The sequence below is a fragment of the Thalassolituus pacificus genome (assembly GCF_025318105.1).
GTDB lineage: Bacteria > Pseudomonadota > Gammaproteobacteria > Pseudomonadales > Oceanobacteraceae > Venatoribacter > Venatoribacter pacificus.
In genome coordinates, this window is the sequence record NZ_JAOANI010000019.1 from 200,648 (window position 1) to 314,524 (window position 113,877).

107 protein-coding genes, 5 tRNA genes and 2 pseudogenes (2 of these 114 only partly in view) are annotated in these 113,877 nt (G+C 53.4%); 67 read left to right on the forward strand and 47 right to left on the reverse strand.

The annotated features are described in order from the left end of the window. The 3 genes from NYR02_RS11495 to NYR02_RS11505 all read left to right on the forward strand — a co-directional run. Positions 1-67: the 3' end of an HU family DNA-binding protein gene (locus NYR02_RS11495; protein WP_260976502.1), read on the forward strand. 206 nt of this gene lie to the left of the window's left edge; the window shows 67 of its 273 coding nt (coding positions 207-273); its start codon lies off the left edge, out of view; its stop codon occupies positions 65-67. Positions 68-81: 14 nt separating this feature from the next. Continuing rightward, a tRNA-Asp gene (locus NYR02_RS11500) sits at positions 82-158 on the forward strand. Between the two features lie 66 nt (positions 159-224). Continuing rightward, positions 225-2,060, forward strand: coding sequence for a SurA N-terminal domain-containing protein (locus tag NYR02_RS11505; RefSeq protein WP_260976503.1), 1,836 nt, complete (start codon positions 225-227; stop codon positions 2,058-2,060). 112 nt (positions 2,061-2,172) lie between these two features. Here the strand turns inward: NYR02_RS11505 and NYR02_RS11510 are convergent, their stop codons facing one another. The 3 genes from NYR02_RS11510 to NYR02_RS11520 all read right to left on the reverse strand — a co-directional run bounded on the left by NYR02_RS11510 (position 2,173) and on the right by NYR02_RS11520 (position 6,394). Beyond that, positions 2,173-2,967 carry an enoyl-ACP reductase FabI gene (locus NYR02_RS11510; RefSeq protein WP_260976504.1) on the reverse strand — a complete coding sequence of 265 codons (795 nt, stop codon included), beginning with the start codon at positions 2,965-2,967 and terminating at the stop codon, positions 2,173-2,175. A 45-nt stretch (positions 2,968-3,012) separates the two neighbouring features. Further along, entirely contained in the window at positions 3,013-4,758 is a 1,746-nt protein-coding gene (locus NYR02_RS11515; protein ID WP_260976505.1) for an ABC transporter substrate-binding protein, read from the reverse strand. Positions 4,759-4,846: 88 nt separating this feature from the next. After that, positions 4,847-6,394, reverse strand: a complete 1,548-nt coding sequence (locus NYR02_RS11520) for a lytic transglycosylase (RefSeq protein WP_260976506.1) — start codon at positions 6,392-6,394, stop codon at positions 4,847-4,849. A 72-nt stretch (positions 6,395-6,466) separates the two neighbouring features. Between NYR02_RS11520 and NYR02_RS11525 the strand changes: the two genes are divergently transcribed. The 3 genes from NYR02_RS11525 to dnaQ are packed head-to-tail and all read left to right on the forward strand — an operon-like array spanning position 6,467 to position 8,374. Continuing rightward, positions 6,467-7,237, forward strand: a complete 771-nt coding sequence (locus NYR02_RS11525; RefSeq protein ID WP_260976507.1) for a class I SAM-dependent methyltransferase — start codon at positions 6,467-6,469, stop codon at positions 7,235-7,237. A 1-nt stretch (position 7,238) separates the two neighbouring features. Then, positions 7,239-7,679 carry a ribonuclease HI gene (gene rnhA / locus NYR02_RS11530; protein ID WP_260976508.1) on the forward strand — a complete coding sequence of 147 codons (441 nt, stop codon included), beginning with the start codon at positions 7,239-7,241 and terminating at the stop codon, positions 7,677-7,679. Further along, positions 7,676-8,374, forward strand: a complete 699-nt coding sequence (gene dnaQ, locus NYR02_RS11535) for a DNA polymerase III subunit epsilon (RefSeq protein ID WP_260976509.1) — start codon at positions 7,676-7,678, stop codon at positions 8,372-8,374. The genes rnhA and dnaQ overlap by 4 nt, the downstream gene beginning before the upstream one ends. Positions 8,375-8,400: 26 nt before the next feature. On the opposite strand, the gene nhaB is transcribed toward dnaQ, so the two are convergent. Then, positions 8,401-9,912 (reverse strand): sodium/proton antiporter NhaB, encoded by a 1,512-nt coding sequence (nhaB, locus tag NYR02_RS11540; protein ID WP_260976510.1) that lies wholly within the window; start codon positions 9,910-9,912, stop codon positions 8,401-8,403. Between the two features lie 258 nt (positions 9,913-10,170). On the opposite strand from nhaB, the gene NYR02_RS11545 reads away from it, so the two are divergent. After that, positions 10,171-11,814 (forward strand): FimL-related protein, encoded by a 1,644-nt coding sequence (locus NYR02_RS11545; RefSeq protein ID WP_260976511.1) that lies wholly within the window; start codon positions 10,171-10,173, stop codon positions 11,812-11,814. A 1-nt stretch (position 11,815) separates the two neighbouring features. Next, entirely contained in the window at positions 11,816-12,457 is a 642-nt protein-coding gene (locus NYR02_RS11550) for a hypothetical protein (RefSeq protein ID WP_260976512.1), read from the forward strand. A gap of 85 nt (positions 12,458-12,542) precedes the next feature. Here NYR02_RS11550 and NYR02_RS11555 read toward each other — a convergent pair whose 3' ends face one another. Continuing rightward, positions 12,543-12,857, reverse strand: coding sequence for an SCP2 sterol-binding domain-containing protein (locus NYR02_RS11555; RefSeq protein ID WP_145468542.1), 315 nt, complete (start codon positions 12,855-12,857; stop codon positions 12,543-12,545). A gap of 234 nt (positions 12,858-13,091) precedes the next feature. Between NYR02_RS11555 and sohB the strand changes: the two genes are divergently transcribed. The 4 genes from sohB to NYR02_RS11575 all read left to right on the forward strand — a co-directional run bounded on the left by sohB (position 13,092) and on the right by NYR02_RS11575 (position 16,471). Next, positions 13,092-14,153 (forward strand): protease SohB, encoded by a 1,062-nt coding sequence (gene sohB, locus NYR02_RS11560; protein WP_260976513.1) that lies wholly within the window; start codon positions 13,092-13,094, stop codon positions 14,151-14,153. A 23-nt stretch (positions 14,154-14,176) separates the two neighbouring features. After that, positions 14,177-15,169: a YhdH/YhfP family quinone oxidoreductase gene (locus NYR02_RS11565; protein WP_260976514.1), complete on the forward strand. Its 993-nt coding sequence runs from the start codon at positions 14,177-14,179 to the stop codon at positions 15,167-15,169. A gap of 131 nt (positions 15,170-15,300) precedes the next feature. Further along, the gene (locus tag NYR02_RS11570) at positions 15,301-16,014 is read left to right on the forward strand and encodes a helix-turn-helix transcriptional regulator (RefSeq protein ID WP_260976515.1); all 714 of its coding nucleotides are present in this window, start codon (positions 15,301-15,303) and stop codon (positions 16,012-16,014) included. A gap of 76 nt (positions 16,015-16,090) precedes the next feature. After that, positions 16,091-16,471: a VOC family protein gene (locus tag NYR02_RS11575; RefSeq protein ID WP_260976516.1), complete on the forward strand. Its 381-nt coding sequence runs from the start codon at positions 16,091-16,093 to the stop codon at positions 16,469-16,471. A gap of 29 nt (positions 16,472-16,500) precedes the next feature. Here NYR02_RS11575 and NYR02_RS11580 read toward each other — a convergent pair whose 3' ends face one another. The 6 genes from NYR02_RS11580 to metH form a co-directional block, all read right to left on the reverse strand. Beyond that, positions 16,501-17,661, reverse strand: coding sequence for a cation:proton antiporter domain-containing protein (locus tag NYR02_RS11580; protein WP_260976517.1), 1,161 nt, complete (start codon positions 17,659-17,661; stop codon positions 16,501-16,503). Between the two features lie 148 nt (positions 17,662-17,809). Then, positions 17,810-18,298: a DUF934 domain-containing protein gene (locus NYR02_RS11585; RefSeq protein WP_260976518.1), complete on the reverse strand. Its 489-nt coding sequence runs from the start codon at positions 18,296-18,298 to the stop codon at positions 17,810-17,812. Continuing rightward, the gene (locus NYR02_RS11590) at positions 18,282-19,943 is read right to left on the reverse strand and encodes a nitrite/sulfite reductase (protein ID WP_260976519.1); all 1,662 of its coding nucleotides are present in this window, start codon (positions 19,941-19,943) and stop codon (positions 18,282-18,284) included. Before NYR02_RS11590 ends, NYR02_RS11585 begins: the two co-directional genes overlap by 17 nt. Positions 19,944-20,109: 166 nt before the next feature. Next, the gene (locus tag NYR02_RS11595) at positions 20,110-20,901 is read right to left on the reverse strand and encodes a glycerophosphoryl diester phosphodiesterase (RefSeq protein ID WP_260976520.1); all 792 of its coding nucleotides are present in this window, start codon (positions 20,899-20,901) and stop codon (positions 20,110-20,112) included. A gap of 33 nt (positions 20,902-20,934) precedes the next feature. Beyond that, positions 20,935-22,293 (reverse strand): MATE family efflux transporter, encoded by a 1,359-nt coding sequence (locus NYR02_RS11600; RefSeq protein ID WP_260976521.1) that lies wholly within the window; start codon positions 22,291-22,293, stop codon positions 20,935-20,937. Between the two features lie 3 nt (positions 22,294-22,296). After that, entirely contained in the window at positions 22,297-26,007 is a 3,711-nt protein-coding gene (metH, locus tag NYR02_RS11605) for a methionine synthase (RefSeq protein WP_260976522.1), read from the reverse strand. A gap of 143 nt (positions 26,008-26,150) precedes the next feature. On the opposite strand from metH, the gene nfuA reads away from it, so the two are divergent. Next, positions 26,151-26,741: a Fe-S biogenesis protein NfuA gene (gene nfuA / locus NYR02_RS11610; RefSeq protein ID WP_260976523.1), complete on the forward strand. Its 591-nt coding sequence runs from the start codon at positions 26,151-26,153 to the stop codon at positions 26,739-26,741. 60 nt (positions 26,742-26,801) lie between these two features. On the opposite strand, the gene NYR02_RS11615 is transcribed toward nfuA, so the two are convergent. Next, the gene (locus NYR02_RS11615) at positions 26,802-27,104 is read right to left on the reverse strand and encodes a PilZ domain-containing protein (RefSeq protein WP_260976524.1); all 303 of its coding nucleotides are present in this window, start codon (positions 27,102-27,104) and stop codon (positions 26,802-26,804) included. A gap of 280 nt (positions 27,105-27,384) precedes the next feature. Here NYR02_RS11615 and NYR02_RS11620 point away from each other — a divergent pair, with 280 nt between their 5' ends. The 8 genes from NYR02_RS11620 to NYR02_RS11655 all read left to right on the forward strand — a co-directional run bounded on the left by NYR02_RS11620 (position 27,385) and on the right by NYR02_RS11655 (position 33,344). Continuing rightward, on the forward strand, positions 27,385-28,557 hold the full coding sequence (locus NYR02_RS11620) for a PP2C family protein-serine/threonine phosphatase (RefSeq protein ID WP_260976525.1): 1,173 nt from the start codon (positions 27,385-27,387) through the stop codon (positions 28,555-28,557). Next, positions 28,554-29,048, forward strand: coding sequence for an STAS domain-containing protein (locus NYR02_RS11625; protein ID WP_260976526.1), 495 nt, complete (start codon positions 28,554-28,556; stop codon positions 29,046-29,048). The genes NYR02_RS11620 and NYR02_RS11625 overlap by 4 nt, the downstream gene beginning before the upstream one ends. 37 nt (positions 29,049-29,085) lie before the next feature. Next, a complete protein-coding gene (locus NYR02_RS11630; RefSeq protein WP_260976527.1) occupies positions 29,086-30,111 on the forward strand; it encodes an NAD(P)H-dependent glycerol-3-phosphate dehydrogenase in 1,026 nt (341 codons plus the stop codon). Between the two features lie 45 nt (positions 30,112-30,156). After that, complete coding sequence (locus NYR02_RS11635) at positions 30,157-30,435, forward strand: DUF4389 domain-containing protein (protein ID WP_260976528.1); 279 nt, start codon at positions 30,157-30,159, stop codon at positions 30,433-30,435. Between the two features lie 17 nt (positions 30,436-30,452). Then, positions 30,453-30,917 carry a phosphohistidine phosphatase SixA gene (gene sixA / locus NYR02_RS11640; protein WP_260976529.1) on the forward strand — a complete coding sequence of 155 codons (465 nt, stop codon included), beginning with the start codon at positions 30,453-30,455 and terminating at the stop codon, positions 30,915-30,917. A 98-nt stretch (positions 30,918-31,015) separates the two neighbouring features. Further along, positions 31,016-31,801 (forward strand): alpha/beta fold hydrolase, encoded by a 786-nt coding sequence (locus tag NYR02_RS11645; protein ID WP_260976530.1) that lies wholly within the window; start codon positions 31,016-31,018, stop codon positions 31,799-31,801. Continuing rightward, positions 31,798-32,640 carry an alpha/beta fold hydrolase gene (locus NYR02_RS11650; RefSeq protein WP_260976531.1) on the forward strand — a complete coding sequence of 281 codons (843 nt, stop codon included), beginning with the start codon at positions 31,798-31,800 and terminating at the stop codon, positions 32,638-32,640. Before NYR02_RS11645 ends, NYR02_RS11650 begins: the two co-directional genes overlap by 4 nt. Next, a complete protein-coding gene (locus NYR02_RS11655) occupies positions 32,637-33,344 on the forward strand; it encodes a lipoprotein intramolecular transacylase Lit (protein WP_260976532.1) in 708 nt (235 codons plus the stop codon). The genes NYR02_RS11650 and NYR02_RS11655 overlap by 4 nt, the downstream gene beginning before the upstream one ends. 90 nt (positions 33,345-33,434) lie before the next feature. On the opposite strand, the gene NYR02_RS11660 is transcribed toward NYR02_RS11655, so the two are convergent. The 6 genes from NYR02_RS11660 to NYR02_RS11685 form a co-directional block, all read right to left on the reverse strand. Beyond that, positions 33,435-34,052 (reverse strand): RluA family pseudouridine synthase, encoded by a 618-nt coding sequence (locus NYR02_RS11660; RefSeq protein WP_260976533.1) that lies wholly within the window; start codon positions 34,050-34,052, stop codon positions 33,435-33,437. After that, positions 34,049-35,350, reverse strand: coding sequence for an ABC transporter substrate-binding protein (locus tag NYR02_RS11665; protein ID WP_260976534.1), 1,302 nt, complete (start codon positions 35,348-35,350; stop codon positions 34,049-34,051). The genes NYR02_RS11660 and NYR02_RS11665 overlap by 4 nt, the downstream gene beginning before the upstream one ends. A 140-nt stretch (positions 35,351-35,490) precedes the next feature. Next, a complete protein-coding gene (trhP, locus tag NYR02_RS11670; protein WP_260976535.1) occupies positions 35,491-36,825 on the reverse strand; it encodes a prephenate-dependent tRNA uridine(34) hydroxylase TrhP in 1,335 nt (444 codons plus the stop codon). Positions 36,826-36,925: 100 nt separating this feature from the next. After that, positions 36,926-37,483 carry a hypothetical protein gene (locus tag NYR02_RS11675; protein ID WP_260976536.1) on the reverse strand — a complete coding sequence of 186 codons (558 nt, stop codon included), beginning with the start codon at positions 37,481-37,483 and terminating at the stop codon, positions 36,926-36,928. Positions 37,484-37,587: 104 nt separating this feature from the next. After that, on the reverse strand, positions 37,588-38,106 hold the full coding sequence (locus NYR02_RS11680; RefSeq protein WP_260976537.1) for a late promoter transcription accessory protein: 519 nt from the start codon (positions 38,104-38,106) through the stop codon (positions 37,588-37,590). After that, positions 38,103-39,140, reverse strand: a complete 1,038-nt coding sequence (locus tag NYR02_RS11685; protein WP_260976538.1) for an MBL fold metallo-hydrolase — start codon at positions 39,138-39,140, stop codon at positions 38,103-38,105. Before NYR02_RS11685 ends, NYR02_RS11680 begins: the two co-directional genes overlap by 4 nt. 461 nt (positions 39,141-39,601) lie before the next feature. Between NYR02_RS11685 and NYR02_RS11690 the strand changes: the two genes are divergently transcribed. Further along, entirely contained in the window at positions 39,602-39,967 is a 366-nt protein-coding gene (locus NYR02_RS11690; RefSeq protein ID WP_260976539.1) for a hypothetical protein, read from the forward strand. Between the two features lies 1 nt (position 39,968). Here the strand turns inward: NYR02_RS11690 and NYR02_RS11695 are convergent, their stop codons facing one another. From NYR02_RS11695 to NYR02_RS11705, 3 genes are read right to left on the reverse strand one after another with little or no spacing between them, the layout of a single operon-like run. Continuing rightward, a complete protein-coding gene (locus NYR02_RS11695; protein WP_260976540.1) occupies positions 39,969-40,595 on the reverse strand; it encodes an IMPACT family protein in 627 nt (208 codons plus the stop codon). 20 nt (positions 40,596-40,615) lie between these two features. Further along, entirely contained in the window at positions 40,616-41,704 is a 1,089-nt protein-coding gene (locus NYR02_RS11700) for a class I SAM-dependent methyltransferase (RefSeq protein ID WP_260976541.1), read from the reverse strand. Further along, positions 41,704-42,219: a hypothetical protein gene (locus NYR02_RS11705; RefSeq protein WP_260976542.1), complete on the reverse strand. Its 516-nt coding sequence runs from the start codon at positions 42,217-42,219 to the stop codon at positions 41,704-41,706. The genes NYR02_RS11700 and NYR02_RS11705 overlap by 1 nt, the downstream gene beginning before the upstream one ends. Before the next feature lie 50 nt (positions 42,220-42,269). Between NYR02_RS11705 and NYR02_RS11710 the strand changes: the two genes are divergently transcribed. Next, entirely contained in the window at positions 42,270-43,208 is a 939-nt protein-coding gene (locus tag NYR02_RS11710) for an AEC family transporter (RefSeq protein ID WP_260976543.1), read from the forward strand. 63 nt (positions 43,209-43,271) lie between these two features. Beyond that, positions 43,272-44,201 carry a DUF4062 domain-containing protein gene (locus NYR02_RS11715; RefSeq protein ID WP_260976544.1) on the forward strand — a complete coding sequence of 310 codons (930 nt, stop codon included), beginning with the start codon at positions 43,272-43,274 and terminating at the stop codon, positions 44,199-44,201. Between the two features lie 16 nt (positions 44,202-44,217). On the opposite strand, the gene NYR02_RS11720 is transcribed toward NYR02_RS11715, so the two are convergent. Further along, the gene (locus NYR02_RS11720; RefSeq protein ID WP_260976545.1) at positions 44,218-44,559 is read right to left on the reverse strand and encodes an ArsR/SmtB family transcription factor; all 342 of its coding nucleotides are present in this window, start codon (positions 44,557-44,559) and stop codon (positions 44,218-44,220) included. Positions 44,560-44,777: 218 nt separating this feature from the next. On the opposite strand from NYR02_RS11720, the gene NYR02_RS11725 reads away from it, so the two are divergent. The 3 genes from NYR02_RS11725 (at position 44,778) to sthA (ending at position 47,595) form a co-directional block, all read left to right on the forward strand. After that, the gene (locus NYR02_RS11725) at positions 44,778-45,815 is read left to right on the forward strand and encodes an FAD:protein FMN transferase (protein WP_260976546.1); all 1,038 of its coding nucleotides are present in this window, start codon (positions 44,778-44,780) and stop codon (positions 45,813-45,815) included. 18 nt (positions 45,816-45,833) lie between these two features. Further along, positions 45,834-46,067 (forward strand): (Na+)-NQR maturation NqrM, encoded by a 234-nt coding sequence (nqrM, locus tag NYR02_RS11730; RefSeq protein ID WP_260976547.1) that lies wholly within the window; start codon positions 45,834-45,836, stop codon positions 46,065-46,067. A gap of 136 nt (positions 46,068-46,203) precedes the next feature. Further along, a complete protein-coding gene (sthA, locus tag NYR02_RS11735; RefSeq protein ID WP_260976548.1) occupies positions 46,204-47,595 on the forward strand; it encodes a Si-specific NAD(P)(+) transhydrogenase in 1,392 nt (463 codons plus the stop codon). 64 nt (positions 47,596-47,659) lie between these two features. Here the strand turns inward: sthA and NYR02_RS11740 are convergent, their stop codons facing one another. From NYR02_RS11740 to tal, 3 genes are read right to left on the reverse strand one after another with little or no spacing between them, the layout of a single operon-like run. Beyond that, on the reverse strand, positions 47,660-48,517 hold the full coding sequence (locus NYR02_RS11740; RefSeq protein ID WP_260976549.1) for a DNA replication terminus site-binding protein: 858 nt from the start codon (positions 48,515-48,517) through the stop codon (positions 47,660-47,662). After that, positions 48,514-48,951 (reverse strand): tellurite resistance TerB family protein, encoded by a 438-nt coding sequence (locus tag NYR02_RS11745; protein ID WP_260976550.1) that lies wholly within the window; start codon positions 48,949-48,951, stop codon positions 48,514-48,516. Before NYR02_RS11745 ends, NYR02_RS11740 begins: the two co-directional genes overlap by 4 nt. Beyond that, positions 48,948-49,898: a transaldolase gene (gene tal / locus NYR02_RS11750; protein WP_260976551.1), complete on the reverse strand. Its 951-nt coding sequence runs from the start codon at positions 49,896-49,898 to the stop codon at positions 48,948-48,950. The genes NYR02_RS11745 and tal overlap by 4 nt, the downstream gene beginning before the upstream one ends. Before the next feature lie 172 nt (positions 49,899-50,070). Between tal and NYR02_RS11755 the strand changes: the two genes are divergently transcribed. Next, positions 50,071-50,409 (forward strand): rhodanese-like domain-containing protein, encoded by a 339-nt coding sequence (locus NYR02_RS11755; RefSeq protein ID WP_260976552.1) that lies wholly within the window; start codon positions 50,071-50,073, stop codon positions 50,407-50,409. An 85-nt stretch (positions 50,410-50,494) separates the two neighbouring features. On the opposite strand, the gene dusA is transcribed toward NYR02_RS11755, so the two are convergent. The 5 genes from dusA to NYR02_RS11780 are packed head-to-tail and all read right to left on the reverse strand — an operon-like array spanning position 50,495 to position 54,375. Continuing rightward, complete coding sequence (gene dusA / locus NYR02_RS11760) at positions 50,495-51,490, reverse strand: tRNA dihydrouridine(20/20a) synthase DusA (RefSeq protein ID WP_260976553.1); 996 nt, start codon at positions 51,488-51,490, stop codon at positions 50,495-50,497. Further along, entirely contained in the window at positions 51,487-52,137 is a 651-nt protein-coding gene (gene hflD, locus NYR02_RS11765; protein WP_260976554.1) for a high frequency lysogenization protein HflD, read from the reverse strand. The genes dusA and hflD overlap by 4 nt, the downstream gene beginning before the upstream one ends. Beyond that, on the reverse strand, positions 52,134-53,231 hold the full coding sequence (gene mnmA, locus NYR02_RS11770) for a tRNA 2-thiouridine(34) synthase MnmA (RefSeq protein WP_260976555.1): 1,098 nt from the start codon (positions 53,229-53,231) through the stop codon (positions 52,134-52,136). The genes hflD and mnmA overlap by 4 nt, the downstream gene beginning before the upstream one ends. A 2-nt stretch (positions 53,232-53,233) precedes the next feature. Then, entirely contained in the window at positions 53,234-53,683 is a 450-nt protein-coding gene (locus NYR02_RS11775) for an NUDIX hydrolase (RefSeq protein WP_260976556.1), read from the reverse strand. Positions 53,684-53,742: 59 nt separating this feature from the next. Then, entirely contained in the window at positions 53,743-54,375 is a 633-nt protein-coding gene (locus tag NYR02_RS11780) for a pseudouridine synthase (protein WP_260976557.1), read from the reverse strand. A 264-nt stretch (positions 54,376-54,639) separates the two neighbouring features. Here NYR02_RS11780 and NYR02_RS11785 point away from each other — a divergent pair, with 264 nt between their 5' ends. Continuing rightward, a complete protein-coding gene (locus NYR02_RS11785; protein ID WP_260976558.1) occupies positions 54,640-56,874 on the forward strand; it encodes an NADP-dependent isocitrate dehydrogenase in 2,235 nt (744 codons plus the stop codon). A 75-nt stretch (positions 56,875-56,949) separates the two neighbouring features. Here NYR02_RS11785 and cspD read toward each other — a convergent pair whose 3' ends face one another. Continuing rightward, a complete protein-coding gene (cspD, locus tag NYR02_RS11790) occupies positions 56,950-57,222 on the reverse strand; it encodes a cold shock domain-containing protein CspD (protein WP_270049605.1) in 273 nt (90 codons plus the stop codon). 246 nt (positions 57,223-57,468) lie between these two features. On the opposite strand from cspD, the gene clpS reads away from it, so the two are divergent. Together clpS and clpA are read left to right on the forward strand one after the other, a co-directional pair. Further along, the gene (gene clpS, locus NYR02_RS11795) at positions 57,469-57,828 is read left to right on the forward strand and encodes an ATP-dependent Clp protease adapter ClpS (protein ID WP_260976778.1); all 360 of its coding nucleotides are present in this window, start codon (positions 57,469-57,471) and stop codon (positions 57,826-57,828) included. Positions 57,829-57,843: 15 nt separating this feature from the next. Continuing rightward, a complete protein-coding gene (clpA, locus tag NYR02_RS11800; protein ID WP_260976559.1) occupies positions 57,844-60,102 on the forward strand; it encodes an ATP-dependent Clp protease ATP-binding subunit ClpA in 2,259 nt (752 codons plus the stop codon). A gap of 28 nt (positions 60,103-60,130) precedes the next feature. Here clpA and infA read toward each other — a convergent pair whose 3' ends face one another. The 3 genes from infA to aat all read right to left on the reverse strand — a co-directional run bounded on the left by infA (position 60,131) and on the right by aat (position 61,846). Continuing rightward, positions 60,131-60,349, reverse strand: coding sequence for a translation initiation factor IF-1 (gene infA, locus NYR02_RS11805; RefSeq protein WP_028292799.1), 219 nt, complete (start codon positions 60,347-60,349; stop codon positions 60,131-60,133). Between the two features lie 100 nt (positions 60,350-60,449). After that, the gene (locus tag NYR02_RS11810) at positions 60,450-61,154 is read right to left on the reverse strand and encodes an arginyltransferase (protein WP_260976560.1); all 705 of its coding nucleotides are present in this window, start codon (positions 61,152-61,154) and stop codon (positions 60,450-60,452) included. Then, complete coding sequence (aat, locus tag NYR02_RS11815; protein WP_260976561.1) at positions 61,151-61,846, reverse strand: leucyl/phenylalanyl-tRNA--protein transferase; 696 nt, start codon at positions 61,844-61,846, stop codon at positions 61,151-61,153. The genes NYR02_RS11810 and aat overlap by 4 nt, the downstream gene beginning before the upstream one ends. Positions 61,847-62,018: 172 nt before the next feature. On the opposite strand from aat, the pseudogene NYR02_RS19610 reads away from it, so the two are divergent. The 8 genes and pseudogenes from NYR02_RS19610 to NYR02_RS11855 all read left to right on the forward strand — a co-directional run. After that, positions 62,019-62,420, forward strand: a pseudogene (locus NYR02_RS19610) (DNA translocase FtsK 4TM domain-containing protein); the annotation flags it as partial. A gap of 594 nt (positions 62,421-63,014) precedes the next feature. Beyond that, positions 63,015-64,574: pseudogene (locus tag NYR02_RS19615) on the forward strand (DNA translocase FtsK); the annotation flags it as partial. Between the two features lie 42 nt (positions 64,575-64,616). Next, entirely contained in the window at positions 64,617-65,273 is a 657-nt protein-coding gene (gene lolA / locus NYR02_RS11830) for an outer membrane lipoprotein periplasmic chaperone LolA (protein ID WP_260976562.1), read from the forward strand. Beyond that, a complete protein-coding gene (locus tag NYR02_RS11835; RefSeq protein WP_260976563.1) occupies positions 65,263-66,597 on the forward strand; it encodes a replication-associated recombination protein A in 1,335 nt (444 codons plus the stop codon). Before lolA ends, NYR02_RS11835 begins: the two co-directional genes overlap by 11 nt. Beyond that, the gene (gene crcB, locus NYR02_RS11840; RefSeq protein ID WP_260976564.1) at positions 66,594-66,968 is read left to right on the forward strand and encodes a fluoride efflux transporter CrcB; all 375 of its coding nucleotides are present in this window, start codon (positions 66,594-66,596) and stop codon (positions 66,966-66,968) included. Before NYR02_RS11835 ends, crcB begins: the two co-directional genes overlap by 4 nt. A 6-nt stretch (positions 66,969-66,974) precedes the next feature. Next, complete coding sequence (serS, locus tag NYR02_RS11845) at positions 66,975-68,249, forward strand: serine--tRNA ligase (protein WP_260976565.1); 1,275 nt, start codon at positions 66,975-66,977, stop codon at positions 68,247-68,249. Further along, positions 68,246-69,616, forward strand: coding sequence for a siroheme synthase CysG (cysG, locus tag NYR02_RS11850; protein WP_260976566.1), 1,371 nt, complete (start codon positions 68,246-68,248; stop codon positions 69,614-69,616). The genes serS and cysG overlap by 4 nt, the downstream gene beginning before the upstream one ends. Positions 69,617-69,737: 121 nt before the next feature. After that, positions 69,738-71,357, forward strand: coding sequence for a methyl-accepting chemotaxis protein (locus NYR02_RS11855; RefSeq protein WP_260976567.1), 1,620 nt, complete (start codon positions 69,738-69,740; stop codon positions 71,355-71,357). 85 nt (positions 71,358-71,442) lie between these two features. Here the strand turns inward: NYR02_RS11855 and NYR02_RS11860 are convergent, their stop codons facing one another. From NYR02_RS11860 to tusD, 5 genes are read right to left on the reverse strand one after another with little or no spacing between them, the layout of a single operon-like run. Beyond that, positions 71,443-72,426 (reverse strand): glycosyl transferase family protein, encoded by a 984-nt coding sequence (locus tag NYR02_RS11860; RefSeq protein ID WP_260976568.1) that lies wholly within the window; start codon positions 72,424-72,426, stop codon positions 71,443-71,445. Further along, positions 72,423-72,737 (reverse strand): TusE/DsrC/DsvC family sulfur relay protein, encoded by a 315-nt coding sequence (locus NYR02_RS11865; RefSeq protein ID WP_260976569.1) that lies wholly within the window; start codon positions 72,735-72,737, stop codon positions 72,423-72,425. The genes NYR02_RS11860 and NYR02_RS11865 overlap by 4 nt, the downstream gene beginning before the upstream one ends. Before the next feature lie 3 nt (positions 72,738-72,740). Beyond that, positions 72,741-73,031 (reverse strand): DsrH/TusB family sulfur metabolism protein, encoded by a 291-nt coding sequence (locus tag NYR02_RS11870; protein WP_260976570.1) that lies wholly within the window; start codon positions 73,029-73,031, stop codon positions 72,741-72,743. 1 nt (position 73,032) lies between these two features. Then, positions 73,033-73,380: a DsrE family protein gene (locus tag NYR02_RS11875; RefSeq protein WP_260976571.1), complete on the reverse strand. Its 348-nt coding sequence runs from the start codon at positions 73,378-73,380 to the stop codon at positions 73,033-73,035. Positions 73,381-73,386: 6 nt separating this feature from the next. Continuing rightward, positions 73,387-73,776, reverse strand: coding sequence for a sulfurtransferase complex subunit TusD (gene tusD / locus NYR02_RS11880; protein ID WP_260976572.1), 390 nt, complete (start codon positions 73,774-73,776; stop codon positions 73,387-73,389). A 143-nt stretch (positions 73,777-73,919) separates the two neighbouring features. Here tusD and NYR02_RS11885 point away from each other — a divergent pair. Then, a tRNA-Ser gene (locus NYR02_RS11885) sits at positions 73,920-74,009 on the forward strand. Positions 74,010-74,060: 51 nt separating this feature from the next. On the opposite strand, the gene NYR02_RS11890 is transcribed toward NYR02_RS11885, so the two are convergent. Both NYR02_RS11890 and NYR02_RS11895 read right to left on the reverse strand, forming a co-directional pair. Beyond that, positions 74,061-74,207 (reverse strand): hypothetical protein, encoded by a 147-nt coding sequence (locus tag NYR02_RS11890; protein WP_260976573.1) that lies wholly within the window; start codon positions 74,205-74,207, stop codon positions 74,061-74,063. Between the two features lie 112 nt (positions 74,208-74,319). Further along, on the reverse strand, positions 74,320-75,246 hold the full coding sequence (locus tag NYR02_RS11895; protein ID WP_260976574.1) for a histone deacetylase family protein: 927 nt from the start codon (positions 75,244-75,246) through the stop codon (positions 74,320-74,322). 81 nt (positions 75,247-75,327) lie between these two features. Between NYR02_RS11895 and NYR02_RS11900 the strand changes: the two genes are divergently transcribed. The 10 genes from NYR02_RS11900 (at position 75,328) to NYR02_RS11945 (ending at position 84,044) form a co-directional block, all read left to right on the forward strand. Next, positions 75,328-78,042, forward strand: coding sequence for a bifunctional acetate--CoA ligase family protein/GNAT family N-acetyltransferase (locus NYR02_RS11900; RefSeq protein WP_260976575.1), 2,715 nt, complete (start codon positions 75,328-75,330; stop codon positions 78,040-78,042). Between the two features lie 86 nt (positions 78,043-78,128). Then, complete coding sequence (gene uvrY / locus NYR02_RS11905; protein WP_260976576.1) at positions 78,129-78,776, forward strand: UvrY/SirA/GacA family response regulator transcription factor; 648 nt, start codon at positions 78,129-78,131, stop codon at positions 78,774-78,776. Then, a complete protein-coding gene (uvrC, locus tag NYR02_RS11910; protein ID WP_260976577.1) occupies positions 78,776-80,596 on the forward strand; it encodes an excinuclease ABC subunit UvrC in 1,821 nt (606 codons plus the stop codon). Before uvrY ends, uvrC begins: the two co-directional genes overlap by 1 nt. Before the next feature lie 16 nt (positions 80,597-80,612). Continuing rightward, a complete protein-coding gene (gene pgsA, locus NYR02_RS11915) occupies positions 80,613-81,161 on the forward strand; it encodes a CDP-diacylglycerol--glycerol-3-phosphate 3-phosphatidyltransferase (RefSeq protein ID WP_260976578.1) in 549 nt (182 codons plus the stop codon). A gap of 77 nt (positions 81,162-81,238) precedes the next feature. Continuing rightward, positions 81,239-81,314, forward strand: a tRNA-Gly gene (locus NYR02_RS11920). A gap of 24 nt (positions 81,315-81,338) precedes the next feature. After that, a tRNA-Cys gene (locus NYR02_RS11925) sits at positions 81,339-81,412 on the forward strand. Positions 81,413-81,453: 41 nt separating this feature from the next. Continuing rightward, positions 81,454-81,539: transfer RNA gene (locus NYR02_RS11930), tRNA-Leu, on the forward strand. A gap of 113 nt (positions 81,540-81,652) precedes the next feature. Next, on the forward strand, positions 81,653-82,537 hold the full coding sequence (locus NYR02_RS11935; protein ID WP_260976579.1) for a radical SAM protein: 885 nt from the start codon (positions 81,653-81,655) through the stop codon (positions 82,535-82,537). After that, the gene (locus tag NYR02_RS11940; RefSeq protein WP_260976580.1) at positions 82,534-83,055 is read left to right on the forward strand and encodes a DUF1285 domain-containing protein; all 522 of its coding nucleotides are present in this window, start codon (positions 82,534-82,536) and stop codon (positions 83,053-83,055) included. The genes NYR02_RS11935 and NYR02_RS11940 overlap by 4 nt, the downstream gene beginning before the upstream one ends. 173 nt (positions 83,056-83,228) lie before the next feature. After that, complete coding sequence (locus tag NYR02_RS11945; protein ID WP_260976581.1) at positions 83,229-84,044, forward strand: DUF6160 family protein; 816 nt, start codon at positions 83,229-83,231, stop codon at positions 84,042-84,044. 75 nt (positions 84,045-84,119) lie between these two features. On the opposite strand, the gene NYR02_RS11950 is transcribed toward NYR02_RS11945, so the two are convergent. The 3 genes from NYR02_RS11950 to NYR02_RS11960 all read right to left on the reverse strand — a co-directional run bounded on the left by NYR02_RS11950 (position 84,120) and on the right by NYR02_RS11960 (position 89,085). Further along, entirely contained in the window at positions 84,120-85,760 is a 1,641-nt protein-coding gene (locus NYR02_RS11950; protein WP_260976582.1) for an electron transfer flavoprotein-ubiquinone oxidoreductase, read from the reverse strand. A 108-nt stretch (positions 85,761-85,868) separates the two neighbouring features. Further along, on the reverse strand, positions 85,869-87,386 hold the full coding sequence (locus tag NYR02_RS11955) for a helix-turn-helix transcriptional regulator (RefSeq protein ID WP_260976583.1): 1,518 nt from the start codon (positions 87,384-87,386) through the stop codon (positions 85,869-85,871). Between the two features lie 58 nt (positions 87,387-87,444). Next, the gene (locus tag NYR02_RS11960) at positions 87,445-89,085 is read right to left on the reverse strand and encodes an electron transfer flavoprotein-ubiquinone oxidoreductase (RefSeq protein ID WP_260976584.1); all 1,641 of its coding nucleotides are present in this window, start codon (positions 89,083-89,085) and stop codon (positions 87,445-87,447) included. Between the two features lie 355 nt (positions 89,086-89,440). On the opposite strand from NYR02_RS11960, the gene NYR02_RS11965 reads away from it, so the two are divergent. From NYR02_RS11965 to gorA, 13 genes are all read left to right on the forward strand, one after another. After that, on the forward strand, positions 89,441-90,190 hold the full coding sequence (locus tag NYR02_RS11965) for an electron transfer flavoprotein subunit beta/FixA family protein (RefSeq protein ID WP_260976585.1): 750 nt from the start codon (positions 89,441-89,443) through the stop codon (positions 90,188-90,190). 14 nt (positions 90,191-90,204) lie between these two features. Continuing rightward, positions 90,205-91,134 carry an electron transfer flavoprotein subunit alpha/FixB family protein gene (locus NYR02_RS11970; protein WP_260976586.1) on the forward strand — a complete coding sequence of 310 codons (930 nt, stop codon included), beginning with the start codon at positions 90,205-90,207 and terminating at the stop codon, positions 91,132-91,134. Positions 91,135-91,251: 117 nt separating this feature from the next. After that, positions 91,252-92,592, forward strand: a complete 1,341-nt coding sequence (locus NYR02_RS11975) for a UDP-glucose dehydrogenase family protein (protein ID WP_260976587.1) — start codon at positions 91,252-91,254, stop codon at positions 92,590-92,592. A 2-nt stretch (positions 92,593-92,594) separates the two neighbouring features. Continuing rightward, the gene (gene gspE / locus NYR02_RS11980) at positions 92,595-94,133 is read left to right on the forward strand and encodes a type II secretion system ATPase GspE (protein WP_260976588.1); all 1,539 of its coding nucleotides are present in this window, start codon (positions 92,595-92,597) and stop codon (positions 94,131-94,133) included. Between the two features lie 2 nt (positions 94,134-94,135). Continuing rightward, on the forward strand, positions 94,136-95,347 hold the full coding sequence (gspF, locus tag NYR02_RS11985; protein WP_260976589.1) for a type II secretion system inner membrane protein GspF: 1,212 nt from the start codon (positions 94,136-94,138) through the stop codon (positions 95,345-95,347). Between the two features lie 9 nt (positions 95,348-95,356). Then, complete coding sequence (gene gspG, locus NYR02_RS11990) at positions 95,357-95,797, forward strand: type II secretion system major pseudopilin GspG (RefSeq protein WP_270049607.1); 441 nt, start codon at positions 95,357-95,359, stop codon at positions 95,795-95,797. Then, the gene (gspH, locus tag NYR02_RS11995; protein WP_260976590.1) at positions 95,797-96,378 is read left to right on the forward strand and encodes a type II secretion system minor pseudopilin GspH; all 582 of its coding nucleotides are present in this window, start codon (positions 95,797-95,799) and stop codon (positions 96,376-96,378) included. Before gspG ends, gspH begins: the two co-directional genes overlap by 1 nt. Next, a complete protein-coding gene (gene gspI / locus NYR02_RS12000) occupies positions 96,368-96,739 on the forward strand; it encodes a type II secretion system minor pseudopilin GspI (protein WP_260976591.1) in 372 nt (123 codons plus the stop codon). Before gspH ends, gspI begins: the two co-directional genes overlap by 11 nt. Next, entirely contained in the window at positions 96,739-97,473 is a 735-nt protein-coding gene (gene gspJ / locus NYR02_RS12005) for a type II secretion system minor pseudopilin GspJ (protein ID WP_260976592.1), read from the forward strand. Before gspI ends, gspJ begins: the two co-directional genes overlap by 1 nt. Further along, positions 97,470-98,498 (forward strand): type II secretion system minor pseudopilin GspK, encoded by a 1,029-nt coding sequence (gspK, locus tag NYR02_RS12010; RefSeq protein WP_260976593.1) that lies wholly within the window; start codon positions 97,470-97,472, stop codon positions 98,496-98,498. The genes gspJ and gspK overlap by 4 nt, the downstream gene beginning before the upstream one ends. Positions 98,499-98,508: 10 nt before the next feature. Beyond that, positions 98,509-99,765 (forward strand): type II secretion system protein GspL, encoded by a 1,257-nt coding sequence (gene gspL / locus NYR02_RS12015; protein ID WP_260976594.1) that lies wholly within the window; start codon positions 98,509-98,511, stop codon positions 99,763-99,765. After that, on the forward strand, positions 99,762-100,289 hold the full coding sequence (gspM, locus tag NYR02_RS12020; protein ID WP_260976595.1) for a type II secretion system protein M: 528 nt from the start codon (positions 99,762-99,764) through the stop codon (positions 100,287-100,289). Before gspL ends, gspM begins: the two co-directional genes overlap by 4 nt. Before the next feature lie 36 nt (positions 100,290-100,325). Next, positions 100,326-101,684, forward strand: a complete 1,359-nt coding sequence (gene gorA / locus NYR02_RS12025; protein WP_260976596.1) for a glutathione-disulfide reductase — start codon at positions 100,326-100,328, stop codon at positions 101,682-101,684. Positions 101,685-101,767: 83 nt separating this feature from the next. Here gorA and rapA read toward each other — a convergent pair whose 3' ends face one another. Further along, positions 101,768-104,527 (reverse strand): RNA polymerase-associated protein RapA, encoded by a 2,760-nt coding sequence (gene rapA / locus NYR02_RS12030; RefSeq protein ID WP_260976597.1) that lies wholly within the window; start codon positions 104,525-104,527, stop codon positions 101,768-101,770. 348 nt (positions 104,528-104,875) lie between these two features. Between rapA and NYR02_RS12035 the strand changes: the two genes are divergently transcribed. Further along, entirely contained in the window at positions 104,876-106,168 is a 1,293-nt protein-coding gene (locus tag NYR02_RS12035; RefSeq protein ID WP_260976598.1) for a YdgA family protein, read from the forward strand. Between the two features lie 1,196 nt (positions 106,169-107,364). Continuing rightward, positions 107,365-108,624, forward strand: a complete 1,260-nt coding sequence (locus NYR02_RS12040; protein WP_260976599.1) for a tyrosine-type recombinase/integrase — start codon at positions 107,365-107,367, stop codon at positions 108,622-108,624. A gap of 86 nt (positions 108,625-108,710) precedes the next feature. Here the strand turns inward: NYR02_RS12040 and phbB are convergent, their stop codons facing one another. After that, positions 108,711-109,457, reverse strand: coding sequence for an acetoacetyl-CoA reductase (phbB, locus tag NYR02_RS12045; protein WP_260976600.1), 747 nt, complete (start codon positions 109,455-109,457; stop codon positions 108,711-108,713). Between the two features lie 265 nt (positions 109,458-109,722). Between phbB and thiI the strand changes: the two genes are divergently transcribed. Further along, positions 109,723-111,240 (forward strand): tRNA uracil 4-sulfurtransferase ThiI, encoded by a 1,518-nt coding sequence (thiI, locus tag NYR02_RS12050; RefSeq protein ID WP_260976601.1) that lies wholly within the window; start codon positions 109,723-109,725, stop codon positions 111,238-111,240. A gap of 101 nt (positions 111,241-111,341) precedes the next feature. Here the strand turns inward: thiI and NYR02_RS12055 are convergent, their stop codons facing one another. After that, a complete protein-coding gene (locus NYR02_RS12055) occupies positions 111,342-113,201 on the reverse strand; it encodes a TonB-dependent receptor plug domain-containing protein (RefSeq protein WP_260976602.1) in 1,860 nt (619 codons plus the stop codon). A 251-nt stretch (positions 113,202-113,452) separates the two neighbouring features. Between NYR02_RS12055 and xthA the strand changes: the two genes are divergently transcribed. Continuing rightward, positions 113,453-113,877: the 5' portion of an exodeoxyribonuclease III gene (gene xthA / locus NYR02_RS12060; protein WP_260976603.1), read on the forward strand. Its footprint extends 388 nt past the window's final position; the window shows 425 of its 813 coding nt (coding positions 1-425); it begins with the start codon at positions 113,453-113,455; its stop codon lies off the right edge, out of view.

The following is a 113,877-nucleotide window of genomic DNA, read 5'->3' on the forward strand; positions in this document are numbered from 1 at the left end:
CGAGATCAAGGCAGCTAAAGTGCCAGGCTTCAAGCCAGGCAAAGCACTGAAAGACGCTGTCAACTAAGTTAGTTGGATTAAGGACCGGTAGTTCAGTCGGTTAGAATACCGGCCTGTCACGCCGGGGGTCGCGGGTTCGAGTCCCGTCCGGTCCGCCAAAATTAAAAGCGCATCCCTGATGCGCTTTTTTTGTATTGGTGGCTCGAATAATCATTGGAGGAAGCATGCTACAGACAATGCGCGATAATGCTCAGGGTATGATCGCTAAAGTAATTGTATTTTTTATTATCTTTGTCTTTGCGCTGTGGGGCGTTGAAAGCATTGTCAGTCTGGGCGGTGGTACACCGGCTACAGCGACAGTAGGCGATCAGGAAATCACGGAAGCAGATATCGTACGGACCGTTGAACAACAGAAAGCGAATCTGCGCCGCCAGTTTGGTGAGCAGTATGATGAGAATCTGTTCAATGAAAAGTTTCTGCGTCAGTCGGCGCTTGAACAGCTGATTGAGCAAAAAGTTGCCTTGGTTCAGGCGGATAAACTGGGACTGCGTGCAGCTTCCAGCGCCATTGATGAAACCATCGTAACGATTCCTGCATTCCAGCAGGATGGCCGTTTTGATAAAGAACAGTTCCAGAACGTGCTGCGCATGAATGGCTTGTCGCCACTCACGTTCCGCGCCAGTCTGGCAGACGATATCAAAACCAACCAGGCGCGTGCGGCGTTCGTATTAAGCAGCGTAGAAACCCCATTTGCGGTGCAGATCAGCGAAGCGCTGAACAACGAGCTGCGCACTTTCAGCTTCTACGAAGTGAATGCTAAAGATCTGGAAGCCAGCATTGAATTATCCGATGACGATATTCAATTGGCGTATGAAGCGAACAAAGATCGCTACAAAACAGAAGAGCAGGTTCGTATTCAGTACGTGCAGCTGAAGCGTGCTGACATTGCCGCTAAGCAGGATGTCTCTGAAGAAGAATTGCAGGCTGCTTATCTCGATTACCAGTCACGTGAACTGGCTAAAGAACAGCGCAGTTCAAGCCATATTCTGATCGAAGCGAATGACGATCGTAATGATGCAGACGCGCTGGCGCTGGCCCAAGAGATTAAATCACGACTGGATAAGGGCGAAGATTTTGCGGCTCTGGCCAAAGAATACTCTGATGATATTGGTACTAAAAATGCCGGTGGTAATCTGGGCCTGAACACCAAAGGAAGCTTTGTTCCGGAATTCGAAGACGTACTCTATGCGCTGCAGCCGCAGCAAATTTCTTCACCGGTTAAAAGCGAATTTGGTTATCACATTATCCGTCTCGACAGCATCGTCACTCCGGCGGTTAAAACGCTGGCTGAAATGAAAACTGAGTTGAGCCGTGAAGTGCGCGAAGGCAAAGCCGAAGCCATGTACGCCGAGCAAATGCAGGAATTATCGAATATATCTTTCTCTGCTGAGTCCATTGCTGATGTTGCCAGTGCCCTTAATCTGGAATTGCAGAGCACGGATTTTTTCAGTCGCCAGAATGGAAACGGTATTGCATTGAACGAAGGTGTTCGTCAGGTCGCTTTCCAGGAGAATGTAATGCTGGACAAGCAAATCAGCGAAGTTGTTGAGTTGCAGGATGGCGCTGTTGTTCTGGCGGTCAGCGAACATAACGATGCCTCGGTTAAACCACTGTCTGACGTTAAGGCTCAGGTTGTGGCGAATCTGAAGCGCGAACGAGCGTTGGCGCAGGCGCGTGTGCTTGCCGATGCTATTGTCAGCGGTGAAGAGCAGGCCAAAGCCTGGAAGAAAGTCTCTGCGACCTTCCAGCAGTCCAGTGAAGCCCCTCGTCTGGCACAGCAGAAAGCCTTTGCGCTCACTGTTGGCCAGTCGGATGTTGTAAAAACTCCGGGCGGTTTTACCGTGGTAACGCTGGATGCTGTTGATGCTAAAAACTGGCAGGATATGGCGTTGAGTGATGAAGCCAAGGAATCGGGTCGTGCGCAAAACAGCCGTGCAGACATGCTGAGCTATCAGGCATGGGCTAAGTCTGCTACCAAGATCGAACGTTCTGGTTCGTAATATCTGATGCCGGTTTAAACTCCGGCATTCAGACAATAAAAAAGGGGCTCAGGCCCCTTTTTTATTGTCTCTAATTTATCGTCTTTTATTCAGTATTTGTTACGCCAATTCATTACTCTTCCATTTCATCCACGCTCATAGCGCAGCTGTTGAAACCACCATCGACGTAAATGTTCTGCGCGGCAATCCCTGACGCCATGTCAGAGCACAGGAAGGCGGCGGTATTGCCTACTTCATTAATGGTGATATTGCGTCCGAGTGGCGCGCGATCGGCATTCTTTTTCAGCATGCGGCGGAAGCTCTTAATACCGGCGGCAGCGAGCGTTTTAATCGGACCAGCCGAGATGGAATTAACGCGAATGCCTTCTTTTCCGAGAGAGCCTGCCAGATAGCGTACAGAGGCTTCCAGGGAGGCTTTTGCCAGTCCCATGACGTTGTAGTTCGGCAGCGTCTGTTGCGAGCCATGATAGGTCAGGGTGAGCATGGCGCCGTTACGTCCCTGCATCAGCGGGCGGGCGCCTTTGGCAAGTGCAACAAAACTGTATGAGCTAATGTCGTGTGCCATACGGAAACCTTCGCGGGTGGTCACGCTCAGATAGTCACCGTCCAGCTCGTGTGCCGGTGCAAAGCCCACTGAGTGAATCAGAATGTCCAGATGACCCCATTTCTTTTCCAGCTCGGTGAATACCGCCGCAATTTCTTCATCAGAGGCCACATCACACGGCAGGCAGATATCTGAATCCCAGCCTGCGGCCATTTTTTCTACGCGTTCTTTTAATTTTTCACCCTGATAGGTAAAGGCGAGCTCTGCACCTTCACGGTGGAAAGCATCGGCAATGCCATAAGCAATCGAGTGTTTGCTGGCAACACCAACAATCAAAGCTTTTTTACCGGTTAACATACCCATGTTGAGATCCTTTTTATTCCGGACTGAAACAGTCGGTTGTGATTATCACGGCTGAATAGGGTTCAGCCTGTATTGAATATTAATGTTGGGTTGGCTGTCGCTGTTTTTAGCACGTTCAGGTTGCGCCAATATGTCAGCGCGTTGCTTGCGGTCGATCCAGAAAAGTCCTCCGGTGACGGGATCAAACGGATCAAATAAATCGCTGCTGATGCGCGTTCCCGGCAACTCTGGCAGTTTGACCCATTGCCAGTTGGCCGAACGGCTGTAAGGAAAACCATAGCCATAACTGAAGATGGCTTCATCTAATAGAATCTGCTCCGTCTGCGCGGCTTGCTGGTCCGGATTTTTATCTGTCTTCGCTAAAAGCTGGCCGATTTTTTTACCGGCTATCAATATCTGGCCTTTATCAGGCTGGAATAACGATAGAAATCCATCGCTATTTAACGGCGCGGTAAAGCTGAGCCAGACAAGGTCATAGTCTGCGGAGGCAAGGGCACTGCGTAATACTTCCGGCGATACATTTTCCAGATGTAAATTCAGCCCGGCAGACACCGCCTGTTGTTGCAGAAAATTCAGAAAACTCAGATCCTGATTATTGCTGTAAAGCAGAGTCAGTGCCGCCGGTAAGGAAGAGGCGGCGGAATCTGTTTCTGCCGATTTTTTCCCGCCCACAGGATTAAAATAAGGCTGAAGTTTTACGGCGCCGTTAAGGCTGGTGACGGCGCGCTCCAGATCAACAGCGTTTAATACGGCCCTGCGCTGAGCGCTTTTTTTCAATAATGGATTGTCGGCGTTCAGCAGCAGCCCATTCATAGGGAGCGGAGCCTGGTGATAATACTGAATCCGGTCGATGCGTTTATTTTGGCTCAGCTGTGTCATTCTGGCCGATTGCCAATTTTCCGGGTTGTTAAGGGTCATCGTATCCAATTCGCCACGTTCCAGCAGGTCTATTGCCGGATGGTTATTATCTGGCATGCGCAGGTTGATGCGGCGAACATTAAAACGATGTTTGAAATAGGTTTTATTCAGTCCCCACCAGTCGCTGGTTTTACGCAGAACAATGTGTGCGTTGTGACTGATTTGCGCCAGATAATAAGGCCCGGTAGTTGGTTCGGGATACCAGTTGAAACTCTTGGGCCAGCCGTTGGCGTTGCGATAAATATGCGCTGCAAATGGCCGCAGCGAAGCAAGCTCATTAATCGTCGCGGCGCTTGCGGGTTGGTGCAGAACAAAAGCAAAACGTTGCTGATCAAATATCTCCAGTTGTTTAACCAGGCGCTGCAGTTGTTCTGCCTGCCAGTTGGCAGCAGTGGCAGGATTGCCTAAAAACTGCATTGTGAAACGGATGTCGTCGGTGGTAACGGCAACGCCATCGGACCATCGGGCGTCAGCGTCCAGCTCAAAGTACAGGCGATCAGCTTTTTCATTTAAGCGCCAGCGACTGGCAAGCATGGGAATCCACTGCGAGTCCTGAGGGTGACGGGCAACCAGGGGCAGCTGGAGCTTTTCCAGTATCGCGCTGAAATTATGCGGTGTTTGCGGACCTGCGCGGCGCAGGTTTGGTGGAAATTGCAGCAGCACCTGACGCAAGATGCCGGCTGATTTTGCGCGGCTGTCACTCCAGCTGGCGCTGCTGTTATTGCTTTGCCAGGCGACTTCGGCGAGTTCGCTGCTGGGTTTGTCTGCAACCGCGACCGGGAAGCTGGCGCGGGAGCTGCTGCAGAACAATAAAAGGCTGATCAGGGTACTTAGCAGCAGGGCTGATCTGTTGGGGCACGGTGTTAACGTCATGTTGCCCATCCTATGGGCAGTGCCTGTACTTTGGCAATCCGTTGTTATTCCACATATTGTGTCCATTGCGTTAATAATGGCATGTCGCTTAACGCATAACATCCACATAGAGCGTTAACGTCTGGCCCGGTTGCAGGTACTTTTCTTTCACCTGCGATGAGTTCCAGCGTTTTACATCGGAAATCCGGACATTGAACTTCTGCGAAATACGCGCCAGCGAATCCCCCGAGCGGACACGGTAGTTCACCTTGCGGATCACCTCGCGCTTACCCGGCATATTCTTTTTGCTCCAGATAACCAGCGATTGTCCTGCACGCAGTGGATCACCGGGCGCCATGCCATTCCAGCGCGCCAGATCACTGACTTTAACGTCGTGTGAGCGGGCAATTTCCCAGAAGCTGTCACCAGAGCGCACACGGTATTCCACGCGCTCACTGTTGCCCGGACGGCGCAGTGTCTTCAGGCGATCAAGGCGCTGTGACACGCTGTGCGAATAGCTGTCCTGGCTTTTGAAGGCTCCCGGAATTAACAGTTGTTCGCCGGCGCGGATAATATTGCCGCGGATGCCATTGGCCTGTTTCAGTGCGTCCGGGGTGGTATGGAATTGCTTGGCAATGGTAATCAGGCTGTCGCCATTGCGGACAGCGTAGCGTTGCCATTTAAGACGAGCGCTGGCTGGCAGGCTCGCCAGTTGCTCGGTAAACACATCGTACTGAGCGACCGGAATAAGCACTTCGTGCGGACCGCTGGGGCGGGTTGCCCAACGATTAAAACCCGGATTGAGTTTATAGATTTCATCCAGTGGTGTCTGGGACAGCTCTGCCACCTGAGACAGATCAATCTGACCACCGGTTTCGGCCACGGCGAAGTAAGGCTCGTCAGGCACTGGCAGCAGCGTTATCTGATACTCTTCGGCCGATTTGACCAGCTTGGCCAGGGCAATTAGCTTGGGTACATAGTCGCGGGTTTCTTTCGGCAGATCCAGTGACCAGAAATCGGTGGCAAGGCCACGGGCGCGGTTTTTACGCATGGCTTTGCGTACGGTACCGGCACCGGAGTTATAGGCCGCCAGCGCCAGCAGCCAGTCGCCGTTAAACTCGCGCTGCAGAGCATCCAGGTACATCAGGGCGGCTTCGGTTGCCGCGCGGATGTCGCGGCGACCGTCGTGCCACCAATCCTGCTGCAGACCGAAATCACGCCCGGTTGACGGAATAAACTGCCAAACACCCGAGGCGCGACCATGGGAATAGGCAAACGGATCAAAAGCGCTTTCGACAATCGGCAGCAGCGCCAGCTCGCCGGGAACATTGCGCGCTTCAATCTGCTCCGCAATAAAGTGCAGATAACGCACGCCCCGTTCGGCCACCCGGTCCATGTAGGACTGATGAGACTTAAACCAGTTAAGCTGGGCTGCGATTCTTGGATTATCGATGTTGGTATCCAGCTGGTAAGACGCAATGATGCGTTGCCAGATATCTTCATAGGTCGTATGGGAAACATCCTGCGGCTGCCAGTCTTCAATAACCGTCAGGACCATGTCGGAACGCTTCTGTTCCGGCTCGCTGTCTGCTTTGGTTGCCAGTTGGCTACAACCCGCCATAAAAAGGGCAGACAGTAATAGAGTGAATTGCTGCATGTGATTACAATGTCGCTACGTGGCCGGCCAGTCTAGTTTCCAGGGCGGCGTGTAGCAAGCGAACGAGGTTATATGAATACCGTCGGCAGCCGGATTAAACCGGAAATATATCAACGCTGGTTGCAACGCCCGGCAACACAACGCCTGCTGGCGCTGGAAGCCGGCTGGCTGCGCGATTGGGTCAGCCAGTTACACGGCGGCCATCTGCTGTACACCGGCATTGATTCTGATCCCCGGTTTCTGCAGCGCAGCCGCTTACAGCACAGTTTTCGTATGGGCTTGCCATGGCAGCGTGGTGTGGTCGCCGCTCAGGGTGAAATGCGCGATGGTGCCTGGCCTTTTGCCGATGAAAGTCTTGATGTGGTGGTATTGCAGCATTCGCTCGATATGAGCCACCGTCCACATCAGATGATTCGCGAAGCGGCCCGTACGGTTATGCCGAACGGTTATCTGATCGTCGTTGGCTTTAATCCTTACAGTTGGTGGGGCGGAATACGCTGGCTCAGAACCTTTTCAACGGAATTGCCGTGGCTGACGAATCCGGTTAGTGAGTCGCGTCTGCGTGACTGGCTGTTGTTGCTGGACTTCCGGGTCGAGCAGGTATCACCGGTTGCCCATACCTGGCCACTGAGTATCGTTTCTGAATCGGTCAGCCGCCGTATCGACCGTGTGCTGGCCGGAACGCATTGGCTGCCCGCCAATGCCTATGTTCTGGTGGCCCGCAAAACGGTAGCCGGTCTGACTCCGATCCGGCCGCGGCGCTGGCAACTGCCTGAAGCCAGTTTCGGCATGGCATCACCGGTAGCGTCCAGCGTGGCCGGAACTCAACATTGTGGAAAATAACATGACTGCGAAAGTCCATCTTTTTACCGATGGCGCCTGTAAAGGTAATCCTGGCCCCGGCGGTTGGGGAGCATTGCTGCGTTACGGCGATGTGGAAAAAGAACTCTTCGGTGGCGAAGCCAATACCACCAATAACCGCATGGAACTGATGGCAGCGATCGAAGGGCTTAAAGCTCTTAAACGCCCGTGCAGCGTGGTGCTGACCACGGATTCTCAGTATGTGATGAAGGGCATTAACGAATGGCTGGCCGGCTGGAAGAAAAAGGGCTGGCGTAATGCCGCAAAACAGCCGATTAAAAATCAGGACTTGTGGCAGCAGCTGGATGCTGAATGTCAGCGTCATCAGGTTGAATGGCGCTGGGTAAGGGGCCATACCGGTCACGCGGAAAACGAGCGCGCTGACCAGTTGGCCAATAAAGGGGTAGCCGGAGTGAAAGCATGAGACAGGTTGTACTGGATACTGAAACGACCGGTATTGGCGAAGGGCACCGTATTGTTGAAATTGGCTGTGTTGAAATCTTTGAACGCAAGCTGACCGGGCGGCATTACCATGTGTATGTTCATCCGCAGCGTGATATCGATCCGGAAGCCGCCGCCGTTCACGGCATTACCAACGAATGGTTGGTCGAACAGGGCGCGCCGGTGTTTGCGCAGGTGGCTGATGAATTCCGCGAGTTCATCGCCGGGTCGCAACTGGTGATCCATAACGCAGCGTTCGACGTGGGGATGATGGATGCGGAATTCCGGCGTCTGAATCTGTCGCTGACACGGGATTTCTGTGGCGTTCTCGATACCCTGAAAATGGCTCGTGATCTGCACCCCGGAGCGCGTAACAGCCTCGATGCGTTGTGTAAGCGTTACGGTATCGACAACAGTCATCGTGATCTGCACGGCGCCTTACTGGATGCCGAGATTCTGGCCGATGTGTACCTGACCATGACCGGCGGCCAGACGGCTCTGGCCCTGGCGGTCGAAGAAGATAAAAAAGAAGAAGAGGTGGTGATTGATATCGGTGACATCGATCTGGATGCCGTCAATCAACGCATCATCCGCGCCAGTGCGGAAGAAACCGCCGCGCATGAGAAAATGCTCGATCTGATTGATAAAAAAAGCGACGGCGCCATCTGGCGCCGTTGAGAGTATAACCGTTCGGCTCTGAATTCTCAGAGCCAGTGCGTTACCGCAAAATAGCCAACGCCGGTCATCACAATGGTGTATGGCAGAGCCATCACCACCATACGGCCATAAGACAGACGAATCAGCGGGGCTAATGCTGATGTCAGCAAGAACAGGAACGCTGCCTGGCCATTTGGCGTGGCGACGCTTGGCAGATTGGTGCCGGTATTAATGGCCGTCGCCAGTAAGTCAAACTGTTCGCGGGTGATATCGCCCGCCGTCAGAGCGGCTTTCACTTCTGAGATATAAACCGTCGCAACAAATACGTTATCGCTGATCATCGACAGAACACCGTTGGCGAGGAAGAACACGCCAGGCTGGGCCGCCGTCGACACATTATCGGTGTTCAGAATCCAGGTGATGATTGGGGTAAACAGGTGTTGGGCGTGGATAACACCAACAATAGAGAAAAACACCACCAGCAGGGCGGTGAATGGCAGCGCTTCTTCAAAGGCTTTGCCCAGCTGATGCTCTTCAATAATGCCATTGAAAGCGGTCAGCAATACGATCACCAGTAAACCGATCAGGCCGACTTCTGCCAGATGCATGGCCAGGCCAACGACCAGAAATAGCGCAACCAAACCCTGAACCCAAAGCTGTGCGATCCGTTTTTGAGTCATGTGCTGCTTTTGTTCTTCGTTGAAATTTTCCAGAATGCTGCGCACATCGTCCGGCAGTTTTGCGCCATAACCGAACCAGCTCATCTTTTCCAGCAACAGACAGGTCAGCAGGCCTGCGGCCAATACCGGCATCGTAACCGGTGCCATCATGGTGAAGAATTCTGCAAACTCCCAGCCGGCAACCTTCGCAATCAACAGGTTTTGTGGCTCGCCGACCAGCGTGCAAACGCCACCCAGTGCAGTACCAACCGCACCGTGCATCATCAGGCTGCGCAGGAATGCGCGGAAACTTTCGAGATCAAGGCGGTGCTGCTCTTTTAAGTCATCATCATTGCCATGATCGTGGTCGTTGTTGAAGTTCTTACCGCTCGCCACTTTGTGATAAACGCTGTAAAAACCCACCGATACGCTGATCAGCACTGCGGTCACGGTCAGTGCATCAAGGAAGGCTGACAGGATGGCGGCGACCACACAAAACAGAAACGACAGAACCATTTTGGAGCGCACACCGAGCAGAATCTTGGTGAATACGAACAGCAACAGATCCTTCATAAAGTAAATGCCCGCCACCATAAACATCAGCAGCAGGATCACCGGAAAATTCGCCAGAGTTTCTTCGTAAACGATTTCCGGACTGGCCATGCCGAGCAGGATCGATTCAATGGCCAGCAGGCCACCCGGCTGAAGCGGGTAACATTTCAGCGCCATTGCCAGGGTGAAAATGAATTCAAGAATCAGAATCCAGCCGGTTATGTAAGAACCAAGGGTATAAAGAAAGACAACGTTCAGGGCCAGAAAGGCCAGAATCGTTTTTTTGTACCAGAGCGGAGCGTTGCCAAGAAAATTACTGACAAAAGCAGCGGGCAGGGAGGACTGCATGGTGGAATTCCTTTTGATCAGGCCGAAGGGCTAAGCGCGTGCGCAATTTAATGGGTTTTCAATTATTTGCAACTCATCCTTAAGGTGAGTCGTACATATTGAGCCGTTGAAACCAAAGCTGACCCCGTTTGTCTGAATTGCCAAGTGGGTTTTTGTGACCCCAGTATAGTTGAAGGGCAAGCCTTTGCTGAAAACGCTTCGCGCTTTGCTCTTATAGTCGTTAGAATCACATGATCATAACAATGAATGACGCTAGTAATGGCTGATATATCGACAGGAAGTGAAATCACACAATTTGCTGCCTCACTGAATCTGGTGAAGGCTGAAATTGCCAATGCACTGGATCAGGCTGCCGCGCAGCTTGATGTGTACTCAGAACATGGAAACGCCGATAACCTGCGTGCCTTCCTTGAGGAAGTGCAGCAGGTACGGGGTACTTTCAAAATGCTGGATTTCCGGGCAGGCGAGCGTCTGTGCGAGGAGCTGGCAGAAACCGGACGGGTCGTGCGTAACCAGAGTGTGTCTGAATCCACTCTGTCGGCGTTTACCCAGGCCATCGTTTTTCTTAAGCGCTACGTGGATTTTGTTGTCAGTGGTGACCCGGTTGCGCCGAGTCTGTTACTGCCGACCATTAATCTGGTGCGTAAAGAGCGTCAGGAAAAACCGTTGCCGGAAGCCTACTTCTTTCTGGTTAACCTGCGTCCCAAACTGACAATCCCACCGGCTGAAGCCGGTGCTGCAAGTTTCCCTTATCGTCGTGCCCGCCAGCTTTATCAGCTTGGTTTGATTGGCCTGATGCGTGGCAACGGTCGCCGTGGGCCTCTGCAGGTAATGTTGCGTGCTGTTCGCCGCTTTGAGCGCGCCAGTCGTGGCGGCGCTGCCTGGTTGTTCTGGTCCGTGGTCAGCGGTGCACTGGAATCGCTTTCCCAGGATGCGTTCGAAATGACACCGCAGCGCTTGTCACTGCTCGGTACGCTGGACCGTCAGGTGCGTAAAATCCAGGATACCGAAGGCAAGGCCTTTAATGAAAAGCTGCCGGACTGGTTACTGAAAGAGTTTTTATACATCGTTGCCTTAGCAGAGCCGGACACGGAACTGCTGTATCAGCTGCAACAGGATTTCCACATCGATCGCAGCATTAAAGAGTCACAACTGGCCGTATCACGGGCCAAATTGTCCGGCCCGGATCAATCGGCGCTGGAATCGCTGTCCGATGCATTGCAGGAAGAGTTGCAGTCGGTTAAAGATCTGGTGGATCTGTTTGAACGTACCGACGTCAGCGAAGCCAACTACGAAGAGCTGATTTCATCACTGTCCCGCATTGGCGATACGCTGCAGATTACCAATCTGGGTGAAGCCGCAGAGCGCACCAGTCGCTTGTGTCAGCGCTTGCGCGACGTAGGCGCCAAAGGTGTCGTGGGGGATATGGCCTTTATCGCCGATGAAATCATTCACATAGAACAGGCGATGCGCGCACTGACGCACAAGGGTCTGGAGAAAGATTCACTGGTTGATCCGGTCAGTCTCAGCGAGGCAAAAATTGCCGTACTGTCCGAATCAATGACCGCATTAACGATGATCAAACGTGCCATTGGCGCTTATCTGGATTCCAGTGGCGATAAATTGCACGTGCGTAACGTCGGTAAGAGCCTGATCGATGTGGCCGGTGCCATGATGTTTCTGGAGAAAGAATCGGTATACAACATGCTGATTGATCTCGATACCTTCGTCACCAAACAGGTTCTGGAAGAAGATCTGCCGCCGTCAGAAGCCAAAATGGAAGCTTTTGCTGATGCGATCACCGCCATTGAATACTTCCTTGACTCCCTCAATGGGCAGTCCGCAGGAGCAGAAGAAGCCCTGCAGTTGGCCAGGGAAAGTATTTCGCATCTGAGGAATTAACATGCTGCAAGGAAGCCTGACGGGTTTTACGCTCGTCTTTCTGCTGGTCGCATTGGCCGTTATCGTTGTGCTCTGGTGGGGACGCGACTGGTTTATCCAATGGCTGAAAGGTACCGCCGGACTGATTCTGCTTATCAGTAGTGTCATTGCAGTGTTTATGCTGGTTGATGTCTGGAGCTATAAGCAGCTGCTTAAAGAAGAGCCTTTGGTCAGTGTCAGCGTGTATCAGCTGGATGATCAGGTATTTGATCTGACCCTGGTGGATAACGATAACCAGGAGCGTCGCTTTAAGATTCTGGGAGATCAGTGGCAGCTGGATGTACGTTTACTGGTCTGGAAAGGACCGTTTGCCGCACTTGGTGCCAGCCCGTTATACCGTCTTGACCGCCTTTCTGGCCGCTATCTCTCACTGGAGCAGGAACGCACGGCAGAACGCACCGTTTACAGCCTGGCGGAGTCACGCTGGTTCGATCTGTGGGACTCGTTGCGTCATCATAAACTTTGGCTGGATGCTCAGTTTGGCAGTGCTGTGTATATGCCATTGGTTAATGGTGCTGTGTATTCCGTGCAGTTAACACCGAAAGGACTCATTGCCCGGCCATTGAACGATGTGGCGGAGCAGGCGCTTCAGGGGGAGTGGTAATCAGCAATGCCTGTTCAGGTGGCGGGCATAAACAGCAGGCATAAAAAAAGCGACCGGAAGGTCGCTTTTTTTATGCATTCAGCAATTAAGCAGGGAAGAATTCGCCCAGCTTGGTTGCCAGCATCATGTCGCCTTCAACACGCAGTTGACCAGACATGAAAGCTTGCATGCCGTCAGTCTCACCAGAAGCGATACCAGCGAAGGTCTCGGTGTTCATGATCAGAGTAACGTTAGCGTCGTCGTTAGCACCTTCAGCAACAGCACAAGTGCCGTCTTTAACGATCAGGTGGTAAGTTTCGCCGTCTTCAATGTTGAATTGGAAGATCAGATCAACGCCAGCAGCAGCAGCGGCGTTGAACTTGCTGTTCATGGTTTCGATGATTTCTGCAACAGATGCCATAACGGTTTCCTTATTATTGCTACAAAAGACAGGAGATCTGCTGATGGGTGAGGCGCATATCAGCATCCTGTCAGGACTTTGTCTTACGTCAGACCGCACAACTCTATGGGCTGGCAAGGTGGGTGTCAACGAAAAATCATACGATTGTTTGAAACGCAGAAAGTGCGCTGACTTGTACGCGTCTGCCATTCAGTTATGCTTGCGGACTATTTTAAATTCATTAAGGAACAAAGCGTGGAATTCCTGGCAGAGTACGGAGCTTTTCTGTTGAAGGCTGTCACCATTGTGGTGGCCATTCTGGTTGTTATCGGGGGCGTGGTTTCCATCAGCATGCGTAACCGTCGTTCAGACGATGGTGAACTGGTTGTAAAAAAGCTCAATGATGAGCTGGATAATCATAAAGAAGATCTTGAGTACGCGCTGTATTCAAAAGAAGAGCTGAAAGCGCTGGAAAAAGATAAGAAGAAAGAAGACAAAGCGAAAGAAAAAGCTGAGAAAAAACGTCTCAAAGACGGGCTGGAAGCCACCGACAAGCGTAAGCGCGTCTATGTTCTCGATTTTGATGGTGATATTCAGGCCAGTCAGGTTGAGCTGATGCGCCAGGAAATCACCGCGGTACTGACCATGGCAACCGCCGAAGACGAAGTGGTTGTCCGTCTGGAAAGTGGTGGCGGTATGGTGCATTCCTACGGACTGGGGGCCTCTCAGCTCAAGCGTATCCGTGATCACGGTATCCCGCTGACCGTATGTGTCGACAAAGTGGCCGCCAGTGGTGGTTATATGATGGCGTGTCTGGCCAATCGTATTGTTGCCGCACCGTTCGCCATTATCGGTTCTATTGGTGTGGTCGCTCAGCTGCCTAACTTTAATCGCTTGCTGAAAAAGCACGACGTTGATTATGAGCTGTTCACCGCCGGTGAATACAAGCGCACCGTCACCATGTTTGGCCATAACTCAGAGAAGGCTAAAGACAAGTTCCAGTCGGATCTGGAAGATACCCATGAACTGTTTAAAGACCATGTTAAACAAAGCCGTCCCGGTGTTGATATCGAAGCGGTTGCCACCGGCGATATCTGGTACGGACAGCAGGCATTGGATCATAGTCTGATTGATGAAGTTGGCACCAGCGACGATTATCTGGTCACCGCCTGTGCCAGCAGTGATGTGTACAGCGTGCGCTATGAGCACAAAAAATCCTTGCAGGAAAAACTGGGCCTGGCGGTGCAGAAAGGGGCTGAAGGCGCATTTACCCGCCTGCTGACCCTGCTCAATAAGCAACAGCAAACCAAAGGCTGAAGCCCCAAAAATAAGGAGTAACTATGACTTTTCTCGCATACCGGGTAGAAGAAACTGAACAAGGCATCCAGGCCGCATGGCAGACGCTGAATGACGATGATTTACCCGCCGGTGATGTGCTGATTGATGTGGCTTACTCCTCGGTCAATTATAAAGATGCGCTGTCCGCCAGTGGCAATAAAGGCGTTACCCGCGCCTATCCGCATACACCGGGGATTGATGTGGCCGGTACCGTATTAGCCAGCAATGATCCGCAGTTCAAAACCGGTGACGAAGTCGTCGTGTTCGGCTACGACCTGGGCATGAACACGGCCGGTGGTTTTGGCCAGCATGTGCGTGTGCCGGCCGGCTGGGTGCTACACAAGCCGCAAACGCTGAGCATGGCGCAGGCCATGGCCTGGGGTACCGCAGGTTTTACCGCAGCTCTGAGCCTGCAAAAACTGGAGCGTGCCGGTATCCGCCCTGATGCGGGACCTGTGGTTGTTACCGGTGCAACCGGAGGCGTGGGTTCGGTAGCGGTCGCGTTGCTGGCGAAGCAGGGCTACGAGGTCGTGGCGCTGTCCGGCAAGCCTGAGCAGGAAAATTTTCTGAAAGGTCTGGGAGCAAGCCGGGTGATCGGTCGTGATGAGGTCCTGGCATTGAAGGGTAAAGCGATGGCCAAGCCGTTATATCAGGCCGCTATCGACACCGTTGGCGGTGATCTGGTATCCGCCTTGATTCCGCAGATTCAACCGGAAGGCGCGGTAACCACCTGCGGCATGATTGCTGGCGTCAAGATCGAAGCCAGTGTCTTCCCGTTTATTCTGCGCGGCGTGAGCCTGCTGGGTGTGGATTCGGTCGAGATACCTCTGGCTGATAAGCAGGCGGTACTGAACAAAGTAGCCGATGCCTGGCAGCTGCCACAATTAGAGGGTATGACTACTGAAATTGGTCGCAGCGAGCTTCCTGCCGTGCTGGCGGCAATTCTGGCCGGTCAGGGGGTTGGCCGTTACCGGGTGAATTTACAGCGCGACTGATGCGTTTCAGTGTTGCTTGTTATTTGTACTATGTTGGTTAAGAAGCCCCGCAGCGCGGGGCTTTTTTATGTTCAGTGCTTTATATGCTGTCATTTTCTGGCAGTATGGCGCTTTTCTCTGTCGGAGCTGTAATGAGCCGTTCTCAACGCCTGTTGGATCTTATCCAGCTGCTGCGCAGCTATCGTTTTCCTGTGTCCGGCGCCGAGCTGGCGGAGCGGCTGGGAATATCGTTACGTACCCTTTACCGCGATATTGCCACGCTGCAGCAGCAGGGAGCGAACATTGAAGGCGAGGCCGGTGTTGGTTATATGCTCAAGCCCGGTTTTATGCTGCCGCCGCTGATGTTCAGTGAGGAGGAGCTGGAAGCGCTGGTACTGGGTATGCGTTGGGTGGCCGGGCGTACCGATACGCAGATGGCGGTGGCAGCGAGCAGTGCGCTGAGCCGGATTGCAGCCGTATTGCCGCAGGATCTGCGCGATTCACTGGATGCTAATGCACTGTTGGTCGGGCCTGCTACCCAACGTATGGAAGACCGTGTGGATGTTGCGACGCTGCGCCGGGCCATCCGCAGCGGACATAAGGTTAATATCGATTACTGCGATCAGAATGGTCAGGGCTCGCAACGGCTGATCTGGCCTTTTGCGCTGGGATATTTTGACCGCGTGCGGGTGTTGGTTGCCTGGTGTGAAATGCGCCAGGATTTCCGTCACTTTCGCACGGACCGGATTCTGGCACTGACACCGCTTGAAAAGCGCTACCCGCGCCGGCGTCAGCTGTTATTGGCGGAATGGCGTAAGGTGGTCGGTGTAAAAGCGCAAACCATTCACACTGCTGACAAAAACTGACAGCAAGCGACGATATTCTGTGCGGACTGGAGCCAGGCTCCGGATTATCGATAACACTCCGTACAGGAATATCCCGATGTTAAATCCCAATCTTGTTGTTTTTTATGTGAACGATGCCCGCCGCAGTGCGGAGTTTTATGCCGGTCTGCTCGACTGGGTAGCACTTGAGTCAACAGACTCTTTTGCTTTGTTTGCCCCGACTCCGGCCTTTCGGCTGGGTGTCTGGTCGCGCTATGACGTGCAGCCGAACGTCAGCGGCACACAACTTTCGGGTTGTGGTGAAGTCGCGATTCCGGTGGCCGATGCCGCTCAGGTAGATGCACTGTATGCCGATTGGTCTGCACGGCAGGTAGCCGTTGCTCAGGCTCCGGTTATGATGGACTTTGGTTATACCTTTACCGTACTGGACCCGGACGGCCATCGTTTACGTGTCTATGCGCCTGCCATGCGCAACTGAACCGAGATGCGGCGGCCATCGGGCGGGGCTTAATCCCGCCGCAGTTTATCGCTGACGGCAATGGGGTTTGGCAGGCTGAACACCACGATGTAGCTTGAAATGACAAAGGTCAGAATGGCCGTCGCCTGAATCAGCAATGAGCCCTGTTCGCTGAGCAGGGCGCTTTGCACGGCGACAAAGCCGATCAATAATGAAAACTCACTGATCTGACCGAGGCGCAGACCGACATCCCAGGCCAGTTCGCGCCGTTCGCTGAAGCGTCCCAGCAACAGACGGAAGCTGACCGGCTTAAGCACCAGAACCAGCAGCGCCAGCAGCATGGCGGGCAGGGCGACATCGGCCAGCAGTTGCAGATTGAAGCGCGCGCCCAGGGCAAAGAAAAACATTACCAGAAAGAAATCCCGCAACGGCTTCAGGCTGATAGCAATAAACTGCGCTATCGGACTGGTCGCAAGGGTAACGCCAGCGATAAAGGCCCCGATTTCGTGGGTTAAACCAACCAGTTTGGCACCTTCCGCCACGGCCAGGCACCAGCCGATGGCCAGAATAAACAGGTACTCGTGATAGCGGTCAAAACGCACAATCAGCGGCAGTAACACGCCTTTGACCAACAGGTAGCAAGCCACTGCCAGTAAGGGGAGCGCAATAAAGGGTTGCCATACCGGCATGCTGCTACCGCCTTCGAGCACGCCAAGCAGAATCAACACCAGAATGGCCAGCATGTCCTGAATCAGCAGCAGGCCGATCATCAGCTCACCAATATGTTTGTGATGCAGTACGGTGGTGGGCAGCAGCTTCAGACCAATGATGGTGCTGGAAAACATCATTGCCAGGCCAATGATAACGCTGTCCATGGTGCTGAAACCAAAAGCCTGTGTCAGAGCGAAACCTGCGGCAAAAAACACCAGCGAGCTGGCCAGTGCCACCAGCATGGCTTTACGCAACACGGCAAACAGCGCCGAGGGCTGCATATCGAGTCCGAGCAGAAACAACAGAAAAATAATGCCGATATCGGCCATGTCGGCCAGCTCATCCGGGTGTTCAATCCAGCCCATGCCAAACGGCCCGACAATGGCGCCAAGGGCGATATAAGCAATCAACAGCGGTTGGCGGGTGAACAGAGCAAAAGTCGCCAGCACCATGGCACCAGCAAAGACGAGGAAAAAGGAAAAGACGATATCTTGCGGCATAACAATCCCCGGAGGCCAGCTGGAGTGATTTGATTGGCCTGCTGAGAGCCTGCTTAGTCAAAACCTAAGAGTACGGCACGGTCGGGGGATGTGCCATGCCCCCGGCGCAGAATCTGACATTGTCAGCACTGCGTGGGGGCAGAAAGGACTAGCGGCGGCGGAACAGTGGACGCGGATCGTTCACGTCGTTCTGATAGCTCACCGTAAAGGTCGCAAAAGCGGCCAGCGCATCGTTCAGATCCTGATCGTCGCGCAGGGCAAAGCTGTTAAAGCCGCAGCGGTTCATAAAAAACAGCTGATCAATCAGAACATCACCGACAGAACGTAATTCGCCTTTAAAGCCATGACGCTCACGCAGCAGGCGGGCGGTGCTGTAACCCCGGCCATCACTGAATTTCGGAAAATTCACGGCAATCAGCACAAACTGACGGCAATCATCGCCGATCTGGTCGGCGGTTTCATCGCTGTTCAGCAGCAGGCCGATTTTACCGGCCTGTGCCAGCGGCAGCAGAGCGGCCGCGTTTTCCTGCCAGCGCTTGAGGCTGATGATGCCGTAATCCGCGATGATGGCGTCGTCTTCAATCAGGTGCCACTCGTCGTTGCTGACGAGCTGGCCTTGTTTAATGAGCTGGGCCATAGATCGCCTCCTTGAATGGGTCGTGACCGAGACGACGGTAGGTCTCGAGGAAGGTTTCACCTTCGTTGCGTTTGGCAACGTAGAAGTCGAGGATCTTGGCGATGATGTCAGGCATCTGATCGCGGGCGAAGGATGGCCCCAGGATTTTGCCCAGCGAGGTATTGTCGCCAGCGTTACCGCCGAGGGAGATCTGATAGAACTCTTCACCTTTCTTGTCGACACCCAGTACGCCGATATTGCCGACGTGGTGGTGACCACAGGCGTTCATGCAACCGGAAATGTTCAGATCGATTTCGCCCAGATCGTGCAGGTAGTCGAGATCGTCAAAGCGTGCCTGAATCGCTTCGGCCACCGGAATGGATTTGGCGTTGGCCAGGGCGCAGAAGTCGCCACCCGGGCAGCAGATCATATCGGTCAGCAGACCCAGTGTCGGTGTTGCCAGGCCCAGAGCCTTGGCTTCCTGCCACAGAGCAAACAACTGGCGCTGTTCAACATCAGCCAGTACCAGATTTTGCTGGTGAGTCGAACGGATTTCACCAAAGCTGTATTGGTCCGCCAGGGCGGCAATCTGATCCATCTGCTCTGCGGTCACATCACCCGGTGGTGTGCCTTTCTGTTTCAGTGTCAGGGCCACCACGGCATAGCCGGCTTGCTTGTGCGCCCGGACGTTGCGCTGCAACCAACGGGCAAAGGCGGCGTTTTCGGCGCGGGCTGAGGTCAGCTCGGCAGGTTCATCGCTCAGCGGCAAATAAGACGGATCAGTAAAGTGTTTCTTAACTCGATCCAGTTCAGCGCTGGTCAGCTTGCTGTCACCGCTCTTAATGCGTTGCCATTCGGCCTCGACCAGCTCTCGCATACGCTCAACACCCAGCGCTTTTACCAGAATCTTGATACGCGCTTTGTACTTGTTGTCACGACGACCGAACTGGTTGTACACGCGGATGATGGCATCGAGGTAGGTCAGCAGATCTTCTTCCGCCAGGAAACTGCAGATTTCTTCACCGATAATCGGCGTACGGCCGAGGCCGCCACCGACCAGAATACGGTAGCCAATCTGGCCTTCAGCATTGCGGATGATGTTCACGCCAATGTCGTGTACCTGAATCGCGGCACGGTCGGCACCGGGAACCGCATTCACAGCAATTTTGAACTTACGTGGCAGGAAGGCGAATTCCGGGTGGAAGGTAGACCACTGACGGATGATTTCGCAGTACGGGCGCGGATCAACGGTTTCTTCTGCAATCACCCCGGCGTATTCGTCGGTGGTGGTGTTGCGGATACAGTTACCGCTGGTCTGCACGGCGTGCATCTGCACTTCGGCCAGATCGGCCAGAATCTGCGGGCACTGCTCCAGTTTTGGCCAGTTAAACTGAACGTTCTGGCGTGTGGAGAAGTGGGCATAGCCTTTGTCGTATTCGCGTGCAACACGAGCCAGCGCGCGCATTTGAGCAGAATTCATCTGACCATAAGGCACGGCAACCCGCAGCATGGGTGCATAACGCTGCACGTAAATGCCGTTTTGCAGGCGCAGTGGCAGGAACTCGTCTTCGGCGATTTTGCCGGCGAGGTAGCGCTGCATTTGCCCCTGAAACTGGACAACGCGCTCATTCAGCAGTTGCTGATCGTACTCATCGTATACGTACATAAAAAACCGGTTGCTAACCTGTGGTTATTAGAGAAATCGTTATGGCGGCGAACGATAGCAGAGCTTGTATATTCTTAAAATTAATATTTATCTATATACAAATAACCGTTTGATCTAGATACGGCGGGGCACGGACTTCACTGTGCCGCCGCTTTCCGCTGCCTGATCAGTGGTTAAAACTGCCCGCGCGGGCTCCCTTCAGTGTTTGCTGCAATTGCTGAGGCATATCGGTAAATACGCCGTCTACGCCCGCCTGCAGCAGCCGTTGCGCCGTGTCGGCATCGTTTACGGTAAACACCAGCATATGGTAGCCAGCATCACGGATGGCACTTACCTGTGCGGCATCGAAAAACTCCTTGGCGAAATGCAGTCCGGCGCAATCGGCTTCTTCCAGCCGGTGTTGCCAGTCGGCCGGAATCGCTTCGACATTTAGCGCGCGGGTAATGTGCGGCATATGCCGGCGCGCAGACTGCAGTGCGTGGATGCTGAAGCTGCTGAGCAACAGTGGCTGCTCAAAGTGAACCTGCTGTAAGGCTTTATGAATGGCCCACACGGTTTCCGGCTCACGCCCGATGGTCGGTTTGATTTCCAGGTTCAGCCCAAGCTCCAGATGACTGGCCAGTGCCAGTAGCTCCGACAGGGTCAGAATCTGTTCGCCACGGAACTGATCACTGAACCAGCGGCCGACATCGAGCTGCTTCAGTTCCGCCAGGCGCTTCTGGATCACCAGCCCGTCGCCATCGGAGCAGCGCTTGAGATCGGCATCGTGGTGAATGACGGCAATGCCATCGGCCGAAATGGTGACATCAACCTCCACCCACTGTGCTCCCTGACGGGCCGCCAGTTCAATGGCTGCACGGGTATTTTCCGGCGCATGAGCGCTGGCGCCGCGGTGGGCAATCACCGGACTCATGTCTTCGTAAGCATCCGGGCTCGAAAAAGGAATCGTGGTTGGCATGGCAGGACTCAGTGTGATTGATCTGAAACGGGTTTAAATAGAAATATGAGCCCAGCGGCGTGAGCGCCAGATGAGGCCATAAATCAGCGACAACGTAATACGTTGTCCGCCCTGAAGCAACCAGATTCCCAGCAGACCAAAACCGGCGACCGGACCGATCAGAAACGCCAGTGGCAGCAGGATGCCCCATTGCATTAACAGGTTGATGTGCATCACCTGACGGCTGGCACCGGCCCCCAGCAAGGCTTGCGTCAGCACCATGGCCGTTACTTCAAACGCAATGTTGATGCCGGTAATGCGCAGTGGCCAGCGCCCCAGTTCGATCAGGTGCTGTTCCGGGGTAAATAAGCGCAGAACCAGATCGGGAAGCAGCCATAACGGCAGACCGAGCAGGGCCATCATCAGCATGGCGACCCGCACGACCTCCCAGCCCCAGCGGTAGGCGTCAGCGCGATCACCACGACCAAGGGCGTGACCGACCAGGCTGGTCGAGGCAATGCCGAGGCCAACGGCCGGCAGAATCAGCAACAGGCCAAGACTGATCAGAATATGACCAATGGCCTGCTCCTGAGTACCGACCTGGCCAATAATCCAGAACAGCACGCTCACCCCCAGGGCAAATAACGTTTGCTGGGCCGAGTTGGGCAGAGCCAGGCGCATCACGCTCAGTAACGTACTGCGCTGGGTGCGGTTGTGGCCATGGAAGCGCTGGCGATGGCGGGTAAAGGTTTGCCAGAAATACAGCGCGCTGCCAAAGAACAGGGCGATGGTGGTGCCAATGCCGGAGCCTACCGCGCCCAATCCTTGCCAGCTGCCGACACCAAAGATCAGCAGGTAACTGACGCCGACATTCACCAGGTGCATGATCAGCAGAGTCTGCAGATACGTCTTACCTTCGCCAATGCCATTCCAGAAGCCGCGAAACACGAAGTTCATACCGACCGCGACCGTCGCCAGAGTGCGCCATTCAAAATACGGTACGGCAATCTCCAGAACGTGCGGATCCGCGCTGAACAGCGGAATAACGTAAGGTGCGGCCAGAATAAACAGCAGGGTAAGCGGCAGGCTGATGGCGAGCGCCAGAAGCAGACCGGCAATTAATGGCTCAAACAAACGCTGATGTTCACCGGCACCAAAGCGCCTTGCCACCAATGCCTGCACACCGGCTGACAGTCCCATGACCATCGACACGGTAATAAAGGTGGCGTAGCCGCCGACGCCAACACCGGCCAGTGCGGCATCACCCAGGCGACCGACCATGGCGGCATCGACCAGATTGATCAGGCTCTGCGACAGCATACCGCCGATAATCGGTACGCCGATGGTGAGAATGCGCAGCAGCCGCTGCGGTTCAATCCGCAGCAGCCGACTGAACGGCAGCAGCCAGCTCACAACTCAGCGGTCGTAGCTGAGGTTGGGGGCCAGCCAGCGCTCCATCTGCTCCAGGTCCATCCCTTTACGGGCGGCAATATCAGTCACCTGATCTTTGTCGATTTTGCCCAAACCAAAGTATTTGGCATCCGGATGCGAGAAGTACCAGCCACTGACGGAGGCGGCCGGCGTCATGGCAAAGTTTTCGGTCAGGCTGACACCAGTGGCTGCCTCTGCATTGAGCAGGCGGAACAGGGTGGCTTTTTCGGTGTGGTCCGGGCAAGCCGGATAGCCCGGTGCCGGACGGGTGCCTTTGTAGCTTTCTTTAATCAGTTCGGCATTGCTCAGCTGCTCATCGCTGGCGTAGCCCCACAGATCCTTACGCACAATTTCATGCAGGCGCTCGGCAAAGGCTTCGGCCAGGCGGTCGGCCAGTGCTTTGATCAGGATGCTGTTGTAGTCGTCGTGGCTGGCTTCGTAATCGTTGGCCAGTTTTTCGGCTTCGATACCGGCAGTGACCACAAAAGCGCCCATGTAGTCATCGACAGTACCTTCCGGCGCGACAAAGTCAGCCAGCGAGTAGTTTGGCTGATCGTTTGGCTTATCCGTTTGCTGACGCAACTGATGCAGGACTGCCAGCTCCGCGCTGCGGTCTTCGTTGAACACGGCAATATCGTCAGCACCACGGCGCTGGGCTGGCCACAGGCCTACCACGCCACGGGCGTTAAAGAGTTTTTCATCGATGATGCGGGTCAGCATCGCCTGGGCATCTTTGAACAGAGCGGTGGCGGCTTCGCCAACCACTTCGTCTTCGAGGATGCGCGGGTACTTGCCGGCCAGTTCCCAGGACATAAAGAACGGTGTCCAGTCGATGTATTGGGCCAGATCGGCCAGATCAAAGTCTTCGTAAACGGTGATACCCAGCTTATTTGGCTTGGGTGGCTGGTAATTGTCCCAGTCACCCTGATAAGCATTGGCACAGGCTTTTTCGTAAGGCAGCAGTGCTTTGGCTTTACGGTTGGCATTGCGGATACGCACGGCTTCGTATTCATCGCGGCGCTCAGCAATGAATTCAGCCTTGGCGGCCGGGGTGACCAGTTTCTGCGCCACACCGACGGCACGCGAAGCATCGGCAACATAAACGGCGATGTCGTTTTTGTACTGCGGCTCAATTTTTACCGCGGTGTGCGCTTTTGAAGTGGTGGCACCACCGATCATTAATGGCAGTTGGAAGTCGAGACGCTGCATCTCGCGCGCCACGTGCACCATTTCATCCAATGATGGGGTGATCAGGCCGGACAGGCCGATGATGTCGACGTTCTCTTCCTTGGCAATCTTGAGGATTTTCTCCGCCGGTACCATTACGCCAAGGTCGATCACCTCGAAGTTATTACACTGCAGAACGACGCCGACGATGTTTTTGCCGATGTCGTGCACGTCGCCTTTAACGGTGGCCATCAGGATCTTGCCCTGGGTTTCTGATTTACCGTTTTTCTCCGCTTCGATGTACGGCAGCAGATAGGCGACCGCCTGTTTCATCACGCGCGCGCTTTTCACTACCTGCGGCAGGAACATTTTGCCCGAGCCGAACAGGTCGCCGACGACGTTCATGCCGTCCATTAAAGGGCCTTCGATCACTTCAATCGGGCGCGCGAAGCCTTTGCGGGCTTCTTCGGTGTCTTCTTCAACGTAAGCGTTGATGCCTTTGACCAGTGCGTGGGTCAGACGCTCACGTACCGGCAGGGTACGCCATTCTTCCGTTTCTTTTTCCTGCACGCTTCCGTCGCCGCGGTATTTTTCGGCGATTTCCAGCATGCGGTCGGTGCCATCGGCACGACGGTTAAGGACAACATCTTCAACGCGCTCTTTCAGTTCCGCCGGCAGGTCGTCGTATACCGCCAGCTGACCGGCGTTAACAATGCCCATGCTCATGCCATTCTGGATGGCGTGATAAAGGAATACCGAGTGGATTGCTTCACGTACCGGTTCGTTACCACGGAAAGAGAACGATACGTTGGAGACGCCGCCGGAGATCTTGGCGTGGGGCAGGTTGTTGGTGATGTACTTACAGCTGTTAATGAAGTCAACGGCGTAGTTGTTGTGTTCTTCGATACCGGTGGCGACGGCGAAGATGTTCGGGTCAAAGATGATGTCTTCTGGCGGGAAGCCGACTTTATCGACCAGTACGCGGTATGAGCGCTCACAGATTTCGTTTTTGCGCTGCTCGGTGTCGGCCTGGCCGTCTTCGTCAAAGGCCATGACCACTACGGCGGCACCATAACGCAGGCAGCGTTTGGCTTTGGCGATAAATTCTTCTTCGCCTTCTTTCAGACTGATGGAGTTGACCACGGCCTTGCCCTGAATGCATTTCAGACCGGCTTCGATAATTTCCCACTTGGAGGAGTCGACCATGATCGGCACCCGGGCAATGTCAGGCTCGGAGGCGATCAGATTGAGGTAGCGCACCATGGCTGCCTGGGAATCGAGCATCCCTTCGTCCATGTTGATGTCGATGATCTGCGCACCGTTTTCCACCTGCTGACGGGCAATTTCCAGCGCTTCGTCGTAATTTTCTTCAATAATCAGGCGCTTGAATTTGGCCGAGCCGGTGACGTTGGCGCGTTCGCCGACGTTTACAAACAGGCTGGTTTCATCAAAATTAAACGGCTCCAGCCCGGCCAGGCGACAGGCCGGCTTGATGGTCGGCAGGGCGCGTGGCGCGTGTTTGGCCACCGCTTTGGCGACCGCCTTAATGTGTGCAGGCGTGGTGCCACAGCAGCCGCCGACAATGTTCAGGAAGCCAGATGCGGCAAACTCTTCGACGATAACCGCCATTTCTGCCGCCGACTGATCGTATTCACCGAACTCGTTTGGCAGGCCAGCGTTCGGGTGAGCGGAGATAAAGGTGCTCACCTTTTTCGATAATTCTTCGACATGTGGGCGCAGTTCTTCGGCACCCAATGCACAGTTCAGACCGACCGACAGCGGGCGGGCGTGTGCAACGGAGTTCCAGAACGCTTCAGCAGTCTGGCCAGACAAAGTACGGCCGGAGGCGTCGGTGATGGTGCCGGAGATCATGATCGGCAGTTCTTCGCCACGTTGCTCAAACACTTCCTGCGCGGCAAAAATAGCGGCCTTGGCGTTCAGAGTGTCGAAGATGGTTTCAATCAGGATGAGATCGGCACCGCCGTCCATCAGGCCGTGGGTTGCCTCAACGTATTCTTCAACCAGTTTGTCAAAGCTGATGGCACGGTAGCCGGGGTCGTTAACGTCCGGTGAAATCGATGCTGTTTTGCTGGTCGGTCCCAGCACCCCGGCGACATAGCGTGGGATGCCGGTTTCGCGCTCGACCTCATCGGCCACGCGCCGGGCGAGGGCAGCCGCTTCACGGTTCAGCTCAGGCACCAGATCTTCCATCTGGTAGTCGGCCTGGGATACGCGGGTGGAGTTGAAAGTGTTGGTTTCAACAATGTCCGCACCGGCGAGATAATACTGCTTATGAATAGCAGCGATGATGTCGGGTTGAGTCAGTACCAGAAGATCGTTGTTGCCTTTAACATCTTGTGTGATGTCGGCAAAGCGGCTGCCACGGTAGTCTTTTTCTTCCAGCATGTGCGACTGAATCAGCGTGCCCATGCCGCCATCCAGAATATGGATGCGTTGCTTCAGGTTGTCTTTCAAGCTGGCGATGCGCTGCTGGCGGATAGCCGTAAGGGAAGAGGTAGTCTGACTCATAAATCTCTGATTTCTTAAACCGGAAAAATGGCGCGGGATTGTACCAGAGGTGGAAACGCTTGTCTTACCCAACCATTTTACTAGGGTATTTCGTCTGGCGGCCCAATTCGCTACAATGGCGGCACTTGATAGAGGTAGAGACTATGACAACCTACGTAACCATCACCCCGGATGCTGAAGATTATCTGGCTCAGTTGCTGGAAAAGCAAAACGTTGAGGGGATGGCTGTTCGTGTTTTTATTACCCAGCCCGGCACGAAATACGCTGAGACCTGTCTGGCGTACTGTCGTCCGGATGAAGTTCATGCCAGCGATGTGTTGCAGGGAATGGATAAGCTGCGCGTCTTTGTTGAGGCGATGAGCATCCCGTATCTGGAAGAATCTGTTATTGATTTCGCCAAAGACCGCATGGGGGGGCAGCTGACCATTAAAGCGCCGAATGCGAAAATGCCTAAGGTCACCTCTGACAGTCCGGTGGATGAGCGCATCAATTATCTGCTGTACACCGAAATCAATCCCGGCCTGGCGGCGCATGGCGGTGACGTCAGTTTGGTTGAACTGACCGATGATGGCGTGGCTGTACTGAAGTTTGGCGGTGGCTGCCAGGGTTGCAGCGCAGTCGATATGACACTGAAAGATGGCGTTGAAGCATCGTTAATTGCCAAAATTCCGGAAGTGAAAGCGGTGCGGGATGTAACCGACCACACCAAAGCTGACAATGCTTACTTCAAGTAAACGCTGAAGAACAGACACAAAAAAGCCAGCAGTTGCTGGCTTTTTTGTGTCTGCTAAGGCTCAGAGAAAAGAGTCGATGGTGGCTCCGATGCGGTAACTTTCATTGCCATTTTCTTCGACCCGGCAAATCGTTACCTGAGCTTCCAGTGGTGTGGTGTAGCCGCCGCCGCTGGATACCGTCAGGCGTCCGCTCAAGCCCATGGGGATGACTTCGCAGTGTTGCAATTGCACGCCGCTGCTGCTGAGGTCCAGACAGGTCAGGTCGTAGCTGCTGCCATCGCTGAGCGTCAGGGTGGCCGGAGCCGAGACCTGCATGCGGATGAAATTCCGTTTTTCTTGGTAGTTTCTCGCCAGACTGGACATGGTTTTTCTCCTTATTAGAGTCCTCCCGATGCTAGCGTGGTGACTAATTTTTGTACATTGAGAAAAATTCAGCATGCTCTGTGCCATAAGTGTCTTCCGCTAATAGTTTCACCCCCTTAAGCCCTGCCAAATCAAGGGTTTGTCTGCAATATATTTTGCGTCATTACAAAACCTGACTATCCGGAAGGGTTTTTGCCCGTTAGCGGAGATTTTAGGGATTGCAAGGGGGTGCAGATGACGTTAGTGTTCGCCCCAATTGAGCGTATGCTGGGAGTTACTGATGGCCGCGAGAGTGCTGGTCATTGACGATGATTCGACCGTCCGCGATAGCATGGTTGCCTTTTTAGATGACTATGATTATCAGGTGCTGTCGGCCGCCTGTGGCCGTGATGCTTTGCAGTTGTTGGCTGAGCACAGCGTCGACGCCGTTGTCTGTGACCTCAAAATGCCGGGTTTGAATGGCATTGAGTTGCTTGAACGACTGAAGCTTGAACAGCCATTGCTGCCGGTTATTGTCGTCTCTGGCGCCGGGGTTATGGACGATGTGGTGAAAGCATTGCGCCTCGGGGCTGACGATTATCTGGTTAAGCCCATCCTTGATATGGAAGTTCTGCACCATTCGCTGAGAAAATCGCTGCAGCGCGCCGAGCTTGAAGCTGACAATAACGCCTATCGCGAACATCTGGAAAAAACCAACACTGAGTTGAAACGCGGCCTTGATGAGCTGCGCAATGACCAGCAAGCCGGACGTCAGGCACAGCTGCGCATGCTGCCCGAACCGGTGCAGCTGGACGGGATTCAGTGTGATCACAAAATTATTCCCTCATTGATGCTCAGTGGCGATTTCCTCGATTATTTTGAGCTGGATGACAAACAGTTGGTGTTTTACATTGCCGACGTTTCCGGTCATGGCGCGTCATCGGCGTTTGTTACAGTACTGTTGAAAAATCTTACGTACCGTCTGCGCCGCAATCTGCAGCGTGGCTCAAGTGATGATCTGCTGCATCCATCTCAGGTGCTGGACCGCATTAATTCAGAGCTTTTGGCGTCGGAGCTGGAAAAACACCTGACGATGTTTTATGGCGTGATTGATACGGAAACCCTGATGCTGAAATACAGTGTGGGAGGGCATTTCCCGATGCCGGTATTGCTGCAGAATGGCTCGGCAGAGTATCTGACCGGCCGTGGCATGCCCGTCGGTATGTTCCGCGAAGCGGAATATCAGAACTATGAGCTGCAACTGCCAGAGCCGTTCAGTTTGTTGTTGTTTTCGGACGGAATACTGGAAATCATGGCGGAACCGACCTTGAATGATAAAGAAGCCTTGTTATTGAAGGTGGCGGCAAACAGTCGCGGTGATCTTCAGCAAATATGCGCAGAGCTGGGTATCGATGATTTACCCGAAGTTCCGGATGATATTGCTATGGTTGCCATTGGCCGGGGTGTGTTATGACATCAGGTAAAGTTCAGGTGGCCTTCTGTAAAGGCATTCATGTGATCCGTCTGATCGGCGATGTGCGTCTTAATCTGTGCTCGGCACTGGAGCATTATCTGGACGGCATACTGAACAACCCGGACTTCGATAATGTCTTGGTTGATTTGTCACTGGCGGAAGGGGTCGACAGTACGACGCTGGGTCAGATTGCTAAAATATCCATTATTTGCCGCGAACGTTTTGGCATCACCCCCACCATCTCCAGTCCCAATCCGGGCATCACCCGAATTCTGCTCAGCATGGGCTTTGATCAGGTCTTTCATATCATTAATGAACCCTTCTCCGATGAAGCGGATTTTCGTGAGTGGGCGGCGGATGCCGTGGATGAGGATAAAGCACGCGAGCAGGTTATTTCCGCTCATCGTGTGCTGATGAGCCTGAACGATAAAAATAAAGATGCATTCCGGGAGTTGGTTGATTCTCTTGAGTCAGACCGATTCCATTCTTAACAGCTGAAATTCATTCTGCGAAACCCAAGGGGGCTAAGTGGTCATCCAAAAGGCGGCCGTAATCGGCGGTGGCAGCTTTGGCACAGTAGTAGCCAATATTCTTGCCGACAATCACATTCATACCGTGCAGTGGATGCGCAACGATGACGTTGCACGCAGCATTAATGAACAACACTCCAATCCACAGTATTTACCCGATGTCAGCCTGAATCCGGCGCTGACCGCGACCACCGACTTGCTTGACGCTATTCGTGGGGCTGAGGTGATCTTTGTTTCGGTGCCCAGTAAGTCGGTGCGTGAAGTTGTATCGTCTTTTTCGGCCGAACTGACGCCGGAGCAAGCGCTGGTCAGCACCACCAAAGGCATCGAGCCGGATGGTTTTCTGCTGATGAGTCAGGTACTGGCGGAAATTTGTCCGGATAACCCGGTGGGGGTTCTCAGCGGACCGAATCTTGCAAAAGAAATTGCTAAGCGTGAACTGGCGGCAACCGTTATAGCCAGTGAAAACAGTGACTTACGACGTAATATTCAGGAAGCACTGAGCTGTCCGTATTTCCGCGTGTACGCCTCCAATGACCTCTATGGGGTTGAGCTGAGCGGTGCTCTGAAAAATATCTACGCCATCGTATCCGGTTTTGTTGCCGCGCTGGGGATGGGCGAAAATACCCGCAGTATGATTATTACCCGCTCACTGGCCGAGATGAGCCGTTTTGCCGTGGCGCTGGGTGCGAATCCGCTCACCTTTCTGGGCCTGGCCGGGGTGGGCGATCTGGTGGTTACCTGTACGTCGCCATTGAGCCGCAATTACCGGGTTGGTTACGCCATCGGTCAGGGCAAAAGTCTGGCAGAGGCTGTGGACGAACTGGGCGAAGTGGCAGAAGGTGTGAATACCTTGCGTTATGTCAGGGCAAAAGCGCAGGAATTAAGTATTTATATGCCCTTGGTGATGGGTGCCTATGAGGTGTTGTTCAATGGTGCCAATCCCAGGGTGGTTGCGCAGGGTCTGATGACCGGGGAACACGCCTCCGATGTGGAGTTTGCTTTACCCCGCTGTGACATATAAACGCGGCATGATGGTCGTTGCGCAATTTTATTCATGAGGTCAGAAATGAAAGATTTTAAAGAAAATGTCACATCCGACGCATTTTGGTTGAAAACGCTCTACATCGTCGGATTTTTCATCGTTTATCGGGTGCTGGATGTGCTGTTGCTGCTGATTACGCTGGTGCAGTGGGTATTCCGTTTGGTATCTGGCGAGCCTAATGCGTCATTGACCGAATTTGGCCAGGCGCTTGGCGAGTATGTGAAGCAAATTATTCACTACCTGTCTGGTGCCAGCGATGAAAAGCCTTTTCCGTTTCAGGACTGGCCGGACAGTAAAAACTGAAATAAGGCTTTTGCCGAGTGAAAATCTGTATTGTTCGTCATGGCTCTGCGGTCAGCGGAGCCGTTCAGGATCAGAATCGTGGTTTGACTGAGCGCGGAGAAGCTCAGGCGGTTGGGGCTGGCCACTGGCTGGCCCAGCAAGCGTTTAATAACCCCCGTATTCTGGCCAGCCCTTTTCTGCGTGCGCGGCAAACGGCGCAAGCGATCGCCGACAGCCTGACATTGCCGGTTGAAACCATGCCTCATCTGGTGCCGGACGGTGATGTTCAGCAATTGCTGAACGATCTGACTGCTCAGGAGCAGGATCTGATTCTGGTGTCGCACTTACCACTGGTCGGCCACCTGGCCGCCATGCTGGTTGATGGTCAGCTCTATGACCAGCCCTGGTCGCCAGCCGAGTGCTGGATTCTGCAGGGTGATCTGGCTGCTGCAGGCTGTATGAGTGTTGATGCCGTCTGGTATCCGGTGCTCGACGGCCTCTGATCAGCACCCCCGGCGGTTATATTGCGATAACGGCCGGATTCCCCCTTGTGTTGTTGCGGTCATCGCTTTAGCGTTGCGTTTTTTTATTGCGTCCGCTTATGAAAGACATTCTCCATTTTTCCCACGCTAATGGTTTTCCGGCCGGTACTTACCGGGTGTTATTTGAATCACTGTCTGCCCATTACGATGTACGCAGCATTGACCGTATTGGTCACAATCCGGACTATCCGGTCACCGATAACTGGCGTCATCTGGAATCAGAACTGATCCATTATTTTGAGCGACATTACAAGCAGCCCGTGATCGCTGTCGGTCATTCGCTGGGCGGTTTGCTCAGCCTGATGGTGGCGGTGAAACGTCCCGATCTGATTAAAGCCCTGATCATGCTCGATTCTCCGGCGCTGTCCCCTCTGGAGGCAAACGGTCTGCGACTGGTTAAGCGCTTGGGCATGGTCGACAAAGTCACCCCGGCAGGGCGGACGGAAGGACGGCGCAGCGAGTGGCCATCGACGGCGGAGGCCATGGATTATTTTCGCGGTAAATCGTTGCTGCGTTACTTCGACGAGCGTTGCCTTAAAGATTATGTGCAAAGCGGAACAGCGCCGACAGAAAACGGCGTGGCACTGCGCTTTGATCCGGAGATCGAAATGAAAATCTACCGCACCGTGCCGCATAATCTGCGTGTACGCTCTGGCCTCAGGGTTCCCGGTGCTGCGGTCGGTGGTGAGCATAGTAAAGTATTTCGCCGTCTGAATGGCGCTTATATGCAAAGCCGCCTGGGCATGAAAGTACGCTGGTTGCCGGGCAGTCATATGTTTCCGCTGGAACGTCCGGAACAGACAGCTGCGGTGATTCATCAGTTATTAGGAGAGCTATTGGCATGAAGTCCGTTGAGTGGCATTGCCGTTTCGGCACCCTGCAGGGATTGCAGTGGGGAGATGAGCGCTTGCCTAAAGTACTGGCCCTGCACGGCTGGCTTGATAATTCGGCGACGTTTTCCCGTCTGGCACCGCGGTTGCAGAATGTGTGTGTGATTGCGCCGGACTTACCGGGGCACGGCCATTCCGATTGGTTAGGCGAGGGCGGCGACTATGCCATCTGGTCGTCTATTGAACCGTTATACGACTTACTGGCGGTTGTCGATGCGCCTGTGCATGTACTGGGACACTCCATGGGCTCAGCGGTTGGTATGCTGCTGGCTGGCGCCTTTCCGGACAAAATTGCGTCCTATGTTGCACTGGATGCGCTGGGGCCGATGTCGACCCCAGCACCACAGGCACCGGAGCAGTTGGCCAAATCCGTGATCGCGCCGGCCAAAAACACGAACCCGCGTACCTATGACACACCAGAAGATGCTCTGACTGCCCGCGTTCGGCAAAACCCGGAGCTTAGTGCTGAATGTATCTGGCCGGTGGTCGAGCGCAATCTGCAGGCGCGGGAAGAAGGGGTTGGCTGGCGCACAGATTCACGCTTGCGCGCCACGTCGCGGGTTCGGCTGACTGAGCCGCAGATTGAAGCCTTTATGGCACGCATGACCATGCCGGCACTGGTGCTGTGTGCACAGCAAGGGCTGATTCCACGGAGCATGTTTGATATGCGGATGCCGCATCTGCCGCAAGGCGTGTTGGAAACGCTGCCCGGACATCACCATTTTCACCTGGAAGAAACGACGGTGTCTGCACTGGCCGAGCGTATTAACCGTTTCTGGAAGGATCTGATATGAAGAAAATCCAGGGGTTATGGTTCCTGACGTTGCTGGGTGGTTTTATCACCTGTCTGGCGCTGAGCTGGCTGCTGCAGGCCAAGCAGGATTACAGTTACGGATTCTGGTACGACTGGTATGACATTGGTGCTCATATTGAGCGCTTCGGGCCGCAAAACCGTTACATTGCGGGTCTGGAGTCGCTGGATAAAGCAGGGCATGTGCAGTTGTTTGATGCCATCAGTGTGGCGGTGCATCAACATGGACAAGGCCTGGCGGACATCCGTTTTGATCGGGCCGAGCAGTCGGTGGCGTTATTGCGTCAGGCGGAAATAACCCACTTGCAGGACGTGGCCAATCTGATTGATGTGCTTTACCGCACCTCGCTGGTGATTGCCTTAGCCACACTGTTACTGCTGGCGGGTTTGTTATGGCAGCGTACGGCACCACGCTGGAAACAGCAGTTATTCTGGTTGCTGGGTGTGCTTGCCGTAACGGCTGCCGGGGTGCTGGTCATTGGCCCGAAAGCGGTGTTTTACCAACTGCATGTGTGGATTTTCCCCGATAACCATCAGTGGTTTTTTTATTATCAGGAGTCGCTGATGAGTACGCTGATGAAAGCACCGGTGCTGTTTGGCGGCATTGCGTTGGCGATTATTGCTGGCGGGATGCTGTTTTTTACGCTGTTTGTACTGTTACTGCAGCGCATGATCCGGGCCCGATAGTGTGTTGGGCCTGAGGGGCGGTTTAATATTTCTGATATTAAACCGCCGGGCCTAAAGCCGAGCGGGTGCTAAATCAAAAAAAGCCTGAAGTCAGAAGGGAGTAGGACAGACAATCTGTAACGCTTCGCCTGTGCCCGGGTGGGTAAAATCCAGTTCACGCGCATGCAGCATCATGCGCGGCTGTTCTTTTGCGCTGTCGCCGGCATAAAACACATCACCAACAATCGGGTGGCCCAGATTCAGCATATGCAGACGCAGCTGATGAGAGCGTCCGGTTTTGGGGTACATTTCAACGCGGGTGGTTTCCGCATCCTGCGCCAGGCGCTTCCAGCGCGTCAGTGCATAGCGGCCGTTAACGTGGCTGATTTTCTGCAGTGGACGATTGGGCCAGTCGACACAAATGGGCAGATTTACACAGCCCCAGTTGCCTTTAAGTTGGCCAATCACCAGACTTTCATACACTTTACGGGTTTTCTGTTTTTCGAATTGCTGCTGCACATGGGTCAGTGCTGCTTTGTGGCGAGCGAAGACAATGATTCCGGAGGTGTCACGATCAAGGCGGTGAATGACATGCAGCTCGCCGAATTGTTCGGCCAGCAGTGAAAAAGCGGACTCCGGAATATAGCGACCGGGAACGCTCAGCAGGCCGGCGGGTTTGTTCAGAATGATGATGTCGTCATCGGCCAGAATGATATCAAGAGGGGTCATTGTGGGTAGTTGTGTTTTTTCAGCAAAGATTGGTAGGTACCGTCGGCTTTAATACGCTCAAGCCCGGTATTGAATGCCTGAATCAGGGTTTTGGCCCCGTCTGCAGAGCGCGCGATACTAACACGCAGGCCAAGGCTCGCCAAAGGCGTGGGGACGATTTGCAGGTGGTTGGCAATATGTTCCTTGCTGCTCAGCTCAATATCGGCCATCCAGGAGTCCACCAGTGCCAGGTCGAGTGATTTACCGGCCACTTCGCGGAACAGTTGTGAGCAGTAATCCAGCGTCTGCAACTGAAACAACGGCGCAATGCGGCTGAATTCGCGGCCATAATCGACGCCCTCGAAGATGCCCAGGCGATAGGCTTTATCGGTCAGCTGCTGTTGCAATTGTGCGGGGCTGTCGTAATCAAACGGGTCGTTTTCACGTTTGATAAATACGAGCGTATTTTCGAGGTAAGGGGCAGAGTAAATCTGTGTGGCGGATGGTTGTTCAGGCTGCCATGCGGCAATCTCGCCCTGCAGCTGGCCGGCACTGGTGTCTTCTTCAATCCGCAGGGCCGGAGCAAACACCAGTTCGACCTGATAACCGGCACGCGCGAAGGCCGTCGTAACGATGTCGGCGGCAAGGCCCGAACCCGGCAGGTTACTGCCCAGATACGGTCCCCATGCGCGTGCCCCCAGCTTTACTGTGGGTGCGGCGCTCTTGTATTCGTCTGCCAGTTTGGAGATGGCCTGCGCCAGCCCGTCCTGCTCAATGCTTAGGGAGACCTGATCGCGGAAGCTTTTGGTCAGACTGACGCCTTCAATAATAACGTCATAGACCTGCCAGCGGTTTTTACTCAGGTAGAGTTTGTAATCCACCCGGATTGGTGTGGCACCTACGCGCTGAATCTCACTTTTAACAATGGCCTGATTGCCTTCTTTGTTGAGGCGCGAATCTTCAAACAGAATATTTTGTCCATCAAAGGCGCGGAAGGCTCCGGCGTAGGTACGGATCACCTTTTCTTTAAAAGCGCTGGTAAACGTCTTCTGCTGTTCCATCGATGCCCGCTTCCAGTACTTGCCCAGTACCCGTTTGGCCATATAGACGTGGTCAACCACCGGCAGTAATAACTCATCTACCAGCTGTTCAACGTAGTTTTCCTGGGTTTGCACCAGCTCCCGATCACTCAACAGACGGTCGGTCATGGCTTTGGCTGTGGTTTCTACGGTGGTGCGCGGTGCATCGTCTGCGGCCTGAACGGTAAAACCGAACAGCATGCAAGCGATGAACAGCACAGGTTGCAGTGCGAATTTCATAGCATCCCCAAGTGTTGTTATTTATTGGTGAGTTTAGCGGTTGAGCCCGGTTAACGATAGATAAGGCTTCCCTTACAGAGAAACCTTGTCCCTTGTATCTGCACACAGTTCGTCCGCTTGGCTGCTCGTTTGACCCGGCCTCAGGCGCTTAATTCCGGCAGGTTGCGAATCAGCAGCGCTTTGCTCAGATCTTCTCCGCGGGTGCCCTGTGGGCGGGGGATTTTGACGACAAAGCCTGAACCTGGTGCGTCGTCGCGGGGCTTGTCGTTGTGGTCGGTAAGGTGACTGAGAGTGAAGTTGATGTTACCCGCCGGGGTCATCAGTTCCAGTGCGTCGCCGGTTTCGAAGCGGTTTTTAACATCAAGGGTCAGCTCTTTATCGTCGCTGGCAATTACCTCGGCAACAAATTGCTGGCGGGTGCTGAGTGAGCTGCCACGCTCATAATTCTGATACTCATCGTGTACATGGCGGCGGAAGAAACCTTCGGTGTAACCACGGTTGGACATGTTTTCCAGCGTGTCCATCAGGTTTTTATCGAAATGACGACCGGCTACGGCGTCGTCAATGGCTTTGCGGTAGGCCTGAGCGGTGCGGGCAACGTAGTAGTGTGATTTGGTGCGGCCTTCGATTTTCAGTGAGTGTACGCCCAGCTCCACCAGCTTTTCGATATGCTGGATGGCGCGCAGATCCTTTGAATTCATGATGTAAGTGCCATGCTCATCTTCGAAGGCCGGCATGTATTCGTTATCGCGGTTGCCTTCCTGCAGCAGGAAAATCTTATCAGATGGCTGACCAATCCCCAGCGTAGGGTCAAATTCGTTTACACCGGCCGGGATTACGTCACCGGACAGGGTTTCCTGCGCTTCGTGGGCGTCGTATTTCCAGCGACAGGCATTGGTGCAGGTGCCCTGATTCGGATCGCGGTGGTTCATATAGCCAGACAGCAGGCAGCGTCCGGAATAGGCAATACACAGTGCGCCGTGAACGAAGACTTCGATTTCCATTTCCGGGCAGCGGCGGCGGATCTCGGCAATTTCATCCAGCGACAGTTCGCGTGACAGGATGATGCGGCTCACGCCCTGGCGGCGCCAGAATTCAACCGAGGCATAGTTCACCACGTTGGCCTGTACCGACAGGTGAATCACCTGATCCGGCCAGCGATCTTTGACCATCATAATCAGGCCCGGATCGGACATGATCAGCGCATCGGGCTGCATGCCAATCACCGGTTCAATGTCACGCATATAGGTGTCGATTTTACTGTTGTGCGGCGCGATATTGCTGGCGACGTAAAACTGTTTGCCCAGTTCGTGGGCGCGACCAATGCCATAGGCGAGATTGTCGAGGGTGAAATCGTTGTTGCGTACGCGCAGGCTGTAACGTGGCTGGCCGGCGTAAACGGCATCGGCACCATAGGCAAAGGCGTATTCCATGTTGCGTACGGTGCCTGCGGGAGAGAGTAATTCTGGTGTCATAAAAGCAAATGCCCGGATAAAAAACCCGGGCATTATATCAGGCTGCAGAAAGCGGTCGCAGCCCGGGGAGGGGCAAAGGTGCCGTAAACTTGCGCTGTGTCTATTCGCTGGCCGGTGTTTCGCTGGTGTTAGCGCTTGGCTCAGTTGCCGTGTCGGTCTGTACTGCTTCCCCAGCCGCATCGGCGCTGCTGTTAATGGCGGCGGCGAGTGCTTCCGGGGTGTCGATAAATTCGTAACCAGTCACGGCAAATTCCTGCAGGCGGAACAGGGTGACGGCTGAATCCTCGCGTTCCCAGTCACTGGTGCGGCTGCCGACTTCATCGATCAGGATCTGATAAGGTGCTTTGCGCATCGCCGGGAAAGCAAACATGCGCGCGATAATACGCGGCATACCGCTGACATCGGCGACAAACAGGGCGTGATGTTCCGTCAGGTAGTTTTCATCCGCTTTTTTCAGCATGTCTTTCACCAGATCTTTGCCTGGCATGTCATGAGCAAAAATCACGAAACGGACATTCGATGATATTTTGATGGGCGTATCGTGCTGGTCGCGCAACCGCAGAGTTTCCATCGATGCCGGAGAGGCGCTGCTCAGTGCGCTGGCTGCCAGTGTTAATGTCAGCGTGAGCGTTTTAAATGCAACGGAAATCTTTCTCATAACAGTTCCTTGGTCCATGGTATGCGGTGGCACGGCCACCCTGTGTTGCTGTTTGGCCGGGACACAGCTGAATATTTCAGAGGTGCCCTGACTGACATCCTGCCTCAGTCTGCCAGCCCGAACAAGCTGACGTCGGCTTCTTTCAGCCACAGAAAAAAGGCTTTGGGCAGCGGGATGCGGCTACTGTCCGTCACCAGTCCCTGCCATTCGGATTGCAGGCTGCGCCAGTACTCGCGCAGGTCTGCGGTTTCGGCGCCTAATTCGTCCATTTCGTCGTAGATGCTGTTGAGGCTTTGGCGCAGCAGGTCGAGGTCATCGCATTCGGCATCAAACAGGGTTTCTGTGGCGCTGTACAGGGCTGCACAGCTGGCTTCCAGAATACGGTAAGACAGTGAGTCTTCTTCGTTCTGGGCCAGTCGCCATTCTGAAAATGCTTCGTGGAAACGCAGCAGGTTGGCCTCCGATTTCAGCTCGCCGCGCAAATAAGACAGCACTTTGCTCAGCAGCTTGCGGTAGGGCTCCGGGTCGCAGTCCTGCTGTTCACACCAGAAACTGATGTGCGGCAAGTTGATACTGGCAATGGCTGCGCACAGGCTGGCGCGCTGAATCGGAGTGGTTGTCACTGTGGTAATGCTCCTTCGGGACCGAAGTATTGGATGCTGAATAAAGCCGGCAGGGTCCAGTCGCTGCCGGCCGGCAGAACGGCATTTAAGCGTTCGATAAAGTCGTCCTGGTTGGTGTTGCGCACGAAACGTTGTTCGCCGCTGAGGTCGTTGGCAAAGAAGTCTTCCCAGTGGCCCAGAATAAAATGTTTGGCCCGGGTGTTTTTAACAATGGATTCAGGATAGTTATCGACCTGCGAGAAGGACGCCGGGCAGAGAACGGCAATGTCGATGTCTTTCTGATCATCCAGTGTGGGTACCAGGCCTAATGGTTCCTGGCTGGCCGAGTCCTGGTAAAAAATACGGTAAGCGGGCTGCTTGTTCTGGTCGAGAAAATCAATCAGGAACGCCAGTGTCTGGCCTTCTTTCCAGCCAAAGGCGTGCCACGGCAATGATTCCTGTGGCTCTTCATACGTGCCTTGCATGAATTTCATGCCCATAAAATGCGGCGCATGAAAGGACTCCAGCGCCATGATGCGAATGCGGCCGCTGTGGCTGTAAACCCATTCACCGGGTTTGCTGACGTTGCCCATCAAATCGTTCATCACATGAATCCGTTCTTTGGCAACGGCAGGCATCAGTGTATTGGCCATGGTGCGGGAGCCGTAGACGTCTGCTTTGGTCGCGTATTGATTCATGATGTAGGGCACGTCCATCAGATGGTCGTAATGAGCGTGGCCAACCAAAATCATTTCAGCGTCGGATACATCCGGCAGGTATTGATCGACCCGTTCTTTGTCTGTGCTGATGGGCATAAAAGGCCCGACCCGCATAAAGTGAGGATTGGTAAAGGACGGGGCGGTCAGCAGGGTGACACCATCATATTTGATCAGATGGCCGCCAACCCCCAGATACTGAATACTGAGAGGGTGTTGCATCCTGGCCGGTGCTGTTGCCGGGGCATCGTCATAGGTTGGGATATGCAGCTTCGTGGAGCAGCCGGAGATCAGGGCCAGAAGTACTGTCAGCAGCAGGTGAGGTCGTAGTCTGTTCATTATTGTTATATCAGGTCAGAGAATGTAAGGGCGCGATTGTAGCCTTGACGGCCGCAGGAGGTAAGGGGGAATTGAACTTCGTGTGCATCAGGGGATCGGATAGCCGCCGGACAGCGTGGAAGTTGGACTGCTGATGGCTTTCGGGTGGACTTGGCTAGTCGGATCACGCCATTGTTCTTGATCTGGCTTTTTGGGGCTTTTAAATGGCGATATCCCTAAATAAGGCCGCTTACGGAATAAATGAGCACTGGGTCACGTTATCGGTCGGATATTGATGGATATTGTATAAATCGAGGTTATCAGCAGATAAATACCGCTATATATTTGGCGCTAAGACATCAATATGAGCCGCGTAGGCGCAATTCATTACATGCTATTACGCAGTGGCATTTTTGTGGGCTTGGCATAAAAATCGATATGGGCTATTGTCTGTTTTGTGTACAGCTGGCAGGTGTATTGGCATGGCAAACGTATTATTGAAAGAAAAAGACGAAATATTAGTACGCGGTAATATTATTGAAATTACCCCGCTGGGTTTTCAGTGTGAATTGCAATTATCCGAAATGGACCGCTTACGTGATGACGCCGGTCGTTATAAAGATCTGGAGCTTGAACTGAGTGTCCGCAGTCATTCCGGTGATTGCACCATCAGTGGTCATGGCAGTGTGTATTCATTTCATCGTGCTTCGCAAAGCGTGTGCGTGGTAACGGTGCGTTTTGGTGAGTTGGAGCAAAATGCATATCGCCTGATATCGGAGCATTTATCACCGAATCCGGTATTTGATCTTGATCAGGCACGTTCGGCCCGTAAAAGTCGCATGGCCTGAGTTATTCGTCGAAATACACGCCTGCCCGGACAAGGATGTCCTGCTTTAAACGATTATCCCCCTCTGCAATATCCACCACGATGTTTACCCCTCGCTGATCATATTGACTGCTGATTAATACGCACCCGTAACGATCGATCAGATAACGGATATGAGCTTCTTCTGAAAAATCACAGAATATGGTTATACGCTCACGCCGGATAAGGTGTTCGCACTGATCATCGCTTAGCTGTGTTAATACTTCCTGAGCACTGCGGCTGTAAGCGCGCTGTAAGCCGCCAGTGCCAAGTTTGGTACCGCCGTAATAGCGGATAACCAGTAGGACGCAATTAACCAGGTCGTCGTGGCGCAGCTGCTTGAGAATGGGCATTCCTGCCGTACCGGACGGTTCGCCATCGTCAGAGTAGCCCTCTTGCAGCTGGCTGTTGCGTTCATCGTCAGTGTTGTCTGTGGTGTGCGCCTGTAAGCGGAAGGCCCAGCAGATATGGCTGGCTTTAGGATGTTGCAGCCACGCCAGGGCCAGCAGGTCACGGACTGATTGTTCGCAATCCACTGGAGCAATCCGGCTGATAAAGCGGCTGCGCTTTTCTTCGGTTTCAGTCTGCAGGCTGATTAACGGTTGCCGCATAGCGTCAGAGGTGACCTGGATTAACGCTTTTGGCAAAGGTACAGCGAGAAGCGGCTATCGGCCGACAGTACCTCAACGGTTTGGAACAATCGCCGTAACTTACCGGCATAAGGAAGATGGCGGTTGGCAATAACCAGCAAGTGTCCGCCACTGACGAGTGCTTTGGCACTTTGTTCAAACATCCGCTCGGCAATGTTAGTCAGCTGTTTGTGGCCATCATGAAAGGGCGGGTTGCAGACAATCCAGTCCTGCGTTTCATGGACGGCTGTCAGTATGTCGCCGTGGCGAACACTGACATCCAGCTGATTCTGCCGGGCATTATGTTGGGCGGAACGGACGGCGAGCCAGGAATCATCGGTCAGAGTAACATCCAGCTGCGGATGTGCCTGCTTCAGTGTCAGGCCGAGTAATCCATTGCCACAACCCAGATCGCACACCTTGCCACAGAAAGGCAGGTCGGTGTGTTCGAGTAACACACGACTGCCAATATCATGCTGCTGGCGGGAAAAAACACCGGGCAGGCCGGACAGGGTAAGGCCGCTGTCGGTTTGATAGCCGTTCCAGTGATCTTCGCTTACCGGCTTCGGCGTGAACGTCAGCTCCAGTAAGCGTGCCTTGCGCACCACCTGCTCCTGTCGATAGGTGGCGGCCTCCTTTTCCAGCCAGTTAAGCCAGCTGACCGGTATATGTTTGACCATGCCAGCCAGGAGGTAGCGCGTATCGGCCGGCAGGCGTTCGCGGCAACATTGCAGCCAGAATTTAAGCTGTTCCAGATTTTTCGGCAGCTTGATCAGAACCTGTCGGGTTGACGCCGGAATCTGTTCTTCGCTGAGAATGAGCTGACCGGCATCGAGTGCGAGCTGGTTACTCTGGTGGTTGCGGCGGGTCGCTTCGCAGGCGCAAGCGCTGTCGTGCCAGTTAATGACTGTAGTAGCCCGATTACTCAGGGCGCAGCTCAGTGCGCCGTGGCGGTCATTAATGGTCAGCGTATTTTGTGTGCTTGCGTGGCTGAGCAGATAATCATCGGCGGCATCCCAGGGCAGGGCGACATGCTCAGGGACGACAGGATGACAGGACAGAGTCAGCCCGGTTTTTTCCCAGACTGGCATCAGTAGAAGTTATCGAAATCTTTGCTGTCGAGCTGCTCAAGCAGGGTTTTGCTGCGTTCGGTCCGCTCTTCAGGTTGTTCCGTTGCCGTGTCACCTTTGGCTTTAACACGGGTGTCTTGCTTCTTGCCGTCTTGCTTTTGGGCGACTTCTTTCTTCTCGGCGTCTTTTTTTACCGCGCTGGCCGCCGGTTTGTCTGAGCTGACAGCAGGCTGGACAAGTGCTTGTTTGGCTTCAGGGTTTTCGAGCAGAAATTTTTCAAACACTGACAGCGTTTTGCGGCCTTTCAGTCGTTTGGTGTTTTGGCGGTCGCCACCGGCTTCGCGCTTCAGTTTGGAAATGCTGCCGGTTTTTACTTTGTGAATACGCTTAAGAGAGCGGTTTTTCTTGATGCGGGTCATCGGAATCATACTGCGAGGTGCATAGCCGGTCATTTTAGCGCAGGTGCTGTGGGCTTGTAATGCGGATTTACTTTTTTTGTGCAAGGCGTAAGGTGGCGCTCCGTTTGCCGCTGGCACTGTTTGTCCTGCGCTGGCCGGTCACTGGCTCAATTTCAACAGGATCGCTTATGTATTGGCCGTCGCTGCTGTTTACCCTGGAAACAACCCTCCCCATTTTTATTCTGGTACTGCTGGGTCTGGTGTTACGCCGACGGCGTATGATAGACGAGGCGTTTATCGCCACTTCATCCAGGCTGGTGTTCAATATCGCGCTGCCGGTACTGATGTTTATGGCGATAGCGCGTTCGCAACTGGATATTGCGCGTTACTCACCCCTGATTATTTTTGTGCTGCTGGCCGCTGTTCTGGCGGCGGGTTTGTCTGCCTTTTGGGCGCGCAGACTGGCGCTTTCTTCTGCACAGCGCGGTGCGTTTGTGCAGGCTTCCTTTCGCAGTAATCTGGGTATTATTGGCCTGGCGTTATGTCTGAATGCCTACGGGCGCGAGGGCGGTGTATTGGGGGCTCTGCTGCTGGCTGTTATTACGCCGCTTTATAATCTGATGGCGGTCTTTTTTCTGGCGCAACATCAACAGGTGCAATGGCTGGCTCAACTGCGCCTGGTTTTGTCGAACCCGTTAATTATTGCCATTGCCCTGGCCGTACCATTCAGTCTGTTTCACTGGGCACTGCCGGAAGTGGCGCTGCGGGTGGGGAATTCTCTGGCAGCGATGACCTTACCTTTGGCATTAATCGGTGTGGGTGGCTCTCTCAGCTTCAGCACTATGCGCCAGGGAAATGCAGCAGTGTTGCATATCGTTACACTAAAGTTACTGGTATTGCCTGTTATGATTGCTGTTGCGGCCTGGTGGTGCGGATTTCGCTCGGTCGAGCTGGGGGTTATCTGTCTGATGTTTGCCAGTCCAACGGCAGCGGCGGCTTTTGTTATGGCCAAGAGTATGGGGGCTGATGCGGAGTTAACGGCTAATGCCATTGCATTGACAACAATAGGCTCTGTGCTGACGGTCAGTGGATTTGTCTATGTCCTCAGTCTTTTGCCGCTGGTATAGTTGACGTTCAAGAACAATTCAAATTGCTTTGCCAAATAAAGGGAATCGCTGTCGGTGAGCTCAATGCCTGTAGATAAACGCTATCTGGTCTATCTGGCCTCAAATTCTCTGGGTCTGGATCTGGAACGTTATGAAGTACAAAGGCAGCTTGCCCGTCATGGTATGGTCAACGTCGGTTTTGCCTGCCGCGAAGATGCCGGCCCTTATGACTGGAATCTGGTTCGCGCGCAAATAGAAAGCGCTGACCTTTTTATTCTGTTGCTGGGCGATGATTATGGCCCTATGGCGCCGACGGGCATCAGTTATCTGCATCGTGAATTTGTACACGCCAAATCGTTAAATAAGCCGACGTTGGCGTTTATTAAAAATACCCTGCCAGAAAAAAACCTGACAGAAGATCAGCGTCGTCTTGCGGGCTTTCATCGGATTGTTGCACAGCAATCTGCTTATAAGCTTTGGCATCTGCGGGAAGAGCTTATGTCCCATGTGCGGGCCTCTTTATCCAGCTCGATGCTGACTCTGGGGCCAGGCTGGGTGCCTGCGGGTGTCAGCAAAACACCGGCCATGCCGATGGCGGCGGAAGCCAACAAAGAAACGGCAGAGCCTTTATCGGCACGCCAACGTCTTAATCTCAGCCGTCAGGTGGTGAATCTGCAGATTGCGGCCAAGGTTTATCAGGGTGGCAATCTTTCTCAGGAAGAAGTGCTTTTGCCAGTGCGTCTTGATCAGTTGTTGCAAGGGGCTATGCCATTGCTCAAAGCGGGGGCCAGTGAAGACCGCTTGCGCGCGCAGCTGGAAAGTGTGGTGGCGGGAACGGTGAAGTCGCAACTGCTGAAGCGCAATGCCCAGGCGCATGCGGTGGACGATATCCGCATCAGTCGTGGTCAGTTTCAGCAGGTATTAAAACAGTGGCAGGGCCTGGGTTTTGTTGCGGCCAGCGGGGAAGGTGTGCGCGCAGTGTGGAAGGCTCTGGCGGATGTGTCCAAAGCCTGACCGGCACGCAGTGATTTTATGGCTGACTGTTGAACTGGCCGAGTAACGAGTTACGCTGCTCCCATTCGCTTTTCATGCTGTCGCAAACGGTATTGCAGACATCAAAAATAAAGGGTGCGCCGATACTGAAATAGGCCATGTTGCCTTCCTGACGCCGGCGAACGAGTCCGTGTGTGCGCAGTGTCGACAGGTGCTTTGATACGTTGGGCTGTGATGCGCTGGTTGCTTCAACCAGTTCGCTCACGGATTTCTCCCCCCCCTGCAGCTGATGCAGAATTTTCAGGCGCATTGGGTCCGACAGAAGTCGGAAGCGCTGGGCTATCAGCTCCAGCATTTCATCTGACATTACTTCTTGCATATCGCTCTCTCCGGGGTTCGGAAGGATTTTAAATCAATTACGATACTGAAAATATAACTATGTAGTCATTCTGTGTAATGATTATTTCTATGGTTATTCTGTTTTGTTATTAGTTCTGCGCTCAGGGGCAGCAGGCAAAGAAATGTATTTTCCACGGTGCGATCATGCAAGCGGGTGCGACAATCGGTATACTGCGGCCAGTATTTATGGGGGCTTCTATGCGTAATCTTGTTGTTTTGCTGCTGGTATTACTGGCGGGTTGTTCGCAGCCAACGGACGAAATCATCCGTATCAGTGGTCCGACGATGGGCACTTCTTATCACATTCTTTGGGTTGGGCAGGACCCGGGCGTTGCTTCAGATGTACAGGCTCAGGTGGATCAGCGACTGGTCGAAATCAACCGCAGTATGTCGACGTATGACCCGGATTCTGAGTTATCGAAGTTAAATCAGGGTCGCTTGCCAGTGGCGGAAGACGGCTGGATTGCGGTGTCACAGGATCTCTTTGATGTGATCAATGATGCGACCGGTATTCATCGCAAGAGTCGTGGCCTGTTTGATGTTACGGTCGGCCCTTTGGTTAATCTCTGGGGTTTTGGGCCGACCCCAGCGGTTGACGAAGCACCCAGCGCGGAAGCCATTGCCCAAGCCCTTACTGAAATCGGTGCCGAAGCGATAGAGTTAAACCCCTCAATCTCTTCTGTACGATTGCAAAAGCCGTTGTACATTGATTTATCGGCCATTGCCAAAGGCTGGGCGGTGGATGAACTGGCCGATCTTCTGCGCCAGCGAGGGATTACCCACTTTATGATTGAAGTGGGTGGAGAGGTACGGACATCCGGTCAGAAGCCGGATGGAAAACTCTGGCGCATCGCTATTGAACGCCCTGGTGCGATACCGGGTGAACGGGGAGTCGAGCTGGTGATTGAGCCTGGCGAGTCGGCGGTGGCTACATCAGGTGATTACCGCAATTATTTCGAAGAAAATGGCGTGCGCTATTCTCATACCATTAATCCATTTACCGGGCGGCCGATTGTGCATCGTCTGGCATCGGTGACGGTCGTGAACGACTCTTCCGGCCTGGCGGATGGTTGGGCTACGGCCTTAAATGTGGCCGGTCCGGAAGTCGGTATGCAACTGGCTGAACAGGAAAACCTGGCTGTCTTTATGATTGTGCGTGACGATCAGGGGTTTCACGAATTGGCGTCCAGTCGCTTTCGCCAGCAATTTCCACATTACCAATCGGCCGAACACTGATTTTTCGAGGAACTGACTATGTTAACAATAATGATTGCATTCGCCGTGATGCTGATGATCGTGGCCGCTATGGCTGTTGGTGTGCTGCTGGGACGTAAGCCCATCAGTGGTTCCTGTGGCGGCATGAGCGCTATTGGTATGGATGGCGCGTGCGATGTTTGTGGTGGCGATAAAAATAAATGTGAAAAAGAAAGCAAGCAGGCGGCTGAGCAGTCATCTCAGGCTGACTTCTACGATGCGACTAAGCGCTAATCATGCGGAATAAGTATTTTAACCTACAATAACAGCTGTCTATGATGGCGGCTGCAGGCTGTTGAATACAGCTCTGCACACACTTTAACCGGTAGCGTAATACCGGAAATCCGACGGAATGATGGAGTAAACAGGCATGGCAGATTATCACTACGACGTCGTTGTTATTGGCGCAGGTCCCGCTGGGGAAGGTGCCGCAATGAACGCCGCCAAAAAAGGCAAGAAGGTGGCGGTCGTCGAGGATAAAAACATGGTCGGTGGGAATTGTACTCACTGGGGCACCATTCCTTCCAAAGCCTTGCGTCATGCGGTAAAGCAAATCATTCAGTTCAATACCAATCCAATGTTTCGTGAAATTGGTGAGCCGCGCTGGTTTTCATTTCCGCGCGTCCTGAAAAGTGCTGAACGGGTTATTGCTAAGCAGGTTAAGCTGCGTACCGAGTTTTATGGTCGCAACCGGATTACGGTTTACACCGGTATGGCGCAATTTGCTGATGCTAATACCATTGATGTTTATCATGGCAGTATGAGCAATACCCGCCTGCATGCAAAGGAAGTGGTGATCGCTACAGGATCGAGCCCATGGCGTCCGGATAATATTGATTTTACCCACCCGCGCATTTATGACTCGGACACCATTCTGCAACTCGAACACACTCCGCAAACCATTATTATTTATGGTGCCGGAGTTATTGGTTGTGAGTATGCATCTATTTTTTCCGGCCTGGGTGTCAAGGTTGATTTAATACACCCGGGTGACCGCCTGCTGAATTTCCTGGATGACGAAATTTCCGACGCGCTCAGTTATCACCTGCGCGATAAAGGCGCATTAATTCGTCATAACGAACAGTTTGATTCGGTTGAGGGGAATGATCGCTACGTTACGATGGTTATGGCCTCCGGCAAAAAAGTGAAAGCCGATGCATTCCTCTGGGCCGCCGGGCGCAGTGGTAATACCAAAGGTTTGGGGCTGGAAAATGTTGGCCTTAAGCCCAACAGTCGTGGCCAGATTGACGTTGATCGTGAGTACCGTACGGCCGTTGATAATATTTATGCCGTTGGCGATGTGATCGGCTGGCCGTCACTGGCATCTGCCGCTTACGATCAGGGGCGGGCAGCGGCGGCGATTATTGCCTCTCCGCAGGACTTCCGCTTTGTTGATTCAGTGCCGACCGGTATTTACACCATTCCGGAGATCAGCTCCGTTGGTAAAACCGAGCGTCAGCTAACGGAAGAAAAAATTCCTTATGAAGTTGGCCAGGCATTCTTTAAAAACCTGGCGCGGGCACAGATTACTGCGGAAGGTGTCGGCATGCTGAAGATCCTGTTTCATCGCCAGACACTGGAAATTCTGGGTATTCATTGCTTTGGTGATCAGGCAGCCGAAATTGTACACATTGGTCAGGCCATTATGAGCCAGAAAGGCGAAGGGAATTCACTGAAGTATTTTGTCAATACCACCTTTAACTATCCGACCATGGCGGAAGCTTATCGGGTGGCTGCGCTGAATGGCTTGAACCGCCTGTAAGCGCCAGGATGCATTGTCAGAGCAATAAAAAAGCCGCTTCAGCGGCTTTTTTATTGGCTTGCATTTATGCACGGTAGGTATGAATGCGCAGGCTGGGTAAAAATGGTTCGGCACTGATTTTTTGGTCGCCACGTTGTTGGCGCGTACGTCCAACCGGCGGCTCGGATGATATTTCATTAAATACCGGCAGCTGTGCGCTTTCACCCGGAATAAATAATGGCAGGGCAAGATTCATGGCTTTGCGTTTTATGGCCGATGCCGGATCAAAAACTAAATTGGCGCGGACAACCGGTGCCAGTGTCTGGATTTGTGCCAGTTGCAGGTGTTCTGATAAATGCGCCAGTTTTTTTAATTGCACCTGGATATGAGATTTTTCTTCACCCAGTTCCAGTAACATTTCCTGCGCTTGCGCAACGCTGATTTTTTTAATACTGCGTCCATTAACGTACCAGCTGAAACCAACCTTTTTCGGACAGAGTTCCAGCAACGGAATATGCCGGAAGCATTGTTTCAAATGCACGCGCTTAAGGCCGGCAAAGGTCAGTGATTCACGGAGTGAAGCATGGCGCTGCCCGAGCTGGGTGTAGTGCTGTTGCCAATCGTCAGTGATCAGCTCAGCGCGAGCTTGCTGTACCGCCTGGCGGAAGCGATCTTTTTGCTGATTAATGTCTTTAATGTGCTCGCATAAGTCAGCATTGGCCATGACCAGTCCATGACGGCTGCGGGTTTCCCGGCCGTCCTGGCCATCACGGTACCAGAGATCGCAAATAAGATCAGCCAGGAACTGGCGCTGAGTGGTGGCTTGCTGCTCAATCGTATTCAGCGGTATCCACAGCGCCGGTTGCTCTTGCAGCAACACTGTGCGCAGTTTTTCCAGCCGCTTGACCAGCTGATCAAACTCGGTTGTTAAGTCACTGATCACTGTGCGTTCCGGGCTTCCAGCTTGGCGCGGATAAATTCGCTGTGGGGAATGTAAAGCAGTTCGGCAATACGACGGATGATATGTTCTTCATATTTATCAAGGCCGTTGCTGCTGTATGCCACTTGCCACAATCCACGCATTAAACGGAATTTACCGGCTGCATCCAGTTGCTGATTAATTACCGCGGTAAATTGAAAAAGATCACTGGCTTTTTCAACGCGTTGCAGAGCATCGCGAAGCAGATCCGCAGACTCGGCGACGCTGAGTCCAAATAAATTTTGCAGAACCTGCGCCAACGCTTGTTCCTCTTGCGCATCGACCTCATGGTCGGCGCGCATCACTTCGGCCAGTAATGCCGCACAGGCAAGGTTGATGTGGTGAGGTTCAGGACGCTTAGTCTCGTCACGGAACAGGCTCAGCAGACGTTCTATCACAGCATTTGGCTCAGTCGTTGTTCGAGTAATTGTTGGTCGGCGGCAAAGCGGCGAATGCCATCGGCTAACTTTTCGGTAGCCATCGCATCTTCATTCATTGCCCAGCGGAATTGAGCTTCATTAACGCTGTGTTTGGCAATGTCAGATTGAGCCTTGCGGTCATCCAGCTGTTGCGGCAGTTCGTCTTGCGCGGCACTGAGTTCACTCAGCAGGTCAGGGCTGATGGTCAGCTTATCGCAACCGGCGAGTGCTTCTACTTCACCGATGTTGCGGAAGCTTGCACCCATAACGACGGTCTTGTAACCGTGTACTTTGTAGTGGTTGTAAATCTGGCTGACTGACATAACGCCGGGGTCTGCTTTGCCGCGGTAATCGCCGTCAGGCTTATTGGCTTTATGCCAATCGAGAATGCGGCCAACAAAAGGCGAGATGAGAGTGGCACCGGCTTCGGCGCAGGCCACGGCCTGGCTGAAGTTAAACAGCAGGGTCAGATTGCAGTGAATGCCTTCCTGCTCCAATGTGCGGGCCGCCTGAATGCCTTCCCAGGTGGAGGCAATTTTAATCAGAATGCGGTCACGGCCGATGCCGGCGTCGGCATACATCTGAATCAGCTTACGCGCTTTGGCGACAGTGGCGGCGCTGTCGAACGACAAGCGCGCATCCACTTCGGTTGAGACCAGACCCGGAATAATACTGAGAATTTCGCAGCCAATCGCCACCGCCAGCTTGTCGCAGGCATTAACGATCAGGCTGTCGCTGTTGTTAACCGTTTTGGCCCATTCCAGCGATTGCCGGATCAGTGCCTGATACGCTGGCAGCTCAGCGGCTTTGAGAATCAGTGACGGATTGGTGGTGGCATCCTGCGGTTTGTGCTGACGGATGGCATCAATATCACCGGTGTCGGCAACGACAACGGTCATGGCTCTCAGTGCGTCCAATTTGCTCATGGGGATAATCCAAAGTCTTTATTTAGCGGTAGCAGAGCCATTGTTGGGGCAGGCTTTGCTGAAGTTTGTACGAAGACTTAGTAGAGTGTCGCAATGGCAGGGGAAGGTCAATGCAGGCCGGCGCTTTCTCTGTTAAAAAATCATTTCAATACAAACACTTGGGGAATGCTTTATGAAAATTTTCTACACCGCAGCATTGTGGTTGTTAAGCATGGTTGCACTGGCGGGTGAGTCGGTCTGGATTGATGTGCGTACCGCAGATGAATTTAACGCGGGCCATGTGGGGGTTGCGCATCATATTCCCCATCAGCAAATTGCCGGAAATATTGGCAAGCTGAAGCTGGATAAAGAGGCTGATATCTATGTGTACTGTAAGTCTGGTCGTCGTGCCGGCATTGCCCGCGATGCGCTGCTGGAGCTTGGCTACACCCGTGTTACCAATGTTGGTGGTTTAGGCGATGCGTTACGCCTGAAAGCGGAGATGGACAAAAAAGTGAAGGCTGCAGACTAAGTACTAAGCCTCCGGCCACGGTAGTCTGCTTACTGAGGTCTGCTGGTTGTGGTTCCTTGTTGCGGTTCCTTATCGGCGCTGAGGATTAATAACCCATCAGCGCCAGTGCCTGCTCAAGCACTTCAACGCCGGAAGTACGCTTCGGTGCCTGCTCACTCAGGTGGCGACGGTACAGACGCGCGCCAGGCTGACCATTAAACAGACCAAGGGTATGGCGGCTGATATGGTGCAGTGTTGCGCCTTTGCTCAGTTGCTCTTCGATATAAGGGTAGAGGCTGCGCACGATGGCGGCTTTATCAATGACCGCTGGGCTTTCGCTGTGTTCTGACGCTGCGGCGTAATAGCGCTGATCCACTTCGGCCAGAACCGACGGGTTGTGGTAAGCCTCGCGCCCGAGCATCACACCATCAACATGGGGCATCAGTTCTGCAATTTGCTCGTGGGTGGTGATGCCGCCGTTGATCAGAATCTCCAGCTGCGGAAATTCCTGTTTTAAACGAAAGACGGTGTCGTATTTCAGCGGCGGTATCTCGCGGTTTTCCTTCGGTGACAGGCCCTGCAGAATGGCTTTACGCGCGTGCACAATAAAGGTCTCACAGCCGGCATCGGCGACGGTGCCGACGAAATCGCGCAGCTGCTCGTAGCTGTCCTGATCATCGATACCAATGCGGTGTTTGACCGTGACATCAATGCTGGTTGCATCTTTCATGGCCTTAACGCAGTCAGCCACCAGCTGCGGATGGGCCATCAGGCAGGCGCCAATCATATTGTTCTGCACCCGGTCGCTGGGACAGCCCACATTCAGGTTAACTTCGTCATAGCCCCATTCTTCGGCAAAGCGCGCGCACTGGCCAAGCGCTTCCGGATTGCTGCCGCCCAATTGCAGGGCAATGGGGTGTTCGCTGTCGTTATATTCCAGAAAACGCTCGCGGTTACCATGAATCAGCGCGCCAGTGGTGACCATTTCAGTGTACAGCACGGCGTGGCGTGTCAGTTGACGCCAGAAGTGACGGCAATGGCGATCGGACCATTCCATCATCGGGGCGGTGGTAAAGGTTCGGTCAATGTGTTTTCTGGTCATGGCTGGTGATCGTTGTCCGCAGGGTTTTGCAGCAGGGTGGTGCAGGCTTTCAGATAGCGGCTGCGGTTTATCAGCAGGTGCCAGCGTTTGCCGCCAACCTGACGCCACAGAATGGCTCCGCGGATACCGGCCAGCAGCAGGGCGCGTACGCGGTTTGCGGTGTGTGCATTCTGCAGATGGGTTGGATTGCCGGTCACATGAATGCGGAAGCTGAGATTACTCAGCGTTTGCTTGTACAGTCCGGCCAGCGCCGCCACGGTATTTTCGTGGCCGACGGAAAAATGATCTGCCTGACGTGATGCGCTTTGAATGCCATCCCCCAGTGCCGCCATCATGCCAGGCTTCTGGCGCAGCTTGCGTTCAAGGTGCAGCAGGCTCAGAGCATAACGGGTGACGTCGGGGTTAACCCCTTGCATGGATCGGTTCAGCATGGTGCCAAGATGATTCAGACCCACATTCAGATGGGTGTTTGGGTTGCCATAAACGTCGCTGAAGTTTTGCGGCGACTGAATAAACAAGGCGCGCAGTAACGGTTCTGATGAATCGTTGGCAATGTCACCGGTACGGGCCAGTTGTTCAACCAGTGCAGCGGCCTGAACTACGGCGGCGAGAGCGATGGTTTGTTCTTCGTTGCGGGAAAGCATCATTCATTGTCACCGGTCTGTTCAATAACACCGCCACCAAGGCAGGCCTCACCGAGATAAAACACCACGGACTGGCCCGGCGTAATAGCGCGCTGTGGGGTGTCAAACGTGATGCGGTATTGCTTGCCGTCACGCTCAATCAGGCAGGGCTGGTCTTCCTGGCGGTAGCGCACTTTGGCCGTGCAACGCAGGGGCAGTTCTGGTTCGTTATTGACCCAGAATACCTGCTCAGTGGTCAGCCAATCCTTAAACAGCAGAGGGTGGTTTTTACCCTGCACGGCAATCAGGACGTTCCGTTCGAGGTCTTTACCGGCAACAAACCAGGGTTCGTCCGGATAACCGGCCAGGCCGCCAATGCCTAAGCCCTGACGCTGCCCCAGAGTGTGATACATCAACCCCTGATGCTCGCCAATGTCTTCGCCTTTGTCGGTTTCGATGCGACCGGGTTGTGCCGGTAGATACTGCTTAAGGAAATCACTGAATCGGCGCTCGCCGATAAAGCAGATGCCGGTGGAGTCTTTCTTGCTGGCGGTGACCAGCCCTTGCTCTTCAGCAATGCAGCGGACTTCCGGCTTCTCCAGCTCACCCACCGGAAACAGGGTCTGACGGATTTCTGCGTCACCAACCGCATGCAGGAAGTAGCTCTGATCTTTATTGCCATCCAAACCTTTGAGCAGATAGGTCTGGCCATCCTTATCGAGACGGCGCACATAATGGCCGGTGGCGATCAGATCGGCTCCCAGCACTTTGGCGTAATCAAGAAAGGCTTTGAACTTGATTTCACGGTTACAAAGAATATCCGGATTAGGGGTGCGTCCGGCTTTGTATTCGTTGAGGAAGTATTCGAACACATTGTCCCAGTATTCTGCTGCAAAATTCGCCTGATGCAGCTTGATACCCAGGGTGTCACACACCTGTTGGGCGTCGGCCAGATCATCTTTGGCGGTGCAGTATTCTGTGCCGTCGTCTTCGTCCCAGTTCTTCATGAACAGACCTTCCACCTGATAGCCCTGTTCAAGCAGCAGATACGCGGATACAGAGGAGTCGACGCCACCGGACATGCCGACAATGACTTTGGTTTCAGAAGGCGTTTTCATGGTTAAGGGTGCTCTACAATAACGTCCAGAGGGTAACGCTTCCCGGCGAGATAATCCTCAATACAGGTCAGTACCATCGGGCTGCGAAGCTGAGTGCTTACGCGCAGCTCATCAATGGTCAGCCAGCGAGGGCCAATAATACCGTCATCCAGCACGGCACCGTCTACTGCATTCAAGGCTTTGGCAAACAGGCAATAACGGTGGTAAGTCACCTGGTTGGCCGGAGCCGTGTAAGTATACAGACCAACCAACCCTTCAGGCTCGACCAGCCAGCCGGTTTCTTCCAGCGTTTCACGACGGGCCGCGGCGACAATGGTTTCACCTTCTTCTATATGTCCGGCGGGTTGATTAATCACCTGCAGCCCAAGACTGATTTCCTCAACCATAAGGAAGCGGCCTTCGTGTTCGACGATGGTGGCGACAGTGGCATGTGGGGTCCAGCGCTCAGACATGAGACATCCTGACGAAAAAGGGGCGGCGAGTTTACCTGAAAGCGGGGGCTTTTCTCAAATTAACGCGGGCGACGTTTTTGTTTTAAACGGCGATCACCCGATGGGCGCGATTTGGCTGATGGGCTCTTCCTTTCTGTCGCCGCTGTCGGCATATGAAGGGTTTCACTTCGGTATTCACCCGGTTGCAGTCCATCTAACGACCAGGTGCCTATACGGACGCGTACCAGTCGCAGGGTTGGATGGCCGATATGGGCGGTCATTCTTCTTACCTGGCGGTTACGTCCTTCGCGGATACGGATCTCAAGCCAGCAGGTTTCATCGTTTACCCGATAACGGATCGGCGGATTGCGCGGCCACAATGCCGGCTCATCAATAATACAGACGATTGCCGGTCGGGTTGGGCCATCTTTAAGTGTTACGCCTTTGCGTAAAGTCTCCAGTGCAGATTCGTCCGGCGTCCCTTCGACCTGAACCCAGTAGGTTTTTTCCATTTTATGTTGTGGATCGGCAATACGGGCTTGAAGTTGACCATTATCGGTCAGCAGCAACAGGCCTTCGGAGTCGTAATCCAGGCGGCCGGCGGGGTAAACGCCGGGTAGGTCAATATGCGCCTTAAGCGTGCAGCGGCCTTCAGAGTCACTAAACTGAGAAAGGACGTTAAAAGGCTTGTTAAGAAGTATCAGGGTGGCCATGGCTTTGTCTGGTTGGTTCTGTAAGAAAACTACTTATTCTTTCGTCTAGCTTGCATTTTTTGTAGAAAAACTACAAATTACCGCCCCGGACTCTATGAGTCGCCGGAACTAATCCCCGGCACCGATGCGGTTGACTGTCCCAGCATAAGCAGGACAGATCCCGAACCGGAGGCTTTATTGTACAGGAAATGTGGTGGCCAAAAGCTACCTGCCTGTTAAGCCTCATGCGAAACAGCAATCAGCTACCATGCGATAGGAGTAATAATGTCCACCGATACCCCAAAGATCATTTATACAGAGACCGATGAAGCCCCGGCACTGGCGACGTACTCTCTGCTTCCGATCGTTAAGGCATTTACTCAGTCTGCTGGTATTGCTGTAGAAACCCGCGATATTTCACTGGCTGGCCGTATTCTTGCGGCATTTCCGGAATACCTGAGTGAAGATCAGCGTCAGTCTGATGATTTGGCCGAGCTGGGTGCGCTGGCGAATCGTCCTGAAGCGAACATCATCAAGCTGCCGAATATCAGTGCGTCTGTACCGCAGCTGATCGATGCGATCAAAGAACTGAAAGCCAAAGGCTTTAAGGTTCCACGTTACCTGGAAGAGCCTGAAACCGACGAAGAGAAAGAAGCCAAGCGTCGTTATGACAAAATTAAGGGCAGTGCCGTTAACCCGGTACTGCGCGAAGGTAACTCAGACCGTCGTGCACCTGCATCTGTTAAACAGTATGCGCGTAACAATCCACACAGCATGGGCGAATGGTCTGCGGATTCTAAAACCCATGTTGCTCACATGGATCATGGTGATTTTTACGGCAGTGAAAAATCGATCACGATGCCATCTGCAACCGATGCCCGTATTGAATTTACCGCCAGTAATGGTGAGAAAACGATTCTGAAAGCCAAGCTGCCATTGCTGGCAGATGAAGTGATTGACGCGTCCGTCATGAGCCGTAAAGCACTGCGTGAGTTTTTCGCCCGTGAATTTGAAGACGCGCGCCAGCAGGGGGTATTGCTGTCGGTGCATCTGAAAGCAACCATGATGAAAGTATCGGACCCGATCATTTTTGGGCATGCGGTATCGGTATTTTTCTCTGATGTGTTTGAAAAGTATGCCACCGTGTTCGATGAATTGGGCATTAATCCAAACAATGGTATGGCCGATCTGCTGTGGAAGTTGCGTCGCCTGCCGGATGATCAGCGTGCTGCTATTGAGGCCGATATTCAGGCCTGTTACAGCAAGCGTCCGCAGTTAGGCATGGTGAACTCAGATAAAGGCATTACCAACTTACACGTGCCAAATGACGTGATTGTGGATGCTTCTATGCCCGCGATGATTCGCGCCTCTGGCAAGTTCTGGGATAAAGAGGGCGGCCTGCAGGATACCAAAGCACTGATTCCTGATCGTTGCTATGCCGGTGTCTATCAGGAAACCATTAACTTCTGTAAGAAAAATGGTGCCTTCGATCCGCGCACAATGGGCAGCGTGCCTAACGTTGGCCTGATGGCACAGAAAGCTGAAGAGTACGGTTCACACGACAAGACCTTTGAAATTCCAGCCGATGGCAAAGTTCAGGTCGTGGACGCTGATGGTGCGGTATTGCTCGAACATACCGTTGAAGAGGGCGATATCTGGCGTATGTGTCAGGCCAAAGATGCACCGATTCAGGATTGGGTGAAGCTGGCGGTAACCCGTGCCCGCCTGAGCGATACTCCGGCTATTTTTTGGCTGGATAAAAATCGTGCCCACGATGCACAACTGATTGTTAAGGTCGAAAAGTACCTCGCGCAGCACGATACTGCTGGTCTTGATATCAGCATTATGACGCCGGAAGATGCAACCCGCGTAACGCTGCAGCGCCTGAAGGACGGAAAAGATACTATTTCTGTCACCGGGAACGTCCTGCGTGATTATCTGACAGACCTGTTCCCGATTATGGAGTTAGGTACCAGCGCGAAAATGCTGTCAATCGTACCGCTGATGGCGGGTGGTGGTCTGTTTGAAACCGGTGCTGGCGGTTCGGCACCTAAGCATGTTCAGCAGTTGCTGGAAGAAGACTTCTTACGCTGGGATTCGCTGGGCGAGTTTATGGCGTTGTCGGCGTCACTTGAGCATCTGGGCCATGCGACCAGCAATGATAAAGCGCATGTGCTGGCTGAAACTCTCGATCTGGCCACTGGGTTGGTGTTGGATAACAACAAATCGCCATCCCGCAAAGTGGGTGAGATTGATAACCGTGGCAGTCATTTTTACCTGGCGCTGTATTGGGCTCAGGCACTGGCTGCACAAGACAAAGATGCAGACCTGCAGAAGTGTTTTGCCCCGCTGGCTAAGACGTTAAGTGATAACGAAGCAGCGATCATGGCTGAATTATCAGCAGTGCAGGGCAATAAGGTGGAAATCGGCGGTTACTATCGTCCGGTGCCATCTCTGGCTGAAAAAGCCATGCGCCCAAGTGCAACATTGAATGCTGCTATTGATGGTCACTCCTGTTAAGGCGTGATAAGCATAAAAAAACCGCCGAAAGGCGGTTTTTTTATGCTTATTCTTTGGCGGTACTTTGCCGGAAGGTCAGGCGCCTTCTGCGCTAAGCGTCCTTTCATCAGAAGTTTCATTGTCGGCAGTGGCTAGGCTATCACTGTCCAGTGCGCGGATATTAATGGCGTGTGTGCCTTTATCGCTGGGCTTGGTATCGAACTGAACAGCCTGACCCGCTTTCAGTGTTCGGTAGCCATCCATCTGGATCGTAGAGTAATGCGCAAAAAGATCTTCGTTGCTGTCATCCGCCAGAATGAAGCCATACCCTTTTGCATTATTAAACCACTTTACCTTCCCTGTTTTCATTATTATGCCTCCCCTGCATGCCCTTCGACTGAAATAAGCTTTGGCTTACTACCCATGGCTGAATAACACACTAACCCCACAAAAACAGAGCGTCAAGCGTCCGGGAATGCACTTTGTTAGCTTCCGCACTTGTTATTGTCTGTGCCGCCCGCATTTAACAAATAACACCCCGTAAACGTCCCCGTGGTAGAGGTGTGGAGGGCAGAGCGTTATCATGCCTGCAAAATGCAACGATTCTATCAGGCTATGCACCACATCTTTGATTCTCAACTAAACTTACAAGCACAAGATCAGTATTCCGACGATAACGGTGGGGTGGCTGTTGAAACGGCTAAGCCGGCACTCAAAAAGCCCCCTATGTATTGTGTGGTTATGATGAATGATGACTACACACCCATGGAGTTTGTCGTTGAGGTGCTGCAGAGTTTTTTCAGTAAAACGCCTGAACAGGCGACACAGATAATGTTAACGGTTCATACCAAAGGCAGTGCAGTTTGCGCGGTATATACGAAAGATGTAGCGGAAACTAAAGCGGCAGTAGTGAATCAATATGCAAGAGATTGTCAGCATCCGTTGATGTGTGAAATTTCTCCGGCAGATGACTGAAGGTTAGGAGGCAATATGCTGAACCGAGAGTTAGAGCAAACACTGAATGATGCATTTAAGGATGCTCGCTCGAAACGTCATGAGTTTATGACGGTAGAACACTTGCTTCTGGCCTTGTTGGATAATGAGGCGGCGGCTTCTGTACTCGAAGCGTGCGGTGCAGACATCATCAAGCTGCGTAAAGAGTTGCAGGAATTTGTCGACTCTACGACGCCACTGATTCCGGAGCACGATGGTGAGCGCGAAACGCAGCCAACACTGGGATTCCAGCGCGTACTTCAGCGTGCGGTTTTTCATGTGCAATCATCCGGAAAATCTGAAGTAACAGGAGCTAACGTCCTGGTCGCGATATTCTCCGAACAGGAAAGCCAGGCTGTTTATTTCCTGAAGCAGCAAAATATTGCCCGCATTGATGTCGTGAATTACATCTCGCATGGCATATCCAAAGTGTCTGGCCCGGAAGAATCTTCTGATCATTTATCGGAAGGATCAGAAGATGAAGCTGACAACAGCAGTAAAAGTGCACTCGAAGGGTACGCAACCAACCTCAATCGTCTGGCTCGCGAAGGTAAAATCGACCCATTGATCGGTCGTGATTATGAAGTCAGTCGTCTGGTGCAAACACTGGCCCGTCGCCGTAAAAACAATCCGCTTTTGGTGGGTGATTCCGGTGTGGGCAAAACGGCTATTGTTGAAGGTCTGGCTAAACGTATTGTTGATCATGATGTGCCTGATGTAATTCAGGACGCTGTTGTTTACAGCCTGGATATGGGAGCACTGCTTGCCGGTACCAAATACCGTGGCGATTTTGAAAAACGTTTTAAAGCACTGCTGGCTGAGCTTAAGAAGCAGCCGCACGGTATTTTATTCATTGACGAGATTCACACGATCATCGGTGCGGGTGCTGCATCGGGTGGTGTGATGGATGCCAGTAATTTACTGAAGCCATTACTTAGCTCTGGTGAAATTCGTTGCGTAGGCTCTACGACATTTACAGAATTCCGTGGAATTTTTGAAAAAGACAGTGCACTGACCCGTCGCTTCCAGAAAATCGATGTTGCTCAGCCTTCGGTTGAAGATACCTATAAAATTCTGAAAGGGCTGAAGTCCCGCTTTGAAGAACATCACAATATCCGCTACACGGATAAAGCACTCAGAGCCGCCGCAGAATTGTCTGAGCGGTATATCACCGACCGCAATCTGCCGGATAAAGCGATCGATGTTATTGATGAAGTCGGTGCTCTGCAGCATTTATTGCCAGCCAATAAACGCAAAAAAGTGATTGGCGTAACCGAGATTGAGCAGGTAATTGCGGCGATTGCACGTATTCCGCCGAAAACAGTATCAGCTTCAGATAAAGAGCTTCTGTTTAAGTTGGAAGATAAATTGTCGATGGTGGTTTTTGGGCAGGACGAAGCTATCCAGACACTTTCTACGGCGATTAAAATGTCGCGTGCGGGTCTTAATTCCCCGCAAAAACCAATCGGTTCATTCCTGTTTTCCGGTCCTACCGGTGTGGGTAAAACCGAGGTCTCACGACAGCTTGCCAATGTGATGGGGATGGAATTAATTCGCTTTGATATGTCCGAATATATGGAGCGACACACCGTTTCCCGATTAATTGGTGCGCCTCCGGGTTATGTGGGTTATGACCAGGGCGGCCTGCTGACTGAGGCGATCAATAAAAATCCTCACTGTGTGTTGTTGCTGGATGAAATCGAGAAAGCGCATCCTGAAGTTTTTAATATTCTTCTGCAGGTCATGGATCATGGCACACTGACGGATAATAACGGACGCAAAACCGATTTTCGTAATGTCATTCTGATTATGACAACGAATGCCGGTGCCGAGCAGATGAGCCGTTCAAGTATTGGCTTTACCTTCCAGGATCACAGCACGGATGGAATGGAAGCGCTGAAAAAAACGTTCACTCCGGAATTCCGTAACCGGATTGACAGTATTATTCAGTTCTCGCCCCTGTCGCGCGATACCATTCTCCATGTTGTGGATAAATTCCTGGCAGAACTGCAGGGTCAGTTAGACGATAAGCGCGTACTGCTGAACGTCGATGATGACGCACGCCACTGGTTGGCTGAGCATGGTTATGATGAGCGTATGGGTGCTCGTCCGATGGGCCGTCTGGTGCAGGATAAAGTTAAGAAACCACTGGCCGAGAAGATTTTATTCGGCGAGCTTGCTCAGGGTGGGGAAGTGGATATTCTGGTTGAGGACGGAGAGTTGGTTCTTACAGTACCCGAGGAGGTGCCAGCCTGATTGCTGTCACCTGTCGGGCATGTTGGCATCAGCGTGCCCGGTAGGTGATACGACCTTTACTTAAATCGTAAGGTGTTAATTCTACTTTCACCTTGTCGCCTGTCAGAATGCGGATGTAATTCTTACGCATCTTTCCTGAAATATGAGCAGTCACAACGTGCCCGTTCTCCAGCTTTACCCGGAACATCGTATTTGGAAGCGTGTCGATTACTTCACCTTCCATTTCAATGTGATCATCTTTTGCCATTCGTCACCTGTTTAGACCTTGCACAACGCGGGCGCATTCTGCCTTAAATTTCAACAATAAGCAAAGCGCTATCCGTATATGGCGTCATTGGTGGTGGCGCTCAGTCATTCCAGAGAAGCCATTGACCGTTTTGGTAGGCCTCCAGCGGCATAAATTGGCGCTTGTAATTCATTTTTCGGCATCCGCTCACCAGATACCCCAGATAATTGAATGGCCGTTTATTCGCCAGGCAAAGTTGGCTGAGCCTCAGGATCATAAAGGTACCGAGCGATCGCTGCGGCCACTGATCGCTGTAAAAGCAATAAACGGCCGACAGTCCATCCTGCAGCTGATCAAAAACCATACAGGCCACCAGCTCGCCTTGCAGGCGCGCCGTCATCAAGCGTGTTGTGCCGAAATCGCTCACCAGAAAGTCGCGGTATTGACGGCGACTTGGCGGATACATATCACCATCGGCGTGCTGGGTGTTGATGTACTGCTCAAACAGGCGGTATAGCTCATCGCTGTCACTTGGCGCTTGTATCTGCAATTCAATGTCGGTGTTTTTATTGATGATGCGTCGCTGGCTGCGCGATGGCGTGAAGTCGGCGACCCGCAGGCGTACCGGAATGCAGGCGGAACAGCTCGGGCAGTCGGGCCGGTACAGTAATCGTCCGCTACGGCGGAAACCGTTCTGGCTCAGCAGTGTCAGAGTTTCATTGTCCAGCTCTGCGTGCGGGTCGACGTATAAACTGCGTGACTGCTGCTCTTCCAGATAGCTGCATGTATGGGTTTCGGGGGGCTGAAACAGCATAATTTTCTTCATGACAGCCAGCCTGGCAGTGTTAGCTGCAAAGTGTGTCCGGTTGCATCGCGCAGGGCTGATTCAAAGGCGGTTCTGTCCAGTTCAATCAAGCCGAACTGGCCAAGATGGTCAGTTTTCATCTGGCAATCAATCAGCCGGACGCCGGCGTTAAACAGCACCGGAGCGGCAGTTGCAAACGCCAGCTTTGATGCATTGCTGCGGCGTGAAAACATTGACTCTCCGAACACGGCGCTGCCGATGGTTAAGCCATAAAAACCGCCGCACAAATCGCCGTCGCTACTCCAGCACTCTACGCTGAATGCCCGCCCGGCACGCTGCAGGCGGCTGTAGCAGTCGATGATCTCATCGCTGATCCAGGTGCCGCTTTCATAATCACGCGGCTGAGCGCAGGCTTGAATGACGGCATCAAAAGCCATGTTGGTACTGATGTTTAATGTTTCCCGGCGCAGCAGCTTGCGCACGGTACGTGGCAGGTGAAAGCTTTCCGGTGTGATTACCGCGCGTGGGGCAGGGCTCCACCACAGCCGGGCCTCACTGGGATCGTTCCAGGGGAAGATGCCTTTGCGGTATGCGCTGTCTGCCCACAGGGGACTTACCTGGCCGCCAGCGGCCAGCAATCCGTTGGGCTCGGTCAGTGCTTTTGATGTGGCCGGAAATACCGGCGGCAGGACTTCATCTAGCCAATCAATCATGATAAACCCGTGGTAAACTTCGCCTCTGAATTAGGGTAACGGGAAGGGTATTTTGCCAAAGGATACGTCTGAAGCAGGTTTTCAGCCAGAGACAACACCGGATTCCGCCATTGTTGGCCGCTGGCAGCGTCGGCATGATGCTATTTTTTTGCTGCTGACACTGGTCAGTCTGTTGCTGCTGCTTGCCCTGTTTTCATATACCCCCAGCGATCTGGCCTGGTCGGCAGCCGGTGAAGGGGCGACCCATAATTCCGCTGGGCGTATTGGCGCGGTGATCGCTGATCTCTTGTTTCATGGGCTCGGCTATCTTGCATTTGCACTGCCGCTGCTGGTTATGACCAAACTGTGGCTGCTGTTTCGTAAAGCGCCGCGGCCAGGTGGCCGGGTCTGGATGCTACGTTCTGTCGGCATTGTTCTGTCCGTCAGCATGCTCTGTGCGCTGGCGGAAATGAGCATCTGGCATGGTGAAGGGCTGCCAGCTGGGTCTGGCGGCATTATCGGCAACGTGATCGTCAGTGGTTTTTTACCGTTGTTCAGCTTTACGGGCTCAGCGATCATTTTTACGGCCGGTCTGGCTTTGGGTCTGATGTTATTTCTGGAGTTCTCTTGGCTGCATTTATTTGATCGTTTGGGCGGTTGGTTGCTGAATCTTCGCCAACAGGCTGTGCAGCGGCGTGAAAATCGTCAGGCAGCAGCGGACGAAGCTGATACTCAGCCAATGCGCGATGCAGAAGATGAGCCGCAAGTGGCCGTTAAGGATGCGGCCAGAAAATCATCGGCTAAAAAAGCGTCATCCAGCGCGGATGAAAATAAAGCCGGACCGGAAGTCGCGGGTTTTGACCGGTTTTTCAGTCGCGTTGATAACGACCTGACCGCTGACACCGGAGCTGAAGAACCTTGGCTCAGTGATCTCGATGCCTTGACCGCAACCGCTGATGACTACGCCGATGCTCCTGCTGACAGCAGGTCTGCAGACAATTCCCGCGCAGCCTCTGTACGGCACAATCCGGCTGCAGAACAGCAGCCTCCTGTTTTGCAGGAAAAATTGCAGAAGAATACAGCGCAAAGCCCGAAAGCGGTGAGCGATATTCCGCCGTGGGAAGACGAGCCGTTAGCACAGAACGAACCGGTAATGTCCGCGCCTGCTGAAGCGATTATTCCGATTGAGCCTCTGGCGCGCAAAGAAAGCCGTCCCAGTGAGCGCGCCAAGCGCGACCTGCAGGGCACGCTGTTTAACAATGACCAGCCTCTGCCATCCATTGCTTTGCTGGATCCACCACGCAACGATCAGAAAAGTGGATTCTCACCTGAACGCCTGCAAGAAATGTCGAAATTACTGGTGCAGAAACTGGCCGATTTCGGCGTAAAAATCGAAGTGACTGCTGTGGCGCCGGGTCCGGTGATTACCCGTTTCGAAATTCAGCCCGCACCGGGTGTTAAGGCCAGTAAAATATCCAATCTTGCCCGCGATCTGGCGCGCTCTATGGCGATGATCAGTGTTCGTGTGGTGGAAGTTATTCCCGGCAAGTCGGTCATGGGGATTGAGGTTCCGAACGAAGACCGCGCGGTGGTGTCACTGTCTGAAGTGCTGTCATCAGAGGAATATGACCGTTCCAAATCGCCACTGACGCTGGCGCTTGGTCATGATATCGGTGGCAATCCGATCATTACCGACCTGGCGAAAATGCCTCACCTGCTAGTGGCTGGTACCACCGGCTCCGGTAAGTCGGTGGGGGTTAATGCCATGCTGCTGAGCTTGCTGTTCAAGTCGACACCTGATGATCTGCGCTTGATTCTGGTTGATCCTAAGATGCTTGAGCTTTCCGTGTATGAAGGCATTCCGCACTTACTCACACCGGTCATCACCGATATGAAAGAAGCTGCAAATGGCTTGCGTTGGTCTGTTGCCGAAATGGAGCGGCGCTACATGTTGATGGCCGCTATGGGTGTGCGCAATCTGGCCGGTTACAACAAGAAAGTCCGTGACGCGATCGAAGCCGGGCAGCCGCTCACGGATCCTTTATGGCAGATTGATAAATCCTTTGAGACCACGCCGCCAGTGCTTGAACCTCTGCCTTATATCGTGATCGTGATCGACGAATTTGCCGACATGATGATGATGGTCGGTAAAAAAGTTGAAGAGCTTATTGCGCGTATCGCCCAGAAAGCCAGGGCCGCGGGTATTCATATGATTCTGGCAACCCAGCGTCCGTCGGTGGATGTTATTACCGGCTTAATTAAAGCCAACGTTCCCACCCGAATCGCATTTCAGGTGTCATCGAAAATCGACTCGCGCACCATTCTTGATCAGGGCGGGGCCGAGCAGCTGCTCGGCCACGGCGACATGCTCTATATGCCACCGGGGAATGCCTTGCCGGAGCGGGTGCACGGCGCATTTGTGGACGATGATGAAGTACATCGACTGGTGGCGGAATGGAAGCTGCGTGGGGAGCCGAATTACATTGAAGAAATCACCAGCAGTGATGACGACGGCAATGGTGCATTTTCGCTTGAAGGCGGTGATGAAAAAGACGATCTGTATGATCAGGCCGTTGCCTTTGTGACCGAAAGCGGAAAATGCTCCATTTCCTCTGTGCAGCGCAAGCTGCGCATCGGATATAATCGCGCCGCCCGTCTGGTTGAAACCATGGAAGCCGCTGGCGTTGTCTCTTCGCCTGCGCATAATGGCTCCCGCGAAGTATTGGCCAGTGCGCCACCGAATTATTAATTGAGGTTTATTTTGAAGTACGCAAACGGAAAGGTAACAGGCGTGTGTTTATCCGTATTTTCCCGCAAATTCTTGCTGGCTTTTGCCGCTGCGCTGCTGGTTGGTATGTCGACTTATTCTCAGGCATCCAATAATGCCCTGGCGGATTTTCTGCTGCGCCTGAAACAACTGCAAAGTCTTGAATCGACGTTTGTGCAAACCACCCGCGATACGTCTGGTCGTATTCTGCAACAAATGAGTGGCAGCCTGACGGTGGCAAAGCCTGGCAAAATGCGCTGGCAGACGAATACTCCCTTTGAGCAGCTGGTCGTTTCTGATGGCAAACTGATCTGGATTTACGACATGGATCTGGAGCAGGTGACCATTCGCGATATGGATCAGCGCGTACAGGAGACACCGGCCTTGTTGTTGAGTGGCAGTGCCGTTGATGTTGAAAAAAGCTTTGTCGTTGAGCAGGAAGTGGCTGGCAGTGAAACCATTTTCCAGCTGGTGCCCAAAGATCCAAGCCAGCTGTTTGAATCTCTGGAATTTCATTATCAGGGAAAAAGCCTGAAACGCATGATGATTTTTGATGCGGCCGGTCAGGTGACTGAAATTATTTTCTCAGATGCCAGCATCAATAGCAGTGTTGATCCGGCAGCCTTTATTTTTGATGTACCGGAAGGCGTGGACGTAATCGACGGACGTCATGGCATCTGACCTGTTTGGCAGTACGCCGGCCTACGAACCTCTGGCTTCACGCTTACGTCCGCAGCGGCTGGAACATTACATCGGCCAGGAGCATGTTATCGGTCCGGGTACACCGTTGCGCAAGTCACTCGATGCCGGACAGCTGCATTCTGTTATTTTCTGGGGGCCGCCGGGGGTGGGTAAAACCACACTGGCACGCCTGATTGCCCAATATGTCGATGCCTCTTTCCTGGCTCTCAGTGCAGTCATGTCAGGCGTAAAAGAAATTCGCGAAGCGGTACAGCGGGCGCAACAAACCCGTGCCAGTGGCCGTAAAACGGTTCTGTTTATCGACGAGGTGCATCGCTTCAATAAATCACAGCAGGATGCTTTTCTGCCTTATGTTGAAGACGGCACTTTTATCTTTGTTGGCGCGACCACGGAAAATCCTTCGTTTGAATTAAATAATGCCTTGCTGTCCCGTGCTCAGGTTTATGTTTTAAAAAGCCTGAGCGCAGAGCAGTTGCAGCAGATTTTGCAACAGGGGATTGCGCAGCTTGATCCTGCGCCGCGAGCCAGTACAGAAGCGTTGCAGATGATCGCCGATGTCGCCGATGGTGATGCGCGACGTGCTTTGAATATGCTCGAATTCGCGTTGCAACTCAGCGGCGATGATGAACTCAGCGTGGCGGTTGTTAAAGAATTGCTGGGCAATCAGGCGCGGCGATTTGATAAAGGCGGCGAAGCTTTTTACGATCAGATTTCCGCACTGCATAAATCGGTGCGTGGCTCGGATCCGGATGCGGCGCTGTATTGGTTTGCCCGCATGCTGGATGGTGGCTGCGATCCGTTGTATATCGCCCGCCGGGTGGTGCGTATGGCCAGTGAAGATATTGGCAATGCCGATCCGCGCGCGCTGACACTCTGTGTCAATGCCTGGGATGTGCAGGAACGCCTCGGTTCGCCGGAAGGTGAGCTGGCCATCGCCCAGGCGGTTACGTATCTGGCCTGTGCGCCTAAAAGTAATGCCGTGTATAAGGCCTTTAATAAAGTGCGGGCGATGATCGCCTCACAACCCAGTTACGAAGTGCCGCTGCATCTGCGAAATGCACCGACCAAATTGATGAAACAGCTCGATTACGGTGCGGAATACCGCTATGCCCATGACGAGCCGGATGCCTTTGCCGCAGGCGAGAATTACTTTCCGCCGGAGATTAAAGATACCCGGCTTTATGCGCCGGTTAATCGCGGCCTGGAAAGTAAAATCCGGCAGAAACTGGAACATTTGCAACAACAGAATCAACAGTCGGTTCTGCAGCGTTATCCGCAGTCCGGGGCAGGAGAAAACGAATGACTTACCTCTGGATTGGTATTGGTGGCGCTCTGGGCGCGATCTCCCGTTATCTGGTTGCAACTGCGGTGTTCCGCTGGCTGGACAAGCCCTTTCCCTATGGCACCTTAACAGTGAACCTGCTAGGCTCCTTCGCCATTGGCATGGCCTATGTATGGCTGGTAGAACAGCAGTGGGGAGGCGATTATCACAAGCAATTGGCGATGATTGGCTTTCTCGGCGCCTTTACCACCTTCTCTACGTTTTCATTAGAAAGTATTGCACTGTTGCAGCAGGAGCGCTGGCTGGCGATGGCCGGCTATGTCGGCTTCAGTGTTACAGGCTGTCTGTTGGCGACTGCCGCAGGCATGTGGTTATCTAAATCCTTGGTATAAGAAACAATGCTGGACGTTAAGTTTATTCGCGACAATCTGGATCAGGTGAAAGCAGCCCTGGCCAAGAAAGGCTTTATGTTTGATGAAGCCGAATTCACCCGCCTGGACGATGCGCGCAAAGCCGCGCTGACCAGCGCTCAATCCCTGCAGGCTGAGAAGAAAAAAGCGTCCAAACAAATTGGCGCTTTAATCGGTCAGGGAATGTCACCGGAAGATGCCAAAGCCCAGGTTATGGGCAGTATTGATTCTGACATCGGCGAAGCGGAACACGCTGCCAAGCAGGCAGAACACAGCCTGCGTGAGCTGCTGATGAGCATTCCGAACGTGCCGCATAACGAAGTACCGTTCGGCGCTGACGAGAGCGATAACATTGAAGTGCTGAGCTGGGGCGAACCCGTTGCTTTCAGCTTTGCCGCTAAAGACCACGTGGATCTGGGCGAGCCGTTGGGACTGAGTTTTGACGACGGCGCACTGGTTGCAGGTTCGCGTTTTGTGGCCATGAGTGGTGCGATGGCGCGCCTGCATCGAGCTATCACGCAGTTTATGCTCGATACGCACAGTGAAGAGCATGGCTACGAAGAAACTTACGTCCCGTACCTGGTGAATCGCCAGGCCCTGGAAGGTACCGGTCAGCTGCCAAAATTCGAAGAAGACCTGTTCAAAGTGCCCGGAGAAAAAGATTTTTATCTGATCCCGACGGCCGAAGTACCGGTCACCAATTTGCTGCGTGACAGTGTAACCGACAAGACTTTACCCATTAAAAAAGTGGCGCATACCCCGTGTTTCCGCAGTGAAGCCGGCAGCTATGGTCGCGACACCCGCGGTATGATTCGCCAGCATCAGTTCGATAAAGTCGAACTGGTGCAGTTTGTCCGCCCACAGGATTCTGATGCCGCGCTGGAAGAACTCACCGGGCACGCAGAAGCCATTCTGCAGAAGCTGAATCTGCCATATCGCAAAGTCATCCTGTGTGGTGGTGATCTTGGCTTCTCTGCGGCCAAAACCTACGATCTGGAAGTCTGGCTGCCGGGGCAGCAGAAATACCGTGAAATCTCTTCCTGCAGCACCTTCGGTGATTATCAGGCGCGTCGTATGCAAGCCCGCTGGCGTAACCCGGAAACCGGTAAACCTGAGCTGCTGCATACCCTTAATGGCTCTGGTCTGGCCGTTGGCCGCACTATGGTCGCGGTATTGGAAAATTATCAGCAGGAAGACGGCGGTATTGTCGTGCCTGAAGCGCTGCGCCCTTATATGCGCGGCCTGGAAGTTATTCGCGCATGATGAACCTGCCCCTGGTGCTGCGGGGCAATGTACGGCCTTTTGTTCTTGTGGGTGGCGGCCAGGTCGCTGCCCGTAAGTTGCTGGCTTTGCTTAAAGCCGGTGCTCAGGTTTATCTCATTGCACCCACGCTGCACGTTGATATCGTCGCCTGTCAGAGCCATCCTCTTCTTCGTATTGAATTGCGTCCGGCCACAGCGGAAGAGTCTTTTACGGCAGGAGCCTTCGTGGTTCTGGCAACGGATGATTCGGCATTGAATGCGCAGCTTGCTGTTAATGCCCGCCAGTCGGGTTGTTTTGTCTGCCGCTGTGACGACACCGAAGATAATGATTTTATTTTTCCGGCGGTAATTGATCGTTCGCCGCTGCTCGTGAGCGTTTCTACCAGTGGTGCTTCTCCGGCGCTGACCCGTCATGTACGTCAGCGCCTGGAGGCATTTCTGCCACAGGAATATCGCGATCTCGGGGCCTTTGCTGAGCGCCTGCGTGAACAGGTAAAACAGCAGCTTACTGCACCATTACGTGCCGGATTCTGGCGGCGCTGGATTGGCAGTCTGGCACCGGAGCTGATTCTGGCTCGTCAGGCTGAGCGTGCTCAGGCGGTCACCGATGCGTTACTGGCCGGGAATACGATTCAATCTGGTGAAGTGTATCTGGTTGGCGCAGGCCCCGGTGATCCGGATTTGCTGACGTTTCGTGCGCTGAGGTTGATTCAGAGTGCCGATATCGTGTTCTACGATCGTCTGGTGAATCCGCTGATTCTTGATCTGATTCATCCGGATGCTGAACGCTTTTACGTAGGGAAAGCAAAAAGTGATCATTCGGTACCACAGGAAGGTATTAATCAGCTGCTGGTCAATGCCGCCCGAGCGGGCAAAAAGGTCTTACGCCTGAAGGGCGGTGATCCGTTTATTTTTGGTCGCGGCGGTGAAGAAATTGAAGAGCTGGCGGCCGCTGGCATGCCGTTTCAGGTGGTGCCGGGCATTACTGCCGCCAGTGGTTGTGCGGCCTACGCCGGTATTCCGCTGACGCATCGCGATCATGCGCAAAGCGTGCGCTTTGTTACCGGTCATTTAAAAAATGGCACCTGCGATCTGCCCTGGCAGGAACTGGTGCATCCGGGGCAGACTCTGGTTATCTATATGGGGCTGACGGGCTTGCCGCATATTTGTGAACAGCTGATTGCTGCTGGTATGGATACGGAGACGCCGGTGGCCTTGGTGGAGAAAGGAACGTTGCCGGATCAGCGCGTGCACGTCAGTACGCTGAACGATATGCCGGACTACATTGCCGGACGTTCCATTCAGGCACCCACACTGACGATCGTCGGTTCGGTGGTCAGTCTGCACGAACAATTAAAGTGGCGCTAAGCCCCGCACAGTGAATGCTATGCGGTTGTTTTCCTGCATAAATCTGCCGTTTTCGTTAAGCGGCAGACTTTAAAATATGCACTATGCTTGGACTAATGGTTGTAACTACTGGGTCTGAGTAATGAGTCTTCTTAATTCTTTGAGTATTAAAACTAAAATTCTGTCGCTGGCTGGCGTGGCGGTTATTGGTTTTATCGTCAGTATTTTGGTGAATACCAATATGAATACGGCGAACTCCGAGCGGCTGCAAACCATTCAGAAAACATTCTTCCCCGTGGTCGAAATCTCCAAGGCCAACCTCGTACGCTTATCCCGTCTTGAAGAGTTATTCTCTACTGCCGTCAGTACCGGTGAAATGGACTTTGTTAATGCCGCCGAGAAAGTCAGAAAAGAAGTAACGGACGCTTTGGCAAAGCTTGAAACCATCTGGCCTGAGCGTGCCGGCGAAGTGCAGCTCACCCGCGATGCGTTTAACGCTTACTTTACCGCAGCTAAAAAGCTCTCTGCAGGCATGATTGATGGCACCCTTGAACCATCGGCGATGTCTTCATCGATCAATACGATGAATAAGGCGCTTGTTGCAGCACGCAAGCTCATGCAGCAGTACAGTGAGGATGGACTGCAGGCTTTTAATGACACCGTAGCGAAATCAAATGAAGCAGCACAGAACGCGTTGTCTATCGGTCTGGTGGTGACGCTCGTCACGCTGGTGTTTCTGGCGTTCGTTGCCTGGAGTACCAGTAATTCTATTAACACCGCCGTTAACAGTTTGCTGATGTCGTTAAAGGATATCGCCTCCGGTGAGGGCGATCTGACACAACGCATCAGCAAATCTTCCAATGATGAAATCGGTGAGGTAGTGGACTGGTTCAATCAATTCATCGATAAGCTGCACAGCAGTATTGGTGAGGTGGTGGCGACCACCAGACCGCTGAGTGGCGTATCCAATGATCTGGGAAGTCTCACCTCAGAAACGTCCCAAATCACTGAGCAGCAAAACCGGGCGACCGAAGAAGTCTCTTTTGTCGTCGATGAAATGGTTGCAAGTGTTAAGGATGTTTCGACCAATGCCAGTTCTGCGGCCCAGGCGGCACGTGAAGCCGATCAGGCAGCGAAAGAAGGCCGCACGATCGTGAATGATACGGTAAAAAGTATTAATGCTCTGGCCGGAGAAGTTGAGCGGGCCAGCGAGGTTATCCGCAAACTGGAAGCCGATACGGCAAACGTAGGCAGCATTCTGGATGTGATTAAAGGTATCGCCGAACAGACCAATCTGCTGGCACTGAATGCAGCCATTGAAGCGGCCCGGGCGGGTGAGCAGGGACGTGGCTTTGCCGTGGTAGCCGATGAGGTTCGTACACTCGCTTCGCGCACTCAGGATTCGACTCAGGAAATTCAGGCGGTTATTGAAGAACTGCAATCAGCCGCGCGTTCCGCGGTTGATGTTATGAGCTCCAGTAAAGATCGCGCAAAAACCAGTGTCAGTCAGGCCGCCAAAACGGACGAAAGCCTGCAGGCCATTACCAGCAAGGTCGAATCGATTACCGCCATGAATAGCCAGATAGCCTCGGCAACGGATCGGCAGGAACAGGCTGCGCACAGCATCAAAGACAACGTTATGGGTATTAAAGATACATCGGCCACAGCCATGGCCAGCATGCAAAAAGTCGCCGCGGCCAGTCGCTCGCTGACTGAAATCGCGCATACCCTGCAACGTATTACCGGACAGTTTAAGGTTTAATGTCCGAATTGATTGGCAATAAAAAGCCGGCATCTATTGCCGGCTTTTTTATTTTTCATCAGAACTGCGTAGGGAAAAGCTTCGGCTATTTGAGTTCTGTTGTCAGCGGGAGTCTGCTGTTCCAGGCCTCGGAGCAACGCTGCAGTGATGCTTCAATATCGTTGTTTTTTTCAATTGCACAGAGAGCCAGCGCTGCGGTATGAACGATGGCAGCAGTGGCGTACGTATTTTGTGTCGCACCGCTCCAGATCTGTTCCAGCCAGTGAATGCTGATTTCCTGAGGTTTGTCGTCAATATGAGAAGCCAGCTTTGGAATACGAATTTCACCGGCTATACCATTGAGCAATGTCCGGACGATGCAGTCCCGTTCGGGATTCACTTCGAATTCGCCCCCTTCACCTTTGATGACCACTGCATCTGTTTGGTTAAGTCTGGCGGCATCGATATGGGTGAAGGCGTAGTTCGGATGAAATACGCCCTGAACGCTGGGAATTCCAGGCGGAGCAATGGTTTTCATCACGGTGTTAATGGGGGAGCGCACGCCTAAAATGGATTTTAACGACAGCCAGCGTTGCAGTTGCGGATTAAGTACTGCACAGGGCAGGTACAATAAAGGGCTGCTCGCCGACAAGGAGTTCAGGTCGGCCATGGTGGTGGCAATCGGTACATTAAAATGAGCAAACACCTCGGCTGAATAAAGCCGGCCGGCGGTATGGGATTCTGTACCGTGAAAAAGAATGCGATATCCCATCTGGGTGAGCAGTAACGCCGACAGGAAGCACCAGAAAGGCTGTCGGCGTTTGCCTGCATAGCTGGGCCAAATCAGATCTGCTGCAATGTCAGCGGGCCATAGCTCATTAATGGCTGCCGCGAAGCCCGCCAACTCCTCCGGACTCTCTTCTTTAACCCGCATCAGCATAAAAATAGCGCCCAGCTGTTCGGGCTCGTAATCACCGGCGAGCATTGTGCGCATGGTAAACAGGGCTTCCTCATGGGTCATGCTGCGGCTGGCGTTTTTACCCCGGGCCAGAATGCGAACGTAGTCAGTCAGCGTATGTTGTGACGTCACAGGCAATTCTCCGGGCGGGGTAATCCGGCAATTTTGGCGGCAATTTTGGCCGGACTGCCGGGGAATAAAGTCAGCAGATAGATGCTGCCGGATTTTTCAGCTCCTAGTGTTTGTTTCAGATGCTTTGCCAGCGGACGCATTGCGGGGGCGAGATCAAACTGTTGGTAAAAGTCGCGTAACGCCCAGATGATTTCCCAATGCTCCGGCGTGAGCAATAGGCCTTCGCGTCGTGCCAGCTCAGCTGCGACGTCCTCAGACCAGTCGTCCAGATTCTGCAGAAAACCGTCATTGTCGAGTTGTAAATCGTTCATCGGTTACGGCTTCCAGCTCAGTGTGCGGGGATGGCTAAGGCACAGCTCGACCCACTTTTTATCATCTATGGCGATCGCACCGATATTGTCCTGCAGGCTATCCGCCAGGCCGCGTTGTCGGGCATCGGTTGTACGGAAGTAGCAGCGGTTTTGGTGACTCCAGTTATTGCTGGTCAGCAGCTGCAGGGCATACGCGCCGTCACCAATAAAGACCAGACTGTCTGCCGGGGCCAGCATGCGTTCAAGTTGCTTCAGTGCGGTGGTTTGGCTGGTCAATACCAGATGCAGGGTCATATTAAAAACTCAGGCAGTGTTGGGCATTGTTCAGCAATTCAGGCACGTCGCTGGCGCTGACCGGTGTGGCGAGATTGCTCAGCAATGACGGCTGAAGATTGAGCGTCTGTAAATCGTCTTCGATATAGCAGAGTGCATCGCAGTCGTACATTGGCAGGGCACTGATGTATTTGGCTGGTGACTTACCACCGGCTTTGCGCGGCTCTTGTGCCTTCAGTAACCAGAATATGCCGGCTCCCTGAAAGATCAGGCTGACCTTATGTTCAAAGGCAGCCAGCGCCATTGCCATCTCTAAAGCCTCAGGGTCGGCGCCGGGCGCGCTGCGGATAATGATGCAAACAGTGCTCATAATGCCTCAGAAATCAATGATGCGATCGGAGTCGAGAGTGGCTTCAGCCATCTCGCCCAGACCGGCCAGTTCAAACCCTGCAGCCAGCGTGCTGGCCGGCAGGTTATAGCGCTGTTGCTCGGCATTATCGGTTACTCCGCGACGTAATGCGTTGGCAATACAAACCTGAAGCGGGAAACCATACTCGGTGGCCAAAGATTGCCATTGCTGACTGACCGCGGATTGTCCCTGAGCAGGGTTTTGCGTACTCAGAGCGGCAAACACTGCATCTTGATAAAAAAAGACGCGCTGTAGCTTGTGTCCCTGAGCCAGCAGACTGCGGGCAAAATCCTGCGCCAGAATATGAGATGCCCCGGAAAAAGGACTCTGTGTCAGAAGTAGTGAAAAAGTGGCCATAGCGTCGATCCGGAAAGGTTGATGCTATGGTAATCGGCTGCGCCGCTAATGCAAAGTCGGCGACGCGTTTCCCGCTATCGTGTTGATTTATAAAAAAAAGTATTGACCCGAAATTCTAGTTAAGTATTATACGCGCACTGTTTGGAGGGATGGCTGAGCGGTTAAAAGCACCGGTCTTGAAAACCGGCATAGGTTAATCCCTATCTAGGGTTCGAATCCCTATCCCTCCGCCAAACACTAAAAAGCCAGCGCTTGCGCTGGCTTTTTTTATATCTGGGATTTGCTCAGGAGTGAATGGCCTGAATCAGCAGGTAAATGCTGCAACCGGCCACCAAAGTAATGGCCAGCCATTCGGCTTGATAAATTCTGGTCAGTAACACCGGTGAGACCGATACATCGTCCTGATGTGAGGTAGGGCGCTTAATTAACATGAGGGCATTCCACGGCTGTTATCTGCAGTAAGAATGGCCCAGGTTGAATGTCGGTGATGTTGTAGTTGTGTGCGTATTCTGTTTCGCTGAGTAATCGCAGCAGGGTGTATCTTTACTGTGTGCGCATCATTTCGCCGATAAACTCAGATACCGAGCGCCCCAGAGCATTCAGGTTGTACCCACCTTCCAGAATGGCCACCCACGGGATATTGCGTGACTGTGCATAATCCTGAATCCAGCGGCCGATCCAGCGGTAATCATCGTCCAGCAGACAAAGCTCGGCCATCGGGTCGTCACGGTGGGCATCAAAGCCGGCAGAAACAATAATGACTTCAGGTGCAAAACCGCGCAGGGCAGGCGCCCATAATTCTTCGACCTTGCTGCGGAACTCCTCACTGCCTGCGCCAGCATTCAGGTGAACATTGATCAGATTACTGTACTTATCGACCTGATAATGAGAGTAGGGGTAAAAGGGATGCTGAAAACTTGAACAGATTAAAAAACGCGGGTCGTTTTTAAGAATATCGACCGTGCCATTTCCCTGGTGTGCGTCAAAATCCAGAATCGCAACACGCTGTGCATGGTGGGCTTCGGCGGCGCGCAAAGCGGTAATAGCAACGTTGTTAAAAAAACAGAAGCCCATGCTTTTGCGATGTTCGGCATGATGGCCGGGCGGGCGCACGGAAACAAACGCGTTGTCATATTTGCCGCTCATAATGTCATCCAGTGCGAGTGTACTGGTGCCGACGGAATAGAGAGCTGCGTCAAGGCTGCCGGAGGACATTGGTGTATCCTCGTCGACATAAATATGACCCTGTTTGGGCTGAATCAACTGCAATTGCTCGAAATAGCCAGGGCTGTGGGCGCGTAAAATATCGGGCTTGTGCGCGGTTTGGCCATCGACGATGGTCAGTTGATCCCACAGTCCGCGCGACTTGAGCTGTTGTTCGATCGCCAGAATCCGCATGGCATGCTCCGGATGTTCGTCACCGGTGTCATGCTCGAAATGCTGCTGGAAGGAGTAGTAGGCAGTGGTCATATAAGGTAGTTTTTGTCTTTTTGTTTGCCCAGTGTATATAGGGCCTGTGTCTACGCCAACTAAACTTAAGGATCATTCCTTATGGGAACCCGCTCTCTCGAGTTATTTTTTCAACCAAAATCCATTGCTGTCATCGGTGCATCTGAGCGGGTAGGCAGTCTTGGCGGCGCGATTGTGCGCAATCTGGTCAATGGCGAATACCCCGGTGTCATCATCCCGGTGAACTCGCGGGGCTATAAAGAAGTGTATGGCATCCCGGCGCTGGCGCGCATTGGCCAGCTGGAGGGGGCGGTTGATCTGGCCATTATTTGTACGCCGGCGGAAAGCGTACCGAAAATTATCAAGCAGCTTCACAGTAAGAATGTCGGCGCGGCAATGCTGTTAACGGGCGGTATTGCCCGTACCCGTTCCTGGCAGTTCCGTCCGTCTTCGGATCGCCTGAATCAGGTTATCCAGCAGACCCGCATGCGCATACTCGGCCCGGATTGCCTGGGCATGGTGATTCCCGGACGCAAACTGAACGCCAGCTTCCTGCATGTACCTGTTCGCAGCGGCCATATTGCTTATGTCGGCCAGTCGGGAACGTTGGCCTCGGGCGTCATGGATTGGGCTTTCAGCCGCAATATTGGCTTTTCTCATGTGCTTACTCTGGGCAAGAGCCAGGATGTGACGCTGCCAGACCTGATCGACTATATCGTGCAGGAACCGCAGGTGCGTACGCTGCTGATTCAGCTGGATGAAATCGGCTCCGGCAAAGCACTCATTCGTGCATTGCGTGCGGCTTCGCGGCACAAGCTGGTGCTGGCGGTTAAGAGTAATCGCTTCCAGGAAAATCCTTTAAACCGTATTGCCAGCCCGAAAGGTTTGCGTTCCCGTGATGCGTTGGTGGATGAGACTCTGGCCCGTGCCGGTGTATTGCGCGTATCGGCGACCGATGAGTTGTTCGACTGCGTGGATGCGCTGAGTCGTCGCCGCGAAAGTTTTGGTCCGCGACTGGCCATCATTGCCAATGGCCGTGGCCCGGCCATTCTGGCGATGGATCGCCTGTTGCACGATAAGGGGCGACTGGCGACTTTGTCAGAAGACACCCGCACCCATTTGCGCAGCCTGCTGCCGGAATACGTTAAAACTGATAATCCGGTACTGCTCAATCCGGAATTAAAGCCACAGCAATTGGCGGCTGTCGCCAATACGCTGCTGCGTGACCGGCAGGTCGATGCGCTGCTGGTTATTTACATTCCGAGCCTGGGATCAGACCCGCTGGCCAATGCCGAAACCCTGGTGAAAATTGCTCAGAACAGCAACAAAAGTGTGCTCACCAGCTGGATGGGTGAGTATTCGGTAGAAACGGCGCGTGAATGTTTTGATCAGCACGGCATTCCAACCTTCGATACCCCGGACAATGCGATCAAGTCCTACATGTATATGGTGCAGCATCAGCGCACCCAGGATTTGTTGCGCGAGACACCGGAGAGCCTGGAAATTCCGATTTCCTCGGTACATACCGAAGTCGATAAAGCCATTCTGGCGGTCCATCGTCCGGGGGATTATCTGCTGCCGGGGCAGGTCTGGGATCTGCTGAATGCTTATGGCTTCTCCTGCGCAGAAAACCGCTACCGCTCTTCCTTGTCAGAATTACTGGCGGTGGCGGAAGAGGTGAAAGGCCCCTGGGTGTTGCGCGTTCATCACCGCGACTACCTCTATCCTTTTGCTTATGGCAACAATCCGCGTGAGCGTCTGCGTTCGGTCGCGCGCGAGCTGAAGACCATTGAAGATGTCACGAACGCCGCAGAAGATCTGGAAAGCAAAATTGCGGTCGCCTTCCCCAATAGCCCGGTTCTGGGTTACACCCTGCAGACCATGCACCGGGCGCTGGATAACCTGCAGTTTTCATTCGGGATTGGTCGTGATGCTGAAATCGGCCCGTATCTGTTCTTTGGGGGTGGTGGTTCAACAGCGGACATTCTGGTGGATCGCCAGGTTGCCTTGCCGCCGCTGAATGCCAACCTGGCGGAAAAACTGATTAAACGCAGTCATTTCTATGAAGTGCTGAATGAACGTTCTGATAATATAGAGCGCGAACTGGTCACACTGGAGCGCTGGCTGGTTGCGCTGTCGCACATGGCGTTAAACCACCCCTGGATGGCCGGTCTGGAGGTGAATGCCATACGTCGTCAGGTTGGGCGTTACATGATCATCGGCGTTGCCGGAGAGGTCGGTCATGCCGCCAAAAGTGCGATTATGCCGTACCCGAAAGAACTGGAAAGCCATTACGAAAGCCGCAATGGCCATGCTTATGATGTGCGGCCTATCCGTGCCGAAGATGAGCCGGCCCTTGAGCGTTTTTATCAGCGCTTAAGCCCGGAGTCTCTGCGTCTGCGTTTCTTTTCGGCGCGCCGCCAGTTTGATCACCGTGAGCTGGCGCGTTTCACCCAGATCGATTATGACCGCGAAATGGCCTTTGTTGCATTGCGCGAAGGCGAGTTGTATGGCGTTGTGCGGGTGTATCTTGATGCGGATGACGTAGCGGCTGAATTCTCGGTCATCATCGATGATAACTGCCGCGGAGAAGGGCTGGGGCTGCGCCTGATGCAGGGCATTATTGGCTACCTCACAGATCGTGGCGTATTGCAGATTTTTGGTACGGTGCTGCCGCATAATGGCGGCATGCTGAAACTGGCCGAGCGCCTTGGCTTCAGTGCGCACCACAATATGGATGAAGGCGTGGTGGAGGTGGGTAAAAATCTTAACCCGCTGAAGTACGCCTGGCAGAGAAAACGAATGTACCCTCTGTGAACGGTTTGTTATATTCGCGCAAATAACAACGACAGTGCCATGAAGCACTGCAACGCTGAGACTGTAAGTAATAACGGGGTGGGCCCTTGATTAAAGTGCTGGTTGTCGATGACCATGAGCTGGTTCGCTCAGGTATTTCTCGTCTGCTGACAGACGCAAAGGGAATTGAAGTAGTCGGTGAAGCAGCAAGTGGTGAGGAGGCCGTTCAGTTTGCTAAAGAACACTCACCGGACATTATTCTTATGGATATCCGTATGCCGGGTATCGGCGGGCTGGAAGCAACCCGTAAAATCACGCGCCACAACCCGGATGTTCAGGTCATTGCGGTGACCGCCTGTGACGATAATCCGTATGCAACGCGCCTTTTGCAGGCCGGAGCAGCAGGTTATATCACCAAAGGAGCGGATGCTGACGAAATGGTGCGCGCCATTATGAAAGTGAAAAGCGGGCAGAAGTACATCAGTCCGGAGATTGCTCAGCGTATGGCGCTGAAACCGTTTCAGCAGGATCAGACATCCCCTTTTGATGATCTCTCTGAGCGGGAAATGCAGATCACGTTAATGATTGTCGGCTGTCAGAAAGTGGCCGAGATCAGTGAAAAACTGTTCCTCAGCCCGAAAACGGTGAACAGCTACCGCTACCGCATCTTCGAAAAGCTCGAAATAGACAGCGATGTGGAACTGACGCTGCTGGCGATGCGCCACGGTTTGGTGGATCCTGCGGCGACCGCCTGATGGCAGAATTCGATGTCAGTGCATTTCTGCAGACCCTGACCCAGCGGGCCGGGGTTTATCGCATGTTTGCCGCCGATGATGAATTGCTCTACGTCGGCAAAGCCAAAAATCTTAAAAACCGTGTATCCAGTTACTTCCGTGCCCGTGGCTTAAACAGCAAAACGGTCGCTCTGGTCAGTCGTATTGACCACATTGAAGTGACGGTGACCGCCAGTGAAGCAGAAGCGTTGCTGCTTGAGCAGACGCTGATCAAACAACACCGGCCGCAATACAATATTCTGCTGAAAGACGATAAGTCTTATCCGTTTATTCATCTGTCAGAGCATGATTACCCGCTGCTCGCGTACCGGCGTGGCAAAAAACGCCGCGATGGCCGTCTGTTTGGCCCGTATCCGAATGCTGGCGCGGCGCGCGATACGCTGAATTATCTGCAGCGGCTGTTTTTGCTGCGCTCCTGTGAAGACAGTTATTTCAATCACCGCAGCCGCCCTTGTCTGCAGTATGAAATCAAACGCTGTTCTGCCCCTTGCGTGAACAAAATCAGCCAGCAGGATTACCAGCAAAGCGTGCGTCAGGCGACGCTGTTTCTGCAGGGTAAAAGCCAGCAATTATTGCAGGAGCTGCAAAGTCAGATGATGGCGGCGTCTGAGGCGCTTAATTTTGAGCAGGCCGCCGCATTGCGTGATCAGATTGAGCTGCTGCGCCAGACGCAGGAAAAACAGTTTGTTGACTCGGGGCAGGGCGAGGCCGATGCGTGGGCGATTGTTGAATGGCAGAATGTGCTGTGTATTCATCGTCTGGCCTTTCGTCAGGGGCGTCTGGTGGCGAGTAAAAATTACTATCCGGATAATCCGGCGGGTGAAAGTAATGAGCAGCTGCTGCTCGATTTTGTCAGTCAGTTTTATCTTGCTGATCATGCGCTGGAAGGCATTCCCCGCGATCTGATATTGGACGTCGGTGATGATGATGTTGAAGCGTTGCTGGAAGCGCTGCGTCTGCATCGGCAGGCGAAGGTTTACCACAGCCGTGGCAGTCGTGGTCATAACCGCAAATGGCTGCATATGGCCAGCGAGAATGCCCGCACCGGTGCGCAGACAAAAATATCCGGCCATCAGGCCGCGCTGAATAAACTCAGTCAGGTTGCACAATTGCTGAATCTGGCCGAGCCGCCTAAACGCATCGAGTGTTTTGATATCAGTCATGCACAAGGCGAGGCAACCTACGCCTCCTGCGTGGTGTATGGCGAAGAAGGCTTAATGAAACAGCGCTACCGGCGTTTTTCGATTAAAGGCGTGGTTGCCGGTGATGATTATGCGGCGCTGGAGCAGGCGGTTACCCGTCATCTGACGCGTCTTAAAGAACAGGATGATTTGCCTGGCCTGCTGTTGATCGACGGCGGAAAAGGCCAGATTGGCCGTATTCGCGAGGTTTTGCACACGCTGCAACTGAACACTTTGCCTGCTTTTGGTATCTCGAAAGGAGAAACCCGTAAGTCAGGCTGGGAATTCTTGTGGGAAGCCGGGGCGACGCAACCTATAATGCCTGACGCTCATCATGAAGGATTCCGCCTGTTACAGTGGGTTCGTGATGAGGCTCACCGGTTTGCCATCACCGGACACCGTAAGGCCAGGGCGAAATCGCGCAGCCAGTCGGATGTGGACTCTCTGGCGGGCGTGGGTCCCAAGCGTCGGCGTGAATTACTGCTGCACTTTGGCAGTCTGAAGAATATGCGCAGTGCACCGCGCGAAGAGTTGGAAAAGGTTCCAGGCATAAGTAAAAAACTTGCCGAACAGATCTTTATACAATTACACGGCGAGTAACGGAGAATATATTTTAATGAATTTGCCCAACATACTGACCCTGAGCCGCATCCTGATGATTCCGCTGATGGTCATCAGTTTTTATTGGTTCGGGCAGGATGGCAAAGTTGGTGCCGCTATCCTGTTTGCTTTGGCGGCTGTGACCGACTGGTTTGATGGCTATCTGGCGCGCAGGCTGAATCAAACAACCCCGCTGGGGGCTTTTCTCGATCCGGTAGCCGATAAATTGATCGTCGCCGTTGCCCTGGTGCTGTTGGTCGAAAGTTTTTCCAGTATGTGGCTGACTATTCCGGCCTCCATCATTGTCGGTCGTGAAATTGTCATCTCGGCGCTGCGCGAGTGGATGGCCGAGCTGGGTAAGCGCGCCAACATTGCCGTCAGTTATGTCGGCAAAGTAAAAACAGCCTTACAAATGGCGTCGATTACCATACTCATGGCGTCGGAAGGGCACCAGCTTCTTGTGCAGGCAGGATATATCACGCTTTACCTGGCTGCGGTTCTGACCATCTGGTCGATGCTGGTGTATTTGCGTGCGGCCTGGCCGGAACTGCGTGCGAAGGCGTAATTTAGTCTAAGTGCTTAAAAAGTAAGAAAAAACACTTGACTCTCAGGCTGCTCCATTTAAAATGCGCAGCACTTAAAGCGGGAATAGCTCAGTTGGTAGAGCACAACCTTGCCAAGGTTGGGGTCGCGAGTTCGAGTCTCGTTTCCCGCTCCAAATTTTCATTTAGTAATGAATCTCGGCGCGATAGCAAAATGGTTATGCTGCGGATTGCAAATCCGCCGATGCCGGTTCGATTCCGGCTCGCGCCTCCAAATTCGGTGATGCCGACATTCGCCGAGCTGCGTGGCAAGATGCCCCGGTGGTGAAATTGGTAGACACAAGGGATTTAAAATCCCTCGGCCTATGGCTGTGCCGGTTCGACTCCGGCCCGGGGCACCATTTCTAGCATTCGCAGTACCTCCTCTCTCTTTCAAAATAATCGATGTGTTCTGCGGCTGCAGCTTCAGGGATAATCCCTCATACTCCGTTTAATTCCGGCAGAGATACCGATTATGTTCAATTACATCGAACCCGTATTCCGCCCGCCCAGTGAGGCGCGCTCGCTTATTCTTCAGGTCACTAACGGCTGTTCGTGGAATCAATGCACGTTCTGCGATATGTACACTCAGCCGCAAAAAAAATTCCGCGCTCGCGACGAAGATGACGTATTGAATGAAATTCGTCAGGCTGCAGCGCTGGGCCCGCGTTTTGAAAAAGTCTTTCTGGCCGATGGTGATGCCATGGTGCTGCCGGTGCGTCGCCTCACTAATATTCTGCTGGCCATTAAAGAACATCTGCCCTGGGTTAAGCGGGTGGGGGCTTATTGCCTGCCGCGCAATATTCGCAAAAAGTCAGCAGAAGAGCTTACAGAGTTGCGCAAGCTTGGCTTGGGTATTCTTTATGTGGGCGCAGAAAGCGGCGATGACGAAGTACTGGGCTTTATTAAAAAAGGCGAAACCTGGCAGAGCACACTCGATGCGTTGTTAAAAATAAAACAGGCCGGAATACAGTCATCGGTGATGATTCTGAATGGCATGGGTGGGGTTGCCTACAGTGAGCAGCACGCGCGCCATTCGGCGCTGTTAATGAATGAGGCACAGCCTGAGTTTTTGTCTACGTTAATTGTCAGCTACCCACTGGGGGATCAGCGGGTTGTCGACGGATTTAATGGCAACTATCAATTGCCGGGTCAGCATGATTTGTTTGTTGAACTGCATACGCTGATCTCTCATCTGGAATTAAGTAATACCGTTTTCCGCAGTGATCATGCGTCCAATTATTTACCATTAAAAGGGACGCTTGGGCAGGATAAACACGCCATTCTGGCTCAGCTTGAAACGGCGATTGATAATCCGCAGCGCATACGTCTGCGTCAGGAATGGCAAAGGGGATTATGATGAATATCAGTTCGCTTGAGCAGCAGCTGGGTCTTGATCATGAAAATCAGCATCCGCCCGTTGACCAGTGGCACCCGGAATTGTCCGGCGATATGGATATGGTTATCCGTCGCGACGGTTCCTGGTGGCACGAAGGCGTGCAGATAAAACGTGAAAAACTGGTGCGTTTATTTGCCAGTATTCTGCGCAAAGAAGGTGATGAGTATTTTCTTCTGACGCCGGTCGAAAAATGGCGAATCCGGGTTGAAGACCGACCACTATTGATTGTGATGATTGAATGTGTCGATAACAATATCCGCGCGATTACCAATACTGGCGATGTCGTTACGGTCGGGCAAAAGCACCCCTTATTAATGAGTGAGCTGGATGGTGTTATGGTGCCGGAGATAAATATCCGGGCTGATCTCTATGCACGTTTTTCCCGTAATGCGTTTTACGATCTTAGTGAAATGGCCCGGGAAGAAAAGGATGGGCGCTTTTTTGTTAATAGTGGTGGTGGTCAATATTTTTTGTCCTGAAATAAAAAAACATCTCTGAAAATAAGACCTGCGTGCAGGTCTTACGCATTCCGGAACATTTGTTTTAATGGTTAATTCTGAATATTTACCTGCTTTTGTTTTTTAGCTTGAACCCTGAATAGCTGCTCCTTACATTGCCGCCAATCCAACAATAACAAACACCATGGACGGCTATGCGCTACGTTTTTTCTCTTTGTTTTTTATCCCCATGCTTTGCTCTTGCGGCGTTGGATCCGGTTAGTGATGCTCAATTAGCGGATATTTCCGGACAGAGTGGTATTACCATTATTACATCTGCACGGCTCACCATTGGTCAGATTGAGTATCGCGATGAAGGGCGGCTGCAGATCAATCAGGTGGTACTGGGTGGTGCCAACAGAAGCCGTTATTTTGGTAAGGACTGGGGTTACAGTTCACGCTCAGGTGATCGCCTTGATGGTACGATGATGACGATCGATGTCCTTCCTGATGGTGACCTTGTTTTATCTGCTTTTGTTGATCCGGGGCTGGGTGGAGGGGTGATTGATTTTGGTTTGTCGACTGGCCAGATTGCTCTGTCTGCGGCGGACGATGCGCACCGCGCTACGCTGATTAATTCTGTTGATATTGCTGGTCTGGCGACGCAGTACCGGATGAAAGTGGATGCGCAGACAACGGACATCCAGATTCAGGCAGCACTGGGAATTGCTGATATGAATATTGATGCAGCGCCGCTGGGGGTTCGTGTTAATAATCTGATTCTGGCCAATCATACCTATTTTGAATCGCTGGAGGATTGGGGGTCGTCTGCCTTATCTCTTTCGGATGTGCAGCTGCCAATAGGGATTAATCTTCATGCCAGTGATCTTGGGCTTGATATCCGTCTGGTGAGGTTTTTTGCGGATATGAATATCGGTAGTATTGAATTAGCACAGGAAAGCATTGGCAGTGTGGCGGTTGATGATCTGAATCTCGGTGGATTAAATATGCGTATCAGTGGGCATTTGTAAGATACCGCAGGCTGAGTAAAAGACGTGAAAACAAAAAAGGAGCCAAGAGGCTCCTTTTTTGTATGCAAGCAGGGCTTACATGTTCGGATAGTTCGGACCGCCAGCACCTTCCGGGGTTACCCAGGTGATGTTCTGCGACGGATCTTTAATATCACAGGTTTTGCAGTGAACACAGTTTTGCGAGTTGATCTGGAAGCGCTTGCCGTTCTCGTCTTCCACAATCTCGTACACGCCGGCGGGGCAGTAGCGCTGCGCTGGCTCATCCCACTTCGGCAGGTTGACGCTCAATGGAATCGAGGCGTCTTTCAGCTTCAGGTGGCATGGCTGATCTTCGGCGTGGTTTACATTGCTGATAAAAACAGAGTCCAGCCGGCTAAAGCTCAGCTTGCCGTCTGGTTTCGGGTAATCGATCTGCGGGCTCTTGGCTGCGGGTTTCAGTTCAGTGTGATCGGGTGTGGTGTCATGCAGGGTGAATGGCACTGGCAGAATGTTCTGATCGATAAAATTAAAGGCTGCGCCGCCAAATACTCCGAATTTATGCATGGCCGGGGCGAAGTTACGGCTGCGCTGCAGTTCCTGGTAAGCCCAGGATGCTTCAAAAGTCGTGGTGAATTCAGTGATTTCATCATGCACGCGCCCGCTGCTTAAGGCGTTAACGATTTCTTCAGCAGCGATCATGCCGCTTTTCATTCCGGTATGAACGCCTTTTATCTTGGCAAAATTCAGCGTGCCGGCGTCGCAACCTATCAGCAAGCCACCGGGGAATGTCATTTTTGGCAGACAATTAATCCCGCCTTTTGCTGCCGCTCTGGCGCCATATGAAACCCGCTTGCCTCCCTGTAAGTATTGCTTTAACACCGGGTGGTGTTTCAGGCGCTGAAATTCATTAAACGGGCTCAGATGTGGATTGCTGTATGACAAATCGGTAAACAGCCCGACCACCGCCTGATTGTTTTCAGTGTGGTATAAAAAAAATCCGCCGGCAGTGGATGATCCCATTAAGGGCCATCCAGTACCGTGCAGCACTAAACCCTCCTGGTGTTTGGCAGGGTCGATATCCCAGAGTTCTTTAATGCCAAGTGAAAAGTGCTGTGGATCCTTGCCTTCATCCAGTTTGAATTCGGCCATCAGGCGCTTGCCCAGGTGACCGCGGCAGCCTTCAGAAAATACGGTGTACTTGGCGCGCAGTTCCATACCCGGAACGTATTCATCCTTTGGTTGACCATTATGGCTAACACCCATATCGCCGGTAATTATGCCTTTAATGACACCATCTTCGAGGATGTATTCTGCGGCGGTAAAACCCGGATAAATTTCTACGCCGAGTTCCTCAGCCTGTTCGGCCAGCCAGCGGCAAAGGCTGCCGAGCGAGATGATATAATTCCCCTGATTATGCATGGTTCGCGGTATGGCCCAATGCGGTGCTTTAATGCTTCTTTTTTGTGTTGTCAGAAAATAAATATCATCGTGTTTTACAGCGACATTGAGCGGGGCTCCCCGTGCTTTCCAGTCAGGAAAAAGTTCTTTCAGTGCGCGGTCTTCGATTACGGCACCAGACAGAATGTGGGCACCGATTTCCGAGCCTTTTTCTACCAGGCAAACGGAAATATCCTGTCCGGCAGCAGAGGCTGATTGTTTAATACGGCATGCGGCTGACAGCCCGGCTGGGCCGCCACCAACGATTACCACGTCGTATTCCATTGTTTCTTTTGTCATTGCGTTTTTCCTTCGAGGCTTCACCTGCTTGTAATGGTCAGAGTAAGCAAAGCGCTGCGGTTTGTTATCACCCCTGGGGGTGATAACCGCTATCTGGCGGGGGTGAAATTACGGTGATCTGTCGTCCTGACTGAGGAGCTTGTGCAATACTTCGGTTCGGTTTTCCACGCCGATTTTTCCGTACAGGTTGCGGATGTGTACCTTCAGTGTGTTGAGTGAGATGTGCAGCTGGCGGGCGATTTCTTTATTGGAGTAGCCCTGGCTTACCAGCTCCAGGACCTGCTGTTCGCGCGAGGTCAGCAGAGCTTCAAATGCCTGTTGGGATAATGTCCGGCTCGGCGTTTGCGGCATATGCTGATGTACAGAGTGCTCCTGCGGAAAATGCGCCAGCCAGCCAGGTAGCAGGGTATTGATTTCATCATCCCCGGCAAGTAACTGCAGCAACAGTGTCTCTGCTTTATCCCAGTCCCGGAGTTGTAGTCTTTGCTCCAGCGCCTCCTGCAGATAGCCATTTTGCTCGAACCAGAGAGCGGCTGTATTGTACCCCTGCTGCCGAAAATCTGCGTTTAGTCCGTTAAAGTGTTGTAACAGGAAGCGGCGGAACAGATCGTGATAGCGAAACCATACGCCGTGATTATCCAGAGGTAACAGAAACAGATTGTGGCGATCGAGGTGGTTGATCACACTCAGGCTGTCATTACGTTCGGTCAATGCATTGCACAGGCCAGCGGTGAAGCGTGGTACGGCTGCGCTTAGCAGTAAAAAGTTCTGGATGTCGAGGCGCTGTTGTGAAAACACTTCATCAAACAGGTAGTCTGCAATGTTGCGTTGCAGCGATGGTGTGGGCAGCTGGGAGTTGCCATTACTCTCAGTGTGGTGGTTTTCGACGGCAGGGGCTGGCGTGGTGTCGGCTTTCTGCAATGACAGCCCGATCAGCTGCAGGCCGGCAATCCAACCTTCCGTTTCCTGGAAGTAAAGCTGACTCTGATTGTTGTCGATCTGCAGGCTCATTGTCTGTTGCAGAAAGCGGTTGCTGTCTTCTGCAGAGAAGCGCAACTGGTATTGATCAATCTCGACCAGCTGATTGCTGGCGCGCCGCTTGGCCAGTGCCAGATCAGGCGCGCTGCGTGAGGTGATAATAATGCGCAGTGACGGTGGCAGATGATTAAGAAAGCTGTTGAATTGCCCGCTCAGCTCTGGTGTTGCAACCAGATGGTAATCATCCAAAACCAGCGTCATTGCATCACGTGGTGAGGATGGGCTGATAGCGTCCAGCTCATTGAGCAGCGCAATAAGGGCATTTTCCAGTGCGTGTTCGTTTTGATTGTCTCTCAGTAGCTGCAGAGAGTGCTCGCCACAGCCGGGTAATGCCTGATTAATAGCGGTAATAAAGTAGCGCCAGAAAATCCCCGGAGCTGCCTGTGTTTCGTCAAGTGCAAGCCATGAAAAGGTATGCGGAGAATGGTGCAGCCACTGGCTGATCAGTGTGGTTTTGCCATAGCCTGCAGGGGCTGAAATCACAACCAGCTGGCCGCCCTCGCTGCTGTTCAGGATTTGCAGCAGAGGCTCGCGCTGTACAATATTTTTTCTCAGTGGCGGAATGTAGAAACGGGTTTTCAGCAGCATGGTGATTTCTTATTGTCGAAAAAAAAGCGGGCAAGGCCCGCTTTCTTTTGTGAACAGCTTACATGTTCGGATAGTTCGGACCGCCAGCACCTTCCGGAGTTACCCAGGTGATGTTCTGCGACGGATCTTTAATATCACAGGTTTTGCAGTGAACACAGTTTTGCGAGTTGATCTGGAAGCGCTTGCCGTTCTCGTCTTCCACAATCTCGTACACACCGGCAGGGCAGTAGCGCTGCGCTGGCTCATCCCACTTAGGCAGGTTAACGCTCAGTGGAATGGAGGCGTCTGTCAGCTTCAGGTGGCACGGCTGATCTTCGGCGTGGTTTACGTTGCCGATGAAAACTGAGTCCAGCTTGGCGAACGAAATTTTGCCATCCGGTTTCGGATAGTTGATTTTCGCGCATTCTGCTGCAGGTTTCAGGGTTGCATAATCCGGAGTGGTGTCATGCAGAGTGAACGGCAGTGGGAAGATATTTTGGTCAATGTAGTTAACCGCACCGCCCAGGAAGGTGCCGAATTTGTGCATTGCCGGGCCGAAGTTACGGCTGCGGTGCAGTTCCTGGTGAGCCCATGAGGCTTCAAAGGCTGCTGTAAACTCGGTCACTTCGTCGTTGGCACGGCCAGCCTGAATGGCTTTGAACAGCTCTTCAGCTGCAACCAGCCCGCTCTTCATGGCGGTGTGAGTGCCTTTGATCTTGGCAAAGTTCAGGGTGCCGGCATCACAGCCAACAACCAGGCCGCCTTTAAAGGTCATTTTTGGCAGGCAGTTCAGGCCGCCTTTGGTGATTGCGCGGGCACCATAAGATACACGCTTGCCGCCTTCCAGATACTGCTTGATCACCGGGTGGTGCTTCATGCGCTGGAATTCATCAAACGGACTGACGTGCGGGTTGCTGTAAGACAGGTCAGTGATCAGACCTACAACAACCTGATTGTTTTCAGCATGATACAGGAAGAAGCCGCCGGAAGAGTCGGACTCGCTCAGAGGCCAGCCAGCGCCGTGCAGCACCAGACCTTCTTCGTGTTTTGCAGGGTCAATATCCCACAGTTCTTTGATGCCGATACCGTAATGCTGCGGGTCTTTGCCTTCGTCCAGTTTGAACTCAGCAATCAGTTGTTTACCCAGGTGGCCACGACAGCCTTCAGCAAATACGGTGTATTTGGCACGCAGCTCCATGCCAGGCACATATTCGTCTTTTGGCTGGCCGTCATGACCCACGCCCATGTCGCCGGTCACGATACCTTTAATAGCACCGTCTTCAACAATGTATTCAGCGGCAGTAAAGCCCGGGTAGATTTCTACGCCCAGGTTTTCAGCCTGTTCGCCCAGCCAGCGGGATACGTTGCCCAGCGATACGATGTAGTTGCCATCGTTATGCATTGGCTTCGGAATCATCCAGTGTGGGGTTTTGATGGACTTTTCGTTGCTGGTCAGGAAGTAAACTTCATCACCTTTAACCGGTACGTTGAGCGGTGCGCCCATTTCTTTCCAGTCAGGGAACAATTCAGTCAGGGCACGGTCTTCAATCACCGCACCAGACAGGATATGAGCGCCAACTTCGGAACCTTTCTCAACCAGACAAACAGACAGTTCCTGTCCGGCCGCTTCGGCTAATTGCTTGATACGACATGCGGTTGACAGGCCGGCAGGGCCGCCGCCAACGATCACGACATCGTATTCCATTACTTCACGTTGCATATTGATCTCCTCGAAATGAGCTGGGAGCTACTGAGCTATCACGGACTCTGGTACACATTGAATCAATTGTGCCCGGCGATTGTTTTGCCATGCCAGGCGGGCCACGTAACACTGCCTGCCTGAGAGTCAAAATGGCCGCCATTATACGTTGGGTTAAGCACTAGGCAACTGATTTGACAGGAAAATAGCCTGAATGCCCCGGTGTTTGTGGGCTTCGGTGATGCTACTATTGACGCTCACGGCAAACATCCGAATAATGTTGCGCGCTGGAAAGGGCTCCTGATATGACTGTGTCATCCTGTCGGCGTGGTAATTTTGCCCTTTATTCATCCACCAAGTTAAATACGAGGAATCTATGAAGGTTCTTGTCGCTGTTAAACGCGTAATCGATTACAACGTAAAGGTTCGCGTCAAGCCAGATAACTCAGATGTAGATCTGACCAACGTTAAAATGGCTATGAACCCATTCTGTGAAATCGCAGTGGAAGAAGCGGTACGCCTGAAAGAAAAAGGCGTCGCTACTGAAGTGGTTGTAGTTTCTATTGGCCCTAAAGTGGCTCAGGAACAGATCCGTACAGCTCTGGCTCTGGGTGCCGATCGTGGCATTCTGATCGAGACTGAAGAAAAGCTCGAGTCTCTGACCGTTGCCAAGCTGCTGAAAGCCGTTGTTGAAAAAGAACAGCCTCAGCTGGTTTTGCTGGGCAAGCAAACCATCGACAGCGACAATAATCAGACCGGCCAAATGCTGGGTGCACTGACCAATATGGCTCAGGGTACTTTCGCTTCTGAAGTGGCTGTTGATGGCGACAAAGTTAACGTGACCCGTGAAATCGACGGTGGTCTGCGTACTGTTGCCCTGAAGTTGCCAGCCATCGTGACGACCGACCTGCGTCTGAACGAGCCTCGTTACGCTTCATTGCCAAACATCATGAAAGCCAAGCGCAAGCCTCTGGATGTAACAACGCCTGCAGATCTGGGTGTGGCCATGGCCTCAACTCTGTCTCTGGTGAAGGTTACACCACCGGCCGAGCGTCAGGCGGGCATTAAAGTCGGCAGCGTAGAAGAGCTGGTCGAAAAACTGAAGAACGAAGCCAAAGTGCTGTAAGAGAGGATTGTGTAATGGCTATTTTAGTAATCGCAGAGCACGATAACGCTACTCTGAAAGGCGCGACCCTGAACGTAGTAACCGCCGCTGCCGCTATCGGTGGTGACGTGAACGTTCTGGTTGCGGGCAGCAACTGTGGTGCCGTGGCGGAAGCCGCTGCCAAAATCGCTGGTGTAAGCAAAGTTCTGGTTGCAGACAATGCAGCTTATGAATATCAGCTGGCTGAAAACATGGGTGAGCTGGTTGCTGAGCTGGGTAAAGACTACAGCCACATCCTGGCTGCAGCGACCACAACCGGTAAAGACTTCCTGCCACGTGCAGCTGCTCTGCTGGATGTAAACATGCTGTCTGAAGTGACTGCTGTTGTTGATGCAGATACTTTCTCCCGTCCTATCTACGCGGGTAACGCCATCGCGACCGTTAAGTCTTCTGACAGCATCAAAGTGATGACTGTTCGTGGTACTGCGTTCGACGCCGCGGCTGCTGAAGGCGGTTCTGCTGCTGTTGAAGCCACGGCTGTAGTTAAAGACGCTGGTTTGTCTGCTTTCGTCGGCGAAGAACTGGCTAAGTCTGACCGTCCTGAACTGACCGGCGCCAAGATCGTTGTATCGGGTGGTCGTGGCATGCAGAACGGCGACAACTTCGAGATGCTGTACAAAGTGGCCGATAAAATCGGTGCTGCTGTTGGTGCATCCCGTGCAGCGGTTGACGCTGGTTTCGTACCTAACGATATGCAGGTTGGTCAGACCGGCAAAATCGTTGCTCCGGATCTGTACATTGCGGTTGGTATTTCCGGCGCAATCCAGCATCTGGCAGGTATGAAAGACTCTAAAGTCATTGTTGCTATCAACAAAGACGAAGAAGCTCCAATCTTCCAGGTGGCTGATTACGGCCTGGTTGCAGACCTGTTTGATGCAGTGCCTGCACTGGAAAATGCTCTGTAATATCAGTAGCTTAGAAAAACCCGGCCAAGGCCGGGTTTTTTATGTCATTGAGTTGTCATTTTTCCGTAATAAGGTAACGTACTGTCGGTTTACGAAGTTACAAATAAGGAAATAGCCTTGAATATTACGGTAGTAGGGACGGGTTACGTTGGACTGGTAACCGGCGCGTGTTTTGCCGAAATGGGCAACAGCGTTACCTGCGTAGATACAGATGAATCCAAGGTTCATCAGCTTATGGATGGCAATATCCCGATTTACGAACCTGGCCTGGAAGCCATCGTGCGGGAAAACAATAAGGCTGGACGACTGTTGTTCAACACGTCTTTGCCACAGGCGATGCAGCAATCCGCGCTGTACTTTATCGCTGTAGGTACTCCGCCCGGCGAGAACGGCTCGGCGGATCTGACGTATGTCCTGAATGTGGCGCGTGAAATTGGCCGTAACCTGCAGGATTACGCCATTATCGTGAATAAATCGACCGTGCCAGTCGGCACTGCCTGTAAAGTACGTGCCGCTATTCAGTCTGAGCTGGACGCCCGTGGCGTTGAGATCGAATTTGATGTGGTATCCAACCCCGAATTCCTGAAGGAGGGCGCTGCCATTGATGATTTTATGCGCCCTGACCGCATTATTATTGGCGTGGATTCTGAACGCGCCCGCGAAAAAATGGCCGACCTCTACCACAGTTTTTCCCGTAATCATGACAAACTGATGTTTATGGGCATCCGCGATGCAGAGCTGACCAAATATGCCGCCAACGCCATGCTGGCGACCAAAATCTCCTTTATGAACGAAGTCGCCAACCTCGCTGAACGCATGGGTGTCGACATCGAAAACGTGCGTAAAGGCATCGGCTCTGACAGCCGTATCGGTTATTCCTTTATTTATCCGGGCTGCGGCTACGGTGGCTCCTGCTTTCCGAAAGACGTGCAGGCGTTGATTCATATGGGTGACGAATTCAGTTTCGACACCAGCATTCTGCGTGCGGTAGAAGAGCGCAATCAGGCACAAAAACAGCGGTTATTTGAAAAGCTGGAACAGCGTTTTGGCCCTGATATGTCAGGGCGCGTCGTTGGCGTTTGGGGGTTGGCGTTCAAGCCCGGCACCGACGATATGCGCGAAGCCAGCTCCATCAGCCTGATTAATCGCCTCGTCGCCGCTGGTGCCACCGTGCGCGCCTACGATCCAATTGCCATGGACGAGGCGCGCCGCTGGTTTGCTCCGGAGTTATTCGAGCGCGGACAAATTGTGTTTTGTGATCATCAATACGATGCGCTGGCCGACGCCGATGCCATGGTATTGGTCACCGAATGGAAGCCGTTTCGCCAGCCAGACTTCAATGCCATGAAAAAGCTGTTGAAGCACCCCATTATTATCGACGGCCGGAACCAGTACGATCCTTATGCGCTCAAAGCGCAGGGCTTTGACTATGCCGGTATCGGTCGCGACTTAGGCTAATTATGACAGCAGTAATTTCAGAACATCCGACAACCGTACCTGCCGAAGCGGCTGCGGGACAACATCAGGCAACCAGCCTCGCTACCCGCATTCCATTTGGCTTTGCCAAGCGATTTGGCGTGGTGGTCGAAGGAGGCCATGATCAGCTGGTGCTTATCCATAAAGAAGGTATCAGTGTCGATGTCATTATGGAGGTGCAGCGCTTTCTCGCAGCGCCGTTCCGTCTGGAAGCTGTTAGCAAAGAAGAATTTGATCGCCGCCTTGGGCTGGCTTATCAGAGTGACTCCTCTGAAACCATGGAAATGGTGGAAGGTCTGGGTGACGAAATGGACCTCGCCAGCCTGGCCGACTCCGTTCCGGAAACCGAAGATCTGCTGGAGCAGGAAGGCGATGCACCGATCATTCGCCTGATCAACGCCTTACTGACCGAAGCCGTAAAAGAAAACGCCTCCGATATTCACGTTGAAACCTATGAAAAACGCCTCGTGGTGCGCTTCCGGGTGGATGGCGTGCTGCGCGAAGTGGTACAGCCCAAGCGCGCACTGTCAGCGCTGCTGATTTCCCGTATCAAGGTTATGGCCAAGCTGGATATTGCTGAAAAACGCGTCCCTCAGGATGGCCGTATCGCCTTGCGCATTGGTGGCCGAGAGGTGGATGTGCGGGTGTCGACCATGCCATCAAGCTTTGGCGAGCGGGTGGTGATGCGTCTGCTGGACAAACAGGCCGGGCGTCTTAGCTTGTCCCAGCTGGGCATGGCTGATCGTGACCTGCGCACCATGCGCAATATCATCAGCAAACCTCACGGTATTATTCTGGTCACCGGCCCGACCGGTTCCGGTAAAACCACCACGCTTTACGGTGCACTGAGCGATCTGAATGACACCAGTCGTAACATCCTGACCGTCGAAGATCCGATCGAGTACAGCCTGCCGGGCATTGGTCAGACTCAGGTCAACACCAAGGTCGAGATGACCTTCGCTAAGGGGCTGCGCGCCATCCTGCGTCAGGACCCGGACGTGGTGATGATTGGTGAGATCCGTGACCTTGAAACGGTAGAAATCGCCATTCAGGCCTCATTAACCGGTCACCTTGTGCTTTCCACGCTGCACACCAATACCGCGATCGGTGCCGTAACCCGTCTGCAGGATATGGGCGTTGAGCCGTTTCTGCTGTCGTCCAGTCTGATTGGCGTGATCGCCCAGCGCCTGGTGCGGGTATTGTGCAATGACTGCAAAATTGAAGCGATCGCCGATGCCAGCGAGTGCGAGCTGCTGGGCGTCGATGCCGCCAACCCACCGACCATTTACCACGCTAAAGGGTGTGATAAGTGCAATCAGCTGGGTTATCGCGGGCGTCAGGGTATCTACGAAATCATCGAAGTCGATGAGGCCATGAAAACCCTGATTCACGACCGTTCCGGCGAGCAGGCGATGGAAAAACACGCGCGCACGTTAGGGCCAAGCATCCGTCAGGATGGCATCCGCAAAGTGTTGGGTGGCAGCACCACCATTGAAGAGCTGCTGCGGGTGGCGAAAGGGTAACCATGGCAGCATTTGAATATCAGGCCATCGACGGCCGCGGTAAGCAGCAGAAGGGCGTATTGGAAGCCGACAGCGCCCGTCAGGTACGGCAACAGCTGCGCGATAAAGGCTGGACGCCACTGGCCGTTGAACAGACCGCACAAAAGCAGAAAAAAGACAGCCTGTTTGAGCGTCAGCCAAGCCTTTCAGTACCTGAGCTGGCGCTCATTACCCGCCAGCTGGCAACGCTGATTCAGGCCGGCCTGCCCATTGATGAGTCATTGCGTGCCTTGTCAGAGCAAACCGGCAAACAGCGCATTAAGGCCATGATTCTGGCCATTCGTGCCAAAGTGCTTGAAGGTTATACGCTGGCCAAAGCGCTGGCGGAATACCCCAAAGCCTTCCCGCATCTGTATCGTTCAACCGTCAGCGCCGGTGAGCATGCCGGTCATCTGGATGGCGTGCTTAATCGTCTGGCGGACTACACCGAAGCGCGCCAGGCGGCCGACCAGAAGATCAAACTGGCGGCCATGTATCCGGTCATCCTGACCATCGTTGCCATCGGAATTGTGGTGGGTCTGCTCACTTACGTTGTGCCGGATATCGTTGATGTGTTTGTGAAAAACGGTCAGGAATTACCGGGGCTGACGCAGTTTATGCTGGATCTCAGTCATTTTATTACTGCCTGGGGCCTGTATACGCTGATCGCCATTGTGGTCGGCCTGATTGCCTTTGGCCGGGCGCTGAAAAGTCCGGCATTCCGCAGCCGTTATCACCACTTTCTGCTGCAGGTTCCCGGCTTGCGTGGCTTCGTTAAAGACGCCAATACCGCACGCTTTGGCAGCACGCTGGCGATTCTGACCACCAGCGGCGTGCCGTTAGTGGATGCCATGCGCATTGCCAGCCAGGTGATCACCAATCTGCCGATTCAGCAGTCGCTGACTCGCGCCACCGTCACCGTCAGTGAAGGTGGCAGTCTGAACAAAGCACTGGCTGAAACCGGGTATTTCCCACCCATCATGCTGCATATGATTGCCAGTGGGGAAAACAGTGGTGAGCTGGACAGCATGCTGGCCCGTACCGCGCAGCAACAGGAAACCTCGCTGGAGAATACCGTATCCGCGCTGGTGAAAATTTTTGAGCCCGTCATGTTGCTGGTGATGGGTGGTATTGTGGCAACAATTGTCGCGGCAATTATGTTGCCGATTCTTGAATTACAAAAAATGGTTCAGTAGGAGAACGGAATGAAATCGATGCGTAATGCGAACCGCCAACAGGGTTTTACATTGCTGGAAGTGATGGTGGTGTTGGCCATTATTGGCGGCATTATGGCGCTGGTCGCGACCAATATTATTGGCTCAGCCAGTGATGCCCGGGTTAAAACCACCAAGAGCCAGATCAAACTGATCGAAAATGCCCTCGATTTGTACAAGCTGGACAACTACACCTACCCGACCACGGAGCAGGGTCTGGAAGCACTGGTTAAAAAGCCAAGCAGCTCGCCGGAACCTAAAAACTACAAGTCCGGTGGCTACCTGAAAGGCAATAACGTGCCAACGGATTCCTGGGGTAACGAATTCCTCTACTTCCTCGATAAAGGCCAGTACGAGATCGTCTCTCTGGGCGCCGATGGCCAGGAAGGCGGCGAAGAAGAAGGTGCAGATATCAGCAGTCTGGATCACTGATGCATAAACAACTTCAGCGGGGATTTACCCTGCTGGAGGTGATGGTGGTGCTGGCCATTATTGGTGGCCTGCTCGCCATGGCAACCCTCAGCAGTGGTGATCGTCAGGCGCAGGATCAGACCACGCAATTTGCCCATCATCTCAGCGCTTTGTTTGCAGCCTATCGGCAAGAGGCGGTATTTCAGAATATCGATCTCGGCGTTGCTATGGACGAACAAACCCTGCAATTGCTGAGCTTTCAGGATGTTAACAGTCAAGAGTTCAGCGCCAACAAAACCCGCGAGGAGCTGGATAAACTCAGCAAAAACCCCTGGCAGCCATACAGTGGCAGTCTGAAATCTCAGCTTGAAGCGCCAGAGCATGTGTTTATTGCACTGACCGTTGAGGGCCAGCAAGTCGATTTTGACAGCCTGCTGGACGAAGACGATGGGGCAAAGCCTGCGCTGATGTTTCTCTCCTCCGACGAATACACGCCATACCAGCTGACCCTGACCCATGACAGCGATGACCATTTTCAGGTGATGATTCATGGCGATGGCTTTGGCGCGCCGCTGATCAAGGTAGAGACCTATGAAGATTAAGCGCGCTCAGCGTGGTTTTACCCTGATCGAAGTGATGATTGCACTGACCGTCTTTGTCGCCATTGCTGCCACCATGAGTGAAACCGCCAGCCAGAGCGTGGGCAGTCTGTTGCACCTGCAGGATAAAACCCTGGCCTCGTTTGTGGCCGAAAACCGCATGGTGGATTTACGCCTGAATGGCCTGCCACCTATTGGCGAGAATAATGATCAGGTGGATATGGCCGACCGCGAATGGAAGGTGTTCACCAAAGTTGAAAAGACTGAGTTTCCGGACACCCACCGGGTGACGGTATCGGTAGCGGATATGCAGCACAAAGACAGTAACCTGATCACGTTGATCAGCATTATGAGTAAGTACTGATGCGGGCATCACCAGTAATGAAGGGCTTTACCCTGCTCGAGGTGCTGATCGCGGTTTCCATTACTGCCATGATCGGTGTTGCCTCGACGCAATTACTAAGCAATGTCATCGACTCCAAGCAGGCCAGCGAAGTGCGTTCGGAGCAGCTGGTCAGCCTGCAGCGCTTTAATATGGTGGTCAGTCGTGATATCGAACAACTGATTAATCGCAGTATTCGTGATGAATACGGCGATAAGCAGGCTTCTTTGCTGCTCGACAGTGGCGACTTCCCGATAGAATTTACCCGTGCCGGCTGGCGCAACTCTCCGGTCAGCCGTGATCCGCGCGCCGAGTTACAGCGTGTGGCTTATCGCCTTGAACCGATCGACAGCGACGTCTGCGAGCCCGCTCTGCAGCGCCTGCAGTCCTGGGGAGTAACCGAGCCGCAATACGATTGCCTGGTACGTTACTTCTGGTCCGTACTTGATCGCGCCAGCGACTCGGTACCACAGCCGCAGGTGGTGCTGGAGCAGGCAGAGCGACTGGAAATTGATCTGTTGGTGCAGCGTGAGCGTAAGGCCAGTGACAATCAGCAGGCCGAAGTCAGCGGACGCGACTGGTACACCGCCTGGCCGGCGCTGCAAAGCAGTGGCAGCGAAGAAGAGCGGCCGCTGGCGATCCGCTGGCGGCTGACCTTACCCGCGCTGGGTGATATCGAGCGCCAGTGGTTATTGGCGTGGGGGCCGGAATCATGAGGCGCGCCAGCGGAGTCCGTCAGCGCGGTCTGGCACTGATTACGGTGCTGCTGATTTTTGCCATCGTCTCCATGCTGGCGGTGGCGATGATCGATCGCCAGTCCACCGATGTGCAGCGCAGCGGCACCATGCTCGCTTTACAGCAGGCACGTTCGTATGTGTTTGGTGCCGAGCAGGCGGTAAAAACCGGTCTGTATCTTGACTGGAAAAACGACAAAGAAATCGACCATCTGAACGAAGAATGGGCGCAGGAACGAACCTTTCCGCTGTCGCCGGGGTTGGCCAGAATCAGTATTGCTGACGCCATGGGGCGCTTTAATCTTAATAGCCTGAGTGTGGCGGCCAGCAATAAAGCGACGCAAAAGATCCGCTTCACCAATCTGCTGAATATGCTCGGCCTCGACATTGCACTTGCCGACACGCTGTCGCGCTGGATGGATGAAACCAGTCAGGATGATGACCGTTACCAGAGCATGGAACCGCCATATAAGGCTGCTTATCAGGGCTGCAAGCACTCATCCGAGCTGCTGTTGCTGGAAGGGATGGACATGGTGAGTTTCCGCAAACTTGAGCCTTATGTCGCTTGTCTGCCCATCACTGCACAGCTGAACGTGAATACCGCCAGTGCCATGGTGCTGGCCTCACTGGATGCCGGGTTGTCGCTGGCAGATGGCGAGGCCATTTTCAGCGCCCGTGGTGATAAAGGTTTTAAAACGGTCGATGATTTCTGGAGCCTGAGCCAAATTGAGCCGTTCACCAGAAATAATGACAACAACGGAAACACCAATACGCCGGTCAGCGATGCGCCAGTGACAAAGGCGCGCTGGGATAAGACCGACTTCAGTGTAAAATCCGAATACTTTGAGATATTCATCCGGGTTGAACTGGGCGACCGTATCGCTACCGGAGAAGCATTAATCAAACGCGATAACAACGACGGTCGTATGACCACGCTGTATCGCGACTATTCCCGCCGTGAAGCAAAGCGGGAACCCGAATCCACCCAACCTGGCATGACGCAATAAGGTGTAATGCATGGAAACCGCTAAGGCCATAAAAACCATCAAAGTACAGTGGAACGCGATCAGCGGCCGCTGGACGGTAACGGCGTTTGATCAGACGGCCACTGAATCATCGCCGGTCGTGCATTCGCTGGCCAATTGGGCCGAGACGCAGGCCGACCTGACCCCGGTTCGTCTGGTTCTGTCAGCCTGCAACTATGCCACTCATTGGGTGTCTTTACCGGGCGTCAGCAACCGGCACCTTGCCCGGGCATTGCCTTATGCACTGGAAGAAGGCCTGATCGATGATCTGGCTGATTACCTGATCATTCCGGCGGGCACTGAAGGAAAAAAAGTGCGCGCCTATGTGGTCGGTAATGACCTGATCGAACGCCTGCTGGAAGAGTGTGAACTGCATCATCTGCAGGTACGCGAGCTGATTCCGGAAACTCAGTTGCTGCCCGACCAGGGCGCGGTGATGCAACGCCAGAATGGCGGCTGGGCCATCCGCATTCCCGGTGTCTTTGAAGGCTGGGTAATCGACAGCGCGCTGACGCCGGTGCTGGAATCGCTGTTTGATCATGAGTCTGCCGAGCAGGGCGCACATCAGGTCACTGGCCTGAAGATCATGGCGGCACAACTGGATCAGGCGCAGTTACTGAAAACCACATTGGAAAGCAGCTTTGCCGGTATCTTCACCGACATTGAATTGCTCGCCACTGACGGTGTACAGCAGCGTAATCAACGTTTACAGGGCAAACTGACCAATCTGCTGACCGGCCGCTTTCAGGTGCGCGAAGTGGTCGAAGATCGCCCGCCGGTGTGGTGGCGCGGCCTGGCGGCGGTTGCAGCGGTATGGGTGGTGACCGCCACGCTTTATCTGTTTATTGATAACTACACCCTGAAGCAGCAGTCACGACAGGTTCAGGCAGAAGCCATCAGTCTTTATAAAAGTCTGTTCCCCGGTGAGCGCATCCGTTCACTGGATCGCCAGATTAAAGCCAAGCTGGACGGTGACGGTGATGCTGACGGCGCCGGATTCATCGGCACAACCAGCGTGCTGGCGCGGGTGTATGCCGCCCAGGGGCTGCAAAAGCAGGTGCAGTTAATGTCATTACGCTTCAATGACCGACTGCAGGAATTAGTGGTTGAGGTGCGTGCCAGCAATCTGAATGAACTGCAAACACTGCGCTCGGCGCTGGAAAAAGAAGGGCTGGTCGCAGAAGTAGCGTCGGCCACCAACGACAAAGACGGTGTTAAAGGCCGCATCAAAATCGGAGGTTCTGCATGAACGAGCGTCTTCAGTTAATGCAGGGACAATTACAGGCTCAGCTGCAAAGCAATAAAACCGTGCAGGCTGCTCAGCACTGGTACCAGTCTCTGCCAACCCGTGACCGTCTGGTGGTGAAGGGCATTAGCGCGCTGCTGGTGCTGGCGTTGGTTTTTGTCACCATCTACGCCCCATTAATACGCAGCCAGAAAGCGGCGGCGCTTAGCCTGGAAAAGAACCTGGCAACCTATAATCTGCTGGCTGAAAATGCCCACCGCTTTGGTGGTGTGTCGTCAGTCGCGACCGCCGATGCGCCGATTCTGGCTACCGTCACCCAGCAAGCGAAAAAGGCCGGCATCGTACTCAGTCGTTACGAACAGGATGGTAAAGGACTGCGCGTCTGGGTTGAAAAAGCCGCGTTTGACGATGCCATCTCCTGGCTGGAAGGGATGCAGGCAAGACACGGCATCCGTGTAAGTCAGATCACGATCGATCGCACCGACCGCTCAGGTCTGGTCGACATCCGCGCCACGCTGACTCCCTGAGTCGGCGGGCCTGCAACCAGAACGGGCAAGGGGAATATGATGAGTTACGATTTTGAGTTGTTGGTGATTGGTGCCGGTTCCGGTGGGGTGCGTGCATCGCGCATGGCGGCCGCCCGCGGGGTAAAAGTCGCCGTGGTTGAAAACCGCTACCTCGGTGGTACCTGTGTCAACGTCGGCTGCGTGCCGAAAAAAATCTTTGTTTACGCTTCGGAATACGCGGAGAAGTTTGAAGAGGCCCGGGGGTTTGGCGTGAACGGCCAGCTTGAGTCGTTTGATTGGCCAACACTTCGCGACAATAAAACGAATGAAATCAAACGCTTGAATGGGATATATAGCAATCTCCTTGAAAATTCAGGCGTTGAAATCCTGCATGGCACCGCCAGCATACTGGACCCGCATCGGGTCAAAGTCGGTGATCAGGAATTCACCGCCGAACGCATTCTGGTGGCTACCGGTGGCTGGCCTTTTAAACCCGATGTTCCCGGTGCGGAGCTGGCCATTACCTCGAACGAAGCCTTCTACCTGGATGAATTTCCCAAGCGCGTCGTTGTTGTCGGCGGCGGCTACATTGCGGTGGAGTTTGCCGGAATCTTTAATGGCCTTGGGGCCGAAACCCATCTGCTGTATCGCGGCGAGCAGGTACTGCGCGGTTTTGACGAAGGCGTGCGCAGCTTTGCTGCCAGCCAGATCGTGCACAAAGGGGTGCGCATTCATACCAAAACCGATATCCGCCGCATTGAGCAGCTGGCGGACGGCAGTTTGCGTTGCCAGCTGAACAATGGCGATGCGCTTGATGCTGATTGTGTCATGTACGCCACTGGCCGCAAGCCGCTGACCCAAGGGTTAAACCTCGAAGCGCAGGGCGTTGAGCTGCGTGGCGATGGCAGCATTGTGGTGGATCATTTCTTCCGCACCGCAGCCCCCAGTATTTATGCTTTGGGCGATGTGATTGGCACCCCGGCGCTGACTCCGGTTGCATTGGCGCAGGCGATGAAACTGGTAGCCCACTGGTACGATGGCGACAACGAGCCGATGAGTTACGACAACATCCCGACGGCGGTTTTCTGCCAGCCCAATATTGCCACCGTCGGCCTCAGCGAAGAAGAAGCTCAGGAGCGCTTTGGTGATGATGTGCGCATCTTCGAGTCGGACTTCCGGCCGATGCGTCACACTATGTCTGGTCTGCCGGAGCGTACGTTTATGAAGTTAATTGTACGCGCCAGCAGTGATCAGGTGGTGGGAGCGCACATGGTCGGTGCAGAAGCGGGTGAGATTATTCAGGGAATTGCTGTCGCCATCAAAGCCGGGGCAACCAAGGCGATGTTCGACAGTACTATTGGTATCCATCCGACCGCGGCTGAGGAGTTTGTCACCCTGCGGTCGCCGCGCAGCTGAGAGGCGCTCTCAGGACGAAACGCGGGCATAAAAAAGCCGGTACTGGAAACAGTACCGGCTTTTTTGTCGCAGCGACTCCCGACTCAGCCGCAGAACACCAGACGCACACTGTCCAGTGCCAGCTGCGATTGGGCAATGGCATCGAGCACCGCATCACGCTCGCGCTTAACCTCCGCGACTAACAAGGGCGGAATGTTCGGGTTCTGTTCGCTCAGCGCACTCAAGCGCTCAAGGCGGGCAGCAAAGGCTTCCGCGGCTTTGTTGCTGGCGCGCTCAACCATTTTGCTCAGCTGGGCATTACCCATCTTTTCCAGTTTGTTGATCAGCGGCTGCACGGATTCCGCTTTCTGCTCAACCAGTCCGCGTGCGGTGCCGCGTTTTAGCGGTAAAACGAAGGCGGGTAATTCACCATCGTTTACCTTTAATTCACCGGCCGGCGTCATCATCAGATGCATGGCGTTCGGTGGCAGATAGCGCTCAACCGCCAGTGCCTTCGGTGCCGGGCAGCGGGCAACAAACTGCAGTTCGATAAAACAATCGCCGGTACGGAAGTCGTGATCTTCGATGTAACCGGCGCTGGCATTCCCTGCCGGGCCACTGGTGATGAGTTCCAGTGCCTGATCCACAAACGGATGCTCCCAGCTTAAAAACTGCACGTCATCACGGGCAAGGGCGATATCTCGGTGTGTGGTGGCCATAAAACCATCTTCCGGCAGGTACGGCATATCCGGCACCAGCATATGGTCGCCGGGGGCGATGGTGATGCAATCGCCACCCAGATCAATCAGTTCCAGACCAAAGGCATCAGCGAACAACTCAAGGAAATCGTTCAGTTCGGCTTCGTCTTCGATGTGGGTGATGGTCATCTCTTTCGCCAGGCGACGTGCACGCTGCGGATGGCAGGAATGCAGTTCCAGCAGGCGGTCGCGGCCTTCTTCCAGGCTGGCCAGCAGTTCATCACGTTCAGCGGCCAGTTGGCGGGTCAGTTCATCCAGACCTTCGCCGGAAATGATGGCGTGTTCAATGGCTTCGCGGTGTTTTTCCAGCAGCGGCTGCGCAGCAGGATTCGGACGACTGAACAGGTCAATACCGGCGTGCAGCAATTGCGCCCAGCGGCCACTGATGTGATTGCTGAAAGCCGGGATGTAGATTTTGATGTCTTGCGCCTGACCGATACGATCCAGACGACCGATGCGCTGCTCAATCAAATCGCAATTGAACGGCAGGTCGAACAGGGCCAGATGGTGAGCAAACTGGAAGTTACGGCCTTCGGAGCCAATTTCAGAACACAACAGAATGCGTGCGCCTTGCTCGTGGTCGGCAAAGTAGGCCGCCGCCCGGTCACGTTCAACCAGGTCCATGTGTTCATGGAAAACGGCTACCTGAATGCCGCAGGTTTCCCACAGCCAGGCTTCCAGATCGAGAACGGTTTGCGCCGCATGGCAGATCAGGACGATCTTGTCTTTACCAGTGCTGGCCAGAATGTTCAGCAGCCAGTCGGTGCGGGCATCGTCATCACACCAGCCGGTAACACCCATTTCAGGATGCAGATCAGCCAGAGTGCGCGTCAGATCATCACTTTGCGGTGCTGGCAGGGCGGTCAGCTGTGGCAGGCGCTGCGGGAAGCCGCTGACGCCATGACGGGTGTTACGGTACAGCGCACGGCCAGGGCCGTGACGGTCAATCAGGGTTTCCAGCAGGCGATTACGCTGCTCGGCAACCGTGATGTCAGCGCTGGCATGATCGGGCAGCAGGCGTGCCAGAGTGGCTCGTTGTTCGTCGTTCAGGCTGTCGCTGCCGGCCAGTGCGGCGGCAAGATCGGCCACTGGCTGATAGGCTTGCTGTTCACTCAGGAACTGCTCCAGGGACGGGTAGCGCTCTGGGTCCAGCAGGCGCAGACGGGCGTAATGCCCCTGCACACCCAGCTGTTCCGGCGTGGCCGTCAGCAGCAGCAGGCCAGCTACTTCGCGGGACAGGTTTTCAACCAGCGCGTAGGCATCGTCAAAACCGTCTTCGCTCCACTGCAGATGGTGCGCTTCATCGACGACCAGCATGTCCCAGTCGGATGCGCGGATCTGCGGCGCGATGGTGTCATGGGTAGCCAGTGACAACGGGCAGAGGAATAACTGGCCGCTGGCGAAAATATCGTCGTCGCCGTCTTCCAGCATGTCTTTGCTGACCAGAGAGAAACGCAGGTTAAAGCGACGGATCATTTCCACCAGCCACTGATGCAGCAGGTGGTCGGGCACCAGAATCAGTGCGCGCTGGATGCGTTGTTGCAGCAATAAACGGTGCAGAATCAGACCGGCTTCAATGGTTTTCCCCAGGCCCACTTCGTCCGCCAGCAGTACACGCGGAATAGAATCCTGAGTGACCTGTTCGGCAATGTACAGCTGGTGCGGCAGTAAGCTTGTACGTCCGCCCAGTAAGCCGTAGAACGGACGCTGACGCAGTTTGCTCAGCTGTTGCAATGCCATCTGGCGCAGTTCGTACAGGTTGTTGTTATCAATCTGACCGGAGAACAAACGGTCGGTCGGCTGATTCAGCTGAATCTGGCCGCTGAGGTGGATCTCGGAAATTTCGCGCTCGCCGTCGCTGTAAAATACGATACCGTCGATATCGGTTACATCGACCACGGTCATGGTGCTGCCATCCTGTAACGGCAGCAGATCATCTTCTTTGAATATGACACGGGTAAGCGGGGCGTTCTGGCGCGAATAACTGCGCACATCATCGATGGCCGGGAAATAAATAGTAACGACCCGGAAGTCGACATTTTGCACAAGACCGAGGCCCAGATCGGTTTCGGCCTCACTGATCCAACGCTGACCCACTGTATACATATAAGCTTAACCTGCAGATATTTTGACGTGACAAACAGAATCCGGCAGCCGTATGTCCGCCGGTAAAAACAGGCGCGCAGTCTAGCGCAAGGGGGCTTTAAATCCCACCGGCAATGGCGTCTTGTGGGCGTATTCAGGCCATTTTTGCCTCAGAATAGCGGATTACATTGTTACTGACTGATGGCTGACGCACCTGCACGGTTGCCCGATCTTTGCTTATGCCGCTAATATCCTCTGCCTGATTCTGGCGGTAGCGGCCAGCAAGTGCTGCACGCTCAGGAAGACAGACCAAAAAAAACAGGGCACAGATCAATTCATACCGGACACAACACAAACAGGAAGTTAACTATGGGCAAAACCCTGGCACTGATTATCGGCTTGCCGGTGATCGCAATAGGGGCCGCTGCTGGCTACGTCACTTACCAGAATGTCGAACGCTATGACGCACTCTCGCAGCAATCGTTACAGCAGCTTAATCAGGCATTGATGCCGCAGGGTATATCGGTTCGGCTGGAAGAGGTGGAGCGGGGGTTTTTAGGTGCCAACCGCGAAGAGCTCTATCATTTCCGCCTGCTGGGAGAAGAGCCCACCGATCTGTTCAGTATTCGCCAGCACGTCAGCATTGAACCGTATCGGGCTTCCGGTACCTTTGTTGTCGATAGTCAGCTTGGCTTGGCTGGCGTGCTGTTGCAACAGTTGCCGGAGCTGGCTGCGGGACAGCAGGGCGAATGGTGGCTGAAGGGTAATGAAGAACGAATTTACGCACGCTACCAAACCGGTGCCGTGAATATGCCACTGCCGGATGGCAGTACGTTATCGGTTGCCCCTCTGATTCTGCAGACTGAAACCGCTACCGATGCTGCAGCAAAAGGCAAGGCAACACTCAGTATGGCCAGTGCCAGCCTGACAGGCAGCGCCCAGGGGGATGCCCGGCTGAATCGATTTGAACTGGACATCGCCAGTCATCTGCGCAATGGCTCACCATTCATTGATAAAGCCAGCTACCGCATTGGCGATCTGAGCGTCAGCAGTCCACAGCTGAAGGTGAAGCTGCAGGGACTGGTCAGCGAGCAGGCTGCTCTGGTGGATCGTGGTGTGTTGGCATCACTGACAACGCTCAAGGTTAGTAACCTGAGGGTCAGCTCTGCGGATAAAGACCTGAGTGTGGATACCAGCCGCCTGTCTCTCTATCTGGACGGCATCAACTGGCAGGCCTATCAGCAGCTGCTCGTAAATGCTCAGAACTCAACAGATGAAGCCGCGGCTACTTCTGAGCTGCTGAAGGGTGCCGGCAATGTGTTGGCATCCGGTGCCAGCGTGACACTGGAAACACTGGAAACCGCCTTTATCTTCAATGATCTTAGTCCCGCCGGTATGGGGGCCAGTGGCGATATCAAACTGCATGGCAAAGTGATAATGGCCGCCGGAGATGCGGCTTCGCTGCAGCAGGACTTCCGCACACGCCTGAATGGCGAGCTGCAGGTTAATCTCAGTCGCAGCCTGATGCAGAGCCCGCTGGCCGAGCACTTTGTCAGTTTACTGGATGCGGGCATGCTTGAAGATCAGGACGGACGCCTGACCAGTCGCCTGATATTGAATCAGGGAGAGCTGAGCGCGAACGGTATTTCTGTCGGGTTTTGATGCCCGGACAGTCAGAGTAACCGCACAGTCTGAGTAAGCACCGCCGGAGCTGAGCCATCAGCTCCGGCTTTTTTGTGCCTGTAATATGGCGCGCCTAAGGAGGTGCGCCATGTCAGAGCAAGCAGACAAAAGGCAGGAAATGATCAGGCCTGGTGCTGTGCTCACAGGACATGTTGTATTCATCGGGTAAAGCTCTCCTGCAGAAAAGACAACTCTCACAGAGTGGAAAGAGCCCAAAGATCAGGCATTTTCGTGGACAAAAGCCCCGGTAAAGCAGGGTGAGAAAAAGGAAGGGATATGAGCTATGCGCGGAGAGTGATGCTCAGAGACAAAGTCTTTAGTAGCTCAGCATCTTTTATATTTCCGATAATTGATATTATCGGAATAAGAGGATATCCATAGAATTCCTGTACATTCCTAACAAAAATCGACTGCCGAACAAAAATCTTCATTTGCGTCTTTTATGAATGATCTTCTCGCTGCGTATGATTCGGATGCCAGCTTAATCTTACCTAATCCAACTTTGGTTCAGTTCAATTCACCTCAGCGCGACTGCAACTCAACAAATACTTCTACTGATACCTCAGCAAAATTCTCACAGGGTCAGATTGATCCTGCCGGCACTGATTCTGCTGTGATCCTGCTGTTGACGCTTCGGAGTTTTCCCTGGGGATATCTTCTGGTGTGTTGCTGCTGATCGTGGTTACAGTCCCGCGCTTTTATGTGGTGATACTGGCAGTTTGGCGTATTGTACGGCCGGATCTGTGAGTGCTGCGCTGTTTCATAAGTGCTGTCACGCCGCAACTGGCGAGCAAATGCCCATTTCAGCGCGAGATGCGTATTCACCGATAAAATAACTAATTAAAACAATACTCTATAATTGTTTCTTTTCAAAAAGCCTTAAGAATTTCAGGCATTCTGCGTACAGCTGTTCTGGGCATTGGTCGGGCTCTGCTCGCGCAAAATCCCAGGCCCGATGTTTGGGCGCCTGCCTGTTGCGGGTTCGGTGAAATCCAGAGTTTGAGCCATGAAACCTTGCAATATCGAACTGTGGATAACACTATCTTTGGAGTTATTCTGGGTGCTATCAGAACCCGTGAAACTCCAGGTCAGAGCTTTAGACAGGCAGGCATTCTTGTGTCATATTTCCGATAATTATTACGCGTTACAGCCCATCCGGAAAATACACGGTTTATATGTCCAAGCCCTCCATCACATCCAGCCTCAGTCAGCCCCCAATGCCGCTGATCGACCAACTCGACTATCTGGGTAACCCTCTTAGCAGTGCCCGACAAGTCCTGACTCAACACCCGGACCTGCAACGCATAGACGGCACCTTTGAGGATCTGGTACACACCTTCAGTTTTCTGGTGAGCTATAACGGCAGCACCGCCACCTTTAACAGCTATCGCCGTGAAGTTGAGCGCTTGTTGCAGTGGTGTTGGTTGGTACGCGGCTGCGGCCTGGGTGAACTTAAACGGCAGGATCTGGAAACCTATATCCACTTCTGCCAGTCGCCACCCAAAGCCTGGATTGGCAGTAAACAGGTAGCGCGCTTTAAGAATTGTCTGGGTGAGCGCACTGCCAATCCGGATTGGCGACCCTTTGTGAACCAGGCCATCAAGGCCGATCCGCAGTCGCGCACAGCGTTTTCGCTGTCGCAAAAAAGCCTGCAGGCGCTGTTTGCGGTGCTGTCCACCTACTTCAACTACTTGCTGCAGGAAGACTACCTGCGCATCAATCCGGTGGCGCTGATTCGCCAGAAGAGCAAGTTTTTGCAGCGCCATGCTTATCAGGAACCGGTGCGGCGACTGTCGAATTTACAGTGGGATTTTATCCTGGAAACCGTCGAGCAGCTGGCCAGGGAGCGGCCGACCGAGCATGAGCGTTCGCTGTTTGTCATGCGCCTGCTGTTTGGGATGTATCTGCGGATTTCAGAACTGGTGGCCGATGAGCGCTCAACCCCGGTGATGGGGGATTTTCATACCGATGCCGATGGCAACTGGTGGCTCAGGGTTGTCGGTAAAGGCAACAAGGCACGACTGGTGACGGTATCCGACGATATGCTCGCCGCCCTGCGCCGTTATCGTGAACACCTCAACCTGCCCCGCCTGCCCTATGTTGGCGAACAAACGCCGCTGGTGCAGCGTTTAAAAGGCCGCGGCCCGGTCACCAGTACCCGGCAGATCCGTTATCTGGTGCAGTCGTGCTTCGATCAGGCCTTTGAACGTATGCGCAGCCAGGGTCTGGAAGATGAAGCCCAGGAGCTACGGGTAGCCACCGTGCACTGGTTGCGCCACACCGGCATTTCCGAGGACGTAAAATTCCGCCCAAAGGAGCACGTTAAAGAAGACGCCGGCCATGCCAGCATGGCCACCACTGACCGTTACATCGATACTGAACTGCGTGAGCGACACGCGAGTGCGCGCCATAAAAAACTGAAGCCGGAGCTTTAAAGCTCCGGCTTCATCGTTTTAGCGGCTGGCTATATGCCGCGCCGAACCTGGCCGAAAAATAAACAGACCGCTGCCAAGCGGCTGTGTCAGTGCATATACTGCCCGCCATTGGCAGAGATGTTGGCACCGGTCACGAAGCCGGCTTTATCTTCTGCCAGAAAGCTGACCACCCGGGCGATGTCTTCCGGCTCACCAAAGCGGCCGACCGGTATGCCCTTGCGGATTTCTTCGCGGATTTCTTCTGGTACATCCATGATCATACTGGTGGCGATATAGCCCGGCGATACCGTGTTGACGGTAATACCTTTGCTGGCCACTTCCTGCGCAACGGCCTTGGTAAAGCCGTACATGCCCGCCTTCGCAGCGGAATAGTTGGCCTGACCAAACTGACCTTTTTCACCGTTAATGGAAGAGATATTGACGATGCGGCCCCACTTCTTCTCCAGCATGTCGTTAATCACCAGACGGGTCATGTAGAACACCGAGGTCAGGTTGGTTTCGATAACATCATGCCAGTACTCCGGCGACATTTTGCGCAGCGTGGTGTCGCGGGTAATGCCGCCATTATTAATCAGTACGTCGATGGTACCGAAATCCTTGCGAATGCCCTCAATACAGGCTTCGCAGGAAGCGAAGTCGCGAATATTGCCGTACGCCAGGGCGATGTCATAACCCTCTTCTTTCAGCTTATCCTGCCAGGTCTGCGCTTTGTCATGGTTGCCGCCGTGGTAATAACCGGCTACCACCTGATAGCCATCGTCATGCAGCTGCTTGCAGATCGCGGTGCCAATGCCGCCGGTTCCGCCGGTTACCAGTGCAATTCGTTTTGTCATGTCCTACTCCTTCAGTTCCATGGTGAAATTCAATACAGATGAAATTCAATAACAGGTGCGATGCAGTAACAGAGAGTGCTCAGCGAATATGACACTACGATGACCCTGCACTGTATAGCAGCACAGCCAGTATGCGGCTCATGCTTTGGACTTAGCCTGAGGTTGCGCAAACCAGCCTAAATCCATACTGGCCCGCCATGCGGATGCCCTGTAAGCAGAAGTAGGGTATAATTCGCGCCCCAAATTTTACTTCCCCCGCCTCCTTATGAAGTTCGTTATCAAGCTGTTCCCGGAAATCACTATTAAATCCACCAGTGTGCGCAAGCAGATGACCAAAATTCTGCGCCAGAACCTGCAGAATATATTCAGACGCCACGCCATCTCGGTGGATGTGCAGAACCGCTGGGACAGCCTGATTGTACTGGTGAACCGTGATGACGATGCCGCGCGCCGTCAGACCATTCAGATTCTGTCGCACACACCCGGTATTGCCGCAGCCCTGGAAGTGACCGAATTCACCTTTACCACACTGGACGAAGCCTACCAGCGGGTGCGCGATTCATATCGCGAACGCGTGGCCGGCAAGACCTTTTGCGTACGGATTAAGCGTGCCGGGCAGCACGACTTCACCTCCCATCAGGCGGAGATCTATATGGGCGGCGGCTTCCTGAAAGAAACCGAGGCCCTGCGCGTCAGCCTGCACAATCCGGAAGTGGTGGTGTTGGCCGAGCTGCGTAATGACAAGGTTCAGGTGGTGCAGCAAACCATTAAAGGTCTGGGCGGCTATCCGCTGGGCAGTCAGGGCGAAGTACTGAGCCTTATTTCCGGTGGCTTTGATTCCACTGTGGCCAGCTACCTGATGACCCGTCGCGGCCTGAAAACCCACTTCTGCTTCTTTAACCTTGGCGGCAGTGCGCACGAAATTGGCGTAAAACAGGTGTCCCACTACCTGTGGAGCACCTTTGGTGAAAGCCATCGGGTAAAGTTTGTTACCGTGCCATTCGAGAATGTGGTTACTGAAATCCTGACCAATGTCGATACCGGACAAATGGGCGTGGTACTGAAACGCATGATGCTGCGCGCCGCCTCCCGCGTCGCAGAAAGCCTGAATACTCCGGCCCTGGTTACTGGCGAGGCCGTGGCCCAGGTGGCCAGTCAGACCATCACCAACCTGGCCGTGATTGACGAAGTGGCCGACCGTATGGTGCTGCGGCCGCTCGCCGCGATGGATAAACAAGACATCATCGACACGGCACGCCGCATCGGTACCGAAATGTTCGCCGCCACCATGCCGGAATACTGCGGGGTTATATCCGTTAACCCGACCACCGTGGGCGATCGCAGCAAAGTGGATGTGGCTGAAGCCAAGTTCAACTTTGATGTGCTGGAACAGGCATTGGCCGAAGCCAGCTATCAGCGCATCGACGATGTACTGAGTGGTGCGGAAAGCGGGCTGGAAAACGTCGATATCATTACCACGCCAGGCCTGAATGACGTAATCATCGATATCCGTCATCCGTCTGAAGCCGCCGACGCGCCGCTGACGCTGACCAATAACAGCGTGCTGGCCATCCCGTTCTACGATCTCGATAATCGAGCCAATGAACTGACCAAACAGCAGCCGGATACCCGCTTCCTGCTCTATTGCCAGAAAGGCACCATGAGTAAAATTCATGCCCATCACCTGATGAGCGAGCAGCGCGGTAACTTTGCGGTGTTTATGGAGCCGGGATTTGTTAAGCCAGTCTATAAGGCGGAAGCCAGCGACAGCAGCGAAGACTAAAGCTCTGCTGTGTGCATAAAAAAAGGCCGGAGTGGCTGTCGATACTTAACAGTTGCTCCGGCTTTTTTATGGCCAGCATTTCACCTTTCACACCCTGCGATTTACAGGCCAGCACTGACCTCAAAGCGATAGCCGGTGCCCGGCGCTTCAATAAAACCACTGTCGATATAATCCGCGTCCAGCACATTGGTTGCCGCCAGACCCCAGCTCCAGCCGTTGTTCTGTTGCTTTAAACCCAGATCCCAGATGCGATAGCCATTCTGGTCATAGCGGTCCTCAAACTTATACAGCGACGTGGCCGTCAGGCCCGGCAACAGTTCGTAGGCCAGTGACAGAATCAGCTGATGCTCCAGCTGGGACTTACTGTAGCGGGCCTTCTCATATTGATTGGTAAAGTCCTGAATCAGGCGGGTATAGCTCAGACTGGCTTTCTGCAGACCACTTGCCGCCAGCAGGCCGGTGGCATCGAGCTCTGCATCAAAGCCTTTGGTGTCAATCGCGTCGATATTGCGTGCGGTGTAGTAATTAATGGCCGGATCGGCGACTTCGGCCGCTGTCTGGGTGTAATCAATGGCATCGCTGGTATTGCGTTTAAAGACCGCCAGGCGGGTTTGCAGGCCCGCCAGATTCAGTCGCGCACCTAGTTCAGCGCTGCTGGTCTCTTCTGCTTTAAGGTCGGCGTTACCCTGATTTCCAGTGTTGGTCACGGGGTTGATCTGGTAAAGATACAGATCATTCATGGTCGGCACACGCACGCTTTTACCGGCGTTCAGATACAGTTGCTGACCGGCCGCCAGCGGCAGGGTCAGGCCCAGCACCGGTAAGGTATAGCTGTCGCCGCCATCATAATCGAGATACGACAGACTACCCGCCAGCTGCACGGCGCCAAAGTCGAACTGACCAAACGCAAAGGCGCTGCCGTATTCGCGCTCATGGCGGTCACCCAGTGTCGACGTGCTTTCAATGTCTTCCTGATTAAACTCGTAGCCCAGCGCCAGTGATTCATTCAGACGAAAACGCAGACGGCTCTGCCAGGCATTGGTCTGATGCACAGAAGGAGCGTAGGTCAGGTAGAAAAACTCGTCGTCGTGCTGACGCCAGTTAACAGCGACATCGACACTGCGGCCACCGGAGTAACGTTGCTCATGAGTCAAATAGGCATGGCGCTGAATGGTGTTCTCATTGGCGCGCTTATCGGCACCCGCGTAAAAGCCCTGCGCACCAAAACCCTTATCCAGATAACCCAGGCCAGCCACCGTGGTGTGGGCATCATTCTGATGCACTAAACGGTAGTTACCCTGCTGACTGATGTAGTCCAGATCGGCGCCTTTGATATAGGTGTCCGACTCCTGCTGGCTGACCGCTGCAAAGTGGCTCCAGTTGCCCTGGGTTTTGGCCAGACTCAGCAGTCCTCGGGCGTAATCTTTGCTGCCGGCTTCAGCTTTTAACAGCGCGCTGCGGCCATTTTCAGAGTCCACCTGCTTGCGGGTAACCAGATTGATCACCCCGGCATTACCGTTCGGGCCATACTGTCCGGCGCCCGGGCCGCGGACGATTTCAATGCGCTCAATGTCTTCCAGAGTAACCGGCAGATCAAAATTATGATGGCCGGTTTGCGGATCATTCATGCGCACGCCATCAACCAGAATCAGCGTCTGCTCATAAGCCGCACCACGAATGCCCAGATCCACCTGGGTACCGCCACTGCCGCGCTGACGCACATCCAGCCCACTCACCCACTCCAGTGCATCGGCCAGATTACTGATCGGCAGTATCTGTAAATCAGCGCGGTCAATGACTTCAACGGCAAAGGCCTGCTCAGCAATGTTCTGACTGAACAGCTGGCCGGTCACGCGCTGGGCGTCAAGCTCTACGCTGTCTGTTGCTGCCTGAGCCTGACTGGCAAATGCCTGAGCAATCAGGGCCGTCAGAATGGCTGGTTTAAACGGTGTGCGGTTCATGATGACCTCATGGGTTGCGATGGCCGGACAGGCCGGTGAAAAATTATGCCGCCCAGTGTAGTGATTTTGTCTGATCACCCAACCTGTGTCGCTGCTGAAGGTTTGCACCTGGGCGTTTTTTGTCCAGCAGTAACAGAATGCAGGCAGCGCCTGACCTGATGGTCTGGCGCTGCTATGATACGGCCTCCGTTTTTTACATCTTTATCGTCACTTCGAATTATGATTTCAGGCTACTGTTTCAGGATGGGTTTATGACCACGATTATCAGCTTCAACATTAATGGCGTACGCGCCCGCCCCCACCAACTGGAAGCCATTCGCGACCAGCTTGACCCGGATATTCTCGGCCTGCAGGAAACCAAAGTTCAGGATGCTGAATTTCCACTGGCGGATATTCAGGCGCTGGGATTTCATGTTGAGTTTTTTGGCCAGAAGGGCCATTACGGTGTGGCGTTGTTAAGCAAAACTGCACCGGTCTTTGTACAGAAAGGCTGGCCCTGGGATGACGCCGAAGCGCAGAAACGCATTATCCACGCGCGCTACGAAATAAACGGCAAAGTCTGGGATGTCCTGAATGGCTACTTCCCGCAGGGTGAAAGCCGCGATCACAAAACCAAATTCCCGGCCAAAGAAAAATTCTACGCCGACCTGCAGCGTTATCTGGATGAAAACTTCAC

Bases quoted from the DNA above. Each gene is read 5' to 3' on its own strand.
- nhaB (WP_260976510.1), bottom strand. From the start codon at position 9,912: ATGCAGTCCTCCCTGCCCGCTGCTTTTGTCAGTAATTTTCTTGGCAAC.
- NYR02_RS11855 (WP_260976567.1), top strand. From the start codon at position 69,738: ATGAGTCTTCTTAATTCTTTGAGTATTAAAACTAAAATTCTGTCGCTG.
- NYR02_RS11685 (WP_260976538.1), bottom strand. From the start codon at position 39,140: ATGAACAGACTACGACCTCACCTGCTGCTGACAGTACTTCTGGCCCTG.
- gspE (WP_260976588.1), top strand. From the start codon at position 92,595: ATGACAGCAGTAATTTCAGAACATCCGACAACCGTACCTGCCGAAGCG.
- NYR02_RS11655 (WP_260976532.1), top strand. From the start codon at position 32,637: ATGAAGAAAATCCAGGGGTTATGGTTCCTGACGTTGCTGGGTGGTTTT.
- NYR02_RS11785 (WP_260976558.1), top strand. From the start codon at position 54,640: ATGTCCACCGATACCCCAAAGATCATTTATACAGAGACCGATGAAGCC.
- NYR02_RS11775 (WP_260976556.1), bottom strand. From the start codon at position 53,683: ATGTCTGAGCGCTGGACCCCACATGCCACTGTCGCCACCATCGTCGAA.
- gspM (WP_260976595.1), top strand. From the start codon at position 99,762: ATGAACGAGCGTCTTCAGTTAATGCAGGGACAATTACAGGCTCAGCTG.
- NYR02_RS11935 (WP_260976579.1), top strand. From the start codon at position 81,653: ATGTTCAATTACATCGAACCCGTATTCCGCCCGCCCAGTGAGGCGCGC.
- NYR02_RS11900 (WP_260976575.1), top strand. From the start codon at position 75,328: ATGGGAACCCGCTCTCTCGAGTTATTTTTTCAACCAAAATCCATTGCT.
- NYR02_RS11575 (WP_260976516.1), top strand. From the start codon at position 16,091: ATGTTAAATCCCAATCTTGTTGTTTTTTATGTGAACGATGCCCGCCGC.
- NYR02_RS11555 (WP_145468542.1), bottom strand. From the start codon at position 12,857: ATGGCATCTGTTGCAGAAATCATCGAAACCATGAACAGCAAGTTCAAC.
- nqrM (WP_260976547.1), top strand. From the start codon at position 45,834: ATGTTAACAATAATGATTGCATTCGCCGTGATGCTGATGATCGTGGCC.
- NYR02_RS11505 (WP_260976503.1), top strand. From the start codon at position 225: ATGCTACAGACAATGCGCGATAATGCTCAGGGTATGATCGCTAAAGTA.
- NYR02_RS11890 (WP_260976573.1), bottom strand. From the start codon at position 74,207: ATGTTAATTAAGCGCCCTACCTCACATCAGGACGATGTATCGGTCTCA.
- NYR02_RS11580 (WP_260976517.1), bottom strand. From the start codon at position 17,661: ATGCCGCAAGATATCGTCTTTTCCTTTTTCCTCGTCTTTGCTGGTGCC.
- cspD (WP_270049605.1), bottom strand. From the start codon at position 57,222: ATGAAAACAGGGAAGGTAAAGTGGTTTAATAATGCAAAAGGGTATGGC.
- NYR02_RS11875 (WP_260976571.1), bottom strand. From the start codon at position 73,380: ATGAGCACTGTTTGCATCATTATCCGCAGCGCGCCCGGCGCCGACCCT.
- metH (WP_260976522.1), bottom strand. From the start codon at position 26,007: ATGAGTCAGACTACCTCTTCCCTTACGGCTATCCGCCAGCAGCGCATC.
- NYR02_RS11865 (WP_260976569.1), bottom strand. From the start codon at position 72,737: ATGAACGATTTACAACTCGACAATGACGGTTTTCTGCAGAATCTGGAC.
- clpS (WP_260976778.1), top strand. From the start codon at position 57,469: ATGCACCACATCTTTGATTCTCAACTAAACTTACAAGCACAAGATCAG.
- cysG (WP_260976566.1), top strand. From the start codon at position 68,246: ATGATGAACCTGCCCCTGGTGCTGCGGGGCAATGTACGGCCTTTTGTT.
- hflD (WP_260976554.1), bottom strand. From the start codon at position 52,137: ATGATGCTTTCCCGCAACGAAGAACAAACCATCGCTCTCGCCGCCGTA.
- NYR02_RS11545 (WP_260976511.1), top strand. From the start codon at position 10,171: ATGGCTGATATATCGACAGGAAGTGAAATCACACAATTTGCTGCCTCA.
- NYR02_RS11675 (WP_260976536.1), bottom strand. From the start codon at position 37,483: ATGAGAAAGATTTCCGTTGCATTTAAAACGCTCACGCTGACATTAACA.
- gspJ (WP_260976592.1), top strand. From the start codon at position 96,739: ATGCGGGCATCACCAGTAATGAAGGGCTTTACCCTGCTCGAGGTGCTG.
- NYR02_RS11665 (WP_260976534.1), bottom strand. From the start codon at position 35,350: ATGAAATTCGCACTGCAACCTGTGCTGTTCATCGCTTGCATGCTGTTC.
- uvrC (WP_260976577.1), top strand. From the start codon at position 78,776: ATGGCAGAATTCGATGTCAGTGCATTTCTGCAGACCCTGACCCAGCGG.
- NYR02_RS11710 (WP_260976543.1), top strand. From the start codon at position 42,270: ATGTATTGGCCGTCGCTGCTGTTTACCCTGGAAACAACCCTCCCCATT.
- NYR02_RS11945 (WP_260976581.1), top strand. From the start codon at position 83,229: ATGCGCTACGTTTTTTCTCTTTGTTTTTTATCCCCATGCTTTGCTCTT.
- NYR02_RS11755 (WP_260976552.1), top strand. From the start codon at position 50,071: ATGAAAATTTTCTACACCGCAGCATTGTGGTTGTTAAGCATGGTTGCA.
- rnhA (WP_260976508.1), top strand. From the start codon at position 7,239: ATGACTGCGAAAGTCCATCTTTTTACCGATGGCGCCTGTAAAGGTAAT.
- sthA (WP_260976548.1), top strand. From the start codon at position 46,204: ATGGCAGATTATCACTACGACGTCGTTGTTATTGGCGCAGGTCCCGCT.
- NYR02_RS11940 (WP_260976580.1), top strand. From the start codon at position 82,534: ATGATGAATATCAGTTCGCTTGAGCAGCAGCTGGGTCTTGATCATGAA.
- NYR02_RS11565 (WP_260976514.1), top strand. From the start codon at position 14,177: ATGACTTTTCTCGCATACCGGGTAGAAGAAACTGAACAAGGCATCCAG.
- NYR02_RS11650 (WP_260976531.1), top strand. From the start codon at position 31,798: ATGAAGTCCGTTGAGTGGCATTGCCGTTTCGGCACCCTGCAGGGATTG.
- gspG (WP_270049607.1), top strand. From the start codon at position 95,357: ATGAAATCGATGCGTAATGCGAACCGCCAACAGGGTTTTACATTGCTG.
- NYR02_RS12035 (WP_260976598.1), top strand. From the start codon at position 104,876: ATGGGCAAAACCCTGGCACTGATTATCGGCTTGCCGGTGATCGCAATA.
- rapA (WP_260976597.1), bottom strand. From the start codon at position 104,527: ATGTATACAGTGGGTCAGCGTTGGATCAGTGAGGCCGAAACCGATCTG.
- NYR02_RS11695 (WP_260976540.1), bottom strand. From the start codon at position 40,595: ATGCGGCAACCGTTAATCAGCCTGCAGACTGAAACCGAAGAAAAGCGC.
- NYR02_RS11615 (WP_260976524.1), bottom strand. From the start codon at position 27,104: ATGTCCAGTCTGGCGAGAAACTACCAAGAAAAACGGAATTTCATCCGC.
- NYR02_RS11700 (WP_260976541.1), bottom strand. From the start codon at position 41,704: ATGCCAGTCTGGGAAAAAACCGGGCTGACTCTGTCCTGTCATCCTGTC.
- gspH (WP_260976590.1), top strand. From the start codon at position 95,797: ATGCATAAACAACTTCAGCGGGGATTTACCCTGCTGGAGGTGATGGTG.
- dusA (WP_260976553.1), bottom strand. From the start codon at position 51,490: ATGACCAGAAAACACATTGACCGAACCTTTACCACCGCCCCGATGATG.
- NYR02_RS11895 (WP_260976574.1), bottom strand. From the start codon at position 75,246: ATGACCACTGCCTACTACTCCTTCCAGCAGCATTTCGAGCATGACACC.
- NYR02_RS11515 (WP_260976505.1), bottom strand. From the start codon at position 4,758: ATGACGTTAACACCGTGCCCCAACAGATCAGCCCTGCTGCTAAGTACC.
- gorA (WP_260976596.1), top strand. From the start codon at position 100,326: ATGATGAGTTACGATTTTGAGTTGTTGGTGATTGGTGCCGGTTCCGGT.
- NYR02_RS11690 (WP_260976539.1), top strand. From the start codon at position 39,602: ATGGCAAACGTATTATTGAAAGAAAAAGACGAAATATTAGTACGCGGT.
- serS (WP_260976565.1), top strand. From the start codon at position 66,975: ATGCTGGACGTTAAGTTTATTCGCGACAATCTGGATCAGGTGAAAGCA.
- NYR02_RS11525 (WP_260976507.1), top strand. From the start codon at position 6,467: ATGAATACCGTCGGCAGCCGGATTAAACCGGAAATATATCAACGCTGG.
- NYR02_RS11660 (WP_260976533.1), bottom strand. From the start codon at position 34,052: ATGACCCCTCTTGATATCATTCTGGCCGATGACGACATCATCATTCTG.
- NYR02_RS11835 (WP_260976563.1), top strand. From the start codon at position 65,263: ATGGCATCTGACCTGTTTGGCAGTACGCCGGCCTACGAACCTCTGGCT.
- infA (WP_028292799.1), bottom strand. From the start codon at position 60,349: ATGGCAAAAGATGATCACATTGAAATGGAAGGTGAAGTAATCGACACG.
- gspK (WP_260976593.1), top strand. From the start codon at position 97,470: ATGAGGCGCGCCAGCGGAGTCCGTCAGCGCGGTCTGGCACTGATTACG.
- pgsA (WP_260976578.1), top strand. From the start codon at position 80,613: ATGAATTTGCCCAACATACTGACCCTGAGCCGCATCCTGATGATTCCG.
- NYR02_RS11715 (WP_260976544.1), top strand. From the start codon at position 43,272: ATGCCTGTAGATAAACGCTATCTGGTCTATCTGGCCTCAAATTCTCTG.
- NYR02_RS11955 (WP_260976583.1), bottom strand. From the start codon at position 87,386: ATGCTGCTGAAAACCCGTTTCTACATTCCGCCACTGAGAAAAAATATT.
- trhP (WP_260976535.1), bottom strand. From the start codon at position 36,825: ATGACACCAGAATTACTCTCTCCCGCAGGCACCGTACGCAACATGGAA.
- NYR02_RS11810 (WP_260976560.1), bottom strand. From the start codon at position 61,154: ATGAAGAAAATTATGCTGTTTCAGCCCCCCGAAACCCATACATGCAGC.
- NYR02_RS11950 (WP_260976582.1), bottom strand. From the start codon at position 85,760: ATGACAAAAGAAACAATGGAATACGACGTGGTAATCGTTGGTGGCGGC.
- NYR02_RS11720 (WP_260976545.1), bottom strand. From the start codon at position 44,559: ATGCAAGAAGTAATGTCAGATGAAATGCTGGAGCTGATAGCCCAGCGC.
- gspI (WP_260976591.1), top strand. From the start codon at position 96,368: ATGAAGATTAAGCGCGCTCAGCGTGGTTTTACCCTGATCGAAGTGATG.
- NYR02_RS11725 (WP_260976546.1), top strand. From the start codon at position 44,778: ATGCGTAATCTTGTTGTTTTGCTGCTGGTATTACTGGCGGGTTGTTCG.
- NYR02_RS11870 (WP_260976570.1), bottom strand. From the start codon at position 73,031: ATGACCCTGCATCTGGTATTGACCAGCCAAACCACCGCACTGAAGCAA.
- mnmA (WP_260976555.1), bottom strand. From the start codon at position 53,231: ATGAAAACGCCTTCTGAAACCAAAGTCATTGTCGGCATGTCCGGTGGC.
- gspL (WP_260976594.1), top strand. From the start codon at position 98,509: ATGGAAACCGCTAAGGCCATAAAAACCATCAAAGTACAGTGGAACGCG.
- aat (WP_260976561.1), bottom strand. From the start codon at position 61,846: ATGATTGATTGGCTAGATGAAGTCCTGCCGCCGGTATTTCCGGCCACA.
- NYR02_RS12040 (WP_260976599.1), top strand. From the start codon at position 107,365: ATGTCCAAGCCCTCCATCACATCCAGCCTCAGTCAGCCCCCAATGCCG.
- NYR02_RS11550 (WP_260976512.1), top strand. From the start codon at position 11,816: ATGCTGCAAGGAAGCCTGACGGGTTTTACGCTCGTCTTTCTGCTGGTC.
- NYR02_RS11510 (WP_260976504.1), bottom strand. From the start codon at position 2,967: ATGGGTATGTTAACCGGTAAAAAAGCTTTGATTGTTGGTGTTGCCAGC.
- gspF (WP_260976589.1), top strand. From the start codon at position 94,136: ATGGCAGCATTTGAATATCAGGCCATCGACGGCCGCGGTAAGCAGCAG.
- NYR02_RS11595 (WP_260976520.1), bottom strand. From the start codon at position 20,901: ATGCCAACCACGATTCCTTTTTCGAGCCCGGATGCTTACGAAGACATG.
- crcB (WP_260976564.1), top strand. From the start codon at position 66,594: ATGACTTACCTCTGGATTGGTATTGGTGGCGCTCTGGGCGCGATCTCC.
- nfuA (WP_260976523.1), top strand. From the start codon at position 26,151: ATGACAACCTACGTAACCATCACCCCGGATGCTGAAGATTATCTGGCT.
- NYR02_RS11780 (WP_260976557.1), bottom strand. From the start codon at position 54,375: ATGGCCACCCTGATACTTCTTAACAAGCCTTTTAACGTCCTTTCTCAG.
- NYR02_RS11965 (WP_260976585.1), top strand. From the start codon at position 89,441: ATGAAGGTTCTTGTCGCTGTTAAACGCGTAATCGATTACAACGTAAAG.
- NYR02_RS11570 (WP_260976515.1), top strand. From the start codon at position 15,301: ATGAGCCGTTCTCAACGCCTGTTGGATCTTATCCAGCTGCTGCGCAGC.
- NYR02_RS11960 (WP_260976584.1), bottom strand. From the start codon at position 89,085: ATGCAACGTGAAGTAATGGAATACGATGTCGTGATCGTTGGCGGCGGC.
- tusD (WP_260976572.1), bottom strand. From the start codon at position 73,776: ATGGCCACTTTTTCACTACTTCTGACACAGAGTCCTTTTTCCGGGGCA.
- NYR02_RS11970 (WP_260976586.1), top strand. From the start codon at position 90,205: ATGGCTATTTTAGTAATCGCAGAGCACGATAACGCTACTCTGAAAGGC.
- NYR02_RS11635 (WP_260976528.1), top strand. From the start codon at position 30,157: ATGAAAGATTTTAAAGAAAATGTCACATCCGACGCATTTTGGTTGAAA.
- dnaQ (WP_260976509.1), top strand. From the start codon at position 7,676: ATGAGACAGGTTGTACTGGATACTGAAACGACCGGTATTGGCGAAGGG.
- thiI (WP_260976601.1), top strand. From the start codon at position 109,723: ATGAAGTTCGTTATCAAGCTGTTCCCGGAAATCACTATTAAATCCACC.
- NYR02_RS12055 (WP_260976602.1), bottom strand. From the start codon at position 113,201: ATGAACCGCACACCGTTTAAACCAGCCATTCTGACGGCCCTGATTGCT.
- NYR02_RS11520 (WP_260976506.1), bottom strand. From the start codon at position 6,394: ATGCAGCAATTCACTCTATTACTGTCTGCCCTTTTTATGGCGGGTTGT.
- NYR02_RS11645 (WP_260976530.1), top strand. From the start codon at position 31,016: ATGAAAGACATTCTCCATTTTTCCCACGCTAATGGTTTTCCGGCCGGT.
- NYR02_RS11585 (WP_260976518.1), bottom strand. From the start codon at position 18,298: ATGGCCCAGCTCATTAAACAAGGCCAGCTCGTCAGCAACGACGAGTGG.
- NYR02_RS11625 (WP_260976526.1), top strand. From the start codon at position 28,554: ATGACATCAGGTAAAGTTCAGGTGGCCTTCTGTAAAGGCATTCATGTG.
- NYR02_RS11590 (WP_260976519.1), bottom strand. From the start codon at position 19,943: ATGTACGTATACGATGAGTACGATCAGCAACTGCTGAATGAGCGCGTT.
- phbB (WP_260976600.1), bottom strand. From the start codon at position 109,457: ATGACAAAACGAATTGCACTGGTAACCGGCGGAACCGGCGGCATTGGC.
- clpA (WP_260976559.1), top strand. From the start codon at position 57,844: ATGCTGAACCGAGAGTTAGAGCAAACACTGAATGATGCATTTAAGGAT.
- tal (WP_260976551.1), bottom strand. From the start codon at position 49,898: ATGAGCAAATTGGACGCACTGAGAGCCATGACCGTTGTCGTTGCCGAC.
- NYR02_RS11620 (WP_260976525.1), top strand. From the start codon at position 27,385: ATGGCCGCGAGAGTGCTGGTCATTGACGATGATTCGACCGTCCGCGAT.